This window comes from Embleya sp. NPDC056575, assembly GCF_042793325.1.
Taxonomy (GTDB): Bacteria; Actinomycetota; Actinomycetes; order Streptomycetales; family Streptomycetaceae; genus Embleya.
Map to the genome: position 1 here is coordinate 1 of NZ_JBHTVA010000004.1, position 115,343 is coordinate 115,343.

Here is a 115,343-nt window from a genome sequence, read left to right on the forward strand (position 1 = left end):
CCGCCGGCCTGGTGGCGCCCGACCGCAAGGCCGGCGCCATCGCCACCATGTTCACCGGACTGACCGTCGCCAACATCGTCGGCGTACCGCTGGGCACCTTCATCGGCCAGGCCGTCGGCTGGCGGGTCACCTTCGCGGGCGTCGCCGCGCTCGGCGTGATCGGCCTGCTCGGCATCGCGAGGCTGGTGCCGGCCATGCCCCGCCCGGAGGGCGCCCATCTGCGCCGGGAGCTGACCGCGTTCCGCAACCCGCAGGTGCTGCTCGCGATGGCGATGACGGTGCTCGGCTTCGGCGGTGTCTTCGCCGCCATCACCTACATCGCCCCGATGATGACCCACACGGCCGGCTACTCGGACGGCGCGGTCACCTGGCTGCTGGTGTTGTTCGGGGTCGGCATGTTCCTGGGCAACCTGCTCGGCGGCCGGTTCGCGGACCGCAGGCTGATGCCGATGTTGTACGTCACCCTCGGCGGGCTCGCCGTGGTGCTGGCGCTGTTCACCGTCACCGCGCACAACAAAATTCTGGCCGCGGTGACCATCCTGCTGGTCGGCGCGCTGGGCTTCGCCACCGTTCCGCCGCTCCAGAAGCGGGTTCTCGACCAGGCCCACGGCGCGCCCACCCTGGCCTCCGCCGTCAACATCGGCGCCTTCAATCTCGGCAACGCGCTCGCCGCCTGGCTCGGCGGGATGGTCATCTCCGCCGGGCTCGGCTACACCGCCCCGAACTGGGTCGGCGCCGTTCTCGCGGGCGCGGCCCTCGTCCTCGCCTTGTGGTCCGCCGCCCTCGAGCGTCGCACCTCGGCGCGGCAAACCGAGGCGGCCGACCCCGCGAGCGTCCCCCCGACCGCCGCCGGCCGCGTCCCCGTCCACCACTGACCCCCCATCCCCCACACGCAGGAGAGCACCACCATGAACACCACCCCCGTGACCCCGTTGACCACCGCCGACGCCGAGACCCTGATCACGGCCGCCCGTACCGCCGCCGAGGCGGCCGGGGTCGCGGTCGGCGTGACCGTCCTGGACGCGGGCGGGCACCCGCTCGCCTTCCGCCGCGACGACCGGGCCGTCCTGATCGCCGGCGAGACCAGCACCCGCAAGGCCTACACCGCCCTGCAGCTGAACGCCCCGACCGCCGATCTGGTCGATCTCGTCAAGCCCGACGGCCCGTTCCACTCGCTGACCACCGCACTCGACCGCCCCCTGCTGTTCATCGCCGGCGGCGTCCCCGTACACCGCGACGGCCGGCTCATCGGCGCCGTCGGCGTCGGCGGCGGCGCCCCCGAGCAGGACCACGGCTTCGCCACCGCGGCGCTGGCGAAGCTCGCCCGATGACCCGCACTCCGCAGCAGACCTTCGCGGACGGACGGCGACTCGCCACCGGAGATCTCGACCTGATCGCCGGGAACCACACGGCCGACGCCGTACTGATCACCCCCGCCGGAACCTTCCGCGGCCACGACGGGGTTCGGCGGGTCATCGACGGGATCGACACCTACGCCTTCCGCGACGGCCCGATCGCCGCCCAGACCGTCAGGTACACGCTCACCGAGCGCGCGGACCGGACGGGCGGCCCGAACTCTCTGGGCTCTCTGAGCTCCCCGAACTCCCCGAACTCCCCCAGGATCCCCGCAATTTCCCGAAACATTCTGTAGCGGACCCCCACCAACCGAGAGAACGGCACCACCGTGAGCACCACCATCCCCACCGTGAAGCTGAACAACGGCGTCGAGATCCCACAGCTCGGCTTCGGCGTCTTCCAGGTCCGCGAGGAGCAGACCACCACCGCCGTCGCCGACGCCCTGGAGGCCGGCTACCGCAGCATCGACACCGCCGCGATCTACGGCAACGAGACCGGCGTCGGTCGGGCCCTGGCCGGCTCCGGACTCCCGCGCGAGGAACTGTTCGTCACCACCAAGCTGTGGAACGCCGACCAGGGCTACGACCGCACCCTTCGCGCCTTCGACACCGCCCTCGCCAAGCTCGGCCTCGACACCGTCGACCTCTACCTGATCCACTGGCCCGCCCCCGCCCGCGACCTCTACCTCGACTCCTGGCGCGCCATCGAGCGCCTCGCCGCCGAGGGCCGCATCCGCGCGGCGGGCGTGTCCAACTTCCAACCCGCCCACCTGCGACGCCTGCTGGACGACAGCGACCTCGTGCCCGCCGTCAACCAGATCGAGCTGCACCCCGGTCTCCAGCAGGCCGAGCTGCGCGCCTTCCACGCCGAACACGGCATCGCCACCGAGGCATGGAGCCCGCTCGCCCAGGGCGCCGTCCTGAACGACGAGGCGATCACCGCCATCGCGGCCCGCACCGGCAAGTCCCCGGCGCAGGTGGTGCTGCGCTGGCACCTGCAGCTCGGCAACATCGTCATCCCGAAGTCGGTCACCCCGGCCCGCATCCGCGAGAACCTCGACGTGTTCGACTTCGCGCTCACCGACGAGGACATGGCCACGATCGCCGCCGGCGACCGCGGCCTGCGCACCGGCCCCCACCCGGACCGGCTCGACTGAGCACGCGCCGGGCCGTCGCGAACGACCCCGGCCCACCCGAAACGGCCCGCCGCGCCCCGGCTCCCCACATCGGGGACACCCCACACCCCCCACCGGCGAAACACCCGTCGAACATCGAAAGAGGCATCCCATGTCCCTCCGCGAATTCCTCCCCGGCCGACTCGGCTTCGGCACCGCCCCCCTCGGCAACATGTTCCGCGCGATACCCGACGACGAGGCCGCCGCCACCGTCGAGGCCGCCTGGGACCAGGGCATCCGCTTCTACGACACCGCCCCCTTCTACGGGGCCGGACTCGCCGAGGAGCGCCTGGGGGCGCTCCTCGCGACCAAGCCCCGCGACTCGTATGTGCTGTCCTCCAAGGTCGGCCGCGTCGTCCTCGACGAGCACGAGACGGGAGACCGCGAATTCGGCGAGAAGGGCGGTCTGTTCGAACACGGCAACGCCAACCGCATGCTCCACCAGTGGACCGCCGACGCCACCGAGCGCTCGATCGAGGGCAGCCTGAAGCGCCTCGGTGTCGACCGCCTGGACATCGTCTGGGTCCACGACATCGCCCAGGACTTCCACGGCGACCTGTGGTTGCACAAGTACGAGGAGGCCCGTACCGGTGCCTTCCGGGTGCTCTCCCGACTCCGCGACGAAGGTGTGATCAAGGCCTGGGGACTCGGCGTCAACCGAACCGAGCCGATCGAGCTGACCCTGGCCCTGGACGAGCCCCGACCCGACGGATTCCTGCTCGCCGGCCGCTACACCCTCCTGGACCACCGACACGCCCTCGGGCGCCTGCTGCCGATGGCCCAGGCGGCGAACGTCGACATGATCGTCGGCGGACCGTACAGCTCCGGCGTGCTCGCCGGCGGCAGCCACTTCGAGTACCAGCAGGCCCCGCCGGAGATCGTCGAGCGAGTCGCGCGGCTCAAGGCCCTCACCGACCGGCACGGCATCGGCATCAAGGCCGCCGCCCTCCAGTTCTCCCTGGCCCACCCCGCGGCGGCCGCCGCCATCCCCGGCGCCACCCGCCCCGGTCGCATCGCCGAGGACGTCGCCGCCCTGAACACGGACGTCCCGGTCGCGTTCTGGCACGACCTGCGCTCCGCCGGCCTCGTCGCCCCCGACGCCCCGCTCCCCCAGGGCGCCTGACCCCGGCCGACCACCCGACCCGAAACACACACCCGAACCGAGAAACCCGAACAGGAGAAAGACCATGGCATCCACGTCCGTGAGCGGATTCCGCCCGCCCCGCCGCAGCGCGTATGGGACCTGATCGGCGGATTCGACTCCCTGCCCGACTGGCTCCCCCACATCCCCGAGAGCACCACGCTCGAACGCGGCACCCCCGACGGCGTCAAGGAGAGCGAGGCGGTCGACCCGTTCAGCGGCATCCACCGCGACGGCCTCGACGCGCTGCACACCACCCTCACCGGCTGACGCCCGCGCACTCGGGGGCGCGACGACCTCGCGGGATCGGGCGGTTTCACTTCGCGGAGAGGTGGTATTCGGGCACCTCCGGCGACTGTGCCGGTATCCGGCCGGTCCGGTGGTGGGGTTTGGCGGTATCCGCAGTATCCGCGGTATCCGCAGCCCCGAGGGAATGGAAGGCTCTACCGTGCTCGGTCCTCGCGACATCCTTCGACAGATCCACCAGGACGACGAGGCGTTCCGCCTGTTCTGCAGCATCGCGGCGAAGGGCGAGAACCAGGGCGGGTGGGAGAACGGGCGGATCGCCGCCCTGGCCCGCGACCCGGAACTGGCGCCCAAGATCGCCCGGCACGGCGCCGACGAGGACAAGCACGGGCGCATCTTCAACGCCATGCTGCACCGCCGCGGGCTCGACCCGGTCGACGTCCCGCCCGAGACGGACTACTGCATGCTCCTCGAACGCCGGGGACTGGGCCTCGCCCACGATCGGCTGCGCCGGGACGAACCGCTGACCGAGGACGACATCGTCGAATACCTGGTGCACAGCCGCGTAACCGAGCAGCGCGCCGCGGAGGACATGCGGATGTTGCGCCGATACCTCGGCGACGACCCCGACATCGGCCGGGGCATCCGGATGATCTGCGAGGACGAGGAGAATCACCTCGCGTACTGCCACGAGGAGTTGCTGCGGCTGTCCGCCCGCGACGGCGGGGCGGACATCGGGCGGGCCCTGCGCAGGACCGCCCGCGCCGAGATCGAGGTGAACCGCGACGTGAGCCTCGCGGTGATGGACCGCATGGGCCGTCTGCTCGGCTGGTCGCGCGGCCAATGCCTGGCGCTGCGGGTCGGCATCCGGATGACGTACGCCTACGACAGGGTGTGGGGCACCCGACGCATGGTCCGCCTGCGCCGGCCCACACGCACCGACGCCATGGGCCCGAGGAACACCGACGGAGCCACGCAAGGCCCTCCTCCAGAGCAGGATCGGACACACTGACCCGGCGGCGAGCCCGACACGGGGCCGGGCCGCCGTCGCAGCGCCCGACACGGGAAGGGGAAGGCCCGATGACCTCCGACACCACCGCCGGCGCGGTCACCGTACGCGGCGACGCCGATCGACGCGGCCCTGACCGCACCCGACGGCGCGCGGGTCCGGGTCGGTGGAGGTGCCGCGCGGGCACGTCGAGTCGGTGACCGCGTTCGACGGCGGCCGGAGGACGTACGGCTCGGAAGCAGTCCGCGTGGTCGTACACGTCCACGGTCGCGTTCGTGCCGTTGTCGACCGACAGCGGCCAGAAGAGCCCTGGTAGCGCCCCGCGGGGGGTTCGTGTACCGCGACCCGCTCACCTGCAGGACGCCCTGGGCGGCCATCGGGCGGCAAGGACCCGGGGACGACCGTCAGTCCCGATCGGCGGTGACCGCGTACCGAAGCAGCCGCAGAAACCCCGCCGGGGCGTGGAGCAGCAGCGGTCGCCCCTCGGCGGTGCATTCGGCGATCCGCCACCCCGCACGCCCCAACCGGGATCCGCCTTGGTCCGGTCGCGCAGCACGTCGACCCAGAAGCCGTCGAGCAGCACTGTCCGGCGCAGCAGCACCGGTGACGCCTCGAAAGGGAACACGGCCGGTTGCCCTTTGGACAGTCCGAGGCCGGCAGGGGGCGTCGGGAAGGATCGTCCCGAGCCCGGATCCCCGAATATCTGGGCGGAGGTCTCGACCTCCCGGCCGTCGAATGCCACACGCAACTTCGGTCCGCGCGTTGACGTGCGGGTTCACACCTTCGTCGTGTGGCGGTCCGTTCCCGGTAGGGGCCACGTCGGGCCGGACGGGTCGTCGAACCACACGTGTTGGTCGCCGTTCGGTTCGACGCGCAGGCCGAAGCGTTCCGGCCCGGGGCGGCCCCGGGCGGTCCATCGGTCGTGGGTGTGTTCGATGTCGGCCCACACGTCGCGTTCGCCGTGCACGGTGACCGGGAACGGGCCCTGGTCCTCGCCTCGGGTGTGGTCGACGTCGGCCCAGTTCGCACCGGTGGCGTCGATCACTCGAAGGGTGCAGCACCACTCGCCCGGCTGCGGGTCGTGGGCACGGGCGGTGAGGAAGCGGTGTCCGGGCAGGGTGGCGCCGACGACGAACGCGGCCTCGGGCTCCTCCGGTTGCACCGCCCACGGTGCCAGGTCCGACACACGCTCGCGGGTGGGGGCGTCGTGGTCCACGGGCGGCGGGTCGGCGTCGTACCCGGCCGCCGCGGCGCGCAGCGGCATGAACGAGCCCAGCGCGGCGAACGGGCCCGTCGCTCCCCCGTCGGCGTCGCGGATCAGGCGGGCGATGCCGTACGACACCCACGGCGAGGTCCACGGGAGCAGGAGCGTCCCACCGGGCCGGGTCTGTTCGACCCACGCCGCAGGGACGGTTTTCACGGAACAGGTGGCGACCACGGCGGCATACGGGGCGTGAGAGGGGTGACCGAGAACGCCGTCGCCGGTGACGATGTGCGGGCGTATGCCCGCGCGTTCGCACGCGGCGCGGGCCGATCGGGCCAGGTCCGGATCGATCTCGACACTGACCACTTCCCGGCCTGTGGCCGCGCGCAGGAGGCAGGCGTTCCAGCCGGTGCCGGTGCCGATCTCCAGGAACGGTCCGGTGGTGGGGTCGAGCAGGTCGAGCATCGCCGCGACGACCGAGGGTTGTGACGCGGACGAGATGGGCCAGTCCTCACGGCCCGGCGCGCGATCCATGGCGGTGACCACCGGGATGTCGTCATACGCCGCCTCCCACCACGCCTTCTCGTCGACGGAGTGGTCCACGGGCTCGGTGTCGGTCCAGACGCGGTCCGGCAGGAACAGGTCCCGACGCACGGTCGCGACCGCTTCGCGCCACTGCGGGTCCAGGCCGGGAACCGCCGCCGCGACGGTGTCCGCGAGCCGTCGGGCGTACGCGAGCGGGTCGTGCTCGGTCACTTGCCGTCCTTGGGGTCGTCCTTCTTGTGCCGCCCCGGCATCGGCGCCGGCTTCGAACCGTCCGGACTCGGCTTCTGCTGACCGAAATCCTTGTCCCCCTCGTGCTCACCCACCGCGCGACCCTCCCCTACCCTCGACTCACCGTCACGGACCGAGCATCGTCGGCCACACCACGTGATCGCAAGATTCCGCCGCAACCGGCTCACCGGTGGGTGGTGCCGGGGGTCATGTCGAGGAGGTCGCCGACGAAGCGGGGCCTCTCGGAGCCGAGTCGGCCTGCCCTGGCGGAGGGCGCTGCTAGGGTCGCGAACGCGCCGAGGGTCGTAGCGGACGGGGGATCGAGTGAGCGACCATAGCCAACCGAAGTGGGCTTGGTGGGTGGTCGGGATCGTCCTCCCGGTCATCGGCATCGTGGTGACGATCTGGGCGGCCGGTGGTTTGTGGTCCGGTGGAGGCGACGGCTCGGCCGAAGCCGCGACGGGCGCCTCGCGTTCGCCCTCCCGGACAGCGGCGGCGCCTGGTGGTTCCGCTTCTGGCATTCCACCGCAGGCGTCCGAGCCCGCCGACGCACCGCCCAGGGTGCTGACGCGCTCCGTCGGTCTCGTGCTGGAACCCGGTTTGCAATACCTGGACTTGGATGCCGTGCCTCCCATGGCGATGCCGTCCGCCGCGGGTGCCGACCTCGTGGCGCTGTTCGATGGCCGCCAAGCGTCGCTGGTCCCGGAAGGCCCGACCGCGACGGTCGCTCGCCTGCCTCAAAGCGCCTACGCCGCGACGCCCGCGGAATGCACGGCCGCGCTGGCGAAGTACGGCAGCCGTCAGGCGAGTGCCGCCGCGGTGGGCGCGCGCTACTGCGTGGCGACCGACGAAGGCCACGTGGCGTACGTGGAGATCGAACTCGGGGTGCCCGTGGAGCCGCATGTGCGTATGGCGGCGACGGTCTGGGAGTAGCCCGCCGGGCGGGCGCAGGGCTGCTGCGGCGATCGGCTGTCGGCGCGGGGCCTGTGCGGGCTATTCGTGTCGCCCAGGATCACGTATGGCGACCTCTGGCTGCGAGTGCGGTCCAGCCGGAACCAGTCGGACGCCTGGCCCGTGCGGAGGCTGCGGTGCGACTCGGGGTTCTCCGTCGGCGAAGCCCTCGCGATCCCGACCATCCTCGGCGGCCATGACGACCGCGCTGCCGGCGTCTCCGGTGTTGCGGGTGACGGCCCGCACCACCGGGCCCGGCAGCACATCGGAAGCGCCGAGCAGGCCCAGGTAGGTGGAGTTGGCGTGCTGGAAGGCGACTTGGCCCATGGTCGTAGTCGTCCTTGTAGTTCCGATGCAACCGGTGGGTGTTGCCCGGCTGGGCGTAGACGTGCGGACCGGGCAGAGAGGCGATCGCGGTGATCACGGCCTTGACGTCGTCGTTCGCCGCCGGTCCGGGTGGATCGGGGTACCACTTCTTGGCGTCGTCGAGATTGGTCCAGGCCCGCGGTACCAGGTCCCAGTCGTTGTAGTGACGCTCGTTGGCCACCCAGTCCGGGGAGTCGACGTATGTCGCGAAGTCCGGGCCTCCGGCGGTGGGGGCGGCGAAGGTGTGGATGCCGAACCGCGGGGTGGCATCAGGCCAGGTCCGTGCCCGAAGGTAGGGCCCGATTATGGTGGCGACGCAGCCGCCGAGACTGTGACCGATCACGTGGACCGCGGGATTCGGCGCGGCCTCGGCGAGGGCGGCGGCGAGCGCCTTCACCAGGGTGACGCCTGCCGTGCTCATCGTGACGATCTGGGCGAACGCCTCCATCGCGCCTTTGGAAACGGCCGGCGGGGCGGGTGGCGAGCCGACGGCGGTGAACGGCACCACCGTGCCCACGTCGAGGTCCTCCAGCAGGTCGGTGACGTTGGGACCGTGCCGCGCAGGACCACGGCGAACGTGTCGGCGGAGCGATTCGCGGCCAGGTACGCCATGTTCGCGTTGTCCGGACCCAGTGCCAACCATCGAAGGCTCCAGTCGTTCCGGGTCGCGAGTGAGGATTGCGCCAGTTGCTCGTCGATACCCAGCCGGATCCGGTTCTGCTGCTCCGCCGGCGTCTCGCCCGACGGACGCGGGGTGGCCGCGGTCGCCGCGATCGCGGCCGGCGTCATTGCCACCTGCGGCATGGTCGGTGTGCTCTGCTCCGTCGACATGACATCCGTGCGCCCCGGGCGTGTCGGGCCGGGCGCATGCGAGGCGCACGGTACCGGCGCGTGTACGGCAGCCGCGTCGGCGTCGAGGGCATGGGCGTGTCGGTGTCCGCCGTTGCATCGCCCGCGAACCTGTCGAAGCCTCGCAACGGTTGGGTGTGGCACCGGTGGTGGTCCAGCACATCAATGACCGTCACGGCCACGGCGCCGGGGGCCGAGTTCTGGTCGCTCTCGCGCGGCGTCTTTACCGCTGTGTTCCGGCCGAGGCGGCTTGGGCGCGCGCCTGGGCGGCGGCGAGTTCGCCGCGATCGTGCGTCTGCCGTGTACCGACGCGGGGCGTGAACTGCTCGACCTGTGCGTCCCGTTGAAGGACCCATCCCGCATGCGGACACGCTCCTGGCCGTCTCCTCCTCGGTCGGCGTCGCGCACACCGCGGACCTGACCGGTCGGCCGATGTGCCGCGTGGAGTTTGGCGAGGCTGCGTTTTTGTGCCTGGGCTCGGAGGCCGACGCGGCCGCGGCTTCCGTCGATGGTCGCCGGTCCGGGTGAGCGGGCGCGCAACTGGTGGACGTTTCACGCCCCTCGTGGCCCCGACCCACCCGACGCCGGGGACGACGGCCCGCCCGGCGCCGGTGGCGGAGCCGTGCGGGCGGCGGGCGGGATGGGGGTGCCGGTCAGTTGGCCATGTCGGCGAACTGGCCGGGCCGGTAGGAGCCTCCGGGGTTGCGGATGATCACGTTGAGCCGGTTGTTGGCGTTGATCATGGCGATCAGGGAGACGAGCGCGGCGATCTGGTCGTCGGTGTAGTGCTCGCGTACGCGGCTCCAGGTCTCGTCCGACACGCCGGGGTGGGCGTCGGCGATCCGGGTGCCCTGCTCGGTCAGTTCCAGCGCGGCGCGTTCGGCGTCGGTGAAGACCGTGGACTCGCGCCAGGCGGCGACCAGGTTGACGCGGACCGCGGTTTCTCCGGCGGCAGCGGCGTCCTTGGTGTGGTAGTCGACGCAGAAGCCGCAGCCGTTGATCTGGCTGGCGCGCAGCATCACCAGGTCCTGCGTGGTCCGGGGAAGCGGCGAGTCGACGATCGCCAGGGCGACGTTGTAGATCCGCTTGGCGATCTTGGCGCCGAGGTCGTTGGCCATCAGGTCGAAACGGGGGTCCATCGTTGGGTCCTCACTTGTGGGTTCGGGTTCCGCGCGGGGCCTGCGCGCGGGGTATCGCGGATCGGGGACGCCGACCGTCGGCTAACCGAGGCCGGCGGGCTCGTACTCCCCACCGGACTGGCGGACGATGACCGACATGCGATTGGTCGCGTTCATGAGGGCGACGAGCATCACCAGATCGGCCGATTGATCGTCGTCGTAGTGCTCGCGTACTCGGTTCCAGACCTCGTCGTCGACGCCGCCGGCCGCGTCGGCGATCCGGGTGCCCTGCTCGGTCAGTTCCAGCGCCGCGCGTTCGGCGTCGGTGAAGACCGTGGACTCGCGCCAGGCGGCGACCAGATTCACGCGGACCGCGGTCTCTCCGGCGGCAGCGGCGTTCTTGGTCCACACGTCGGTCGCGTAGGCGTCACCGTTGATCTGGCTCGCGCGCAGCAGCACCAGCGTCCGGGTCGGGGCGGGCAGACTCGAATCCTGCAGGATCGTCCTGCTCGCCGCACCGAAGTGGGTGGCGGCCCTGGCCGCGGTCGCGATCGGGTTGCCGAACAGATTCAGTCGAGCGGTCATGGTGTGCTCCTTGCACGTCGTCGGGCGAAGTCGTACAGGAGATGCCGGCCACCCGCGCCGCGTGACGCCGTGGCGATGTGGCTTACGTCACCGGGATCGGATGTCACGCCGAGGGCACGGCCGGCATCTCGTGCGTGGCACCACGAAGAGGAACGGACAGGAGCCGGTGATGAGCGAGCGCAGTGACCGAACCGAAGAGACCACCCGGCCGGGCGCCGAAGGGGACAGCGTGGATCGCGCCACCGACACCTTCGTCACCCACCGCAACCTCCTTTTCACCGTGGCCTACGAGATGCTCGGCTCGGCCGCCGACGCCGAGGACGTCCTGCAGGAGACCTGGATGCGGTGGGTGGACGTCGACCCGGGGATCGTGCGGGAACCCCGCGCGTACCTGGTCCGGATCGCCACCCGCCAGGCGCTGGGCCGGCTGCGTTCGCTGCGCCGGCGGAGGGAGACCTACGTCGGCCCCTGGCTGCCGGAGCCGCTGCTGACCGCTCCCGACGTCGCCGAGGACGTCGAACTGGCCGAGGGCGTCTCGATGGCGATGCTGCTGGTGCTGGAGACGCTGACGCCGACCGAGCGCGCGGTGTTCGTGCTGCGGGAGGTGTTCGACCTGGACTACGACGAGATCGCCGAGGCCGTCGGCAAGAATCGGGTCACCGTCCGGCAGATCGCCCACCGGGCACGGAACCACGTCGCCGCGCGCCGACCGCGCGCGGCCGTTTCCCCGGCCGAGAACCGCGTGGCCCTGCTCGCCTTCCAACAGGCCGTCGAAACAGGAAATCTGCAGAGCCTGCTCGACCTGCTCGCCCCCGACGTCGTCTTCCTGAGCGACGGCGGCGGAGTCGTTCCGGCCGCACTGTCACCCATCGTGGGCTTCGACCCGGTCTCCGAACTGCTCACGGTGGGGCTGGGAAGGATCGCAGGCTCCGCGTCGGCGCAGTCGGTCCAGGTCAACGGCCACCCGGCGCTGATCATCCGGACCGGCGAGGCGATGGACGGTGTCGTGACGGTGCGGACCGAGGACGGCCTGATCACCGGGCTGTACTTCGTGCGAAACCCAGAAAAGCTTTCGCGCGTCGGGCAGGAGACCGCCCTGCGCCGCTGATCCTGAACGAACCTTGAACGAAGTTGGATCGCACAGGTCGGAGCCTGGGTGTCGACGAAGCCGCGCACGGGTGGTGCGGCCGGGCTGCGAACTCAGGGGGCACCGCGACGTCGTCGCGAGGCCGCAGAGGCGTGCCTTCGGACTCGCGCGTGGCCGGTGCGCGGGGTTCCTGCCGGGAAGTCCGCCCGCCGCGCGGTCCCGGCGGCTTCTTCGGCGGCCTGCCGCCGGTGCGGATGACGACCCCATCCATCCTGGGATCGCACGTCGGCGGGCGGGGGTACCGCGGGGGAATACGGCTGAGTGGGTGCTTGCTGTGTGGGTCCGTGGGTGACGCCGGGAGGATCGAGGGTTTGGGGCGGGTGGCCGCGATGTGTCGGGAGATCCTGGGTGACGGGGCGGGAGCCAGGCGTCCTCTGGCGGAGGATTCGTCCCTCGGCATTGTCGAGATCATCTGTTGTGACGATCGGCGGTCGTTTCGTCCGCCGATCTTGGTTTCCGAGCCCGAGGTCGGGGTCACGCGGATGCTGTTGGTCCGCTCCGGCGGGTTCTTGGCGCGGGTCAACGGCCGTGAGGTGTTCACCGACCCGGTCACGGGATTCGTGCTCCGCCAGGGCGATGAAGTGGCCTTCGCCCATCCGGCCCACACCCGCGACGTCAGCACGATGCTCGATCTCGGCCAGGACGTCTACGGTGACCTCCTCCCGCCACCGGCCCGCGATCCTGTCGTACCGGTTACCGCCGCGCTCGATCTGGCCCATCGGCGGCTGGTCTCCGCCTGCCGGGCCGGGATCGACCGCTTCGAGGTCGCCGAGCGGGTACATCACCTGCTCACCACGGCCCCCACCGCGCATGCTCCCGCACGGACCGGGCGGCGCGCCGCCACTGTCCGGGCGCACCGCAGGCTGGTCGAACACACGCGGGCGGTGCTGATCGATGGGCCGCTGACGGTGAGCCTGGAGGAACTCGGCCGCCAGGTGGGCTGCTCCCCCTTCCACCTCAGCAGGGTCTTCCATCGGGTCACCGGGCAGACCCTCAACCACTACCGCAACCAGCTACGGGTCCGCGCCGTGGCCGAAGACCTCGCCGAGGGCGACTCCTCACTGCGGACGCTGGCGGCCACCTACGGCTTCGCCGACCAGGCCCACCTGACCCGCGTGTTCCGACAGCACACGGGCCAGGTACCCAGCGCGGTCCGGGCGATGCTGAGGTCGGCCGGCCCGGGGTGAGTGAAGGCGCACAAGAATCTTCTACGCCATCGCGGTACGGCCACGTGACGATCATCCATGTGAAAGCCGCCGCTGTGTGCCCCGGCTTTCGAGCCGGATCCCCGCGCTGTCGTGTGGTGTGGGCTGCTCAGGACCGCGGTTCGGGCGGCCGGGGGTGCGGTCGACCTCTCCGGAGTTGGGCGCCGGAGCCGATTTCTCAGCGCACGGAGCGTGTTGCGGAAGTGCTGTTCACGCTGCCACCGGCCAGACCGAATGAGAGGGAACTCCCGTGAAATACCGCACCATCGGCGCCGATCCGGCGACGCGGCGCGAGGTGAGCGTGCTCAGTCTCGGAGCGATGTTGTTCGGCACGACCATCGACGAGGAGACGTCGTTCGCGATTCTCGATCGGTATGTCGAGGCGGGCGGCACGTTCATCGACACCGCGAACAACTACGCGTACTGGAACACCGGCAGTCGAGGCGGGGAAAGCGAGGCGCTGCTCGGCCGCTGGCGGCGCAGCCGCGGCGTCGGCGAGGAGATCACCATCGCCACCAAGCTCGGCGGCCGGCCCACCGCCACCACCGAGCCGACCGGCTCCACGAGCAGGCTGGTCCCCTCGGACGGCGTCGAGGGGGTGAACGCCAAGGTGATCCGTGAGGCCTCGGCCGCCAGCCGCGAGCGCCTCGGCGTGGAGAAGCTGGACCTGCTGTACGCGCACATCGGGTTCCCCGAAGCGCCGTGGGAGGAGATCGTCGAGGCGTTCGGCGCACTGGTCGCGGACGGCACGGTCGGCCTCTTGGGCGCCAGCAACCACTGGGCGTGGAGCGTGGAGCGGGCCAGGAACCTGGCCGCCGCCGCGGACCTGCCCGGCTACGAGGTTCTCCAGTACCAACACAGCTATCTGCGGCGACGGGGGGACCTGCCCGGCAGGCGCTCCCCGGACGGGGAGATCGGCACGGTCTCCGGTGATCTGCTCAGCTATGTGCGGGCCGAGCCCGGCCTCGCGCTGGTCGCCTACTCCCCGCTGCTGGGCGGCGCCTACGTACGCCCGGACAAGCCCCTGGACGCCGGCTTCGACCACGCGGGCACGCCCGCCCGCCTCGCGGCGCTGCACCAGGTGGCCGACGAAACCGGCGCAACCCCCAATCAGGTGGTGCTGTCCTGGCTCATCGGCGGCGAGATACCGGTCATCCCCCTGGTCGGCGCGTCCTCGGTGGCGCAACTGGAGGAGAGTCTGGCGGCCGTGGACCTGGAGCTGACCGGGGAACAGCGCGCCAAACTGGACGCCGCACACTGAACCCGCGGTGGTTCGTCTCGTCGATCGGCGCATCCGACGCGGGGCGGTCGTGGCACCCGCCCCGCGTCGGTCGACAACGATCGGTCAGAGCTTCAGGAGACGGTACTGGTTGGTCATTCGGCCGTGAGGGTCACACCAGGTGACCTTCGTGGTCTGGGTGTAGGTGAAGCCCGGCGGGACGAGACAGGCCCACAGTCCCGTGCTGGGAAGTTCGATCGTGTAGTACGGGCTGAGGGCGGTACCTCCGCAGAACGTCACGAGCGTGGCAGCGGTGTATGTGTAGCCGGGTGGGACCGTGCAGGAATAGCTCGTGGCCGGGGAGACCGTCGTCGGAGCAGAGGTCTCGGTTGCCACGGCGGTCGCCTGGGTGGTGGCGAGCATGGCGGCCGCGGTGCCCAGACCGAGCAGCACGGACCGGAGTTTCGATCGCGACATGGGATTACGCTCCCGGATGTTCGTCCGATGGGACGGAACCAATGGCCGGCGCCGGAGACGGGTTCCATTCCTCGCCCCGGCCGGCCGTGGTGCGCACACGAGGGAGTCTCGCGGCGAACCCGCCTGCGAACAAGGGCACCGTGAGCCGCGACGCTCGTAATCGGCCGTACGGCGAACGACCGCCCACCGGCCACGATGACGCCGGCCGTCGATGCTCGACCCCGGCCGGCTGCCCGTCCCCAGGTACACCGGGTGCACCTCGCCCCCGAAACACCCGTCCCGATCCACAGGTTGGCCGATTATCACCGCGCTCAACGAGTGGTTGTCGCGGTGCTGCCACTGGTCGTGGCGAACGGCCGTCGTGGGGCGGTGGTGAGGCGGGTACGGCGGCCGGTGTCGCAGGCCCTGTCCGAGAGGGTGAGTTCGGCCAGGGCGCGGTCTCGTGGCGGTCCACGGCCGATCCGTGGGTCGGACGTCCTCGGGATCACGGCTCGGCCGGGACGGTGACAGGCGTCGTTTGCTTTCGCCTTCTACTGTGAAGTCATGGCCCGCTCCCACGAACCGTCCGAGAGGTCGCGAGGCTCGGGCGCGACGCGCACGTTCCGGACCGACTACGCCGGTGCCGTGTACGGATCCCTGCTCGCGGCCTCCGTGGTGGCCACCGCCGGGACCCTGGGCAAGTATCCACGACTGCAGCTCAGCCTCCTGCTCATCGTCACCGGTCTCGTCTTCTGGGCCGCCCACGTCTACGCGCGCCTGGCCGGCGAACGACTGGACGGTCAACGACCCGACTTCGTCGAAGTGCGCCGAGTCGCACGCCACGAGCGGTCCATCGTCGAAGCAGCCGTGCTCCCCGCCGTGGTTGTGGCCGGGAGCCCCCTCCTGGGCCTCGGCCTCGGCACCACCGCGTGGCTTGCCCTCGGTGTTGCCGTGGCCCAACAGGTCGTCTGGGCCTCCCTCGGTGCCGTCGCCGCCGGCGCCGGCCGTATGCAGGTGGTCGCCGAGGGGGCCGTGAACCTCCTCCTCGGCCTGATCATCGTTGCCGCGAAGGCGGCGTTGGGCCACTGACCGCCCCCGGGCGGGGTTTTGTCGCCGGCGGGGCCGCCGTCCGCGGACGGCCTTGTCCGAGCACCCCGGCGCTTCGAGCGGCGAGGTGATGATGTCCTCCGCGTGGAGCACCGACCCGGCGATTCTTTCGTGCGGCTCCGGAGCAGCCTGTCGCCGGGCACATCGGCTTGCCTGCGGTTTGCCTGCCTCGACGCCGACGCGAGGAGGGTCGCCCCGGCCCGGGGAGTCGAACGTGAGCCGAGATGCGTCGCCGGCCGTCCGCTGCTGAAATGACGAAGGCGACGATCACCGTCGGTTGCGGCGCTGTCGCACACCGCGAAAGCGCAGGGGTGGCCCCCACCCGACACACGTCGACGACCAGAGCGGACAAGGAGCCGACATGAGCAACGAACCCTACGAGCCCGGCCCGATCGACTACCTGGTGATCGAGTTTCCCGGGAATCGGATGACCGGCGAGGGACTGCCCCTCCTGATCGATCTGGTCGACCGTGGCATCATCCGGGTGCTGGATCTGCTCTTCGTCCGCAAGAACGCGGACGGAACGGTCCAAGGAGTCGAGGTCGCCGACCTGACCGGCGACGACGATCTCGACCTCGCCGTCTTCGAGGGCGCCTCCTCGGGGCTGCTCGGTCAGGACGAGATCGACGACGCGAGCAAGGTACTGGAGCCCGGCAACGCGGCGGCCGTCCTCGTCTACGAGAACGTGTGGGCGGGCCCGCTCGCAGCGGCCCTGCGACGTGGCGGAGCCCGGCTCGTCGCCAATGGACGTATTCCGGTCCAGGAGATTCTGGCATCGCTCGACGCCGCCGAGAGCAGGGCCTGAGTCGCTTTCCACGACGCCGTTCCCGCACCAGCACAGGAGACAGATCATGCCAGGGCTTCTTCGCGGCATCGCCCGCACCGCCGTCGTCGCCGGAACCGCCACCGCGGTCTCCAACCGAGTCTCCCGGCGCCAGGCCGGGCGTTGGGCCCAGCAGGAACCGCAGCAACCCGCACCCGGACCCGCCTATGCCGCCGAACCCGCACCGTCCGCACCGGCGGACGACATGAGCAGCAAGCTCGCCCAGCTCAAGGAGTTGGGCGAGCTGAAGCAACAAGGCGTACTCAGTGAAAGCGAGTTCGAGGCCCAAAAGGCCGCGATCCTCGGCTCCTGACTCGCTCGACGCAAGCGTCGGGCGGTGCGGAATTCGGGGCGCCCGAGAACCGCCCGATCCCCCGTCCCGCGTGCAATACGACTCGACAGGCGGATTCCGCCCGAAGACTCGGCTTCCGACCACCCCGGTAGGCGTAACTCAACGTGCGTGATCCCGCACGCTTCGCGCATATTCGACTCGTATGGCAACACTTCCACCGTCGCCCGGAGAGTGGTATGAGTACGCCGTCGGAGCCTCCCAATACCGGGTCTGCCCGGGTCGTCAGCACGCCGGTCCATCATCGAGGCTCGCGCGCGGGGCGAATCGTGATGAGCATCGTTTCGGCCGTGTTGATCACACTGACCTGCGTCCTGGTACCACTCTCACTGATCACGGTGTGGGTGCACGACATCGTGCTGGACACCGACAGGTACGTCGAGACGGTCGCCCCCCTCGCGTCGAACCCGGCGATCGAATCCGCCGCGGCCGACAGGATCACCAAGGCGGTCGACGTTCGGGTCGACGGCAAAGAGGTCACCTCGGACCTCGCGGCCTGGTTGGAGTCCCAGGGGCTGCCACCTCGAGTGGGCAACGCCGTGAAGTCGCTGGCACCGCAGTTGGACGACGCCGCGACCCAGGCCGCCCACAAGGTGGCGACGCGCTTCACCCAGAGCGACAGGTTCGAGACGGTCTGGAAGAACGCCAACCGAGCCGCCCATTCGGCGCTGGACCACGCGCTCACCGGCAAGGGCCGGGGCGCGGTCGGGGTCAACGAGGGCACCGTCACCCTCGATGTCGGCGCCGCGGTGGACACGGTCAAACAAGACCTCGTGAACGCCGGGGTCAGCCCCGCGGACAAGATTCCCGACGTCGACAAGCAGATGGTGCTCGTCCAGTCCGACAAACTGCAGAAGTTCCAGGATGCGGCACACGCGCTCGACGTGCTCGGCAACTGGTTGCCCATCATCGCCGTTGTGCTCGGCGCGATCGGGGTACTGCTGGCCCGGCGTCGCCGCCGGGCCCTGGTCACCACCGCCCTGGGTGTCGCCTTCGGCTGCCTGGTCGTGGCCATCGCCCTGGCGATCGCGCGACGCTTCTATCTGGATCACCTGCCCGCCCAGGTACAGTCCCCCGCCGCCGCCTCGGCGATCTTCGACACGCTGCTGCGCTTTTTGAAGAACAGCGTCCGCACCGGGATCGTGCTGGGTCTGGTCGTCGCCCTCGGCGCCTACCTGTCCGGGACGGGCCGACTTCCGCGGGCCGTGCGCGGTTCGATGGAGCGCGCGGCCGGCTCCGTGGCGCGGTGGGCCGACAAGCACGGGCTGCATACGGGAAAGACGGGCACCTGGGTGGCCGCCCACCGACGGTGGCTCGCCATCGGCGCGCTCCTCGTCATCGCCCTGTGGTTCGCCCTGTGGAATCGCCCGACCGCGTGGACGATCGTGCTGCTCGTGGCCGTACTTCTCGCCCTGCTCGCGATCATCGCGCTGTTGGCCGCGACGGGACGAACGACGCTCTCGCGGACTCACGCCCACAACGGGCGGCCGGGCCCGGTCGGTGGCGGTGTGCCGTGATCCCCGGGCAGTTCGTCGGTGCGCGCCGGATGAGGCTATCGGGTGAGATCCCGCCGTAAACTGGATATTGGACCACCGTGACGGTGGATGGTTGTCGCCGATCGCGGCGCGTACGTGTTCCGCGCGGGCGTCGTGCCCACCCCGTGTGGACGGACCACAGTCCCGGTGCTCCTGGCCCCACCCGCAACGGCGAGGTGGGCGGCGGCTCCGCCTTCCCGGAAGGCCTCGCGGATCCCGTCGGGATTGATCGAAGGAGATCGATCATGGACTATCCACTTCTCAACGCGTTCTGGACCATGCTCTGGTTCTTCTTGTGGATCCTCTGGATCATGCTCCTCTTCCACGTTTTCCGGGACATCATCCGCGATGACTCGCTCAGTGGATGGGCCAAGACGGGCTGGCTGGTTCTGTGCGTGGTCCTGCCGTTCCTCGGCGTCTTCGTGTACTTCGTCGCGCGCGGGCGCGGCATGGGCGAACGCGACCGACGCAGGGTCGCTCAGCAGCAGGAGGAGTTCCGCTCATATGTGCGCGAGGCGGCCGCCACGCCCGGCACGTCCGACGAACTGGCCCGTATCGCCCAGCTCAGGAACGACGGTGACATCACGGTCGAGGAATACGAACGGGCCAAGGCCAAGATCCTGGCCTGAGATCGCGGTCCGACGTTCGACATCGGACGAACGCGTCCTTGCGTTCGCGTTCGTCTGTTGTCGCTAGGGCCGGGTCGAGCGGGGTTGGGTCGTGGGGATGCGTCCGGTGAAGAACAGGGCGAGGAGGGCACTGAGGGCGAGGACGGCGAGTGCGGCCCGCAGGCCGTCGAGTCTGGCCGCGTCGTTCGCCTCGATGGCCGCGTCTTTCACCTCCGTGGTCGTGCCGGCTTTGTCGAGGGCGGAGGTGAGCTGCTCGTCCGACAGGAAGGGGACGCCGCCTTCGAGTTCGACGGTCGCCTGGCTCGCGACGGACGCCGGAATCGCCGGATTGTGCTCGATGGCGCTCAGGAACGACGAGGTCATGGCGGCGATCAGGAGCGATCCCGCGAGCGCCGTCCCGATCGAGGCACCGAGGTTGGTGACCGCGTTCTGTACGCCGCCGACCTCCGCGCTCCGCTCGTCGGGGACCGCGGATACCGTGACCGAGCCGAGCTGCGACGCCAGAGCGCCCATACCGAGTCCGATCAACAACAGGGGCACGGTGACGATCTCGGGGCCGGCGTCCGCGTCCAGCGCGGCCATCATGGCCACCGCCCCCGCGAGCAGCGCGAGGATTCCGAGTCGCACCACGCGCCGCGGCGAGACGTTCGGAAGGAACCGCGGAATCAGGATCGCGGCCGCCAGCAGTGTGAGCGAGAGCGGCAGGATACGGGCGCCGGTCGCCAACGCCGAAAGGCCCAACGCGATCGACAGGTAGAGCGGAACGACGAAGAACACGCCCATCTGCACGAGGTATTGGAAGAAGAACATCGTCAGGCCGCCGGTGAGTTGCCGATTGTGCAGCATCGCCGGGTCCACGAGCGGATCCCCGCCCCGAGCCGACAGACGGGTCTCCCAGGAGAGGAAGAGCCTCACCAGGGCCATCCCGGACAACATCAGCCAGACGACCAGCGACACCCCCAACCAGGCGGGCGCTTCGGGTTTGGGGCGAAACCACCCCCACTCCGCCGACTTGAGCACCCCGAACACGAAGAGCCCGAGCCCACCGGCGGACAACACGGCGCCGAGGACGTCCAGGCGCTCTCGCGCCGCGACGGGCGCGTCGGCGACCCGGGCCGCGAGTACCAGGATCACCGCCACGAGCAGAACCTCGCCGGCGAAGACCCAGCGCCACGAGAAGTACGTGGTCGCCACGCCACCGATCAGCGGACCCGCGGCGATCGCCACCGCCCCCGCGGCGGCAACGAGCCCGTATGCGGAAGGGCGACGCTCCGCCGGGAAGTTTCCCGCCACCAACGCCACGATCGCGGGCAGGATGAGCGCCGCACCGACTCCTTCCAATACCGCCCAACCGAGCAGCAACACCGGCAGGTTCGGGGCCAGCGCGGTGGTCAGCGAACCGCACCCGTAGATGCCACAACCGATCATGAACCCACGCCGACGACCGATGAGCCCGCCGACCTTGCCGCCCGGAATCATGAGCATCGCCATCACGAGCGTGTAGGCCGTGATCGCGCCCTGGATGCCGGTCACCGTCGTGCCCACGTCCTCGGCCACCGTCGCGATCGACACGTTCATGACAGAACTGTCCAGGGCCATCAGGAATTGCCCCAGGACCAGCGGGACCAGCACCAGGCGCGTCCCCGAGGAGCGCACCGGCCTGCCCATCGCGGCTGTCATGACCACATGGTTCCAGCGCCCGACAAGAGCCCCGATCCGCCGCGCCGCAACGTCAGCCGGATGGCGGGCACCGGCTCCGAATTGTTGTGTAGCGGGACCCGACGGGTGGTACCGAGTGCGTTGACACGCTCTCACGCGACCCCGATCCGCATTCACCCACACGAGGACAACCATGGTCCTTGATCTCGTCCTCATCGGAACGGCCATCACCCTGGGGCCGATGCACAACTCCGCGTTCATCCTGTTGTTGTCCGCGAACAGGGGATTGCTGAAAGGGCTCGTGTTCACCCTGACCTGGCTCGTGGAACTCGTCGTGGTGGTCGCGGGGGTGCTGCTGTTGACCGGGGGCGTTCCGCCTTCGCGACACAGCGCGCCCTCCACGGCGAGTCTCGTGGTCAAGCTGACCGTGGGCATCGCGCTGGTGGTCTACGGCGAGCGCAAACGACGCCGAGGCGCGACCCGCTCCCGGGGAGAACCGAAGTGGATGGCACGGCTGGATCGCGTTTCCGGGTGGACCGCGGCCGGCCTCGCCATCCTGCTGCAGCCGTGGGCGATGGTCGCCGCGGGTGGGGCCACCGTGATGAACGCGGACCTTTCCTCGGCCGCCACGTTCGTGGCCCTGATGGGCTACTTCGTGCTCGCCACGGCCACTTTGTTCGGGATGGAGTTGTACGCCACGTTCGCGCCGACCCGGGCACACATCGAGCTCGAACGGTTGCGCACGGCCGTCAATACCCACCAGGACCAGGCGATCGTCGTGGTGTCGCTGCTGCTGGGCCTGTGGTTGGCCGGCACGAGCACGTACGAACTCGTCACGCTCGCGTAGCTCGGACGCCTCGTCGGCGAAGCCCTCACCACGCGGCGCGGGCGAAACCTACGTCCTGACGCCCGGAAGCGCTCACGATGCGCGAGGTCGCGGGTGGTGCGTGGGGAAGTCCCCATCGCGTCGCGGTCGTGCCCGCTGGGATGTTGATCTCACGGGCGGGTGGTGCGAGGGAGGGAGCGTCGTGGCTGGACTCGGGTGGAGTGTCGTACCGTGCGCGCTGGCGGGTGTGCTGCTGTTGGCGGGGTGTGCCGGGGACGACGACGAGCGTGGCAAGGGCGACTCGCCGGTCGCGAATCAGCGTGGCGACGACACTCCGGCCCAGGTGTTCAACTTCCCCGACGGCTTCGGGAACCTCGCCACCAAGTGCGTCGGCCACGGATTCCGCGCCTACGTGACCACGAACGCGAGCGGCCCCTCCAACGTGCAGGTCGTCCCGGACGCGACGTGCGCGGGGTGAATGCGACGAGGCGGACGAAGGCGCTGCGGCTATCGCACACGATGCGATGGGCGCCGATCGTGTCGGTGTTCGTGGTTCTCGGCGCCGTCGCCGGGTGTTCGCAGGAGTACTACGACGAGCGCGGCAAGGCGGACGCCCCGGTGCTCGGTGACCGGGGCGAGGACAGTCCTGCGGAAGTGTTCAACTTCCCCGACGGGTTCGGCAACCTCGCCACCAAATGCGTCGGGCCCGGTAAGCGTGCCTACACCACGACCAAGGGCTCGGTGTCGGTCGACGAGGACGTGGTGATCATCCCCGCGAACGCGGTGCTCGTGGACGACCCGACCTGCCCGAAACACTGACCACAACGCCGAACTTCGGATACCACCCCTCCTCGACCGTGTGGATTTGTGCCGACGGTGTACGCAGCCGCGCGATGGGAGCCGTGGCCGGCGAGTGACCGGCGGGTTGTGGGGTAGCCGCGCCCGTAAGCCCGATCACCCCGGGAGCGAGGTCGTCGGCCGCAGTCGCGCTGAAGAGCCGCAACGAGCGCGAGGAGGAAAGTGAGGATTCCATGAGCACCGTTGGACAGCCGAGCCGCGGCAATTCCCAGGAGTCGATGGGCAATCTGGTCTCACGAGCGTCGCTGCAGATTTCCGAGTTGGTCCGCGAGGAAATGCGGCTTGCCCGGGCGGAGATGACTCAAAAGGGCAAACGCCTCGGGGTCGGCGGTGGCCTGTTCGGCGGCGCCGGCGTGGTCGGCGTCCTGGCCGCGCAAGCTCTCGTCGTCACCGTGGTCGCAGCCTTGGCCCTGCTGCTGCCGGTGTGGGCTTCGGCCCTGATCACCGCTGCCCTGTTGGCGGCCGTAGCCGCGGGAATGGCCGCTGGCGGGAAGAAGCAGATCGCCAAGGCCGGTATTCCCGCACCCGAACAGACCGTCGACAGCTTCAGGGCCGACGTCGCCGTCATCAAGGAGAAGGCACACCGATGACCCACCAGCCCCAGGACAAGGAATCCGCGCCCACGCGCGAGCAGTTGCGCGAGAAGATCGAGGATACCCGCGACGAACTCGGCCGTACGGTGGAGGCACTGGCGGCCAAGGCCGACGTCAAGGCCCAGGTCAAGGCCAAGGCGGCCGATATCAAGGAGCAAACAGCCGAGAAGGCCGCCCACGTCACCGACCGACTCCGGGACAAGGCGACGGAGGCCACCGAGTCGGTCAAGGACAGGACGCCCGACCCCGTCCTCGACAAGGCGGCCCATACCGTTACCCACCTCCGCGACAGTGTGGCCCGAGCCGGACAGCTCGCCGCCGACAAGACCCCCGACCCGGTCCGCGAGAAGGCCGAGATGGCCGCGACCACGGCAAAGGCCAACCGCACGCCGCTGATCACCGCGGCAACCGTGGCACTCGCCCTCGCCCTCGCGCTGCTGCTGCGCCGAGGCCGGAGGCGCCGGTGAAGGCGTCCGGCGAACAGATCCCACCCGGCCCGCCCCGCCCAGGCGCGGCTATCCGGCCTCGAAGGCGGTGCGCAGGATGTCGCGATGGGCGCGGACATGGCGGATGTCCGCCTCGTAGAGGTCGGCGTGGCCGTCCGCGATGTGTTGCCGGAACGCCTCGTTGCCCTGTGCGGCCTGGTCGCGCATGAAGTCGATCAGGGCTTGCAGACGGTCGGGGACGGTGTCGACGACCTCGGCGCCCACGCCCGGCCCGTACGCCCGGCAGAAGGCGGCGACGCGGTGTCCCTGTTCGTGCGGTGTGCCGAAGCTCTCCGGGTTGTCCGGCGCCTGCAGCGGCGCGAACCGGTACACGGTGTAGGCGACGTCCCAGACGCGTGGCCCCGGGTGCGCCGCGTCGAAGTCGATGAAGCCGACTGCCACGCCGTCCTTCACCACGCAGTTGTACTGCGCGGCGTCGCCGTGGCACATGACCTCGGCCGGCTGCCGGACCGGGAACAGCCAGGGGTCCGTGGGGTTGGGCCGGAACGTGACGCTCGCGTCGTGGAGGGCTCGCAGAAGTGTGGCAACGGAGGTGAGGAGTTCGGGACTTCTGAGGTCCGGGGTGAGCGCGTTGTGCACCTCGCCGTCGAGGAAGGTGAGCACCTCGTTGCCGTCGGCGTCGAAGCCCCGTGGCTCCGGTACGCCGTGGAACCCCTGGTCGTGGATGTGGCACAGCAGCCGGTGGATCGCCGGCGTCGCCGGGGACGCCGGCCGGTGGACGACATCGCCGTGACGGCGCACGACGTTCACGCCGCCGCGGAGTTCCTGCCATTGGGTCATTCGCGCCTCGCTGTCGTCGCGCACTGAAGATGCCTGTGGGTCGTGGGTCGAGTTGCCGGCTTGCCAGGTGCGATCCGGCGGGAGCAGGTTCGGCGCGGGCGGCGGGCGGGAGTTACATCGCCACCTATCGGTACCTGTCCGAGTGCCAGAACACCGGCGCGATGTACGTGCACTACGCCGGGGCGAGCACATACCACTGCACCGGCAACGGCGCGGTCGGCTTCTCCCTGTACGTGGAGTACTGGGCCTGATCAGACGCCGGGTGGCGGTTCGTGGGTGGCCCATGCAACGCTGCCGCCGCGCGTGGGAGGGGGTCTTCAGCCCCGGGTGATGGAGAGTTTCATGCCCACGTAGTCGAAGCTGACCGCGTACGGTTTGAAGAACTCGTGGGTGAAGTTGGCGATCAGGTCGAAACCGAACTGCGCCGACTGCCCGGGGCCGGGAAATCCGGGAAAGACCTTCTCCGCGCCCATGCCTTGGACGTTGCGTCGGACCGCACCGCCGAGACCGATCCGGTCTGCGGTGATCGGGTAGAACTTGATCCCGAACCGCTCCCTGGGATGGGCGTGGTCCACCGTGAGCCCGTATCGCTCGGCGATGGCCACCGTGGTATCCAAAGCACTGGCGATGCCACCGGTATCCACGGTCACCATCCTGGGCTCGCGCTGTCCGAGGCTGCCCAGTGTGCACGGGAAGTGGTCACCGGCCAGCCATAGCGGCAACCGGGCAAGTTCATCGGGCGACGGACGGGCAACCGTGCGTCGTCGCAGGAGCAGCGCTCGGTGCGCGTAGTCCATCGTGGTCAGGAAGTGGTAGAAGATCGTCGTACCGAACACGCCCGCCGCCTGGGATCCGTCGGGGAGCGGTGGGCGTGGCGTGTCGTTCCACTGCACCGGGATGTTGCGGATCTCGATCTCCCCGATTGTGAACGAGTCCAGGACACCCACGTGAATCACCACGGGATGGCCGTCCACGACCCCGCCTTCCCAAGTGGCCAGTGCCCGCAGTCCGGCCGTGTGCGCCGCCTCCGTCGACAGGTCGAGCGTGCCGTAGGTGTCGAGGTAGAACTTCTGCGGCTCTCCGCCGTTGACCCTCGCCTCGACCGACGGCACCGGGTCCAGGGTGTGGAAGGGCACGCGGGTGTCGCGGGCACCGGTGATCTGCCATGGGGTGCCGTCGATCCGGGAGTATGCCTCGGCAAACGCCTCATCACGCGGCCGGCCGGTACGGCGCATCAGCGGGACGGCGCGCGAGAGTTGGTCCTGTCGTACGAAGCACTCCGCGAGGCGCTGGGTGGAGGAGACGTCGTCGGGTGCCAGGGCGAGGGCCTGGGACAGGTGCCCCTCGGCGGTTCGGAACCGGTTGGACAGCAGTGCGATGTAGCCGATCCCGGCGTGCGCGTTCGCGTTGCCCGGATCGTCGCGCAGAAGGCGTCGATAGCCCCGCTCGGCATCGGCGAACCGACCCTGCCGAAAGAGCTGATCCGGGTCGTCCGCGGCAGCGAGCGCCGAAGGCGCGGAACCGAGCAGAGGAAGGGCCGCACCCACCGCCGCGACCGCACCCGCTCGCTGCAGGAACGCTCGGCGGTCGAGGCCTCGGCCGACCTTTCGGAAAGACATGTCGGACTCCTGGGGGTGACGAGAGATGCGTGATTCACGATCCGCGCGATCTGCGTTATTGACGAGATGTGCGCGACCTACGGGATATGCGAGATGTTGGGTATTCCCGGTGACGGTGCGGCTCTTCCGTGTGCCGTGGCTGTCACCGCGACCTACGCGGCTGTGCACAATCAACACGAGGAGGCGTTTCGTCGGCGTTTCCGCCACGGAGAGGACGGCTTCGACGGCCGGGTGGCCCGCGTTCGACCCGCACACCGCGTTGGCCGGGTTCCGGGTCGGGGAATTCCTGGACGGCGTTCTCGCGCATGCACTCGGCGTACTTCCCGCCCGCGAACCGGATCCTTTCCGGTCCGACGAAGGACGATGCAACGCGAGGACGCGTTTCCGTACCTTTTCCGCGCCTGGGTGTAGACGGATGGCGGCGCTCCTTACGCCCCGGAAACGGCGCGTCCGCGAGCATCGACCCGCGGGAGCCGTGGGGGAAGGACGACACACATGCGGGTACTGGTGGTCGAGGACGAGCCGATGCTCGCCGACGCGATCACGGAGTGGTTGCGCGAGGAGGCCCACGCGGTGGACGTGGCCTACGACGGAGAGCGGGCAATGGAATGCCTGAGCGTCAACGACTACGACGTGGTGGTCCTGGACCGGGACCTGCCGGCCCTACCGGGCGACGATGTGTGCCGCGCCGTGGTGGCCTCCGACTCGCCGGTGCGCGTGCTGATGCTCACGGCCGCCGCCGGGATCGTCGATCGCGTCGCCGGGCTGGGCCTGGGCGCCGACGACTACCTGACCAAGCCCTTCGCGTTCGCCGAACTCGCGGCACGGGTACTGGCGTTGGGGCGACGCTCCCGAGCGGCCATGCCACCGGTGCTGCGCCGCGCCGGCATCACGTTGGACGCGGCCCGACGCGAGGTGTACCGCAATGGACGCTATGTGCCGCTCTCGCGTAAGGAGTTCGCCGTCCTGGTCGAACTCCTGCGCGCCGACGGCGCGCCGGTCTCCGCGGAGGAACTGCTGGAGAAGGCGTGGGACGAGCACACCGACCCGTTCACCGGGGCAGTGCGGCTCGTGATGCTCAAACTGCGTCGCAAACTGGGCGATCCGCCGGTGATCGAGACCGTCGCCGGCGTGGGATATCTGATCCGGTGAGACCCCGACTCGCTCACGGGCACCGGACACCGCGACCGACGGACGGCGGGGCCCGTGTCGCCCGCTGCGGGCGCCCCGAACGGCGAAGGGGACCGGGGCGCTTCGCGGTCCTGCCGCGCCGGATGGGGCTGCGTACTCGGCTCACGGTGATCTACGGCGTGATGTTCCTGGCGGCCGGCGTACTGCTGCTGGCCCTCACATACACCCTGTTCACCCAGCAGCTCGACAGGCGGGGCGCGAGGGTGATCGCCAAGGTCGGGCCGGAGGGTTCCCGTGTGCTCGTCTCCGTGCCGGGCAAGGGCGAGACGACCCTTGCGCCGGATCCGGCCCACACCTTTGCGGCGCAGGGGCCTATGACACCGGAAACCGACCTCGAGCGGTGGTTCGAGGACCAGCGCCGCGAGTTGCGCGACGCCGCCTCCCATTCGCTGATCGCTCAGGGCGGCATCGCGCTGCTCGCGGTCGGCGGCGCGGCGGCCGGCCTGGGCACGGTGATCGCCGGACGGGTCCTGGCTCCACTGCGCCGGGTCACCGACACCGCGCGCCGCATCGCGGGCGCCCCGGCCGCCGTTCCCCTCCTGTACGAACGCATCGCGCTTCGCGGGCCGGACGACGAGGTCAAGGATCTCGCCGACACCTTCGACACGATGGTCGAACGATTGGACCGCTCGTTCGACGGCCAACGCCGGTTCGTGGCGAACGCCTCACACGAGTTGCGTACGCCGCTGACCCTGGGCCGCGCGCTGGTGGAGGTGGCGATGCGTCGCCGCACCGCCTCGCCCGATCTGCGTGCGCTCGGCACCAGACTGTTGGAGATCAACGCGCGCCATGAGCGGTTGATCGCGGGCCTGTTGGCACTGGCCGGATCGGAGAACGCGATCACCGAGCCGGCGTCGGTCGATCTCGCGGACATCGCCACACACGTGAGCGCGCAAAGCGAACCGGAGGCGCGGCGGGCCGGCGTCGAAATGATCGAGGAGTACCACGAGGCACCGACCACCGGTGATGCGCTGCTCTTGGAGCAACTGTTGCGCAACCTCGTGGAGAACGCCATTCGCCACAACACGGTGCGCGCCGGCCGGGTCCACGTGCGCACCGGTATCGGCGCGGGCGGTGTCGCGCTCCTCGAAGTGCGGAACACCGGACCGGAGTTGAGTGCCGACGTGATCCCCACGCTGTTCGAGCCCTTTCGCCGCGCGGGCCCCGCTCGCCTGGTCACCGTGAAGGGAGCCGGCCTCGGGCTGTCCATCGTCCGCTCCATTTGCGTGGCGCATGGTGGTTCGGTCGAGGCCGAACCCCGCGTGGGCGGCGGCCTGATCGTATGGGTCGAACTGCCTTCCGTGCCGCCCGGGGATGCGGCCGTACGCCGGCGGTGAGGGTGCGAGTTGCGGAGTCGTGGCTCGGAACGGCGGACCGCGGCCCGTTCCGTTCGGGACGGCGACAGCGGCCGTTCGGGACACACCGGGACAACCACATCGGCCTGCACGAACACGAAAGCCCTGTCCCGAACACGGTGTGGCTGTTGAGGACTCTTCCACGCCTCGTCACATTGGTTGTGTCGGAAGAGGGCGCGATGTCTTCGGACACGGAGTACTCGGCGACCCGAGAAAGCACCCCTCGGCTTCAAGACTCCTTACAGGGAGAAATACCGTGCGATCACATAATCGTCTCGCCTCGTTCGCAATGGCCTCCGTTCTGCTCGCGGGAGCGGCCGTCGCCACGACCGGCTCGGCCGGCGCCGCGGGGTCGGAGGCGGGCACAAGGGTTCGGACGGCCTGTCTCGACACCGCTTTCCTGTACGAGGCCACGCCGGGCAGCGGCAGCAGCAACGCCCACTGGCCTGCGACGGGCTACTACGCCTACACGACCAGCGACTGCAACGACATCAATATCAAGAGCAACACCACTCGTTCGATCAGGACTTGTTTCAAGGCCACCGGCTCGTGCAACGCGTGGAGGACGGCACCGGCGGGCCAGTGGGCGCTGGCCGCCACGAACGTGAACGACGGATCCGGTTTCTACATCCAGTTCAAGGGCACTGCCGGCGGCCGCGGCTACATCGCCTACTGAGAAGACGGCGAGCCGCCGGACGGGCCGTCCCGAGACATCGGTGACATGCGAGCCGGTGCTCGAACGGGTGTGAGGGCCTTGTGGTTCGGGTGGCTTGCGACATCCACGCCCGACCGCGGGAGGCCCTCGTGCCCCGGCGAAACGCCTCGCCGACCCTGACTTGCCGGCTGCGCCGGGCGCGACGCGTCGTCGACGACGGCGAGCAGTCGGGCGAGCCACCGCGGCGGCCGGCCCTCTTCGGCTCCGGGGGGAACTCGGCCGATACGGCGGGCAGGCGGCTGTGCGCCGTATCGGCCAGGTGCCATTGGGGTGTGCCACGTGCTAGACGGTGGCCTGCTTCAGCCAGTCCTGGTAGGTGATCTCGGCGAGGATGGCGCCGTCGAGCGGAACGAGCGTGAGTTCGTCGGGCACCGCGCCGAAGTAGTGCGCCTGCGAGTCGGTGACCACCTCACGCGGGTCGCCCCACGCGGCCAGGGCCCTCCGGAAGAACTCGTCCATCCGGTACCGCGTCGGCCCGGCGATCTCGACCATCGTGTTGCTCGGTGTGCCCACCGCGGTCCGGCCCACCAACTGCGCGACGTCGTCGCCGGCGACCGGTTGGAAGGCGACCGGCGCGATGTGCACCTCGTTGCCCGTCGTCGCCTCGTCCGCGATACGCCGACCGAACTCGTAGAACTGCGTCGCGTGCACGATCGAGAACGGGATGGGCGATTCCTTGACGAGTTGCTCCTGGGCGATCTTCGCGCGGAAGTAGCCGATGTCGGGTCGGCGGTCGCTGCCCACCACCGACAGCACCACGTGGTGCCCCACTCCCGCCTCCTCCTCGGCGGCCGACAGGTTGCGGGTGGAGGTGGTGAAGAAGTCCAACACCGCGGCGTCTTCGAACGACGGCGAGTTGGACACGTCGACGACGGCGTCCGCGCCCTTCATCACCTCGGCCAATCCCTCCCCGGTAAGGGTGTTCACCCCGGTGTTCGGCGCCGCCGCGACCGCTTCGTGCCCGTGCTCGGCCAATTTGCCGACGACCTTCGAACCGATCAGGCCGGTACCACCGATGACCACGATCTTCATGTCGGATCCTCCCTGTTTCCCGGGGGCTTCGTTCACCCGGACGACACATATGACCGGGCACCCCGTACGGATGTGACAGATCCGGATCCGCGCCGTGTCGGGCTCGACCCACTTCTTTGGCGGCGCGTGGTCGCCGCACCGGCTTGTAGCATGGCGGCGCCGGAGTCGAAGGGGACGAACATGCACGCTGGGGCCGACGCCGATTCCCTCGACCAGGCGGCGAGGGACTTCCTCGCGGCGCGACCGCGGCTCTTCGGTGTCGCGTATCGGGTGCTCGGAAGCGCCGTGGAAGCGGAGGACATCGTCCAGGAGGCGTGGCTTCGTTGGCAGAACGCGGATCGTGCTCGCATCCTGGAGCCGACGGCCTTCCTGACCACGGTCACCGCCCGTCTGGCCATCAACCTGGCCCAGTCCGCCAGAGTGCGGCGGGAGTCCTACGTCGGCCCGTGGCTTCCCGAGCCGGTCGATACCAGCGCGGATCCGCAGGTGGGTGCCGAACGGGCCGAGGCCCTCGAACTGGCGGTTCTCTTCCTGCTGGAGAAGCTGAACCCGATGGAGCGCGCCGCGTACGTCCTGCGGGAAGCCTTCGACTACCCCTACGCGCGGATCGCCGACATCCTGGAGACGAGTGAGGCCAATACCCGGCAACTGGTGAGCCGCGGGCGCAAACACCTGGCCGCCGAGCGTAGGGAACGCGTCGGTACGACTGATCACCGCCGCCTCCTGGAGGTGTTCCTCGCCGCCGCGCAAAAGGGTGATCTGGCGGCGCTGGAGAACGTGCTCGCCGCGGATGTCGTCAGCTACACCGACGGCGGGGGGCTGCGCGGTGCGTCCAAGATCCCGGTCGTCGGACGCCTGCGCGTCTCCAAGTACCTCGTGGCCTTCGCCCCCCGGTTCTGGCTCCGCACGGAGGTGCGGTGGGTCGAGGCCAACGGTCGTCCCGCTGTCGTCGTCTCCTCCGGCGGGGAGGCCGTGGCCCTCCTGTCCGTCGATGTGTCCGCCGAGGGAATCGACCGGATCATGTGGATCATGAACGCGGCGAAGCTGTCGCCCTACGTGGCATCGCCGAGCGGTCCGACACCCGTCGCCACAGCGCCGGACCCGGTGTCACGGCCGCGCTGACCACCGGCCATCCGGACGGGCGGGATTCCCGAAGGCGACGGCGCCGGCGGCCGGCCCGCGAGTCGGCGGAGGGTCGGGCCGTCCCGCTGGATGGTCCACGATCGTCACGGCGACCACCACACTCGCATACGCGTCCTCACGCACCGTCGTCCCGCGGCTCAGGTGGCGGCCGTCCGGCGTGGTGTCACAGGCCCGCCGCGATGGCTCGGCGTACCGCGTCGGCGCGGTCGCGGATGCCGGCCTTGGCGAAGAGGTTGTTGATGTGGGTTTTGACGGTGGCCTCGCTGATGAAGAGTTTTTCGGCGATGGCCCGGTTGGGCAGGCCCCGGCCGATGAGGGCGAGGACTTCGCGTTCGCGGGGTGTGATGTCGTCGGGGAGGTTTCGGCTCGGCGTCGTGGCCCGGGTGCGGACGGTGGCCAGCAGGCGGTCCTGGACCTCGCGGTCGAGGACGGACTGGCCCGCGGCGGCGGCTCGGATCGCGCGGACGATGTCGCGGCGTCCGGCGTTCTTGGTGAGGTAGCCGCGGGCGCCCGCGCTCAGCGCGGCCAGGATCGAGTCGTCGTCGGCGAATGTGGTCAGGACGACGACGGCCACCTCGGGGTGTTCGTCGGTGAGTCGGCGGGTCGCCTCGATGCCGTCGGTGCGGGGCATGCGCAGGTCCATGAGCACCACGTCCACCGGGCCGGCGGCAGCCGCGGCGAGCACCTGGTCCCCGTCCGCGGCGGCCGCGACGACGTCGATGTCCTCGGAGAGCGCGAGTACGGCCGCGAGCGGTTCGCGCACGGCGGCCTGGTCGTCGGCCACGACCACCCGCAGCCGCCGGGGCACATCGGCCGACCGCGCGTCGTGCCGCGTGCTGTCGCCGGCGTCGCTCATTCCGGGATCACCGCCTCCACCTGCCAGCCGCCTCGGTCCGGTCCGTCGGTGATCGGTCCGGCGGTCAGGGTTCCGTCCACCATGGCGATGCGTTCGCGCATCCCGATCAGTCCCATGCCGCTGCCGGCCCCGGCCGCCTCCCGGGTGGCGGGGCCGTTGCGGATCCTCAGTGTCGTGGATGCGGCGGCGAACGTCACCTCCACCCGTACGTCGCCTCCGGGCGCGTGTCGAGCGGCGTTGGTCAGCGCCTCCTGGGCGATCCGCAGCAGGTGCTGGACCACGCGGGCCGGCGGCTCGCGTACGGTGCCGTCGACGGTGAGCGCGTCCCGGTGGCCCGACGACTCGATCATGGCGCTCAGGCTCCCCAGCAGCGGCAGCGTGTCCTCGCGCAGCGCGTGAACGGTCCACTGGGCCTGCTTCAGACTCTCCTTGACCAGGCTGTGCGCCCGGTCGTTGGCCTCGCGGATCCGGGTCAGGTCGCCCGTGTCGAGGAGGGCGTCCACCAGTTCGAGTTGCATGTTGATGCCGGCCAGGGAGTGCGCGAGGACGTCGTGCACGTCCCGGGCGATGCGGCCGCGCTCGGCCAGGGCGGCCGTGCGGGCCTCGGCGCGGGCGGCGCGCTCGGCGGCTTCCGCGGATTCGATCACGGCGTCGATCGCCCGCTGCCGACTGCGGCTGACGATGCCCACCACCACCGGCAGGGCGGCGCACAACCCGACCCCCCAGGACAACGACTCGTGCCCCGGGCCCAGGCGCAGATACAGCACTCCACCGCAGAGTCCACCGGCCAGCGCCGCGAGCGGGACGGCCCATATGGGCGGGAGCCGATAACCGATGTGGCCGACGAGAAAGAACGCGAACAGGTAGCCGGTCCCGGTACGGGCGGTGCCGATCAGGGCGGCCGCCGCGACGATGCCCAGCGACGCCCATACGACGACCACACGTGCGGGAATCCGGTCCTGGGGAACGTTGCGGCCCGACAGGAACAGCGAGTTCAACGCGACGAGGACGACGACGGCCAGGCCGCGACCGCTGAAGCCCATCGGGCGGATCGTCGCGATTCCCACGACGATCACGCCCAGGGTGAAGGCCCACTGCACCCGGGGGTCGTGCCGGACCATCGCTCGTGGACCGGGACGGCGCCCCGAGGACGACCCGGCTACGGGAACGCTCTCGGATACGGGCACGGCGCGACCATATCCCACCGTCAGGCCACCCGGTCCAGGGACGACGCCGCCCGCGCCGCCGTGCCCGCCGACCGTACGGAGTCCACCATCCGGCTCCGTATGAAGATCGTGGCCACCCGGGTGACGACCTCGGTGAGCGCCATCAGCACGAACGCCGCGACCCACGCCTGCCCGGTGGTGATGTGGTGGGCGAGGCTGAAGCGGGCGACGTCGTCGGCACCGCCGTGGTCGACCCACACCTGGAAGCCCATCCGCGCGCCCATGCCCACCACCCACAACACCGCGGAGACCGCACCGGCCTTGATCAGCAGATGCCCGCCGGCGGAGCGGATCCGAGTGAAAATGCCGCCCGCCGCGCCGAGCGCCGCGCCGATCGCCATCAGGGCGCCGATCAACACCGTGTCGTTGCCCGCGGTGGGAATCGTGTCCAGGTACTTCCACGCCACGAAGGCCACGATCCCCAGCGGGATGAGGAACGTCTTGCGGTCCAGTCGGTCTTCCCGCAACTGCCGAAAGACGATGAGAACGAGAAGGATGTCGGTGATCCAGTCTGTGGTGTTCATGTCCCCAGGCTGCCGCCGTGCCCCGTTCCGCACCTGGACCCACGGGTGGAAACCCGGGTGGAGACGCGGGTGGACCCCGCTGTGGGTCGGCAGACGGCCGTGCGGACGTACCGGCCTCTTGCGGGGTTCCCGTTCGAGGTGGCGAGCCTGCCGTCAGGGTGATGCGGTGGTCCTTTCGTGCGGTTGCTCCTGTGGTGATGTGCTCTGACGCGACGCGTCCGGTTCGGGGCACGATTCATATCCTTCGGGCCGTTGCCGAGCGGTGAAATCCCGGATGTACGGGAGCTTTGCGGGAATGGTTCGGCGACGCGGCGGATGCGACCGTGTCCGGGTTTCGGGGGATCTATCGGGAAGCGGAGCGTTCGATTCCCCGCGTCGTAATGTCGTTCGTGGTGTCGCGGATTGTTTCGCGGCGGTTGACTCTTGGTTTCATGGGTGTGCCGAGGCGGGCATCTTTCCGGGGTCTACGCGGGGCAACCGCTGGTCGTGAGCATGATCGAGATCGCGCCGAGGGCTTTCGGGACGGTGGTTTTCGGTCGACGGGGGACTCTAAGTAGTTTCACCGATGCGCCCGGTGCGCGACTCCCCAAGACTCGAAGGGCATTCGCAATGCGGTCTCTTACGGGGAGAATGCCCATGCGTTATGAACTGCTCGGCCCCTTGCGCGTCTCGGGTGAGCGCGGCCAATCGATCCTCAGTGCGCCCAAGACCGAGGTGTTGCTGGCCGCCCTGCTCATCGGAGCCGGGCGGGTGGTGACCAAGGACCAACTCATCAACGAATTGTGGCGGGAGAACCCACCGCGGCGGGCGACTCCCGCCCTGCACGTCTATGTGTGCCAGCTCCGCAAGTTGCTCACCGCCGTGGGTGGGCGCGCGGATGCCATCGCCACTCGGATCCCGGGGTATCTGCTGCGGGTCGAGGACGGCGAGTCGGATCTGCACGACTTCCAACGCGCCGCCGACAGCGGGCGCGCGCATCACCGGGCGGGACGCTTCGCCGATGCCGTGGTCGATCTGGAGAAGGCGTTGGCGCTGTACCGGGGACCGGTCCTGGACGGTGTGGGCGAGGGCCCCATCGTCAGCGGATTCGCCACCTGGGCCGAGCAGGAGCGGCTGGACTGCGAGGAGATGTGCATCGACGCGTACATCGCGCTGGGGCGCCATCGCGAGATCCTCAGTCGGCTCTCCAGGCTGACCGCGCACCATCCCCTGCGTGAGGCGTTCTACCGGCAGTTGATGCTGGTGCTGTACCGCTCCGAGCGGCAGGCCGAAGCCCTGCAGGTCTACCAGTTGGCGCGCGGGGTGCTGCATTCGCAGCTGGGGTTGGAGCCGTGCCGGTCGCTGCGCAATCTGCACCAGGCGATCCTCGTCTCCGACGATGTCCTCGACGAGCCGGTGGCCAGCTGATCGCGGTCGCACGATCGAAGGGTTGTCTCTCACATGAACCGCACCGCGGCCGCGCCTGTGGGCGATCCGCTCGAATACACCTTCCGAAACCTGCATCGACAGCACCGATTGGCCGCCGAGTATCCCCGGATACCCGGCCTGCTGCGTGACTTGCCGCCGCCCGAACTCGTCGACGCGGGCCGGGTGTTGTCCCGGCTTTCGGTGGACGAGGTGGTGGAACTGCATCCACGGACTCCGGTGGTGTCGGTCGCGGTCACCGGCCACGGCACCGTCACCGGGGTCACCCCGTCGCTCACCGTCGAACTGGCGCGACACGGGCTGCTGTTGCGTCCGCACGTCACCGATTTCGACGCCTACGTCTTCGAACTGTCCGATCCGAACAGCGCGCTGTACGCGGCCCGACCCGACCTGGTGGCCTGTCTGCTCGACCACACGGTCGTGTTCGACGAGGTGCCGGTGCCCTGGGGACCGGAGCACGTGGAATCGGCGCTGGCGGCCACCGAGCGCCGGTTGACCGCGCTGGCCGACACGTTCGAGGCGGTGGGGCACGGCACGCTCGTGTACAACACGCTGCCGCTTCCCCGAGAGCACGTCGCGCAGTTGGTGGACCACCGCTCACGGGCCCGGCTGGGCGCGCTGTGGCGCGAGGCCAACGCGCGGGTGTTGCGCCTGATGGAGGACCGTCCGCGGCTGATCGTGCTCGATCTGGAACCGTTGATCGGCTCGGGACTGCCCGGCCGGGACGTGCGGCTGAGCACGTACACCGGAACGCACCTCTCCCCCGAGTTGACCGCCGGCTACACCCGGGAACTCGCCCACCTGGCCCGCGGCCTGTCCGGACGGGCCCGCAAGTGTCTGGTCCTCGACCTGGACAACACCGTGTGGGGAGGTGTGCTCGGTGACGACGGCCCCGAGGGAATCGAGGTCGCCGGCAGCTACCGGGGCGAGGCGTTTCGCGCCGTGCAGCGCACCGCGCTGCAACTGTCCGCCCAGGGCGTACTGCTCGCCGCCGTCAGCAAGAACGATCTCGACCCGGTCCGGGAGGTGCTGCGCGAGCACCCCGAGATGACCCTCGGCGAGGAGGACTTCGTTCGGATCGTTGCCGACTGGGCGCCCAAGCACGACAATCTGCGCTCGCTGGCCGCCGATCTCAACATCGGCCTGGACAGTCTCGTCTTCGCCGACGACAGCCCCTACGAATGCGGGTTGGTCGCACGGGAGTTGCCCGAGGTGGCGGTCGTCCGGCTCGACGGCGATCCGGCGACGCACGTACAACGCCTGCTCTCGGACGGCTGGTTCGACGTCCGTGAGGTCACCGTCGAGGACGTCGCCCGCCCGGCCAGATATCGCGAGGAGTCGCAGCGCAAGGACTTCCTCGACAGCTTCGCCTCGATCGACGACTACCTGGCGGGCCTGGGTATCGAAGTGGAATTCGCCGAGGTGACGCCCGCGCAGGTGGCGCGCGTCGCGCAACTGACACTGCGCACCAATCAGTTCAACCTCACGACCGAACGTCTGGGACAGTCCGACGTGGAAGAGCGTGCGGCGGCGGCGCGGGCACTGGTGCTCGGCATCCGATCGGGCGACCGGTTCGGCGACAACGGGCTGGTCGGCGCGGTGTTCGTGGACCGGTTCGTGGACCGGGACGAAAGCGTCTGGCGCATCGAGAACTTCCTGCTCAGTTGCCGGGTGTTCTCGCGGGGCATCGAGTCGGCGTGCCTGGCCGCCCTGCTCGAACACGCCCGCGCCGAGGGCGCGCGACAGGTGCTGGCGACCTATCGGCCGTCCGCGAAGAACGACAAGGTGCGGGACTTCTACCCGCGCAACGGCTTCGAGACGGAGCGTGTCGACGACGACGGCACGATCCGATTCCGGCACGACCTGATCCATGTCCCCGAGCGGCCGCGACACCTGCGGCTGAGCGGAAGCATCGGGAGGACCCAACTGTGATGACCCTCGACGACTTCGTCCTGGTGCTCCGCGACTCGCTCGGCCTGCCGGTCACCGCCGAGGTGGTGCGGGAGGACTTCGACCGGGTGCCGGGCTGGGACTCGGTACACCTGCTGGCCCTGGTCACCGTGTTGGAGCGGGAAACCGGTCGCCAGGTATCCCTGCCGGACGCCCTGGAGGCACGAACGCTGAAGGACATCTACGACCTCGCCACCGTCGGCTGAGCCGACGGAAGCGAGCATGACTCGCCGGGCCGCACCCACGTTCGCGGGTGCGGCCCGGCTTCGTGTCGGCGGGCCGCTCAGTCCCCCGTCGACACGCCCAGTTCGTCGTCCAGCGCCCGGAACAACTCGTCGTCGCCGACGTCGGCCAACGCGCCCTCGTCGTCCGTGTCCGCCTCGCCGACCGGTGTCGTGCGGTCCCACACACGCAGCAGACTCCGCAACCGGGACCCGATCCGGGCATGCTCCTGCCGGTCCACCCCGGTCCGCGTCAACAGCGCCTCCAGGCGGCGCAGTTCCTCCGCCAACACCTCCGCCTCGCCGGGCGCGGCCTCGGGCGTCAGCAGCAGGCCCACCCTGGCCGCCAACGCCGCCACGTTCGGGTGGTCGAAGACGATCGTGGTCGGCAGCCGCAGTCCCACCCGGGCGGAGAGCCGATTGCGCAACTCCACGGCCGTCAGCGAGTCGAGCCCGAGGTCCTGGAGTCCGCGTCGCGTGTCCACGGTGCCGGGATCCGGATGGCCGAGTACGTCCGCGACCTCCTGCCGGACCATGTCGATCAGCACCGAATCGCGCTGCTCGCCCTCCAGACCCGCGAGCACCGGCCCCGCCGGCCCGGCCGCCTCGCCGGCGTCCACCGCGCGGCTTCGCACCGGCGTGCGCACGGCCCGGCGCAGGATCGTGGGCAGCCCCGGGAGCCCGGATTCGTCCGCGCCGCCGGAGGTGTCCAGCCGCGCCGCGACCAGCGTGGGCTCACCCGCGCCCAGGGCGGCGTCGAACAGCGCCAGCCCGGCGGCCGCGGACATCGGCGCGATGCCGGAGCGGGCCAACCGGGCCCGGTCGACGTCCCCGAGCGCACCCGCCATCCCGCCCTGGTCCCACAGTCCCCAGCCGATCGACAACGCGGGCAGCCCCTCGGCGGCGCGTTGTCCGGCCAACGCGTCCAAAAACGCGTTGGCGGCGGCGTAGTTCGCCTGCCCCGGCGTGCCCACGGTGGCCGCGATCGAGGAGAAGAGCACGAAGGCCGACAGGTCCCGTCCCTCGGTCAGGCGGTGCAGGTTCCAGGCCGCGTCCGCCTTCGGCCGCAGCACCACGTCGAGCCGGGGCCCGGTCACACCGGTGAGTACGCCGTCGTCCAGGACACCGGCCAGATGTAGGACGGCCGTCAGCGGATGCGCGGCCGGCAGTGTGTCGAGCAGCCCTGCCAACGCCTCGGCGTCGCTCGCGTCGCACGCCGCCATCGTCACCTCGGCCCCCGCCTCGGCGAGTTCGGCGAGCAGGTTCCGCGCGCCCGGGGCCTGCGGTCCGCGGCGGCCGACGAGCAGCAGGTGACGCACGCCGTGCGCGTGTACCAGGTGTCGGGTGAGCAGTGTGCCCAGGAGCCCGGTGGCGCCGGTGACCAGGACGGTGCCCTCGCTCGGGAACGACACCGCCTCGCCTCGGGCCGGTTCGGGACGCCGCGCCACCAGGCGGGGCGCGTACGGTACCCCGCCGCGCACCGCGATCTGTGGCTCCGGCGACGCCGCGGCCGCTTCGATGCCGTCCGCGGTCTCGGCTCCCGCTTCGAGATCGAGCAGGGTGATCCGGTCGGGGTGTTCGGCCTGTGCGCTGCGCACCAGTCCCCACACGGCGGCGACGACCGGATCCGCCACCTCATCGGGATGCACCGCCACTCCCCCGGACGTCAGCACGACCAGGGGCACGTCGGACGCGGCGTCGTCGCCGAGCCATTCCGTCAACCGCTCGACCGCGTTCAACGCCGCGGCGCGGGTCCGCGCGGGCGGTGCGCCCCGGCCGGCCGTCGACGGCGAGCGCAGGTCCACGACGGCGGCGGGCCGGTCACCGCGTCCGGCGAAGCCCGCCACCGGATTCCACTCGACCCGGTACAACCCGGCGCCGTCCGCGCGGGCCGGGCCGAGTCCGTCGGCGGGCAGCGCGCGCAGCAGCAGCGCTTCGGCTCGGGCGATCGGTTTGCCCTGTCCGTCGGCCAATTCGACGCCGACGGAGTCCTTTGCGACGCCGGGCGCGATCCGCACGCGGGCCTCGACGGCACCACTCGCGTACAGTTCCACCCCGCTCCACGAGAAGGGCAGGCGCACCCGGTCCGCCCGCTCCGGCCCGGATTGCGGATCGTCGAGCGCGAGCGGTCGCAGGGCGGCGTCCAACAGTGCGGGGTGGATCCCGAACGTCCGGGCCTCCGGCGCGGTCTCGGCGGGCAGCCGAACCTCGGCGTAGATGCTTCCGTCCGGGTGCCGCCACACGCCCCGCACCCCCTGGAAGGCGGGCCCGTAGTCCACGCCCGCGTCGACCAACCGCCCGTCCAGGTCCCGGGGATCGAGCGGTGTCGCTCCCGGCGGCGGCCACGCGGCGGTGAGTGTCGTGTGCGGCCGCGCCGTGTCCGTGACGGGGCGCGGCGCGAGTACGCCGTCGGCGTGCCGCGTCCAGGCCGGCGTGTCGAGCCCGACCGACGCGCCCTCGGGGCGGCTGTGCACGGTGATCGAGTGCCGACCCGCCTCCAGGGCCCGAACCACCACCTGCAGCCGCACGGTGCCCTCCTCCGGGAGGATCAGCGGTGTGTGCAGGGTGAGTTCCTCGATCAGGGCGCAGCCCACCCGCTCCCCGGCACGCGTGGCCAGATCGACCAGCGCGGAGGCGGGCAGCAGCGCGAGGCCGTGCAATCGGTGGTCGCCCAGCCAGGGCCGGTCCGCGAGCGAGAGTCGCCCGGTCAGCAGGAGTTCGCCGCCGTCGGCGACCTCGATGGCCGCGCCGAGCAGCGGGTGGTCCGCGGTGTCCTGCCCGGCCGCGGCCGCGTCGGTGGCGGCGGGCTGGTCGAGCCAGTACCGCGTGCGCCGGAACGCGTAGGTCGGCAGCGGGATCGGCCGGGCCCCGCGCCGGGCGAGCGGTACGGCCCAGTCGACGGCGCCTCCGCGCAGGTGTACCTCGGCCAGCGCCCGGGTCAGGGTGTCCCCTTCCGGCCGACCGGCGGCCAGCACCGCGACGGATGTGGGCCCCTGCTCGTCGAAGGTGTCCCGGACCATCGCGGTGAGGACCGGGTCCGGGCCCAACTCCAGGCAGGAGTCGACGCCGTGCTCGCGCAGGGCGTGCAGCCCGTCGTGGAAGCGGACCGTTTCCCGAACGTGCCGCACCCAGTGTTCGGGGGAGGCGAGTTCCTGCGGGGTCGCGATCCGGCCGGTGAGATTGGAGACCACGGGGATGGCCGGGGTGCGGTAGTCCACACCCTCGGCGACCCGGCGAAACGCCGCCAGGATCGGGTCCATGTGCGGCGAGTGGAACGCGCGGCCGACCCGCAGCCGCTTGGTCCGTATCCCCTGCGCCCGGAACGTCCGGGCCAGGGCCTCGGCGGCCTCGGCGTCGCCGGAGACCACCACCGCCTCGGGGCCGTTCACCGCGGCCAGGCTCAGCGACCCGGCGTACGCGTCCAGGTGGGGGCGCACGAGGTGTTCGGCGGCGCCGATGGCGACCATCGCGCCGCCCTCGGTCGCGCTGTGCATCAGCCGTCCGCGCGCCTCGACCAGGACGCACGCGTCCCGCAGCGACAGCACCCCCGCGACGTGCGCGGCGGTCAGTTCGCCGAGCGAGTGGCCGATCACCGCGTCGGGGGTGAAGCCGAAGTGCTCCACCAGCCGGTACAGCGCGGTCTCCAGGGCGAACAGCGCGGGCTGGGCGTAGCGGGTCGATTCGAGCAGGGCCGCCTGTGGGCTGCCGGGTTCGGCGAACACCACCTCGCGTAGGGGGTGGTCCAGGAGCGGGTCGAGTTCGGCGCGGACCGCGTCGAAGGCCGCGGCGAACACCGGCTCGCTCTCGTACAGTTCCCGGCCCATGCCGAGACGTTGGCTGCCCTGGCCGGTGAACAGCACGGCGGTGCGGCCGGGCGGCCCGGCCACGGCCCGCAGTACGTCGGGCGAGCGTTCGCCGCCGGCCAGCGCGCTCAGGCCCCGGAGCAGTTGCGCGTGGTCGGTGCCGACGACGGCCGCGCGGTGTTCCAGGAGCGAGCGGGTGGTGGTCAGCGACAGCGCGATGTCGGCCGGGTGCCGCTCGGGTTCCTCGGCCAGCCACTCCAGCAGCCGTTCGGCCTGGGCCGGCAGCGCCTCGGCGGTGCGGGCGGACAGGATCCACGCCGACGTCGCGGGGTCGGGGTCCGCGCGCGGCGGGGCCGGTCGCGGGTCCTGCGCGGCCTGCTCGACGATCACGTGGGCGTTGGTGCCGCTGATCCCGAAGGAGGACACCGCCGCACGGCGGGGGCGGTCCGAGGCGGGCCACGGCTGTTCCTCGGTGAGCAGGCGGACCGTCCCGTCGGACCAGTCGACGTGCGGCGACGGCCGGTCCGCGTGCAGTGTGCGGGGCAGCAGGCCGTGCCGCATCGCCGACACCATCTTGATCACCCCGCCGACGCCGGCGGCGGCCTGGGCGTGACCGATGTTGGACTTGAGCGAGCCCAGCCACAGCGGCCGGGCGTCGGTGTGCTCGCGGCCGTAGGTGGCCAGGATCGCCTGGGCCTCGATCGGGTCGCCGAGTGTGGTGCCGGTGCCGTGCGCCTCGACCGCGTCCACGTCGGCGCCGCTGAGCCCCGCCGCGGCCAGCGCCTGCCCGATCACCCGCTGCTGCGAGGGGCCGTTGGGCGCCGTCAAGCCGTTGCTGGCGCCGTCCTGGTTGACCGCCGTGCCGCGTACCACGGCGAGCACCGGGTGTCCGTTGCGCCGGGCGTCCGAGAGGCGTTCGACCAGCAGCATGCCGACGCCCTCGGACCAGCCGGCGCCGTCGGCGTCCGCCGAGAACGACTTGCAGCGGCCGTCGGGCGCCATCCCGCGCTGACGGCTGAACTCGATGAACACGCTCGGCGTCGCCATCACCGTCACCCCGCCGGCGAGCGCGAGCGAGCACTCCCCCTGACGCAGTGCCTGTACCGCCAGGTGCAGCGCCACCAGCGAGGACGAGCAGGCGGTGTCGACGCTGACCGCCGGCCCCTCGAGGCCGAAGGTGTACGCGACGCGGCCGGAGGCGACGCTGTGCGCGCTGCCGTTGCCCAGGTATCCCTCGAAACCGGCCGGCGCCTGCCTGATCCGTGAGCCGTAGTCGTTGTACATCACGCCGACGAACACCCCGGTACGGCTGCCGCGCAGCGACGCGTGCGGGATTCCCGCGCGTTCGAACGCCTCCCAGCCGGTTTCCAGGAGCAGGCGCTGCTGGGGGTCGGTGGCCAGTGCCTCGCGCGGGCTGATCCCGAACAGGTCGGCGTCGAATCGGTCCGCGTCGTGCAGGAAGCCGCCTCGGGTGGAGTAGCTCTTGCCGGCCCGGTCGGGGTCCGGGTCGAACAGTTCGGTCGTGTCCCAGCCGCGTCCGCGCGGCCATTCGCCGATGGCGTCCACGCCGCCGGCCACGAGCCGCCACAGGTCCTCGGGGGAGGTGACGCCGCCCGGGTAGCGGCACGACATCGCGACGATCGCGATGGGTTCGTCGGCCCACTCGGCGGGTCGTGTCGACGCTGTCGCCCCGGCCGGGGCCGGCTGTGCGTCGACGACCGACTCCGCCAGGTGGCGGGCCACCGCGTCCGGGGTGGGATGGTCGAAGACCAGCGTCGCGGACAGCCGCAGTCCGGTCGCGGCGGCGAGGCGGTTGCGCAGTTCCACCGACGTCAGCGAGTCGAAACCGGCCTCCTTGAACGCCCGTGCGCCGTCGACGCGACCGGCGTCGGTGTGCCCGAGCACCGTGGCCACGTTCGCGCGGACCAACTCGCCGATCTCGGCGAGCCGATCGGCCGGCGCCAACGCGGCGACGCGGCCGGCCCAGGTACCCTCGGCGCCCCCCGGGGCGGCCCGCCGTGCGGGGATGCGCACCATCTCGCGCAGTACGGCCGGAAGCAGCCCGGCGACGGCCTGGGCACGCAGCGCCGACCGGTCCAGGACTGCCGCCACCGGTGCGGGCCGGTCGCCGCGCAGCGCCGCGTCGAACAGTGCGAGGCCCCGGTCGGCGGGCAGCGCGGCGATGCCGTTCCTGGCCATCCTGGCCGTGTCCACCCGATCCAGGTGGGCGGTCATCCCGCCGGCCTGCGCCCACAGGCCCCACGCGAGCGACAGCACCGGGCCGCCTGCCCCGTCGTGGTGGGCGAGCGCGTCCAGGAACGCGTTCGCGGCGGTGTAGTTGCCCTGCCCGGCGCTGCCGAGCGTCGCGGTGACGGAGGAGAACAGCACGAGCGGCACACCGTCGAGCCGGCGGGTCGCCTCGTACAGCCACCACCCGGCGTCGACCTTGGGCCGCAGCACCGCATCGACCCGCTCCGGGGTGAGCGCGTCGATCGTGGCGTCGTCCAGGACACCCGCGACGTGCACGACGGCGCTCAGCGGGTGCCCGGCCGGGATCCCCGCGAGCAGCGCGGCGAGTTGCCCACGGTCGGCCACGTCGCCGGCCACGACGTCGACCTCGGCGCCCGCTTCGGCGAGTTCCGACACCAACTCGCCCACGCCGGGCGCCTGCCCACCGCGCCGGGCGGCCAACACCAGTCGGCGCACGCCGTGTTCGGTGACCAGATGCCGTGCGGTCAGTGCGGCGAGGGTGCCGGAGCCGCCGGTGATCAGTACGGTGCCGGCCGGATCGAAGCGAACCGGCGGGTGCTCCGGCTCCGGCCCGGACGCGGTGGCTCGGACCAGCCGGGGCACCCGGACCGTCCCCGCGCGCAGGGCAAGTTGCGGCTCGTCGAGGTCCGCGAGCGCGCCGGCCAGGCCCGCGGCGGACGCCTCGTGGTCGTCCAGATCCAGCAGTACGAACCTGCCCGGCTGCTCGGCCTGCGCGGAGCGGAGCAGGCCCCACACCGCCGCGCCGGCGAGGTCGCGCACGCGGTCGTCGGCGCCGGTGGCCACCGCACCCCGCGTCACGACGACCAACCGGGCCTCGGCGAAGGCGGGTTCTCGCAGCCACGCCTGCGTCCGCGCCAACACCTGCCGCACGACCGCGCCCACACGCGCCGGGACGTCGAGGCGCGGATCACCCTCGGGCACCGCGAACAGCACCGCCGCCGGGAGCACGGCTCCGGCACCGACGGACTCGGCCAGCGCGGCGACGTCCGGGTACCGCACGGGTGGTTCCGTTTCGGTAACCGCCGCCGCGAGCACGGCCGTTCGCGGCTCGTCGGCCCCGAGCACCGCCCAGGACCCGGGTGGTCGGCCTCCGCCGCCGGACCGGGCCGGCCAGTCCAGGGCGTACAGGTCGTCACCGGCCGATACCGCCGCCAACCGCCCCGCCGGCAACGGCCGCAGTGCGAGCGAGGCCACCGTGGCGACGGGTGTGCCGTCGGTGTCGAAGACGTCCACCCGCAGCGTGTCGGTACCCGTCGGGCTCAGCCGCACCCGCAAGGCCGCGGCCGTCGAACCGTGCACGCGCACCCCGCTCCACACGAAGGGCAACCGGGGTGATCCCGGTCGGGTCGAGGCGTCGTCCGCCGGCACGAGCCCGGCGTGCAGGGCCGCGTCGAACAGCGCCGGGTGGAGCACGAAGGCCGGTTCGGCGTCGGCGTCCTCCTCGGTCCGCTCGATCTCGGCGAACACGCGGTCCCCGAGCCGCCAGGCGGCCCGTACCCCCTGGAAGACGGGCCCATAGCCGTAGCCCGTCGCGGTGAGGTCACGGTAGAGCGCGTCGATGTCGAGCGCTCGCGCGTCCGCCGGGGGCCAGGTGTCGATCGGTGCCGCGGCCGGGCCGGGGTCGTCGGTGGATTCCGGCTCCACGATCGCCGTGGCATGCCGGGTCCAGGGCACGTCGGCCGCGGCATCGCGCTCGGCCGGCTCGGACCGGGAGTACACGCTCACGACTCGCCGCTCGTCGTCCTCGCGCGGCGGCTCGACCACGAGTTGCAGCTGCACCGCCCCGGCGCCGGGCAGCGGCAAGGGCGCCTCCAGGGTCAGCTCGGCCACCCGATCACACCCGACCCCGGCACCGGCGAAGACGGCCATCTCGACGAAGGCCGTCCCCGGAATCAGGACGGTCTCGTGTACCGCGTGGTCGGCGAGCCAGGGATGGTCGGCCGTGGACAGCCGCCCGGTGAGCACGAGCGCGCCGGTGTCGGCGATGTGCACGGCGGCGTCGAGGAACGGGTGACTCGTCGTGCCCCGGCCCGACCCGCCCGTGTCGCGCCGTCGGGGCGCGGTGAGCCAGAAGGTGTCCCGCCGAAACGGGTAGGTGGGCAGGTCGCCGTCCGGCACGGCGGAGGTCGGCGCGATCGCGTCGGCGCCGAGTACGTGGGCATGCGCGAGGGCGATGTGCCATTGGCGCAGATCGCCCTGCCCTCGGCGCAGGGTGGCGACGGTGGCGGCCCGGACGCCCGGAGTGCGCGCCTCGATGGTTTCGTCGACCGCAGCCGTCAGTCCCGGGTGCGGGCTGGTCTCGATGAAGAGCGTGTGTCCGTCGGTGAGGAGGGCTTCGACGGTTTCCTGGAAGCGGACGGTGGTGCGGAGGTTGGTGTACCAGTACTCGGGGGTGAGGTGGGTGCCGTCGATGGGTGTGGTGGTGACGGTGGAGTAGAGGGGGATGGTGGTGGATTGGGGGGTGATGGGGGTGAGGTCGGTGAGGATTTGTTGGTGGAGTGGTTCGACGTGGGGGCTGTGTGAGGCGTAGGTGACGGGGATGCGGCGGTGGCGGATGTCGTGGGTTTCGCAGTGTGCCTGGAGCTGGTCGAGTGTTTGGTGGTTTCCGGAGACGACGGTGGAGTGGGGGCCGTTGAGGGCGGCGATGGTGAGGTGGGGGTGGTGGGTGAGGAGTTGTCGGGTGGTGTGTGGGGGTTGGGCGATGGAGAGCATGCCGCCGTGGGTGGTGAGGGTGGTGATGGCTTGGGAGCGGAGGGCGATGATGCGGGCGGAGTCGTGGAGGGTGAGGGCTCCGGCGATGTGGGCGGCGGCGATTTCGCCTTGGGAGTGGCCGATGACGGCGTCGGGGTGGATGCCGTGGTGTTCCCATAGGCGGGCGAGGCTGATCATCATGGCCCACAGGGCGGGTTGTACGACGTCGACGCGGTCGAGGGAGGGGGCGTGGTCTGCTGCGGTGACGACGTCGATGAGGTTCCAGTCGACATAGGGCGCGAGAGCGTCCGCGCACTCGCCCAGCGCGCGGGCGAACACGGGTGAGGTGTCCAGGAGTTCGCGGGCCATGCCGGGCCATTGCGAGCCCTGACCGGGAAAGACGAAAACGGTCTTGCCGGGGTGGGTGGTGTCGTGGACGAGGGCGGGATGGGGGGTGTGGGTGGTGAACGCGTCGAGTGCGGCCGTGAGTTCGTCGCGGTCGTGGGTGACGATGGCGGCGCGGTGTGGGAACGCGGCGCGGGTGGCGAGGCCGGCGGCGACGCGGGCGGGGGTCAGGCCCGGGTGTGTGTCCAGGTGGGCGCGCAGGCGTTCGGCGTATGCGTGCAGGGCGTGCTCGTCCTTGGCGGAGAGCGTGATCACGGCCGGGCCGGGCGGGTTGTCGGGGTCGGTGGTGTCGGTGGGGGTGGGGTCGCCCTGTTCGAGGACGAGGTGGGCGTTGGTGCCGCTGATCCCGAACGAGGACACCGCGGCGCGTCGCGGCCGGTCCGGGGTACGCGGCCACGGCCGGGACTCCGTCAACAGGGAGACCGCGCCCGTGTCCCAGTCGACGTGCGGTGTCGGCTCGTCCACGTGCAACGTCGCCGGCAACACCTCGTGCCGCAACGCTTGGACCATCTTGATCACACCGGCGATCCCGGCCGCGGCCTGGGTGTGCCCGATGTTCGACTTCACCGACCCCAACCACAACGGCCGCCCGGGATCACGGTGTTGGCCATACGTGGCCAACAACGCCTGCGCCTCGATCGGATCCCCCAACGCCGTCCCGGTCCCGTGCGCCTCCACCACGTCGACCTGATCCGCCGTCAACCCCGCACCCGCCAACGCCGCCCGGATCACCCGCTGCTGCGACGGCCCGCTCGGCGCCGTCAAACCATTGCTGGCACCGTCCTGGTTGACGGCCGAACCCCTGATCACGGCGAGCACGGTGTGACCGTTGCGTTGGGCGTCCGAGAGGCGTTCGAGCGCGAGCATGCCGACGCCCTCTGCCCAGCCGGTGCCGTCGGCGGCGCCGGCGAACGCCTTGCAGCGGCCGTCCGCCGACAGGCCCTGCTGTCGGCTGAACTCGATGAACATGCCGGGTGTCGCCATCACGGTCGCGCCGCCCGCGAGTGCCAGGTCGCATTCGCCGTTGCGCAGCGCCTGGCTCGCGAGGTGCATCGCCACCAGCGACGACGAGCAGGCGGTGTCGACGGTGATCGCCGGACCCTCCAGACCCAACGTGTACGCGACCCGCCCGGACGCCACACTCGTGGTCGTGCCGGTGAGCAGGTGGCCCTCGTGCCCCCGGGCGGGTTCGTGCAGCCTCGGGCCGTAGTCCTGGGCGGTCGCGCCGACGAAGACCCCGGTACGGCTGCCGCGCAGCGAGTCGGGGGTGATGCCGGCCCGTTCGACCGATTCCCACGCGGTCTCCAGGAGCAGCCGCTGCTGCGGGTCCATCGCCGCCGCCTCGCGCGGCGAGATCCCGAAGAAGCCCGCGTCGAAGTCCCCCGCGTCGTGCAGGAAACCGCCCTGCCGCGTGTAGGTCTTGCCGGTCCGGCCCGGTTCCGGATCGTACAGATCGTGCAGATCCCAGCCCCGGTTGTCGGGAAGGTCCCCGATCGCGTCGACGCCGGCGGCCACCAGTTCCCACAGGCGCGCGGGCGAGTCGGCGCCGCCGGGGAATCGGCAGGCCATCGCGATGATCGCGATCGGCTCGTCGGCACCGCTCGGGCCGCCGCCGGCCACGTGTTCGGGCCCGGTCCGCGACGACGGGTCGCCGAGCAACGCGTCGACCAGGTAGCGGGCCACGGCTACGGGGGTCGGGTGGTCGTAGACGAGTGAGGCGGGCAGCGGCAGACCGGTCTCGGTGCCGAGCCGATCGCGCAGTTCGACGGAGGTCAGCGAGTTGTGACCGTGCTCCTTGAAGGAAAGCTCCGGCTCGACGGACTCGCCCGCGTCGTACTCCAGCACCTCGGCCGAATGCCGGCTTACCAGTTCGACGACGAGCGCCCGGCGCCGTTTGTCGTCGAGGGGGCGCAGCCGACGCACCCACTCGCCCCGGGCACCGGTCTCCTCGGCCTCGTCACCATGGTCCTGTTCGGGATCGACCGGATCGACCGCGCCGACGGGGTCGAAGGCTTCGCCCGGCACAACCGCGCCTCCGTCGACACCCGGTCCCGGCGTGGCGGCCGCGGGCACCGACCCGCCCACCCAGTGGCGCCTGCGTTGGAAGGCGTACGTGGGCAGTTCCACTCGCCGGACCGGCTCGCCGCCCAGCAGTGGGCTCCAGTCCACGGGGACGCCCGCGCCGTGTACGCGGGCGACGGCGCGACCGAAGGCGATCGATTCCCGCTGTCGTGCGGCAAGGGTGCCGATCAGCAACTCACCGGCGCCGTCCGCGGCGAACGTGTCCTTCGCCAGGCCCGTCAGCACCGGGTCCGGGCCGAGTTCGACGAAGATGCCGACGCCCAGTTCGCGCAGCGTGCGCAGACCGTCGTGGAAACGCACCGGTTCGCGAACGTGCCGTGTCCAGTAGTCGGGTGAGCGCAGCAGTTCGGCGTCCGCGAGTCGGCCGGTGACGTTCGAGACCACCGGGATGGTCGGCTCGTGATAGGCGATGCTCGCGGCGACCTCGCGGAACTCGGCCGACAGATCGTCCATGTGGTGCGAGTGGAACGCGTGACGGACCGCCAGTCGTTTGGTCCTGACGCCCAATTCGCGGAATCGAACGGCGAGTTCCTCTGCGGCGTCCGCGTCGCCCGAGACGACGACCGCCTCGGGGCCGTTGACCGCCGCCAGGCCGAGGGTGTGCGGGTGATCCCGGAGCGCCGCCAGCACCGTCTGCTCGTTCGCGTTGATCGCGAGCATCGCACCACCCTCGCGGGCGCGCTCCATGAGCCGGCCCCGGGTCGCGACGAGAAGACACGCGTCGTCCAGGGTCAGCACGCCGGCCGCGTGCGCGGCGGCCAACTCCCCCACCGAGTGACCGATCAGGTGCCCGGGACGCAGCCCGAAGGACAGCGCGAGCCGGAACAGCGCGATCTCCAGGGCGAACAGCGCGGGCTGGGTGTAGGCGGTCCGGTCGAGCAGTTCGGTGTTTGTTTCCCCGAACATGACCTCGCGCAGCGGCACGTCCACGTGCGGGTCCAGCCGTGCGCGGATCTCGTCTATCGCGTCGGCGAACACCGGGAAGGAGGCGTACAGTTCACGTCCGGCGCCGGCCCGTTGGCTGCCCTGACCGGTGAACAGGAAGGCCGTCGAGCCGGTTGCGACGCCGGTACCGCGTACCGCTCCCGCGCCGGTGCGGCCGGCCGCGAGGGCGGTCAGGCCGCGGAGGAGTTCGTCGCGGGTGGTACCGACGGCGACCGCCCGCTGCTCGAACGCGGTGCGGGTTTCGAGCAGTGAGTGCGCCACGTCCACGGGGTCGACGTCCGGGTTCGCCTCGACGAGTTCGGCGAGGCGGGCCGCCTGTCCGCGCAGCGCGGCGGCGGTGCGGGCGGACAGCGGCCACGCGAGCAGCCGCGGCCGCGCCGGCCGGGTGCGGGGGGCGCGGGCGACGGGTTCGGGAGCGCCGGCGAGCACGAGGTGGCAGTTGGTACCGCCCATGCCGAACGACGACACGCCGGCCAGGCGGGGCCCGGACGTATGGGGCCAGTCGGTGATGTCTGTCTGCACCCTCAGGCCCAGCCCGTCGAGGGGGATGTCCGGGTTGGGGGTGCGGAAGTTCAGGCTCGCGGGGATGCGTTCGTGGTGCAGGGCGAGTGTGGTCTTGATCAGGCCGACGATTCCCGCGGCGCCTTCGAGGTGCCCGACGTTGGTCTTGGCCGAACCGACGAGCAGGGGGCGCGCGGGGTCGCGGGTCGCGGCGAAGACCGCGCCGAGGGCCGCCGCCTCGACGGGGTCGCCGACGGCCGTACCGGTGCCGTGCAGCTCCACGTAGTCGACGTCGGCGGGGGTGATGCCGGCTCGGGTGTGGGCGAGTCGGATCACCTCTTCCTGGCCGGCGCTGCCGGGCACGGTCAGGCCGGGGCCCGCGCCGTCGTTGCCGACTGCTCCGCCGAGGATGACGCACAACACGTCGTCGCCGTCGGCGGTGGCGTCGGCGAGGCGCTTGAGGACGACGACGCCGCCGCCTTCGCCGCGGACGTAGCCGTTGGCGCGGGCGTCGAAGGTGTAGGAGCGGTTGTCCGGGGAGAGGCCGCCGAACCGGTCCACCGCGAGGGTGCTCTCCGGCGCGAGGATGAGGTTGACCCCGCCCGCGAGTGCCATCGACGACTCGCCCTTGCGCAGGCTTTCGCACGCCTGGTGCACCGCGACCAGTGCGGACGACTGCCCCGAGTCGACCACCAGGCTGGGGCCGTGCAGGTCGAGCGTGTAGGAGACGCGGTTGGCGATGATGCTGCGGTGCAACCCGGTGGAGGTGTGTGCGCCGATCGCGGCCGGTCCGAGGCGGTGCACCACGGTGGCGTAGTCGTCGAGGATCGCTCCGATGAACACCCCGGTGCGGCTGCCTCGGATCCGGTCCGGGATCCGGCCCGCGTGTTCCAGCGCCTCCCACGCCAGTTCCAGGATCAGCCGCTGTTGCGGGTCCATCGCCGCCGCCTCGCGGGGCGAGATGCCGAAGAAGCGCGCGTCGAAGGTCTCCACGTCTTCGAGGTATCCGGCCTGCCGCGCGCGGATCGCACCCGTCGCGGCGCCGGCCCGATCGGGTGGTCCGGCCGGGTGCCGGCGTGCCTCGGGGGCGTCGCCGATGGCGCTCACGCCGTCGCGCAGGAGTTCCCAGAACGATCTCGGGTTCGGGGCACCCGGGAATCGACACGCCAGTCCGACCACCGCGATCGGGCCCTCTCCGGCCACCGCCGGGCGGGTGTGGGTGTCGGTGCCGGCGGAATGCATGTCGTTCGCCATGGGGCGTCCTCACACTGTGCTCGGTGGAACCGGTCATTGCGCACCGGTCCGACGGTGGGCGCGGCCGGCGCCAGGGTGTTCGGCGCGGCTTAGGACGACCTTTGCCCGGGCTAAATCCGCTGGTGGTCCCGGATTTCGCGCGTGGACGGCGCGCCGAAGGGCACGGCGGGAGGCACAGCGGGGGTTAAGCGTGGTTTAAGCCGGTACCCGAACCGTGGGGGTTCGGCCCGTTCGGACCGCGCTTTCGCCCCCGGCCGTTCGAAAGGTTTTCCTTCCGTGGTGAACAACGAGGACAGGTTCCGTGACTACCTCAAGCGGGCGACGGCGGACCTGCGTCGGACCCGCCGCCGGTTGGAGGAGGTCGAGGAGCGGGAGCACGAGCCGATCGCGATCATCGGTATGGCCTGCCGCTATCCGGGCGGCGTCGACTCGCCCGAACAGTTGTGGCGGCTGCTGGCCGAAGGCGGCGAGAGCATCGGCGAGTTCCCCGCGGACCGGGGCTGGGACGTGGCGGACCTGCACGATCCGGATCCTGCGGCGGTGGGCAAGTCGTCCACCCGCAACGGCGGTTTCCTCTACGACGCGGCCGATTTCGACGCGGAGTTCTTCGGCATGGGTCCCCGTGAGGCGATGACGGTGGATCCCCAGCAGCGGTTGCTTCTGGAAACCGCGTGGCGGGTGTTCGAGGACGCGGGGATCGTGCCGGAGTCGTTGCGCGGGAGCGACACGGGGGTGTTCGCCGGGATCATGTACAACGACTACGGCGCGCGGCTTCGGCCCGCTCCGCGGGAGTACGAGGGATACCTCGCGAACGGCAGCCTGGGCAGCGTGGCGACCGGCCGGATCGCCTACACGTTCGGCCTGGAGGGCCCGGCGGTGACGGTGGACACGGCGTGCTCGTCGTCGCTGGTGGCGCTGCACCTGGGGGTTCAGGCGCTGCGCCGGGGCGAGTGCGCGCTCGCGCTCGTGGGCGGGGCCACGGTGATGTCGACGCCGCACACCTTCGTGGAGTTCAGCCGCCAGGGCGGCCTGTCCCCCGACGGACGCTGCCGGGCCTTCTCGGCGGACGCGAACGGCACGGGCTGGAGCGAGGGTGTCGGCCTGCTGCTCGTGGAGCGGTTGTCGCAGGCTCGACGCAACGGCCATCGGGTGCTGGCGGTGGTTCGCGGTACCTCGGTCAATCAGGACGGCGCCAGCGCGCAGTTGACCGCGCCCAACGGCCCCTCGCAGGAGCGGGTGATCCGACGGGCCCTGGCGGACGCGGGCCTGGGCGCCGAGGACGTGGACGCGGTGGAGGCGCACGGTACCGGGACCAGGCTCGGCGATCCGATCGAGGCCCGGGCGCTGATCGACGTGTACGGCGCGCGGCGCCCGGCGGATCGTCCGTTGTGGCTGGGCTCGCTGAAGTCGAACATCGGGCACACCCAGGCGGCGGCCGGGGTCGGCGCGGTGATCAAGATGGTGTTGGCGCTGCGGCACGGCCTGTTGCCGCGCACGCTGCACGCCGAGGAACCCACCCCGCATGTGGACTGGGACGACGGCACGGTGCGGCTGTTGAGCCGCGAGCAGCCCTGGGAGTACACGCCGGCGCGGCCCCGGCGCGCGGGTGTGTCCGCGTTCGGCATCAGCGGGACCAACGCGCACGCGATCATCGAGGAGCCGCCGGTCGGCGACGCGGCCGATGCGCCGAGCGACCCGGAGGTCGCGCCGGCCGACGAGGAAGCCCCCGTCGGTGGCGGTGGCGTGGTGCCGTGGCCGCTGTCGGCTCGGACCCCGGCGGCGTTGCGGCAATCCGCCGAGGAGCTGCGGCGGTTCCTGGCCGAGCATCCCGAGTCGGATCCGCTACGGCTGGGCCGCGTGCTGCACACCTCCCGGACCGTGTTCGAACACCGCGCGGTGCTGCTTGGCACGTGCCCTGCGGAGTTCTCGGGCGCGTTGTCGGCGCTGGCTCGGGACGAGCCGTCGCCGCGGGTGGTGCGCGGCGTCGCGGTGCCGGCTCCGCGCATCGCGTTCCTGTTCACCGGTCAGGGCAGCCAACGGCTCGGCGCGGGGCGCGAACTGTACGCCGAGTTCCCGGTGTTCGCTCGGGCGCTGGACGAGGTGTGCGCGTTCTTGGACCCGTTGCTGCCGTTGCCGCTCAAGCAGGTGTTGTTCGCTCCCGAGGGCAGCTCCGAGGCGGGGTTGTCGGATCGTACGGTGTTCACCCAGGCGGGCTTGTTCGCCGTGCAGGTCGCGCTGTTCCGGCTGACGGCGCGTTTCGGGGTCGGGCCGGACGCGGTTTTGGGCCATTCGATCGGGGAGTTGGCCGCGGCGCACGTGGCGGGCGTGCTGGATCTGCGGGACGCGTGTGTGCTGGTGGCGGCCCGAGGGGCGTTGATGCAGGCGGCACCGGCGGGTGGCGCGATGGTCGCCGTCGAGGCGTCGGAGGAGGAGGTGCGCCCGCTCCTGGCCGGACACGAGGACAAGATCGCGATCGCCGCGCTGAACGGCCCGGCGTCCACCGTGGTCTCCGGTGACGTGGACGCGGTGGAGCGTGTCGCGGGCCACTTCGTCGCGGCGGGGCGGCGGACGTCGCGGTTGAAGGTCGATCATGCCTTCCACTCCCCGCACATGGCACCGATCCTGGCCGACTTCGCCAAGGTCGCGGAGGAGTTGACCTATCACGAGCCGTCGCTGCCGGTGATCTCCGATGTCACCGGACGGGTCGCCGAGCCCGGCGAGTTGAGCGATCCGCGCTACTGGGTGCGGCATATCGTCAGTCCGGTGCGCTTCGTGGACGGGGTCCGGGCGCTGGCCGACTTCGGGATCACGGGCTATCTCGAACTGGGGCCGGAGCCGGTGTTGACCGCGCTCGCCCGGCAGTGCCTGGAACAGGTGCCGGGGGAGCCGGTGTTCGCGTCCACGTTGCGCTCGCGGCACGGCGAGTCGCACACGCTGCTCGGTGCGCTGGGCACGCTGCACGCGCACGGACGGGCCGTGGACTGGGAGGTGCTGCCGCCGGCGGGTGAGCCGACCTCGCCGCCCGGGTTGCCCGACGTGCGGGAGTCGCCGGACCTGTCGGGGTTGCCCGGCTATCCGTTCCAGCGCGAGCGCTACTGGCTCGAACCGGTGCGTGGCGCGGGCGATGTCGCCTCGCTCGGGCTCGCCGAGGCCGGGAGTCCGCTGTTGCACACCGTGATCGATCTGGCCGACGGCGCGCTGCTGTGGACCGGGCGGTTGTCGGCGGCGGCGACGCCGTGGCTGGGCGACCACCAGGTGGTCGGCGCCACGCTGTTGCCGGCGACCGGTTTCCTGGACCTGATCCTGCACGCGGGCGCGCACGTCGGCTGCTCGGGCGTGGACGAACTCACCGTCGAGGCACCGCTGATCCTGCCCGAGGAGGGCTCCGTCGCCCTGCGGCTGACGGCGAGCGCCGCCGACGACACCGGGCGGCGCGCGGTGGAGGTGCACACGCGCGCGGACGCGGCCGGGGCCGACGCGGTGTGGACCCGGCACGCCACCGCGAACCTGGTCGCACCGGATCCGGTGGCGCCGCCCGCGGTGGACGGCCCCTGGCCGCCGCCCGGCGCGAGCGAGGTGGACCTGAGCGGCGTCTACGAGCGCCTGGCGGAGCGCGGCTACCACTACGGCCCGGCCTTTCGCGGACTGGGCGCGCTGTGGCGGGCGGGCAACGACCTGTACGCCGAGGTCCGACTGCCGCAGGGCGTCCCGGCCGGCGGGCACACGCTGCATCCGGCGCTGTTCGACGCCGCGCTGCACCCGCTGGCGATGGTCCGGGCGGAGAGCGGCGGCGACGGCTTCGCCCAGGTCGCGCTGCCCTTCCACTGGGCGGGGATCCGGCTGTACGCGAGCGGCGCGAGCGAGGTGCGGGTCACGCTGACCCGCACCACCGAGGACACCACCACCATCGTGCTGACCGACCCGACCGGCGCCCCCGTGGCCGCGGTGGACACGCTCACCACCCGGCAGGTGCCGGTGTCGCGACTGGCGGCCGCGCGGCCCGCGTCCGCCGGTGCCCTGCACGTGGTGCGTTGGACACCGGCGGGCTCGGACACCGACGGCCGCGCGAGCGTGTGCGCCGTCGTCGGGCCGGACCCGCTGGCGCTGGCGGCGGCCGTACGCACGCCCGGTGGGCCGGCGGTGCCGGTGTATCCGGATCTGGCCGCGCTCGGCGCGGGTATCGAGGCGGGCCTGCCCGTACCCGATCGGGTGCTGGTCACCGTGGGCCGTCCCGACACCCCGGTGGACGACGACGCGAGCGCGCCGGACGCGGTGCGCGCCGCGGTGCACCGCGCCGCCGAACTCGCCCGCGACTGGGCCGGCGACGACCGGTTCGCCCACGCGTGCCTGGTCGCCGTCACGCGCGGCGCGGTGGGCACCGCCCCGGGGCCGGAGATCCGCGATCTGGCCGGCGCGGCGACTTGGGGCCTGCTGCGCTCGGCCCGTACCGAGAATCCGGGCCGATTCGCCCTGCTCGACGTGGACCGCCCACCGGCCGCCGCGCCCGCGGACCCGACGGCCGCGCCGTCCCGGGACCGGGAGCCGGACCCGGCGCTGCGGGCGATCGTGGCCGGCGACGAGCCGGAGGCCGCGCTGCGCCAGGGCACGACCTTCGTTCCCCGGCTGGTGCGCGCGGACACCGTGCCCGACGTGCTGACTCCCCCGTCGAATTCACCGGCCTGGCACCTGGCCACCACGGACAACGGCACGTTGGCCAACCTGGCCCTGGTGGACGCACCGCAACTCGCCGAGCCCCTGGGGCCCGGTCGGGTGCGGGTGACCATGCGGGCCGGTGGGCTGAATTTCCGGGACGTGCTGATCGGGCTCGGCATGTATCCGGGAGACGAGGCGCGGATCGGCGGCGAGGGCGCGGGTGTGGTGGCCGAGGTCGGCCCCGGGGTGACCACGGTGGCTCCCGGGGACCGGGTGATGGGCCTGTTCCCCGAGGGCGGCCTCGGTCCGGTCGCGGTCACCGACCACCGACTGCTCTCCCGGATGCCCGAGGGGTGGTCGTTCGGGCGGGCCGCGGTGGTACCGGTGGTCTTCCTGACCGCCTACCACGGCCTGGTCGACCTGGCCGGGGTCCGGCCGGGCGAATCGGTGTTGGTGCACTCGGCCGCGGGCGGCGTCGGCATGGCCGCGCTGCAACTGGCCCGGCATCTGGGCCTGGAGGTCTACGGCACCGCCGGTCCCGGCAAGTGGGACGCGCTGCGCGCCCAGGGCCTGCCCGACGAGCGCATCGCGGGTTCTCGGACGCCGGCCTTCGAGCACACCTTCGCGCACGCGACCGGCGGACGCGGCGTGGACGTCGTGCTCAATTCGCTGTCCGGGGAATTCGTCGACGCCTCGTTGCGGCTGCTGTCGCCGGGCGGGCGCTTCCTGGAGATGGGCAAGACGGACGTCCGCGATCCGCTGCTGGTCGCCTCGGCGCATCCCGGGGTGACCTACACGGCCTACGACCTGAACCGGGTCGCGCCGGAACGCATCCAGGAGATGTTGACCATCCTGGTCGAGCTGTTCGAAAGCGGACGACTGGCGCCGCTGCCGATCACCGCCTGGGACATCGCCCACGCGCCCGAGGCGCTGCGCTTCCTGTCCCAGGCCCGACACATCGGCAAGACGCTGCTGACCCTGCCGTCCGGGCTCGACCCGGAGGGGACCGTACTGATCACCGGCGCCACCGGCACCCTGGCCCGGCTGCTGGCCCGCCATCTGATCACCCGGCACGGCGTACGCCGACTGGTATTGGCGAGCCGCCGCGGCGGGCAGGCCGCGGGGGCGGGCGAGATGCTCGCCGAATTGGCCTCGCTCGGCGCGGAGGTGCGGCTGTCCGCGTGCGACGTCGCCGACTTCGACGCGGTGGCCCAACTCCTGGACGGGATACCGCCCGAGCATCCGTTGACCGCGGTCGTGCACACCGCCGGCGTCCTGGACGACGCGACGGTGGACGCGCTCACGCCCGCCCGGATCGACGCGGTGTTGCGGCCCAAGGTCGACGGCGCGTGGCACCTGCACCGGCTGACCCGCCGGCTCGACCTGGCCGCGTTCGTGCTGTATTCCTCGGCGGCGGGCGTGCTCGGCAACCCGGGACAGGGCAACTACGCCGCCGCGAACACCTTCCTGGACACTCTCGCGCACCACCGCCAGGCGCTCGGCCTGCCCGGCATCTCCCTCGCGTGGGGACTGTGGGGCGCGCGGAGCGCAATGACCGGCCGGCTCGACGACACCGCGCTGGCCCGCCTGTCCCGGGGCGGCATCGTGCCGTTGTCCGTCGAGCAGGGTCTGGCCCTGTTCGACGCGGCGCTCGAACAGCGGCACGCCGCGCCCGTCGCGGTCGGGCTGAACCTGCCCGCGCTGCGGGCCCGCGCCCGAGCCGGGGAATCCACTCCCCTCTTCGCCGCGTTGACCGCCGTCGAGCCCTCGCGGGCCGCGGAGGCGGCGACCCCGACCGCCGGGGCGCCGACACTCGCCGAGCGGCTCGCGCCGCTGCGCCCGAGCGCTCGGCGGCAGTTGTTGAAGGACGTGGTGAGCGGCCATGTCGCCACCGTCCTGGGACACTCGTCGGCGGGGGCGATCAACGGGAAACGCTCGTTCAAGGAGTTGGGCTTCGACTCGCTGTCCGCGGTCGAGTTGCGCAATCGGCTCAACGTCGACACCGGGCTTCGATTGCCCGTCTCCCTCGTCTTCGATCACGCCACGCCCTCCGCACTGGCCAGGCATCTGGAGGAGGCCCTGGCCGTCCCGGCCGAATCGGCCGCGCCGGCGGTCGCGTTGACGTCGCTGTTCGCCGAACTGCACCGGGTCGAACTCGCCGTGGCGGACGCCGCGGTGACGCGCTCGGACGCGGATCGGCTGTCGGAGCGGCTGCGCGAACTGCTTGCGGCGCTGTCGACGCCGGCGCCGCGACCCGCGGGTACCGGCGAACCCGCCGCGTCCGCACATCTCGCCCGAGCGAGCGACGACGAGATCTTCGATCTCATCGACAACGAACTCGGTCTCGGCTGAGCGCTCCCCGCGCCGGGTCGGTGCCGCGTTCCCTCATCGGCACCGGGCCGGCGCGGCACCGAGGACGTATCGGGCCCGACGCACATGGCTCATCCGCGCGTCGCTGATCTATACTTGCGTCGTCCACATTCCCCCAGTAGGGGAACGCTGGTCGACGAGGGGGAACAACGCGCAGGACGGTCCCGGGTGACGGGTACACGTTCGCAGAAAGACACCCGGAGACGGAACCGTGGGGCACGCGTGGCGTCGGCCGTGCATCGTCCGCCGGATCCGCCGCCATCCCGCGCCGGTCGCATCGACGACATCATCCCGAGTCGGCTTTCACGCACCAAGTACCGCGTCGCGGTACTCGATTGCAGGACATACGGGGTGAGTTCCACGAAATCTCCATTGCGTCCGAATGCCGGGACCGTTCGTCGACACGAGATACAACGACTCGTCACCTCGCTCGATCGATTACCACGACAACGGGGCATGGTGATCGAAGTCGCCGGCGGAATCGGCAGCGGCAAAAGCAGACTTCTGGCGGACTTCGCCGCCGAGGCACACGAACGGGACATTCCCGTGTTGCACGCCCGAGGCACCGCCTACGGGCAGAACAACGCCTTCCACGTGGTGGTGGCGGCCCTGCACAGCGACCTGGTCTCGCAACGTCTGGACCACCTTCCCACGCACACCGCGGCCTCGCTGCGCCGCGTGCTGCACGCGCCCACCGACCTCGGCGCAGCCGACACCGATGCGGGGCCGGGCCAGATCGGTTCCCATCGGCTGCGCCTGCTGCTGCGACACGTCACCCACGACGGCCTGGTGATCATTCTCGACGACATGCACTGGGCCGACCCGCAATCGCTGGCGTTGATCGACCAGTTGATCTCCTCGCCCCTCGACGTTCCGCTGCTCGTGGTGATCGCCGATCGCCCCCGCCAGGCCCCGCCGCGACTGCGCGAGTCGCTCGCCCACGGCCTCGTCCAGGGCACGGTGGAGCGCATCGCCCTGCCCGCCCTCACCCGGGAGCAGTGCGCCGAACTCCTCGGCGTAGGCGCGGAGGATCCGCGATTGCGCGACCTGTACCGGGAATCGGAGGGCAACCCGCTGTATCTGCTCGCCGCGGCACACTGCGGCGAGCACGGTACGCACCACGGCCCGACGGCACATCCTCCGTCGACCGGCCCCGTCGACGATCTGCAAAACCAGTACGCCACCCACCTGTCGGCCGAGATCTCCGGGTTGTCCGGCGTCGAGGCGCAGGTGCTGCACGCGGCGGCCGTGTTCGCCGAACGCTTCGACCTGGGGGCGGTGGCGGCGGTGGCCGAACTCGACATGCGCCAGGTCTGCGCCGCCACCGACCGTCTGGTCCGTCGCGATCTGCTGCGTGTGGTCGACGCCGGCGTGCAGTATTCCTTCCGCCATCCGATACTGCGCAGGCTCGCCTACACCGAAAGCGATGCCTGTCGGCGGCTGCGCCTGCACCGCAACGCGCTGGCCGTACTGGTCGAGCGCGATGCGCCGGCCGCCGCGCGGGCCCCGCACATCGAGCACTCCTTCACCGGCGAGGACGCACGCGGCGCGGTCGCGACGCTCGTACGGGCCGCGGACGAGGTGATGCGCTGCGCGCCTCGCCAGGCCGGCCAGTGGTTGCGCTTCGCCGGTTCGCTGATCGACCGCGACCCGGGGGTTCGAGACCAACGCACCACGGTGTTGGCGAAGACGGCGCACGCCCTGTTCCTGGAGGGCAGGCCCGCGGAGAGTCGCGAACTCCTGGAGGAGGCGCTCGCGATCCGATCCGGCGACGGTGTCGACGACCGCGTGCGGCTGATCAAGCAGCGCACGATGATCGACCTGTTCCTCGGCAACCACACCCAGGCGTGGGCGTCGTTGACCTCCGAGATCGCGGCGCTGCCGCAGCCGCGCTCGGCGACCGGCATCCTGTTCGTCCTGCGCACCGTCATGGGTGTGGTGGGCAGCGGCATCTGGCCCTCCTCGGAGGAGTTGCGCACCACCCTGCGCTCCACCGGCAGCGGCCCCGACGGGGATCTCGAGGGCAGTGCCCTGGCGCTGTACGGGCTCTACGAGGTGATCGCCGGGGACCGGGCCGCCGGGGCCCGGATGATCGACCGGTGCGCGACCCGGCTGGATCACATCCCGAACGACGCGCTGGTCGACGGTCTGGAGGTGTTGCCGCTGCTGGCCTGGGCCGAGATCTTCCTCGGCCGGTTCACCGACGCCCAGCGGCACATGCTGCGCGGACTGGGCATCGCGTACGCCACCGGCCAGGTGTACCTCCTGCCGATCATGATCGACGGCCTGTGCCACATCTGCCTGTTCGTGGGGCCGACGGCGGGGGCCGAGCCGATCATCGACGAGGCGTACGCGATCGCCGAGCGCATCGACTCCGACGAGGTCCGCGGCCTCACGCTGGCCCTCAAGGCCCTGCAGAAGTCCTGGAACGGCGCGCACGACACCGGCCGACAGCTCGCGGAGCAGGCGGTCGCCGCACTCCAACCGGGCAGCCTGTGGCGGGTCAGCGCGGCCCTGGCGCTGGCCCGCGCCACGGTGGTGGCCGATCCCCGGCGCAGCCGGATGCTGATCCTCGACGTCGGACGCGGGCCCGACCTGCTCAACCTGCCCGCGATGCTTCGACCGATGTGCCACCGGATGCTCACCGTCGCCACGATCGCGGCGGGCGACCCCGACGCGGCGTTGTGGGCGAAGCGGGCCCGGGACGCGGTGCGCGAGTCGGAACCGTCGTTCCAGCACGCGGAGGCGCTGCTCGCCGAGGCCGAGGTGGCCCGGTTCGCCGACGACCCGGACACCGCCTCGGACCTGTACCAGCACGCCGCCGACCGGCTGGCGGCGGCCGACCTGACGCTGCCGCGGACCACGGCGCTGTTGGACGCCGCCGATTGCGAGGCCGTGGCCGGCCGGGTGGACGACGCGACGAAACTGCTGGTCCTCGCCCGCGAACTGGCCCGCCGAGCCGGCGCGGACACGCTGTATCGCCGGGCCGAGGAGCGGCTGGCCGCGCTGGCCTGGGCCAAGGATCCGACCGAGCCGGGCGCCGCGACGGCGCTGTCCGTGCTGACCAATCGCGAGCGCGAGATCGCCGATCTCGCGGGAACGGGCATGCGCACCCGAGAGATCGCCCAGGTGTTGCGGCTGAGCCCGCGTACCGTGGACGCCCACCTCGCCCACATCTACCGCAAGCTCGACCTGAGTTCGCGCGCCGAACTGGCCCATCTGGTCACCGGGCTGCAGAGCGGACCGGCTCCGCCAAGCCCGGCTTTAGGTCTGTCTAAGTGCTGCCCCTGAACATCGCAGCGACGGCCGGGACCGCGCCCGCGCACCGTGCGGTGCCCCCTCGACGTCCCGGCCGGACGAGCGAAGGGGAAGATCATGGCGCACCCGACGAAATGGTCCCGCGCCCGCAGTGCGGCGCTGGTCGCGCTGTGCGTGACCACCACCGCGACGGTGATGGCGTCCGACGCGTTCGCGGCGGACGGCGACAAGCGGGGCAATCGATGTGTGGAAGTCGGCGGAATCACCGAGCAGACGGTCAAGTACAGCACGGTCGGCTCGGCGAACCCGCCCATGCAGCAGGTCGGTGACACGGCCACCTACTACGACGTGATCTACGACAAGCAGGACAACATCATCGGCGACGCGGTCGGGTTCGTCACGATCACCGGCCGCCGGCCCTCGGACGGCCACCTGATCAGCGAGTATCACGAGGCCGTGCATCTGCCGCAGGGCACCTTCCGGGACTCGGCCACCGGCATCGACCGGGACGGGATGATCGCGGGCGAGTGGCTGCACCTCAAGGCGATCGGCACCGGCGGCTCCTTCGCCGGCAAGCGCGGATACCGCCGCTGGCACCTGATTCCGCCGCTGTCCAATCCCCCGGTGCCCAGTGAGCGGGCGGCCGTGGTCATCCGGTTGTGCGGCTGACGTGGACGGCGACGTCCACATCCGTTCGATCGGCACCGCGCTGCCGGGTCCGGCGATCGACAACGCCGCCCTGGGGCGGCGGTTGCGCATGGGCGGGCAGTGGGAGCAGTGGGTCGAGACGTTCATCGGCACCAGGAGCCGGCACCTGTCGATCGACCTGGACACGGCCGAACCCGCGCACTCGTTGGCGGACCTGTGCGAGACGGCCGGTCGCCGTGCCCTGGAGGGCGCGGGGCGGGCCGCCGAGGACGTGGACCTGCTGGTCCTGGCCACCGCCTCACCGGACCTGTTGATGCCCACGACGGCGAACGTGGTCGCCGACCGGTTGCGGATCAACGGCGTGCCCACGTACCAGATCCAGTCGGGCTGCTGCGGCGCGTTCCAGGCGCTGAGCCTGGCGCAACAGTTGCTGGCGGGCGGCGGGTATCGCAACGCCCTGGTCCTGGGCGGCGACGTGTCGGCCAAGTTCTACGACTTCGATCTGGATTTCGCGACGCTGCCGCCCGACCAACTGGTGCACTACGTACTGTTCGGCGACGGTGCCGGCGCGGCGGTCCTGGAGCGTACGTCGGTTCCCGGCGCGGCGGTGATCCGCCAGTTGTTCACCAGGCTCACCGGTCTGGACCGGGAACCCGGACAGACGCTGGACTGGTACGGCCCGGGGGATCGGGGCTCGGATCGGCCGCCGGCGATCGAGGACTACAAGGCGATCGAGGAGCGGGTGCCGCTGATGTCCGCCGAGATCCTGGACGAGCTCCTGGACGACACCGGGTGGCAACGCGACGAGATCGACTACCTGTTGCCGCCGCAGTTGTCCGGGCGGATGACCACGAAGATCGTGGATCTGCTGGCGCTGCCCGGAGCGTACGAGATCAGCCGGGTGCGCGAGATCGGCAACAACGGCAACGCCACCCCGTTCTTCCAATTGGAGAGCGCCTTCGAACGGGCGATCCCCGGTCAGCGCCTGCTCGGCATCTCGGTGGAGTCCAGCAAGTGGATCAAGGGCGGTTTTGCCGTCGAGACCGTCTGAGCACCGCCATCGACCCGGCCCGTGGTCCCGTCGTGGGATCCGCGGCCGGGACCCGACCTCGCGACAGCGTAAGGAGCCCCTCGTGCGAAGCACTCCGGTGCCCCGGGAGCGCCGCCACACCCTGTACTTTTTGGAGCAGACCCGAGGCTTCGCCCCGGTGTTCCTGGACACCGACGTCGACATGTCCCGCGTGCGCGAACACCGCACCGAACACCGCGAGGCGGGGCACTCGTACTCGCTGGTGTCCTATGTGGCCCTGGCCGCCGGCCGCGCCCTGGCCGCACATCCCGACGCCAACGCCGCCATCCGCGGTCGGCTGCGGCCGAGGGTGGCGCACTACCCCACGGTCGACGCCAAGATCACCCTGGACCGCGTGTTGAACGGCCGAAGGGTGGTACTCGCGACGGTCGTTCCACGCGTGGACACTGCCGGAATCGACGAAATCCAGGACCGGCTGCGGCCGTTCCGGGACGGGGATCCCGCGCGGATGCCGGAGTTCGCCAAGGTGCGCCTACTGCATCGGCTGCCGATGCCGCTGGGGCGCTTGGCGTTTCGGCTCGCGACCCGCCCGCTGGCACGTCGGGCGGAGTCGTTCGGCACCGTCGCGATCACCTCGCTCGGTCACCGCCCCGTGCACGGCTTCCACTCGGTCGGCGGCACCACGATCACCCTGGGCGTGGGACAGGTGCGCGACCTGGCGGTGGTGCGCGACGAACGGGTGGTGGTCCGCCCGGTGATGCGCCTGAGCCTCGCGTTCGACCACCGGGTGATCGACGGTGCGGAGGCGGCCGACGTCCTGACCGACATCAAGGACAACCTCGAGGCGCTCGCATCCGTCGGCGAGGAGAGCGAGACACGATCCGGATCCGCCGAGGACCGACTCCTCGACGCGGTCGCACGGGAGGCCCCCTCCCCCGTCGACACCGACCCGTCCGTCCTGGCGCGGGGCACGGGCTGATCCGAACCGACCCGGTTCGAGGGATTCGACGCGACGACGACGTCGCCGCCGGCGGGAGATCCCACCGGCGGCGACGTCGTCGTATGCGGAGTGTGTCCTACCCCTCGAATCCGCCGACGACCTCCTCGACCCGGTCCCGTTTGGCGTACATGTCCCAGAACCGATCCGCCAGATCCTCGGGCCACACGCGCACGACGCCCTGCGCGGCCGTGAACGCGGTCTTGGCGTCGAACTTCTCCTGGGCCTCGCTCTTTTCGATCAGCGCGCCGATGGTCAACGCGCCGGCGTACACACCCTTGTCGGCAAGGGAACTGTTGAGCGTGTAGATGTAGTTGCGCAGTCCGGCGAAGGCGATGCCGACGTTGCTCATGAAGGACACCGGCTGACTGCCGACCGAGCCGAGACCGAACAGCAGCCCGCCCTCGCCACGTTCGATCATGGCGGGCAGTACGTGCCGCACGAGCACGATCGGCGCGAGCAGGCGCACGTCCAGCTGTGGTTGCAGGTTGTCCAGGTCCAGGTCCAGCGTGGCGACCGGCTGTTCGGTGATGCCCGCCGGGCTGTACTCGATCACGTCGATGCCGCCGAGCGCGGCGCCGATCTCGTCCACGGTCGCGCCGAGCCGGGTGTGGTCGGCGAGGTCGGCCGTGAAGGTGTGCGCCTCCACGCCCTCGGTCGCCAACGCGGCACGCAACTCCTCCAGCCGCTCCCTGCGCCGGGCGACGAGTGCGACTCGATATCCCTCGGCTCCGAAGCGCCGGGCCACGGCGAGTCCCAGGCCGCTCCCCGCCCCGAAAATGGCGATGGTCTTGGACATTGGTGTGGGAACCTCTCTGCCGAGCCGAGCACGCCGATGCCGACGGCTCGGGAACGGGAAACATGGGGGTACGGGGGTAGGGCGTACGCCGGAATCACCGGCGCCGAACGCTCGCCGGGTCGCCGGGTCGCCACCGGGCTACCCGGTTACCAGGTCACCGGGACTTCGTGGATCCCGTACATGATCGTGTCGTTCTTGAACGGCAGTTCCGCCAACGGCACGGCCAGTCGCAGGTCCGGGACGCGTTCGAGGAGGGTGCCGAGCACGATCTCCAACTCCAGTCGGGCCAGGTTCTGTCCCAGGCACTGGTGGATGCCGTATCCGAACGCCAGGTGCGGTCGGGCGTCGCGGTGCGCGTCGAACTCGTCCGGGTCGTCGAAGATCTTCGCGTCCCGGTTGGCCGCGCCGTTGGACAGCAGTACACCCTCCCCGGCCCGGATGGTCACGCCGTCGATCTCGATGTCGGCGAGCGCCACCCGGTTCGTGGAGTGGTCGGAGATGCTGAAGTAGCGCAGGAACTCCTCCACCGCGTCCGGGATCAGCGTCGGATCGCCCCGCAGTTCGGCGAGCCGGTCCGGGTGCTCCAGCAGATAGGTGACCGCGAGCGAGATCATGTTCGCCGTGGTCTCGTGGCCGGCGACCAGGATCAACAGCGCCATCCCGGCCAGGTGGTCGGTGTCCTCGACCCCGGCCTCGCGATACTTCACCGCGAGCCGGCTGAGCACGTCGTCGCTCGGTTCGTTCTGCTTGGCGACCACCAAGTCGCGTAGCAACGACCGCAGTTCGGTCATCGAGCCGAGCCGCTCGGGGCCGCCGGCATTACGATCGACCATGATCCGGGCCCGGGTCTGGAAGAACTCCCGGTCCGCGTACGGCACTCCCAGCAGGTCACAGATCACCAACGAGGGAACGGGCAGGGACAGCGCCTGGACCAGGTCGACCGGGCGGGGGCCCGCGAGCAGCCCGTCCACGTGCGTCGTGACGATCTCCTCGATCCGCGGTCGCAGGCGCTGTACCCGCCGGACGGTGAACTCGCTGATCACCATGCGTCGATACGTGGTGTGCTCCGGCGGGTCCATCCACGGCAGAAAACCCGCGGGGTTGATCCCACCCTGTCCCGCCAGCAGCGCGGGGAAGCCGGGATGCACGCGGTTGGCGCTGAGGTTGGGGTCGGTGAACAGTCGGCGCACCGCGTCGTGCGCGGTGACCAGCCAGGCCCACCGGCCCGTGGGCAGCCGAACCCGGGTGATGGGTTCGCGCTCGCGCAGCTCCGCGTACTCCTTCGGCGCGCCGAAGGGGCAGGTGCGCGGCATCGGGTAGGCGAGCAGGTCCGCCACCCGGGGGTCGCCGGTTTCGATGGTGACGTCGTTGTCGCTCACGTGGCGGCTCCGTTCGGGGGTGCGTCGGGGATGGACGGCTCCGGTGCGGGCGCGGTGGTGAGCGTGATCGCTCGGGCCGGACAGCGCAGCACCGCGTCCCGGACGGCCCGCAGGTTCTCGGGCTCCGACGCGCCGGGAAGCACGAACGACAGGCCGTCCTCGTCCCCCTGATCGAATACATCCGGTGCCGCGAGCACACACTGTCCGGCACCCACGCAGGCGTCGCGGTCCACTTCCACACTCATCGCGCTCCACTTCCGCTCGGTCGCGCTCGGGCGCTCGGGGCCGTTCCGGTGCCCCGCGGCCGTGGACCGGGTCACCAGGTCACCGGTACTTCGTGCACGCCGAACATGATCGCGTCGTTCTTGAAAGGCAGTTCCGCCACCGGCACGGCCGTCCGCAGTCCCGGGATCCGGCCGAAGAGCGTGCGAAAGACGATCTCCAGTTCCAACCGGGCCAGGTTCTGCCCGAGGCACTGGTGGATGCCGTATCCGAACGCCACATGTGTGCGGGTGTCCTGGTGGATGTCCAGCACCTCGGGATGCGCGAACACGCTCGGATCCCGATTGGCCGCCGCGTTCGACAGCAGCACACCCTCGCCCGCCCGGATGGTCACCCCGCCGATCTCGATGTCGGCGATCGCGATCCGGCTGGTGACGTTGTCCGCGACGCTGAAGTAGCGCAGCAGTTCCTCCACCGCACGCGGTGCCAGTGTGGGGTCGGCGAGCAACGCGGCCACCTGGTCGGGGTGTTCCAGGAGCGCCACGGTACCCAGCGAGATCGTGCTCGCCGTGCTCTCGTAGCCGCCGACCAGGATCAGCAGCGCGAGCCCGGTCAGGTGCCCGTGGTCGTCGCGGCCCTCGTCCCGGTGCTTGACCACCAGCCGACTGAGCATGTCGTCCTGCGGCTGCTTGCCCTTGATGAGCAACAACTCGCCGAGATAGGTGCGCAGTTCCCGCAGCGCCGCAGCGCGTTCCTGGGCGGTGTGGATACGACTGACCATGATCATCGCATGCCGCTGGATGTGGTCCAGGTCCTCGTACGGGACGCCGAGCAGGTCACATATGGTCAGTGACGGCACGGGCAGCGACAGTGCCTGGACCAGGTCCACCGGCCGCGGACCGGCGAGCATCGCACCGACACAGTCGTCCACGATCTCCTGGATGCGCGGGCGCATGCGGGCGATCCGACGCACCGTGAACTCGTTGATCACCATCCGCCGGTACGTGGTGTGCTCCGGCTGGTCCATCCACGGCAGGAAACCCTTCGACTGCTCGTCGAAGGACTGCTTGCGCGGAGCCAACGCCGGGAATTCGGGATGCGCGCCGTTGGCACTGAGATTGGGATCCAGGAAGAGTCGGCGCACGTCCTGATGCCGGGTGATCAGCCAGGCGGCTTTTCCGCTCGCCAATTGCACCTGCGTGATGGGCTGTTCGCTCCTCAGCTCGGCATACTGCGGCGAGAGGTCGAACGGACACGATCTCGGCATGGGAAACGTCGGCAGGTGTGCCGAGGCGGTCTCTGTCACGATGCAACTCCCTTACCGGCAAGTCATGAGCAGCCAGTTTCGGAGCCCGCGCTTAAACGCCGCTTAGCACCTTCTTAAAGGCGGCCGGCCTTGGCCCACGACCCCCATCCGCCGCGAAACCGCAGGCCGGAAGATGTTAAGGACGTTTTAAGCGCCCTCTAAGCACCTCTGCGAACGCTGAGCGGCACGGTGCCCGACTGCTGCTCCGGTCGGCGAAACGTACGTTCTCTCCCACCTGTTGAGGCTGATACCGGATGGCGAACGAAGACAAGCTGCGCGACTATCTGCGGCGGGTGACGGGCGAGCTCCAGGAGACGCGCGACCGGCTGCGCGAGCTCGAAGCCGGCCGGTCGGAGCCGATCGCGATCGTGGGGATGGGATGTCGCCTTCCGGGCGGCGTGCGCGATGCCTCGGACCTGTGGCGACTGGTCCGCGACGGCGTCGACGCCATCTCGGCGTTTCCCGACGACCGGGGCTGGGACCTGGAGTCGGCCCACGACCCGGATCCGGACGCCATCGGGCACACCTACGTGAGAGAGAGCGGCTTCCTCCACGACGCGGGCGACTTCGACGCGGGCTTCTTCGGGATCTCGCCGCGCGAGGCGACGGCCATGGACCCGCAGCAGCGCCTGTTGTTGGAGACCGCGTGGGAAACCCTCGAAAACGCCGGGATCGCCCCGACCGCACTGTTCGGGGGCAACACCGGGGTCTTCACCGGGGTGATCTCCCAGGAATACGTACCCGCCGGCCGGGACGCGGTCACCCGGGCCGGGGAGGGCTACTTCCTGACCGGGAACACGGTGAGCGTGGCGTCCGGGCGAATCGCGTACGCACTGGGCCTGGAGGGCCCGGCCGTCACCGTCGACACCGCCTGCTCGTCGTCCCTGGTCGCCCTGCACCTGGCCTGCCAGGCGCTGCGCAACGGGGAATGCGATCTCGCGCTCGCGGGTGGCGCGACGGTCCTGCCCAGCCTGAACCCGTTCCTGGAGTTCAGCCGCCAGCGCGGTCTGGCCCCGGACGGCCGCTGCAAGCCCTTCGCCGCCGACGCCGACGGGTTCGCGCTGGCCGAGGGTGTCGGCCTGGTCCTGCTCGAACCACTGAGCCGGGCCCGCGACAACGGTCACACCGTACTCGCCGTGATCAGGGGTTCGGCCGTCAACCAGGACGGTGCCAGCAATGGTTTGACGGCGCCGAGCGGGCCGTCGCAGCAGCGGGTGATCCGGGCGGCGTTGGCGGGTGCGGGGTTGACGGCGGATCAGGTCGACGTGGTGGAGGCGCACGGGACCGGGACGGCGTTGGGGGATCCGATCGAGGCGCAGGCGTTGTTGGCCACGTATGGCCAACACCACGACCCCGGGCGGCCGTTGTGGTTGGGGTCGGTGAAGTCGAACATCGGGCACACCCAGGCCGCGGCCGGGATCGCCGGTGTGATCAAGATGGTCCAGGCCCTGCGGCACGAGACGTTGCCCGCGACGCTGCACGTGGACGAGCCGACACCGCACGTCGACTGGGACACCGGCGCCGTCTCCCTGCTCACCGAGGCCCGGCCGTGGCCGCGCACCCCCGACCGGCCGCGACGCGCCGCGGTGTCCTCGTTCGGAATCAGCGGCACCAACGCCCACCTCGTCCTCGAACAGGGCGACCCCACCCCTGACGAGGCCGGCGGCGAGGACGTCGACGGCGTCTCCGTGCCCTGGCTGGTGTCGGGTCGGACCGAACCGGCGCTGCGGGCCCAGGCCGCCCGGTTGCGGGACTTCGCGGTGGCGCATCCCGACGCGGATCCGCGTGGAGTCGGCGCGGCGCTCGCCCGTACCCGCGCCGCCCTGGAGCATCGGGCCGCCGTGCCCGCCGACGACCGCGCCGACCTCCTGGCCGGGTTGGCCGCACTGGCACGCGGCGACCTGGAAGCGGGCGCGATCCGCGCGATCGCGCACGACGACTGCCGGGTCGTGTTCGTCTTTCCCGGTCAGGGCTCGCAATGGCCCGGCATGGCCCGCGAACTCCTCGACACCTCACCCGTGTTCGCCCGCGCACTGGGCGAGTGCGCGGACGCTCTCGCGCCCTACGTCGACTGGAACCTCATCGACGTCGTCACCGCAACCGACCACGCCCCCTCCCTCGACCGCGTCGACGTCGTACAACCCGCCCTGTGGGCCATGATGATCAGCCTCGCCCGCCTATGGGAACACCACGGCATCCACCCCGACGCCGTCATCGGCCACTCCCAAGGCGAAATCGCCGCCGCCCACATCGCCGGAGCCCTCACCCTCCACGACTCCGCCCGCATCATCGCCCTGCGCTCCCAAGCCATCACCACCCTCACCACCCACGGCGGCATGCTCTCCATCGCCCAACCCCCACACACCACCCGACAACTCCTCACCCACCACCCCCACCTCACCATCGCCGCCCTCAACGGCCCCCACTCCACCGTCGTCTCCGGAAACCACCAAACACTCGACCAACTCCAGGCACACTGCGAAACCCACGACATCCGCCACCGCCGCATCCCCGTCACCTACGCCTCACACAGCCCCCACGTCGAACCACTCCACCAACAAATCCTCACCGACCTCACCGATATCAAGGCCGTGGCCGGGGACATCCCGATGTACTCCACCGTCACGGCGGCGCCGCTCGACGGCACCACCTGCACCCCCGAGTACTGGTACACCAACCTGCGCAGCACCGTCCGCTTCCAGGAGACCGTCGAAGCCCTCCTCTCCGACGGACACACGCTCTTCATCGAGGCGAGCCCACACCCGGTGCTCACCGTCGGTCTCGACGAGACCATCGACGCCCACCCCGTCCGCGCCGCGGCGATCGGCACACTGCGTCGCGAACACGGGGACCTCCGCACGTTCCACGCCGCCGTCGCACACGCGCACATCCACGGCGCGACCCCGGACTGGGACACCTTCCTCCCACCCCCGATCGCGACCGATCTGCCCACGTACGCGTTCCAACGAGAGCGCTACTGGCTCACCTCGACGACGCCGACGCCCGTGGCGGGCTTCGATCAGCGCGAGTCGACCCATCCGCTGCTCGACGCCGGCACGGAACTCGCGGACGGACTCCTGCTCACCGGGCGGCTGTCGCTCGCCACCCACCCCTGGCTCGCCGACCACGCCGTACACGACACCGTCCTCCTGCCCGGCACCGCCTTCCTCGACCTCGCCCTGCACGCCGCGACCCGGTTCGAGGACACTCCCGATCTGGAAGAGCTGACGCTGGAGAATCCGCTGCCGCTCTTCGAGCGACAGGCGGTTCGGCTACACGTCACCGTGGGCCCCGTCGACGACACCGGGCACCGGTCCCTGGCGATCGACTCCCGGGCCGAGACCACGGATCCCGGCGCCGCGCCGCGCGCCTGGACCCGGCACGCCACCGGCACTCTCGCACCGGCCGCCGCGGAGGCCGCCGAACCCGCGCGAGTCGACGCCGTCGGGCCCCCGGCCGGTGCGCGCCCGATCGACCTCGCCGACGCGTACGCGGAACTGGCCGCGCAGGGTCACCACTACGGGCCGCTCTTCCGAGGGTTGACCGCCCTGTGGCGCGACGGCGACGACCTCTACGCCGAGATCCGCCTGCCGGACGACGCCGACCCGACCGGCCACACCATCCACCCCGCCCTCCTCGACGCCGCGCTGCACGCCGTGCTGCTCACCCGGGACGACACCGAGACGACCCGACTTCCGTTCGCCTTCACCGGTATCCGGCACACGGTCACCGGTGCCACCCGCGCGCGGGTGCGCCTGGGTTCCGGCGGCGAACACGGCTTCTCGGTCGCTCTCGACACCCCGCAGGGCGACCACCTCGTCACGATCGACACCGTGATCACGCGGCCGATCGACGCCGCCCGGCTCGCCGCGCTCACGCCACGGGACGAGCAGGGACTGCACGAGCAACGCTGGCAGCCGCTCCCGACGACGGCGGGCCCGGCGGCCGGAGCCGGTGTCTGGGCGATGCTCGGGCGCCCCTCCGCCAACCTCACCGAGGCCATGGACGCCTCCGGCACCATCTTCGACACCCACCAGGACCTCGCGGCGCTTCGCGAGGCGGTCCGCAACGGTGCTCCGGTCCCGGACGTCGTGATCGCGCCCGCCGGCCGGATCCCGGCCGAGGCCGACGCCTCGGACATTCCCGCGCAGGCCCGTGCGGCGATATCGGGTGCCCTTGCCCTGCTGCAGGAGTGGTTGGGGTACGAGGAGTTCGTCGCGTCCCGCCTGGTGTTCGTGACCAAGCAGGCGATCGCCACCCACCACGGCGATCGCCTGGACAACCTGCCGCACGCACCGCTGTGGGGCCTGGTCCGCGCGGCCCAGAGCGAGCACCCCGACCGATTCGGGCTGGTCGACGTGGCCGCGGGCACCAGGACCGCGAACGTCATCGCGGCCGTCGCCGCCGATCGGCCGCAGGTCGCCGTCAGGCAGCAGCAGTTGCTGATCCCGGAGTTGGTCCCGTACCTGCCGCCGCTCACCGTGCCCACCGACGCGCCGACCTGGCGGCTCGGTACAACCGGCCTGGGCACCCTGGAGAACGTGGCGCTGCTGCCCGTGACCGAGCCGGACGGCCCGCCGGCCGCCGGCCGGGTGCGGGTCGCGCTGCGCGCGATCGGTCTCAACTTCCGCGACGCGCTGATCGCGTTGGGAAGTTACCCCGGCTCGGCACCGATCGGCAGCGAGGGTGCGGGGATCGTGCTGGAGACCGGTCCGGGTGTGTCGGACCTCGCGCCCGGCGACGCGGTGATGGGGCTGTTCGCGGACGGCGTGGGCCCGACGGCCGTCGCCGACCGACGCACCCTCGCTCCCGTACCCAAGGGCTGGACGTTCGCGCAGGCGGCCGGCGCCCCGGTCGCGTTCCTCACCGCCTACCACGGGCTGGTCGACCTGGGTGGGTTGCGCTCGGGCGAATCGGTGCTCGTGCACGCGGCGACCGGCGGCGTCGGCATGGCCGCGGTTCGAATCGCCCGACACCTGGGCGCCGAGCCGTACCCGACCGCGAGCCCCGGCAAGTGGCATCTCCTGCGCGCCCAGGGCTTCGACGAGGCGCGCATCACCTCCTCGCGCAGCCTCGACTTCGAGGAGCACCTGCTGCGTTCCACCGACGGCAAGGGGGTGGATGTCGTCCTGAACTCGCTCGCCGGGGAGTATGTGGACGCCTCGCTGCGGGTGTTGCCGCGCGGTGGACGATTCGTGGAAATGGGCAAGGCCGACATCCGCGATCCGGAGACGATCGCGAGCGCACATCCCGGCGTGGTCTACCGCGCCTTCGACCTGAACACGATCGGTCCGGACGAGGTTCGGCGCATCTTCGCGGTCCTTTCCCCGCTGTTCGCGGACGGCACCCTCGAACCGCTGCCGACGACCGGTTGGCACGTCACGCACGCTCCCCAGGCCCTGCGACACCTCTCCCAGGGACATCACACCGGGAAACTCACACTCACCCTCCCCCAAGCCATCGACCCCGACGGCACGATCCTGATCACCGGCGGCACCGGCACCCTCGGCGCACTCACCGCACGCCACCTCGTCACCCACCACGGCGCCCGCCACCTCATCCTCACCAACCGATCCGGCAACACCCCGCAAACCCAGGCACTACACACCGAACTCACCGAACTCGGCGCCCACGTCACCATCACCCCAACCGACGCCACCAACCCCCAACACACCGACACCCTCCTCGCCTCCATCAACCCGAACCACCCACTCACCGCGATCATCCACACCGCCGGCACCCTCGCCGACGCCACCCTCGGCAACCAGACAACCGAACACCTCGACACCGTCCTGCCACCCAAGATCGACGCCGCGTGGCACCTGCACACCCGAACCGAACATCTCGAACCGGCCCCGACCCTCGTCCTGTACTCCTCCGCCGCCGGAATCCTCGGCAGCCCGGGACAGGCCAACTACGCCGCCGCCAACACCTTCCTCGACGCCCTGGCCCAACAACGCCACACCCGAGGACACCCCACCGTGAGCCTCGCCTGGGGTCCCTGGCGGCAGACCAGCAACCTCACCGCCGGCCTCGACACCACCGACCACGAACGTCATCGCGCCCTGGGCATCACACCCCTCGGGTCGGCACACGCGCTCGGCCTGCTCGACATCGCGCTCACCACTCCCCATCCCGCCCTCGTTCCGATCAACCTCGTTCGCCGGCAGCCCCGTTCCGTCGGGCCGTCGCCCTCGTCCGGATCAACCGAAAGCGTGGTCGCCAAGCTCGCCGCGCTCTCGGAAGCCGAGCAGCACCGCATGCTGCTCGACCTGGTGCGCACCCACGCGGCCACCGTCCTCGGGCACCCCGGCGCGCAGACGATCAACGTCGAACAGGGCTTCATGGACCAGGGGTTCGATTCACTCACCGCGATGGAACTGCGCAACCGGCTCAGCTCCGCGCTCGACCATCGGTTGGGCAGCACCGTCCTGTTCGACCACCCGACTCCGGTCGCCTTCGCCCGCTACCTGCGTGCCCGACTGGTCCCGGAGACGGATCCCCCGCGCTCGGCGGCGGCCGAACTGACGCGCCTGGAAACGATCCTGGCCGACCCGCCGCCGGACGAGGCGACCCGTACCGAACTGGCCGAACGACTCTCGGCCCTCCTGGCGCGACTGAACGCACGGCAGTCCCACACCTCGACCGAGGGCGCCCTCGGCACCGACATCGCGTCGGCCACGGACGACGAGATCTTCGAGTACATCAACGAGGAATTCGGCATTTCCTGACCCGCCAGCAGTCACCTGCTCCCACCTGTTGAGGCTGATTCCGGATGGCGAACGAAGACAAGCTCCGCGACTATCTCAAGCTCGTGACGCTCGACCTGAAGCAGACGCGCGACCGGCTGCACCGGGTCGAGACGCAGCGCCACGAGCCGATCGCGATCGTCGGTATGGGCTGTCGTTTCCCGGGCGGCGTACGCGATCCGGCAGACCTCTGGCACCTGGTCACCGCAGGCACCGACGCCATCACGGCCGATCCGGGCACCCGGGGTTGGCGCCTGGAGGACCTGTACGATCCCGACCCGGAAGCCGACGGTCGCACCTACGCCCGGGAGGGCGGTTTCCTGCACGACGCGGGGGACTTCGACGCGGGCTTCTTCGGGATCTCGCCGCGCGAGGCGGCGGCCATGGACCCGCAGCAGCGGCTGCTCCTGGAGACCGCGTGGGAGACGCTGGAAAGCGCCCACATCGACCCGACCACGCTGCGCAACAGCGGCACCGGCGTCTTCACCGGCGTGATCGCGCAGGATTACGGGTCGAATGTCGCCCTCCGGGACGCCCGCGGCCTCGGCGGCTACCTGGCCACCGGCACGACCACGAGTGTGGCGTCCGGGCGGGTCGCGTACACGCTGGGTCTGGAGGGTCCGGCGATCACCGTCGACACCGCCTGCTCGTCGTCGCTGGTGGCGATCCATCTCGCGAGCCAGGCGCTGCGCAACGGCGAATGCGACCTCGCGTTGGCCGGCGGCGTCACCGTCATGTCGACGCCCACCCCGTTCCTGGAGTTCAGCCGCCAGCGCGGTCTGGCCCCGGACGGCCGCTGCAAGCCCTTCGCCGCCGACGCCGACGGGTTCGCGCTGGCCGAGGGTGTCGGCCTGGTCCTGCTCGAACCACTGAGCCGGGCCCGCGACAACGGCCACACCGTACTCGCCGTGATCAGGGGTTCGGCCGTCAACCAGGACGGTGCCAGCAGTCGACTCACCGCGCCGAACGGGCCCTCCCAGGAGCGGGTGATCCGCCAGGCGCTCGACAGCGCGCAATTGGTACTCGGCGACATCGACGTGGTGGAGGCGCACGGGACCGGGACGGCGTTGGGGGATCCGATCGAGGCGCAGGCGTTGTTGGCCACGTATGGACAACACCGCGATCCCGGGCGGCCGTTGTGGTTGGGGTCGGTGAAGTCGAACATCGGGCACACCCAGGCCGCGGCCGGGATCGCCGGTGTGATCAAGATGGTCCAAGCGTTGCGGCACGAGGTGTTGCCGGCGACGTTGCACGTGGACGAGCCGACGCCGCACGTCGACTGGGACACCGGCGCGGTCTCGTTGTTGACGGAGGCCCGGCCGTGGCCGCGTACCCCGGACCGGCCGCGACGCGCCGCGGTGTCCTCGTTCGGGATCAGCGGCACCAACGCCCACCTCGTCCTCGAACAGGGCGACCCGACCCCGCAGGACAGCGACCGCGATGACCCGCCGGGCCCGGCCATGGTCACGCTGTCCGCGAAGGACGAGCACGCCCTGCGCGCGCACGCCGAACGCCTGCGCGCCCACCTGGACACACACCCGGGCCTGACCCCCGCCCGCGTCGCCGCCGGCCTCGCCACCCGCGCCGCGTTCCCACACCGCGCCGCCATCGTCACCCACGACCGCGACGAACTCACGGCCGCACTCGACGCCCTGGCCGACGACGACGCGTCCCATCCCGCCCTCGAACGCGACATCGCCCGTCCCGGTAAGACCGTGTTCGTCTTTCCCGGTCAGGGCTCGCAATGGCCCGGCATGGCCCGCGAACTCCTGGACACCTCACCCGTGTTCGCCGAACACCTCAACGCCTGCGCCGACGCTCTCGCGCCCTACGTCGACTGGAACCTCATCGACGTCGTCACCGCAGCAGACCAGGCCCCCTCCCTCGACCGCGTCGACGTCGTACAACCCGCCCTGTGGGCCATGATGATCAGCCTCGCCCGCCTATGGGAACACCACGGCATCCGCCCCGACGCCGTCATCGGCCACTCCCAAGGCGAAATCGCCGCCGCCCACATCGCCGGAGCCCTCACCCTCCACGACTCCGCCCGCATCATCACCCTCCGCTCCCAAGCCATCGCCACCCTCACCACCCACGGCGGCATGCTCTCCATCGCCCAACCCCCACACACCACCCGACAACTCCTCACCCACCACCCCCACCTCACCATCGCCGCCCTCAACGGCCCCCACTCCACCGTCGTCTCCGGAAACCACCAAACACTCGACCAACTCCAGGCACACTGCGAAACCCACGACATCCACGCGCGTCGCATTCCGGTCACCTACGCCTCGCACAGCCCGGACGTCGAACCACTCCGTCAACAGATCCTCACCGACCTCGCCCCCATCACCCCCCAATCCACCACCGTCCCGCTCTACTCCACCGTCACCGCCACACCCATCGACGGCACCCACCTCACCCCCGAGTACTGGTACACCAACCTCCGCACCACCGTCCGCTTCCAGGAAACCGTCGAAGCCCTCCTCACCGACGAACACACCCTCTTCATCGAGACCAGCCCACACCCGGTGTTGACCACACCGATCGAGGACACCATCCACGAGCGGAGCGTCCGCGCACGCACCGTCGCCACCCTCCGCCGCGACCACGGCGACCCGCACCGGTGGCACACGGCTCTCGCAAACGCCTTTGTGGCCGGACGCACCCCCACCCGGCCGGCCGCGCCCCAGCCCCGAGACGAGCTGCCCACATACCCGTTCCGGCACGAGACCTTCTGGCTCGCCTCGGCACGACACGAGCACACGGCCGGCTCCGGGCAGCGCGCCGCGACCCATCCCCTCCTCGACGCGAGCATGGAACTGGCCGACGGGGCAGCGCTGTTGCTCACCGGGCGGTTGTCCCTGGCCACCCACGCCTGGCTCGCCGACCACGCCGTGCACGACACCGTCCTCCTCCCCGGCACCGCCTTCCTAGACCTCGCCCTGCACGCCGCCGGCCTCACCGGATGCTCGACGATCGAGGAACTCACCCTGGAAGCCCCGTTACCGCTGCCCGAGCACCACGCGGTCCACCTCCAGATCAGCGTCGGCGCTCCGGACGAACACCAACGCCGGGCCCTGTCCGTGTACTCGCGTCCCGAACCGGTCGGCTCCGGCGACCCCACCGTTTCCGACCGATCCGACAGCCCATCGGCGGCCTGGACCCGACACGCCACCGCCACGCTGGCCACCGATTCCTGGATCGACCCGGCGCCCTCGACCGAGCGTCGTCCGGCGGGCGCCGTCGCCGTGGACATCGGCAACGCCTACGCGGACTTCGCCGAGCAGGGGTACCACTACGGGCCGACCTTCCAGGGGCTGACGACACTGGCGCGCGACGACGCGGGTTGGTACGCGGAAGTCCGCCTGCCGGATGCCGCCGACCCGAACGGCCACGCCATCCACCCCGCCCTCCTCGACGCGGCACTGCACCCGTTGCTGCTCGCCGAGGCCGGCGCCGAGGAGATCCGGCTGCCGTTCACCTTCGGTGGGATCCGGCTGTCCCCCGACTTCGTGCGCGGTACGCACGCGCACGCGCACATCACCGCCACGGGTGACCACGAGCACGCCATCACCCTGACCGACGACGCCGGGCGCCGCATCGCGACCGTCGCCACGGTCACGACCAGGCCGATCAACCGTGCGCAGCTCGCGATCTCGACGGCCCGATCGAACGAGTCGCTGCACCGACTCGACTGGCACCCCTACCCCACGAGGGCCGATTCTCCCCCGGACACCGCGGGGTGGGCGGTCCTGGGCACCCCCGAAGACATCCGGGCGATTCCCGCCCTCGCCGCGCTCGATCTGCCCGCACACCCCGACCTGCCCTCGGCACTCCGGGCGGGCGCCGGCACCCTCCTCCTCGCCGCGCCGCGGGCCGTCCCGCACGAACCAGCGCTGCCCGCCGCCGCGTTCCGGACCACGGCGCTGATACTGCGCCGGCTTCAGGACCGGCTCGCGGTCGACGACTCGCGCACCTCCTCCGGTCGGCTGGTCGTCATCACCAGTCGGGCCGTACCCACCCACCACGGCGATCCGCTGACCAACCTGGCGCAGGCACCGCTGTGGGGGCTGCTCCGGAGCGCGCAGGCCGAGCACCCCGACCTGTTCGCCATCGTGGACACCGACCCGCACGCCGACCCCGGCCTGCTGGCCGCCGCGATCGCCGCCGGCGCGACCGACGGGCAACCCCAGCTCGCGATCCGGCACCGGCAGATACTCGCACCCCGACTCGTCCGACACACATCACCGTTGGCGGTTCCGTCGGGCCCGACCCCGTGGCGGCTGGAAGTACCCCGTCCGGGCGGTTTCGACGGGCTCGCGCTCGTGCCCGCGCCCGAGTTGACCCGTCCGCTGGGTCCCGGTGAAGTGCGTTTGGCCCCGGCGGCGGTCGGCCTCAACTTCCGAGACACCCTGATCACGCTCGGGCTGTACCCCGGGGAGCGTCCGCACGTGGGCGGCGAGGGCGCCGGCACGGTGCTCGAAGTCGGGCCGGATGTGACGAACGTGCGCCCCGGTGATCGGGTCATGGGTCTTCTGGAACACGGCACCGCGTCGGTGACGATCACCGATCATCGACTGCTCATGCCGGTACCGGACGACTGGTCGGACGCGCAGGCGGCGGGCGTCCCCGTCGCGTTCGCCACGGCATACCACGCGCTGCACGACCTGGCGGCCCTGCGTCGCGGCGAGCGGTTGCTCATCCACACCGCCACCGGCGGCGTGGGCCAGGCCGCCGGCCAACTCGCCCGATATGTCGGCGCCGAGGTCTACGCGACGGCGAGCCGGAGCAAGCACGAGGTGCTGGCCGAGCTGGGCCATCCGGCCGACCGCGTGGCGGACTCCCGTACCCACGACTACGCCGATCGGTTCCTCACCGCCACCGACGGGGCGGGTCTGGACGTGGTCCTGCATTCGCTCGCCGACGAACACACGGACACCACACTGCGGTTGCTGCCTCGCGGCGGTCGGTTCATCGACATGGGCAAGGCCGACATCCGAGACGGCGCGGAGGTCGCGGCGCGGCATCCCGGGGTCGAGTATCAGGCGTTCGATCTGACCGACGCGGGATTCGACCGGATCGGCCGGATCTTCACGGTACTGGCCCGGCTGTTCGCCAACGGCTCCCTACGGCCGCTGCCGACGACCGGTTGGCACGTCACACACGCTCCCCAGGCCCTGCGACACCTCTCCCAGGGACATCACACCGGGAAACTCACACTCACCCTCCCCCGAGGCATCGACCCCGACGGCACGATCCTGATCACCGGCGGCACCGGCACCCTCGGCGCACTCACCGCACGCCACCTCGTCACCCACCACGGCGCCCGCCACCTCATCCTCACCAACCGATCCGGCAACACCCCGCAAACCCAGGCACTACACACCGAACTCACCGAACTCGGCGCCCACGTCACCATCACCCCAACCGACGCCACCAACCCCCAACACACCGACACCCTCCTCGCCTCCATCAACCCGAACCACCCACTCACCGCGATCATCCACACCGCCGGCACCCTCGCCGACGCCACCCTCGGCAACCAAACGACCGAACACCTCGACACCGTCCTGCCACCCAAGATCGACGCCGCGTGGCACCTGCACGAGGGGACCAGGCACCTTCGACCGGCACCCACCCTTGTGCTCTACTCCTCCGCCGCCGCGACGCTCGGCAGCGCGGGTCAGGCCAACTACGCGGCGGCGAACGCCTTCCTGGACGCCCTCGCCCACCACCGCCACTCCCAGGGACACCCCACCGTCAGCCTCGCCTGGGGTCCCTGGCAGGAGACGAGCAACCTCACCGCCGGGCTCGGTGCGGCCGACCATCAGCGCCACCGGGCCCACGGCATCACCCCGCTGACCACGCCGCACGCGCTCGGCCTCCTCGACACCGCACTGGGCACGCCACATCCCACACTCGCCCCGATCAACCTCGGGCGGCACCGGAGCGAGCGCGGTACGCGGACCCCGGCTCGTACCGCCACCCCGACCGCGAAGCTCGTCGGACTCTCCGAGGCGGAGCAAACGCGAACGCTGCTGGAACTCGTTCGCACCCAGGTGGCACAGATCCTCGGACACGCCACGCCGGAGGCGGTCGACGCGGATCGGCCGTTCAAGGACCTCGGGTTCGACTCGCTGACGGCCGTCGAACTGCGCAATCTGGTCAACAACGCGACCGGACTGCGCCTCCCCAGCAGCCTCGTCTTCGACCACCCCACCCCCGCTCGGCTCGCGGCATTCCTGCGCACACAACTCGCCGACGCCGAGCCGACGGCAACCACGGCCGCGCCTGCGTCCGCACCGACACCGAGCGCCGACGTCGTCACCGGTGGGAGCGAGGAGCCGATCGCAATCGTCGGCATGGGGTGCCGTTTCCCGGGCGACGTGCGGGGGCCGGCGGACCTCTGGCGGCTGATCACCGACGGGGCGGACGCGATCAGCGCCCTCCCGGAGAACCGGGGTTGGGACACCGCCCGACTGCACGACCCGGACCCGGACGCCACCGGCCACACCTACGCCCGGGAGGGCGGTTTCCTGCACGACGCGGGCGACTTCGACGCCGTCTTCTTCGGGATCTCGCCGCGCGAGGCGGCGGCCATGGACCCGCAGCAGCGCCTGCTCCTCGAAACGGCGTGGGAAACCTTCGAGAACGCCCGCCTCGATCCCGCCGCACCGGCCGTGCGCAACACCGGGGTCTTCACCGGTGTCGTGGCACAGAACTACGCGGACAACCCGGCGCCCCACCACGCGCGCAACCTGGAGGGCTACCTGGCCACCGGCACCACGACCAGCGTGGCGTCCGGGCGCATCGCGTACACGTTGGGTCTGGAGGGTCCGGCGATCACCGTCGACACCGCCTGCTCGTCGTCGCTGGTGGCGATCCATCTCGCGAGCCAGGCGCTGCGCAACGGCGAATGCGACCTCGCGTTGGCCGGCGGCGTCACCGTCATGTCGACCCCGACCCCGTTCCTGGAGTTCAGCCGCCAGCGCGGCCTGGCTCCGGACGGCCGCTGCAAGCCCTTCGCCGCCGACGCCGACGGGTTCGCACTCGCCGAAGGCGTCGGCCTGGTCCTGCTCGAACCACTGAGCCGGGCCCGCGACAACGGCCACACCGTACTCGCCGTGATCAGGGGTTCGGCGATCAACCAGGACGGTGCCAGCAACGGTTTGACGGCGCCGAACGGGCCGTCGCAGCAGCGGGTGATCCGCAGCGCCTTGACCAACGCCGGATTGACGGCCGATCAGGTCGACGTGGTGGAGGCGCACGGGACGGGCACCACGCTCGGCGATCCGATCGAGGCGCAGGCGTTGTTGGCCACCTACGGGCAACACCGCGACCCCGAGCGGCCGTTGTGGTTGGGGTCGGTGAAGTCGAACATCGGGCACACCCAGGCCGCGGCCGGGATCGCCGGTGTGATCAAGATGGTCCAGGCCCTGCGGCACGAGACGTTGCCCGCGACGCTGCACGTGGACGAGCCGACACCGCACGTCGACTGGGACACCGGCGCCGTCTCCCTGCTCACCGAGGCCCGGCCGTGGCCGCGCATCCCCGACCGGCCGCGACGCGCCGCGGTGTCCTCGTTCGGGATCAGCGGCACCAACGCCCACCTCGTCCTCGAACAGGGCGACCCCACCCCGACCGACACCACCGACCCCGACAACCCGCCCGGCCCGGCCGTGATCACACTCTCCGCCAAGGACGAGCACGCCCTGCACGCACACGCCGAACGCCTGCGCACCCACCTCGTCGAGCGCCCCGAGACGACGCCGGCCGCGCTCGCCGGGGCCCTGCGTACACGTTCCGTATTCGAGCATCGTGCGACGATCGTCACCGACGACCGCGACGAACTCGTGGCCGCGCTCGACGCCCTGGCCGACGACGCGTCCCACCCCGCCCTCGACCGCGACGTCGCCCGTCCGGGCAAGACCGTGTTCGTGTTCCCGGGCCAGGGCGCGCAATGGGTCGGCATGGGCGCCCGACTCCTGGATACGTCACCGGTGTTCGCCGAACACCTCAACGCCTGCGCCGACGCTCTCGCGCCCTACGTCGACTGGAACCTCATCGACGTCGTCACCGCAACCGACCAGGCCCCCTCCCTCGACCGCGTCGACGTCGTACAACCCGCCCTGTGGGCCATGATGATCAGCCTCGCCCGCCTATGGGAACACCACGGCATCCACCCCGACGCCGTCATCGGCCACTCCCAAGGCGAAATCGCCGCCGCCCACATCGCCGGAGCCCTCACCCTCGAAGACTCCGCCCGCATCATCGCCCTGCGCTCCCAAGCCATCACCACCCTCACCACCCACGGCGGCATGCTCTCCATCGCCCAACCCCCACACACCACCCGACAACTCCTCACCCACCACCCCCACCTCACCATCGCCGCCCTCAACGGCCCCCACTCCACCGTCGTCTCCGGAAACCACCAAACACTCGACCAACTCCAGGCACACTGCGAAACCCACGACATCCGCCACCGCCGCATCCCCGTCACCTACGCCTCACACAGCCCCCACGTCGAACCACTCCACCAACAAATCCTCACCGACCTCACCCCCATCACCCCCCGACCCACCACCATCCCCCTCTACTCCACCGTCACCACCACACCCATCGACGGCACCCACCTCACCCCCGAGTACTGGTACACCAACCTCCGCACCACCGTCCGCTTCCAAGAAACCGTCGAAGCGCAACTACGCGACGGATACACGCACTTCATCGAGACCAGCCCACATCCGGTGCTGACCGCGGCCATCCTCGAGATCATCGACGAGAACACCGCCGAGGACACGAACAGCGCGAAGGGCGGACCGGTGCCCGCCACCGTGCAGGGCACCCTGACCCGCGACGAAGACACCCCCGCACGGGTACACACCGCACTCGCCCGCGCGTTCGCCACCGGACTGCTCCCCGAGTGGCCGCCCTCGACCGCGGCGCTCGCGCCGGACGTGCCGACCTATCCCTTCCGGCCCGAGACCTATTGGGTCGAAGCCGGCCACGCCCGGGCCGACGCCGGCGGTCTGGGGCAACTCGCCTCGCCGCACCCGCTGCTGGGCGCCGCCGTGGAACTGGCGGACGAGGACGGAGTGGTCCTGACCGGCCGGCTGTCCCTGGCCACCCACCCCTGGCTCGCCGACCACGCCGTACACGACACCGTCCTGCTCCCCGGAGCCGCCTTCCTCGACCTCGCCCTGCACACGATCGGGCTGCTCGACGGCCGGCACGATCTGGAGGACCTGGTCCTGCACGCTCCGTTGGCGCTCTTCGAGCAGCAGGCGATACACCTGCAACTGTCCGTCGGCGCCCCGGACGAGTCCGGGCACCGCACACTGGCCATCCACTCGCGGCCCGAGTCGGCGGACCCCGACACCGTGCCCGGCGCCTGGACCCGGCACGCCGGCGCCACCGTCGCGCCGGCCGGCGGCCGGGCCACGGCCGACCGGACGATGGGCGGCGCATGGCCCCCGGTCGGGGCCACGCCCGTGGATCTGCGCGACCGATACGCGGACTTCGCCCGCCAGGGCTACCGGTACGGACCGCTCTTCCAGGGGCTGACCGCCCTGTGGCGCGACGGCGACGACCTCTACGCCGAGATCCGCCTGCCGGACGACGCCGACCCGACCGGCCACACCATCCACCCCGCCCTCCTCGACGCCGCGTTCCAACCGTTGGCGGCCGTCTTCGCCGACGGCCGCGACCTGCATCTGCCGTTCGCGTTCGGCGGCGTGCGCCACACGTCGGGGGCGGGCACCGTCGTGAGGGCACGACTGAGCCGCACCGGATCGAACACGTTCACCGTGACCGTGACCGACCTCGACGGCGCGCATCTCCTCGGCATCGAGACGCTGACGACCCGGGTGATCGGCCCGGAACAACTCGCCGCGCTCGACCACCGCCCCGCGAAGGGCCTGCACGTGGTGCGGTGGGAACCGTACGACGGCGGCAACTCCGCGGCGGAGCACGCGAATCCGGTCGTGCTCGCGGAACCCGGTCACTGGCTCGCGACGGCCCTGGCCGCCGCCGGACACGACGTCGTCGCCCATCCGCACCTCGACGCGCTGGACGCGGCGATCCGCGCCGGCGCCCCGGTGCCGGCCGTCGTCCTGGTGCCAGCGGACGGGCCGGCGGTCGGCCCGACCGCCGAGGAGGCATCGGGCATGGACGTACCGCAGGCAGCGCGGTATGCCGTGGAGCGGGCACTCGCGTTGACGCGGGAGTGGCCGGCCCGGCCCGCGTACGAGCACTCGCGCCTGGTGTTCGTCACCCGCGATGCCGTGGCCACCGGGCCGGACGAGCGGCTGGACAACCTGGCGCACGCACCGCTGTGGGGCTTGCTCCGTTCGGCGCACAGCGAACATCCGGGCAGCTTCGGGATGGTGGACGTCGATGGCGACGGCGGCCCGCGCGCGCCGCATGCCCTGGCGTCCGCCGTCACGGCGGCGGAACCCGAACTGGCCGTCCGGGCGGAGCGCCTGCTAGCACCGACGTTGACCGCCTACGCCCCGGCCGGCACCGCGGGAGAGGAACACTCGTCCCTCACGATCGACCCCGAAGGGACCGTCCTGATCACCGGTGGCACCGGCACCCTCGGGTTGCTGACGGCACGTCACCTGATCACCCGTCACGGCGCCAGGCACCTGGTGCTGGCCGGCCGCACCGGTGGCACCCCCGAAACCGACACCATCGTCGCCGAACTCGGGGAACTGGGCGCCGAGGTCACCGTCGTGCGAGCGGACGCGAGCGATCCCTCGCGAATGGCGGAGCTGTTCGACGGCATCGACCCGGCCCACCCGCTCACCGCGATCTTCCACGCCGCCGGCACCCTCGCCGACGCCGCGCTCACCAACCAGACGTCGCGGCACCTCGACATCGTGCTGCCCCCGAAGATCGACGCCGCCTGGCACCTGCACACCCTCGGCGCGCGGCTCACCCCCGCCCCCGCTCTGATCCTGTACTCCTCGGCGGCGGCCACGTTCGGCAGCCCCGGGCAGGCCAACTACGCGGCGGCCAACACCTTCCTGGACGCCCTCGCCCACCATCGCCACGCACGGGGCCTGCCCGGCACCAGCCTCGCGTGGGGTCCCTGGCAGCAGACCAGCAACCTCACCGCCGCACTCACCGCCCTCGACCACGAACGCCACCGAGACCAGGGCGTCGTCCCCTTGGCGACGCCACACGCACTCACCCTGCTGAGTTCCGCGCTGGCCGCACCCCTGCCCGCCCTCACCGTGATCGACCTGCGCCGACGCACCGTCGCGCAACCCGCGCCGAGGCGCCGCGCCTATGCCGAACTCCCGCCCGAGGAGCGCCGGAAGGCGCTGCTCGACCTGGTCCGGGACACGGTCGCGAGCGTGTCGGGTCGCGGGGGCGGCGGGCACGAGGAGATCGACGACCGTCAGTTCAAGGACCTCGGGTTCGACTCGATGACGGCGGTGGAGCTGCGCAACCGGCTCGGCGCCGCCACCGGGCTGCGCCTGCCGGCCACACTCGTCTTCGACCACGCGACCCCGTTCGCGGTGGCCCGATTCCTGGACGAGCGTCTGGCCGAGGGACCGGACGACGACGGCGCCACGCCGGCACTCCTCGCCGACCTCGACCGGTTCCACGCGGCGGTGGCCGGGTTGACCGCCGAGGACCGTACGCGCGGCGAGGCCGTCGCCCGGCTGCGGGAGATTCTCCGCAGCCTGGACGACGCGCACGACGTCACCGACCCGCGGGCGCCGGACCTCGACACCGAGATCGAGACGGCATCCGCCGCGGGCATCCTCGATCTCATCGACCGGCAGTTCGGTGCGCTGTGAAGCGCCACCCCCGCGAGCTCGCGAGCCCCGTGCCCGCCACCGCAGCCGCCCATCCATCGCCCGCCGGAAGGCGTCCCGCATGAACGACATCGACGAGCTGAAGCAATTCGTGGAGATCCACGCCAGGTCCCAGAACATCCCGACCGCGCGCTATCGCGAGATCGTCGCGAACGTGACCCACGACCGCGGCGACACCGAGGGCTCGTGGGTCCGGGCATGGAGCGACGCGGCGCGGGAGTTGGAGGCGAAGGGCCGTCCGCTCGACGCCTGTCGGCACTACAACATGGCCCGCTTCCCGTTCGTGGACGGGCCGGCCCGGCAGCACGCCCTCGATCGTTGTGTGGCCGCGTTCGACCTGTGGCGCCGGGCCCAGGGCGACATCGAGCCGTTGCACGTGGAATCGCCGCACGGGTCGTTGCGCTGCTGGACGGCCAATCTGTCGCCGACCAGGGCTCGTCCGATCCTGTTGGTCACGGGCGGAATCGTCAGTGTCAAGGAGCAGTGGGCCCCGGTCCTGGCCCAGGCGAAGCGGCTCGGAATGGCCGGTGTGGTCACCGAGATGCCCGGCGTGGGCGAGAACGGGCTGCGCTACGACGCGGACAGTTGGCGGATGTTCCCCTCGGTGCTGGACGCGGTGGCCCGGCACACGCCGGTGGAGTCGGTGTACGCGGTGGCGTTGAGCTTCAGCGGGCATCTCGCGTTGCGTGCGGCGACGCACGACGACCGGATCAAGGGCGTGATCACCGCCGGGGCGCCGATCGAGCACTTCTTCTCCGACACGGCGTGGCGACGACAGGTGCCGCGGGTGACCCGGGACACCCTGGCCCACCTGGCCCGGGTCGCGCCCGACGAGGTGGGTGCGCACATGAGCGAATGGGGCCTGGGCAAGGACGAGTTGGCGGCCCTGGACATTCCGGTCGCCTACATGACCAGTCTGCGTGACGAGATCATCCCGCCCGGTGACGCGGAGGCGGTCCGCGAGCACGTCCGGCGGCTCACGCTGATCGGCAACGACGACGTGCACGGCTCGCCGGACCACGTGGTCGAGACGCGGTTGTGGATCCTGCTGAACCTGCTCCGGATGAGCGGTCGGCGAGGCCCGCAACGCGCCGTGCTCGGCACGCTGTGGCGCGTGGCGCGCACACGCAACCGCTTCAAGGAGCAGGGCAGGGTCGCGGAAAGGGTGAACGGCTGATGGTGGCGAACACACCGGACGAGGCCAGGCTCGTCGAGTATCTCAAGCGGGTGACCGCCAAGTTGAGTCGCGCGCAGCAGCGGCTGCGCGATCTGGAGGCCCGGGCCGAGGAGCCGATCGCGATCGTGGCGATGGGCTGCCGCTACCCGGGGGGCGTGCGCGATCCGGAGGACCTGTGGCGACTGGTCGCCGACGGGCGGGACGCGATCGGGTGGTTCCCCGACAACCGGGGCTGGGACCTGGATGCGCTCTATCACCCGGACCCGGACCATCCCGGTACCGCGTACACCCGGCAGGGTGGGTTCCTGTACGACGCCGACCGCTTCGACGCGGGGTTCTTCGGGATCAGCCCGCGCGAGGCACTGGCCACCGATCCGCAGCAGCGGCAGTTGTTGGAGGTGGCGTGGGAGACGTTCGAGCGCGCGGGGATCGACCCGACGACGTTGCGGGAGACTCCGACCGGGGTGTTCGTCGGGGTGATGTACGACGACTACGCCTCGCGGCTGCACCGGATGCCGGCGGAGTTCGAGGGGTTGGTGGGCAATGGCAGCGCCGGCAGCGTCGCGTCCGGGCGCGTGGCCTACTCCCTCGGGCTCCAGGGGCCGGCGGTGACCGTCGACACCGCCTGTTCGTCGTCGCTGGTGAGTCTGCACGTCGCGGCGCAGGCACTGCGACACGGCGATTGCTCGCTGGCACTGGCCGGCGGGGTGACCCTGATGGCCACGCCCGCGCTGTTCGTGGAGTTCAGCCGGCAGCGAGGGTTGTCGGCGGACGGCCGGTGCAAGTCGTTCGGGGCGGCGGACGGCACCGGATTCGCCGAGGGCGTCGGGCTCGTGCTGTTGGAGCGCCTCGGTGACGCGCGGCGCAACGGGCATCCGGTACTGGCGCTGCTGCGCGGCTCGGCGGTCAATCAGGACGGGGCGAGCAACGGCCTGTCGGCGCCCAACGGTCCGGCGCAGGAGCGGCTGATCCGGCAGGCGTTGGCCAACGCGCGGTTGTCGCCGGCCGAGGTGGACGTGGTGGAGGCGCACGGCACCGGGACGTCGCTGGGCGACCCGGTGGAGGCGCAGGCGATCATCGCCACCTACGGTCGGGACCGCCCCGAGGGGCGGCCGGTGTGGCTGGGCTCGATCAAGTCGAACATCGGCCACACCCAGGCGGCGGCCGGGGTGGCGGGCGTGATCAAGATGGTGCAGGCGCTGCGGCACGGTGTGCTGCCGCGCACGCTGCACGTGGACGAGCCCTCGCCGCACATCGACTGGGACGCGGGGGCCGTGTCGCTGCTGGCGCGGGAGGTGCCGTGGCCGGCGCTGGAGCGGCCGCGCCGGGCGGCGGTGTCCTCGTTCGGGATCAGCGGGACGAACGCGCATCTGGTGCTCGAACAGGCCCCGCCGGACACTTCGGCCACCCCGGCCACCCCGTCGGGCGAGGACGGGTCGCGGGCACACGCGCCGGAGGGGCCGGCGCCGTGGCTGTTGTCGGCCCGGAGCGCGCAGGCGTTGCGGGATCAGGCGCGCCGGCTGCACGCGGCGGTCTCGACCGAGCCGCAGCCGGGCGCCGTGGACGTGGGCAGGGCGCTGGCCACCACCCGGACCGCCTTCGAGCATCGTGCGGCGGTGGTCGCGCCGGACGCGGCGGGCCGGCTGCGGGCGTTGGCCGTGCTGGCCGACGGCGGCGTGGCGCCCGGGCTGCTCGTGGGTCGGGCGGCGCGCGGGTCCACCGCGTTCATGTTCACCGGCCAGGGCAGCCAGCGGGCCGGAATGGGCGCCGAACTGGGCTCGGTGTTCCCGGCCTTTCGCACGGCCCTGGACGAGGTGTGCGCGGAGTTGGACCGGCACCTGGACCGGCCGTTGGCGAGTCTTTTGGCGGCCGAGGCCGGATCGGCCGACGCGGCGCTGTTGGATCGCACCGGGTATACCCAGGCGGCTTTGTTCGCGGTGGAGATCGCGCTGTTCCGGCTTCTGGAGCACTACGGGGTCGGGCCCGACTACCTGATCGGTCACTCGATCGGCGAGTTGGCCGCCGCACACGCCGCGGGGGTGCTGACGCTGCCCGACGCGTGCGCGCTCGTCGCCGCGCGCGGTCGGTTGATGCAGGCGCTGCCCGGTGACGGGGCGATGGCCTCGTTGCGGGCGGGCGAGCGCGATGTCTCGCCGCTGCTGGCGGGCTACGAGGAGCGGGTGGCGATCGCGGCGGTGAACGGGCCGACGTCGACGGTGATCTCCGGGGACGCGGACGCGGTCGCGGCGGTGGCCGCGCGCTGGCGGCATCTCGGGCACAAGGCGCGCACGTTGCGGGTCAGCCACGCCTTCCACTCGCCGCACATGGACGCCATGCTGGCCGACTTCCGCGAGGTGGCCCGCGGGCTCCGGTTCGCCGCGCCGAGGTTGCCGATCGTCTCGAACGAGACGGGAGTACCGGCCACCGCGCGGGAGTTGGCCTCGCCGGAGTACTGGGTCCGCCATGTGCGCGGCACGGTGCGTTTCCACGAGGGGGTGCGCTGGTTGAGTGGGCAGGGCGTCGGTACCTATCTGGAGTTGGGACCCGACGCGACGCTCACCCCGATGGCTCAGGAGTCCTTGGCCGCGGAGCGCGACGCGGCGGTGGTCGCCCCGTTGTTGCGGCGGGACCGGTCGGAGCCGGCGACGGTGGCGGGGGCGCTGGCGCAGGCGCACATCCGAGGTGTCGCGGTGGACTGGCGACGCTGGTTCGCCGACGTCGCGCCGGCGGGGGGCGGGCGCGAGGTTTCGCTGCCCACCTACGCGTTCCAGCGCAGCCGCTACTGGTTGGAGCAGACGGTCGGGCAGGCCGCGCCCGAACAGCGCACCGGTGGTGCCGAGGCCCGGTTCTGGGCGGCGGTCGAGGAGGGGGACGTCGCCGTGTCCGCGGCCGAGCTGGGCCTGCGCGGCGCGCAGGAGCGGGCGTTGCGCGAGTTGTTGCCCGCGTTGTCGACGCTGCGCCGCAGCCGGCGGTGGTGGTATCGCTCGGGATGGAAGCCGTTGCCGGGCGAGAGCGAGGAGAGCGGCGAATCACCGTCGTCGGGGCGTTGGTTGGCGGTGGCCGAGGAGGGTGACGCGGGCGCGGTCGCCGACATCGCGGCGCTGTCGTCGGCAGGGCTGCGCCGGGTGTCGCGGGTGCTGCTCGCGCCCGGCGGCGATGTCGCGGACGCGGTGGCGCGGGCGGTGCCGGACGCGGCGGGCATCGACGGGGTGCTGTGGTTCGCGACCGGGTCGGCCGAGTTCGGCGCCGCCGCGGAGCGCACCCTCGCGTTGTTGGCGGCGTTGCACGCGGAGGGGGTCGGGGCGCCGGTGTGGGTGGCCACGCGCGGCGCGGTGTCGGTCGGGCCGGCCGATCCGCCGCTGCGGCCGGCCGACGCGGTGTTGTGGGGGCTGCGGGATCGGCTGCGCGGCGGGGGTCTGGTGGACATGGGCGAGGTGGTGGACGAGCGGGCCGCCGGGCGGCTCGCGGCGCTGCTGGCCGAACCCGGTGCGGAGAACGAGGTCGCGGTGCGCGCCGACGGCGTCTTCGTGCGTCGCTGGTGGCACACGGCGGTCGAGGCGGGCGAGGCGTCGGCCGAGGGGGCGGCGCTGGTCGTCGGTACCGACCCGCTGGCCCTGGCCGCGGCGCGTCGGCTCGCGCGCGACGGCCGCGAGCGGGTGGTGCTGGCAGGTCCCGGCGCCCGGGCCGTGGCCCGGGACCTGCCGGACGCGGTCACGGTCGTGGACTGCGACCTCGACGACGCGGACGCGCTCGCCGCGTTGGTGGCCGCCGGGTCGGCCGACCGTCCGCTCACGCTGCTCGTCTGCGTGGCCGCGACCGTGCGCGAGGCGGCTTCGGCCGCGGTGCTCGACGCCTTGACGCGCGATGGCGGGCCGGCCTCCTTCGTCCTGATCTCGCCGGGCGCGGCGGCGCTGCCGGCCCCGGCTCCGGCGGCCGACACGGCCGTTCCCGCCCTGTTCGACTCCCTGGCCCGGCGGCGGCGGGCCGCCGGTCTGCCCGCGGTCGCGGCGTGCTGGGGGCCGTGGAGGGAGAGCACGCACGAGTTCGGGGCGCGCGACGCGGAGCACGCGGTCGTGGCGGATCTGGTCTTCCCGGTCCTGTTCGGCACCGCGGCCTCGACGGACGGCGACGTGTCGTTGGTGGTCGCCGACGTGCCGTGGTCGGCGCTCGCCTCGCCCGGTGCGCTGGTGCGCGATCTGCCGGAGGTCGCCGGGTCCCGCCCGGGCCCCGCGCCCGTGCTCGCCTCGGTGGTGGATCCGGATGCCGCCGAGCGGCTGCGCGAGCGGTTGGCGGCGCTGTCCGCGGACGAGGAGGAGAAGGTGCTCACGGATCTGATCACCGAGCATGCGGCCGCCATCCTGGGCCACGACTCGCCGGCGGCGGTGGACCCGACGGCGAGCCTGCTCGATCTGGGCATGTCCTCGTTCACGGCGCTGCAACTGCGCAACCAACTCAGCGCCGCCACCGGCCTGGACCTGCCCGCGACCGCGCCCTACGACCATCCTTCCCCGGCCGCGTTCGGACGTTATCTGCGGGCCGAACTCGCCGGCCGTACGGCCGCCTGAAACCGGTAAACCCGGCGTTAAGGATCCTTTAAGCGCACCCCGTGAGAGTCGTCCTCGCCCGCCCCCACCACAGTCCGGCGGGCCCCCGGGCGAGGAGGCACGACCATCGACTCACGGATGCGATCACCTGGATTGACCGGCACGTTGCGGATGATCTGCGCGCTGACGTGTCTGTGTCTCGCCCTCTCCTCCTGCGCCGGCACGCGGGAGGAGAGCGGCGCGGTCGCGGGCGCCGGCAAGACGCTGCGCTACGCGACCGCGACCGAACCCGAATGCCTGGATCCGCAGGTCGGCGGGCGCGACGTGGACGCCCTGATCGATCGGAACATCTTCGACTCCCTCGTCAGCGCGAGCGAGGACGGCACCTTCCGTCCCTGGCTGGCCGAGAGTTGGACGATCTCCGAGGACCGGACCACGTACACCTTCCGACTGCGCCCGGGCGTGCGGTTCCAGGACGGCACGCCGCTGGACGCGGCTGCCGTCAAGGCCACCCTCGACCACGCGGTGGATCCGAAGGCCAAGTCCTTCTACGCGGCCAGTCTGGTCGGCGCCTACGCCGGTGCCACGATCGTGGATCCGCTGGTGATCGAGGTGCGTCTGTCCCACCCCAGCAGTCCGTTCCTCCAGGCGCTGAGCACCCCCTATCTCGGTATCCAGTCGCCCAAGTCGATGCGCGAGAACGCGGGCAGGTTGTGCCAGAAGCCGGTGGGTTCGGGTCCGTTCGGCTTCGTCGAGTGGCGCAAGAACACCAGTGTCGTGCTGAAGCGGAACCCGGACTACAACTGGGGCCCACCCGATGCCAAGCACACCGGCATGGCGAAACTCAAGGGCATCACCTTCTCGTTCGTGCCGGAGAACTCGGTGCGGCTGGGTTCGCTGATGAGCGGTCAGGTGGACGCGATCGGCGAGGTGCCCACGGTGAACGCGGCCACGGTGGCCAAGGCGCTGCGGCTGCTGCGTCATCCGGCGCCGGGCGCGGTGTACACCATCTTCCTGAACAGCGGCAGCGGACCGCTGGTGGACGAGCGGGTGCGGATCGCGCTGCAACGCTCGCTGAATCTGGACGAGTTGATCAAGGCCCTGCACTTCGGGCAGTACGACCGGGCCTGGAGCGTGCTCGGCCCGACCACCCCGGCCTACGACCGTAACGTCGAGGGCTCGTGGAAGTACGACCCGAAACTGGCGAACCGGTTGCTCGACGAGGCCGGGTGGACCGGCCGCGACGCGGCGGGCTACCGCACCAAGGACGGCCGACGGCTCACCCTCGTGTGGCCATATGCCAAGCAACTCTCGCGCGACGGCCGCGAGTTCATCGGGCAGGGCATCGCGGCGGACGCTCGCAAGGTCGGCTTCGACGTGCGCTTCGAGCGGGAGGAGCCGGGCGCGCTGAACACCCAACTGGCGTCGGGCAAGGGCCTGGACATGTTCGCGATGAGCTTCGTGCGCTCCGAACCGGACATCCTGCGGTACTTCTTCGCCTCGGACCAGTCCGTGGACAAGGGTGGCGGCAACCTGTTCCGGGTCGCCGATCCACAGTTGGACCGGTGGTTCCGGGACGCGACCACCAACAACGACAGCACCACCCGCAGGCAGTCCTTCGAGCAGGCCCAGCAGTACATCCGCACGCACGCGCTGGCGGTGCCGGTCTACGTGCCCAAGGCGATGATCGGCACGTCGAAAAAGCTGCACGACGTCGGTTTCGCGCCGGACGCCTACCCGCTGTTCTACGACGCGTGGCTGGGGGCGGGACGATGAGCGCTCGACTGGCCTGGTTGGTACGCCGGATCGTGCTCGGCCTGATGGTGGTCCTGGGCGCGGCCACGGCGGCGTTCGCCGCGATGCACCTGATGCCCGGCGACCCGGTGCAGGCGATGCTCGGCCAGAGCGGGCGCACGCCCGAGCTGGTCGCGCGGGTGCGCCACGACACCGGCCTGGACCGGCCGCTGTACGAGCAGTACGGGCTGTTCCTGGGCCGGTTGGCGCGCGGCGACCTGGGTACCTCGTACCAACTCCAGGAAACGGTGACGGAGTTGATCCGCTCGCAGGTGTGGTCCACGGTGGCCCTGTCGCTCGCGGGCTTCCTCCTGGCGATCGTGATCGCGGTGCCGGTGGCGGTGGCCACCGCGGCCCGCCGGCCGGCGCTGCGCCGGCTGACCTCGACGGTGGAACTGGTACTCGCGTCGGTACCCGGTTTTTGGATCGGGGTGTTGTTGCTGACCGTCTTCTCCTTCCACTGGCAACTCTTCCCGGCGGTCGGCGGCACCGGGGTGCGCGGACTCGTGCTCCCGGCGCTGACCCTGGCACTGACCCTGGTCGGCGTGTTCACCCAGGTGTTGCGGGAGGAGATGGAACGCGCCCTGCGCGAGCCGTTCGTGCTGAGTTCGCGCGCCCGGGGCGCGGGCGAGACCACGGTGCGGCTGCGCCACGCGCTGCGGCACGCACTCATCCCGCTGCTCACCCTCTCCGGCTGGACCGTGGGCACGCTGCTCACCGGTGCGGTGACCATCGAGACGGTCTTCAACCGCCCCGGAGTGGGCCGACTCCTGGTGACCGCCGTCGACAGCCGGGACTTTCCGGTGATCAGCGGCGTGGTGGTGCTCTCGGCCGCGGTCTTCGCGGTGATCAGCATCGGCACCGACTGGCTGTACACGATCGTGGACGCGCGGGTACGGGAGGTACGAACGTGAGTGACGAGCGGATCCTGACCGCCGCGCTGGTGTTGACGGGGCCGGCGGACGAGGTGATCGAGGACGGCGCGGTACGCGTGCGCGACGGCGTGTTCGCCGATGTGGGCCCGCGCCGTGAGGTCGTGGAGCGGGCCGCGCCCGACACTCCCGTCCTCGATTTGGCCGGCGCGACGCTGCTGCCCGGTCTGATCGACTGCCATGTCCACCTCGCCTTCGACGCGAGCGAGGACCCCGTCGCCGCGTTGCGCGCGGCCGACGACCGCGACCTGCTGCTCGACATGGCGGGCCGGGCCCGGCGGTTGCTCGACGCGGGAGTGACCACGGCGCGCGATCTGGGTGATCGCGGCGGGCTGGCGGCGCGGCTGCGGGACGCGATCGAGGCGGGCACGCTGCCGGGTCCGCGCCTGCTGACCGCGGGGCCGCCGATCACCGTGACCGGCGGACACTGCTGGTTCCTGGGCGGCGCGGCCGACGGCGCGGACCGCATCCGCGAGCGGGTGCGGCGCAACGTGGCCGACGGCGCCGACGTGATCAAGGTGATGAGCACGGGCGGCAGCATGACGGCGGGCGGACCGCCCGCCTGGCAGGCGCAGTTCTCGGTCGAGGAGGTGACGCTGGTGGTCGCCGAGGCGGCCCGCTTCGGCCGCCGGGTGGCCGCGCACGCGCACGGCACCGCGGGTATCGAGGTGGCGCTGGCGGCGGGGGTGCACACCCTCGAACACTGCTCGTTCGTCACGGAACCGGCCCTGGGCGAGGATCACGAACGGCGGGATCGGCTGATCCGGGAGATCGCCGCGCGCGGCGTGGCGGTGTGTCCGACGTTCAGTGCCACGCTCACCGACGTCGAGCGCCGGCTCGGCCCGGACGTCCTGCGCCCGTGGCTGGATCTGGTGCGCCGCCAGTACGAGGCGGGCGTACGGCTGATCGCGGGCACCGACGCGGGCATCGCCCAGGCTCCGTTCGAGGCGTACGCGCAGGGTCTGGAGTGGTACGTACGAGCCGGACTGCCGCCGCGGGCGGTGCTGGAGATGGCCACCACGAACGCGGCGGACGCGCTGGGCCTGGCCGACCGGATCGGCCGGATCGCGATCGGCCTGGACGCGGACGCGGTCGTGGTCGACGACGATCCGCGCACGGGCTTCGGCACGCTCGCCGACCCCCGGTTGGTCCTGCGTCGGGGCCGGCCGCACGTACCCGCGCCGCGCGCCTCGGCGGAGGCCGCGTGAGCGCGCCCACCCGGGCCCGCCTCGCGCACGCCCGGCACGTTTGCGGCAAGCCCGGATCCACCGTGGGACTCGAAGGGATGGACCGCCGATGAGCGGCGCAGGCATCGCGGCGATCGAAGCCGCTCCGGTCCCGCCGTCCGCCCGTCGGCGCACCGCGGCCGGGGCCGGACCCGGCCTCGTCGTGGCCGGTGTGGTCCTGGCCTTCGTCGCCCTCGCGGCGCTGTGGCCGGATCTGTTGACCACGCGGGCACCGGACGCCATCGAGCCGGTACAGGCGCTGTCGGGCCCCAGTGCCGAGCACTGGTTCGGCACCGACCAACTGGGCCGCGACATCTACAGCCGCATCGTCGACGGCGCCCGACCGTCCCTGGAGATCGGCGTCGGGGCCACCGTCATCGCGGTCGCGGCCGGCTCGATCCTGGGGGTCGTGGCGGCGACCGCGGGCCGGGTCGCCGACGAGCTGATCATGCGGATCACCGATGTCTTCCTGGCCTTTCCCGGCCTGATCCTGGCCATGGTCCTGGTGGCCGTGCTGGGCCCGGGCACCGGCAACGCGATGTTGGCGATCAGTTGTTCGCTCACGCCGGGCTTCGTGCGACTGGCCCGGGGTCAGGCACTGGTGGTGCGCGAGGCCGACTACGTACGCATGGCGATCGTCTTCGGCCGCAGCCGTTGGAGTGCCTACCGCACCCACCTGCTCCCGAACACGATGCCGCCGCTGCTGGTCCTGGCGACCGTCAACATCGGCACCGCGATCCTCGCGGGCTCCGCGCTCAGCTTCCTGGGCCTGGGACCGAAGGACTCGTCCTCGGAATGGGGATCGATGCTCTCCGAGGGACGCGACTATCTCGGCTCGGCCTGGGCCACGGCGGTCTTTCCCGGGCTGGCGATCAGCGTGACCGTCGTCGCGATCAACGTGGTGGGACGGAGCCTTCGGCAACGATTCGACGGGAGGTCCACCGATGGCAACTGATCGCGGTGAACCCTTGCTCAGTGTGCGCGACCTGCGCGTCTTCTTCCCGAGCGGCCGACGCGGTCGGGTCGACGCGGTCCGCGGTGTCGACTTCGACCTGCGGGCCGGTGAAGTGCTGGCGATCGTCGGGGAGTCCGGCTCGGGCAAGAGCGTGACCGCACGCTCCCTGGTCGGACTCGCCGGTCCGGGCGCGCGGGTGCGCGCCGACCGGCTGTGCGTGGACGGCGAGGACCTGCGCACCGCCTCGGCACAGCGGCTGCGCCGGATCCGCGGCCTGCGCGTCGGCCTGGTGCTGCAGGACGCGCTGTCCGCGCTGGACCCGGTGCGGACCGTCGGCGCCGAGGTCGGCGAGACCCTGCGGGTGCACAACCTGCTGCGCCGGGCCGAGGCGGTACCGCGCGTGGTGGAGCTGCTGGAGCGCGCCCGCGTCCCGGAACCGGCGCTGCGGGCCCGGCAGTATCCGCACCAGCTCTCCGGCGGCCTGCGCCAACGCGCCCTGATCGCCGCCGCGATGGCCGCCGATCCGCCGATCCTGATCGCCGACGAGCCGACCACGGCCCTGGACGTGGGCGTGCAGGCGCGGATCCTCGACCTGCTCGCCGCCAAGCGCGACGCCGGCACCGGCATCCTGCTGATCAGCCACGACCTGGCCGTGGTGGCCCGACTCGCCGACCGGGTCGCGGTGATGTACGACGGGGTGTTCGTCGAGGAGGGCACCGCCCGCGAACTGCTGACCGACCCGCGCCACCCGTACACCCGGCATCTGCTCGCCGCGATCCCGGCCGGGCAGGACCGGGACACCCGGTTGTCCGCCGGGCAGCACCGCGCCGACGTCGCCGCTCCGGTCGCCCGGGGATGCCACTACGCGCCGCGCTGCCCCCTGGCCGAGGACGCGTGCCGGGTCGAGGAGCCGGTGCCGGTGTCGATCGGCGACACGCACACCGCGCGCTGCCGCCGCCTCGACGCGCCCTGGACACCGGCCGACCGGGTCTCGCGGGCCGAGGGGCGCGCGCCCGGGGAGACGGTCCTGGCCGCCGCGCATCTGTCGAAGTCCTTCCCCGGCCCCGACCGGAGTCGACGGCTCGCGGTGGACGACGTCTCGTTCACCCTGGGCGCGGGCGAGACGCTGGGCATCGTCGGCGAGTCGGGCTCCGGCAAGAGCACCACCGCGCAACTGGTACTGGGCCTGCTCGAACCGGACGAGGGGCAGGTCACCCTGCACGGAAGTCCGTGGTCGCACCGGCGCGAGCGCGATCGCCGTCCGCTGCGCCGGCGGATCCAGTTCGTCCCGCAGGAGCCGCTCGCCTCCTTCGACCCCCGGTACACCGTCGCGCGGCTGATCGCCGAGGGCTTGGGCGGCACCTCACGCCGGGAGGTGCGCCGGCACCGTGCCCGAATCGCCGAACTGCTCACCCTGGTCGGCCTGGACCCGGCGCTCGCCGACGCCCGGCCCCGACGACTGTCCGGCGGGCAGCGCCAACGGGTCGCCATCGCACGGGCGTTGGCCTCGGAGCCGGACGTGATCGTGTGCGACGAACCGGTCTCGGCCCTGGACGTGTCGGTCCAGGCCCAGATTCTGGACCTGCTGGGCGACCTCCGGCAGGAGTTGGGGGTGGCGCTGCTGTTCATCTCGCACGATCTGGGGGTGATCCGCCATCTCAGCGACCGGGTGCTGGTGATGCACGACGGGAAGGTGGTCGAGACCGGTACCGCGCGGGACGTCTTCGACCGGCCGACGCACGAGTACACCCGGTCGCTGCTCGCCGCGTTGCCCAGGGTCGGTGACGCGTTCGCCCGGGCCGAGCCGTTGGCCGACTCCGCCACGTGAAACCGGGGCGCGTGCCCCGCGCCCGTCGACGGCCGTCGCGGAAGTTGCACCGCGGCGGCCGTTTGCCGTGTCCGCGGCGGGAGTTCGGACGAACGACGAGTGTCCGGCCCCACGGCACGGGGAACCGTAGGGGCCGGACACTCGGGAGAGCCGTGCGGGTAGGTGTGAGTTACCGGCGCACGGCGGTCAGGAGGCCACCGTTGGACCGCCCCTGCGCCTGACGGCCGTAGGAGGCGGCCACGTCGGCCCGGTCCAGCAGTCGGGCGTCCCAGCCGTTCTCGCCCAGCCAGGGCATCGTGCCCTCACCGAGACCGCCCTTGGCCATGGCGGCGATCTCGGCCAGTCCGGGCACCGCCTTGGCCTCGGCGAGGAACGCGGACTTGTCCAGGTTGGCGTGCTCGAACGACATCCGGCTGCCGGACGCGGACAGGTCGCCGATCATGCCGAGCAGTCGGGCCGCCTCGTCCGCGGTGAGGTAGCCGAGTACGCCCTCGACCAGCCAGGCCGTGGGCACGGTGGGGTCGAACCCGCCCGCGACCAGACGGGCCGGCCAGTCGTCGTCGCGCAGGTCCGTCATCAACACGTCGCGGGCGCACCGCGGTCGGGCGTCGGCGGCGTCCAACACCTCGTTCTTGAAGTCGAGCAGGTCGCCGAGGTCGATCTCGTACAGGTGGACGCCGGCCGGCCAGTCCAGGCGGTAGGCGCGGGCGTCCAGGCCGGCGCCGACCAGAACGACCTGCCGACACCCGGCCTCGGTGGCCGCCAGCAGGTATTCGTCGAAGAAGCGTGTGCGCACGATGACGTTGAAGCTGAGGATCTGCTTCCAGGTGGCTCGGGCCTCGACCTCGGCCGGGTCGCTCTCGTGTTGCTCGGACGCCGCGATGAACAGCGGCGCGAAGGGGTCGTCGAAGAGGCGGTCGGGGCGCCGACTCTCCTCCGCACGCACGTATGTTGCCTCTATCGACGTTCGTGCGATCTTGGAACGCATCCGGACTCCTTCGTCGTGTCGGTGTGACCGGTGTGACGGGTGTATCGGGTGCCGCTGAAATCGCTCTGAAACCGCTCTGAAACGACACCGGTCATCCCGCCCGGACGGGCCCCGGGCGGGGCCCGTCCGGGACCCGATCAGCTCGACGGCTTGGGCTTGGGCGGGCCCTTGATCACGAAGATCGCGATCAGCAGGGCGGCGCCCACGAAGGCGGTACCGGCCAGGAACGCGCTTTGCATGCCCTCGCTGAAGACGTGCTGCGTCCACTCGGAGGGCGAGGCGCCGTGCCGGTCGCCGTCCGCGGCGTTCTTGCTCGCCGTGCCGAACACGGTGACCAGGATGCCGAGTCCGAGCGCGCCGCCGAGTTGCATCATGGTCTGGAGCACGCCGGAGGCGGCGCCCGCGTCCCTGGGCTCGACCCCGGCCATCACCGTGACGTTCATCGGCATGAAGCTCAGCCCCATGCCGATGCCGAACAGCAGCAGCGGTCCGAACACACCGGTCCAGAAGGAGCTGTCCTCGGTGAGCCGGGTGAACCAGAAGAAGGCACCGGTCATCAGCGCCGCGCCGACGATCATCAAGAGCTTGGCGCCGAACCGCTTGAGCAGCTTGGGCACCTGGGTCACGGTGGCGAACATCCCGAGCGTCATGGGCAGGAAGGCGCAGCCGGATGCGGCGGGGCTGAAACCGAGCACGTCCTGGATGTACTGGCTCAGGAAGAAGAACATGCCGAGCATGCTCGCGGTGAGCAGCAGCACGTTGAGGTAGGCACTGGAACGGTTGCGGTGCGCGAACAGCCGCAGCGGCAGGATCGGCGGGTCGATCTTCGTCTCGATCACCACGAACGCGGCCAGCAGGACCCCCGCCAGCACGAAGGACGCGATGGTCGTCGCGTCGCCCCAGCCGTCGTCGGGGACGCGGATGAAGGCGTACACCAGGGCGACCATGCCGACGGTCGAGGTGACCGTGCCGAGGTAGTCGATCCTGCTCTTGCGGTGCTCCGGTTCACGAATGTAGCGGGGGGCGAGCAGCGCGACGGCCAGTCCGATCGGCACGTTGATGAACAACACCCAGCGCCACGAGGCCCAGTCGGTGAGCACGCCGCCGAGGATCAGGCCGATCGATCCGCCGGCGCCGGCGGTGGCCGAGTAGACGCTGAGCGCCTTGTGCCGGGGGGCGCCTTCGGCGAAGTTGGTGACGATCAGGGACATGGTGCTGGGCGCGGCCAGCGCGGCGCCCACACCCTGGACGGCCCGGGCGGCGATCAGCAGCTCCGGGTTCTGGGCCAGGCCGCCGACCAGGGATGCGACGGTGAAGATGACCGTGCCCAGGACGAGCATGCGGCGCTTGCCCAGGATGTCGCCGATCCGGCCACCGAACAGCAGCAGGCCGCCGAACGCCAGGGTGTAGGCGTTGATCACCCAGGCCAGCCCGGTGCGCGAGAAGCCGAGGTCCTGTTGGATCTTCGGCAGTGCGATGTTCACCACCGTGGCATCGACGCTGATCATCAGATAACACACCGCGATGATCGCCAGGATGATTCCGGAGTGCGGCGCCGCGGGCGCCGCCGCCGCACGTTCGGTCTCACCGGACAGCGCACGGCTGTCGGCGACGGTGTCGGTGTGGTCCTCGGGCATTTCTCTCCTACGCGGACTCTCGACGCCTGGGTCCCGATGGTCGTGGGAACTTCACACTCGCACGCGGACGGCGTCACGACGGATTATCCAGGGACTGTCCCCGATTAGCCGTTCCGACAATACAGGGATAGTCCCCGTTTTCTCAAGCGGTGTCCGCATCAGGGCTCTGAGCAGGGCGGGGACTATCATGGGCACCTGCTCGGCGGCCCAGGGCGCGCCGACGCGACGCCCTGATGTCACGCAGTAGGGACGTTCACATGACGGTCACCTCCGGAGACCCCGCGAGGCCCACCGGTCCGCGGCAACCGCCGACGCGGGCCGACGCCCGCCGCAACTACGAGCGGCTGCTCGTCGCGGCCGGCGAGGCATTCGCCGAGAACGGCGCGGGCACCTCGCTCGACGACATCGCCAAGCGCGCCGGAGTCGGCAACGCGACCCTCTACCGCCACTTCCCCACCCGCGAGGTGCTCCTCGAAACGGTCTACCGGGACGAGATCCAACAGTTGGGCGACCACGCGTGGGCGGCGTCACCGTCCGGCGACCCGGTCGAGGCGCTGGCCGACTGGCTGCGCCTGGCGGTGTCCCGACTGCGGGTCTACGAGGGCCTGAAGGGTCTGCTGGAGATCGCCCTGCGCGACGAGAGCGCCGAGTTGGCGTCGTGGTGTCGGGCCACCATCCGGTCGGCGGCGGCCCACCTGCTCGCCAGGGCGCAGCGGGAGGGCGCCATCCGCGGCGACATCGACGAGTTGGTGCTGCTGCGGTTCGCCAACGCGATCTCGCTGACCGCCGAGATGAGCACGACCGGCACCGACCCGACGGACCAGCTCATCTCGCTGCTCTTCGACGGGCTGCGCACACGCTGAGCGGGCTCGCGCGGGCGGCGGGCGCGTAGGCGGCGGGTGCGGGGCGTCGGCGGCGGTTCGCGCGGACGCCCACCTCGCTCAGCGGGCGGTGTGCTCCGCGGCGGGTTCGCCGACCCGGACCGCGTCCGCCAACAGGCGGAAGGAGTGCACCCGTTCGGGCAGACCGTGGATCAGGCCGAGCGCCATCAACTCGTCCGCGCCGGTCTCCCGGACCAGTTCGCCGACCCGACGACGGATGGTGTCCGGGCCGCCGATGAGGTGGTTGTCCAGCCGCTCCTCGATGAACCGTCGCTCCTGGGCGGTGTACGAGCGCCGCGCCGCCTGTTCCGGTGTGGGATGCAGGCCCGGCATGCCCGTGGTGCGGTGCAGCAGGGAGGTCAGCGCCATCGGCCCGGCCAGCCAACGCGCCCGCTCGTCGCTGTCCGCCGCGATCACCATCGCCGCGAGGATCGCGTACGGCCGGTCCAGTTCCGGCGAGGGGTGGAAGGTGGTCCGGTACACATCCAGCGCCGCCGCCGCGCCGGCCGGGGCGAGGTGGTGCGCGAACGCGAACGGCAGGCCCAGCATGCCGGCCATCCGCGCGCTGTAGCCGCTGGTGCCCAGCAGCCAGGTGGGCATCCGCGCGCCCTGCGCGGGCACCGCGAGCACGGCGGCGGAGTCCGGCGAGGCGGCCGGCTCGAAGTAGCTCATCAACTCGACCAGCCGCTGCGGGAAATCGTCCTGCTCCCCCGGCGCGACCACCCGGCGCAGCGCGCGCGCCGTACCGGGATCGGTGCCCGGCGCCCGGCCGACGCCCAGATCGATCCGCCCCGGGTGCAGCGCCTCCAGGGTGCCGAACTGCTCGGCCACGACCAGCGGCGCGTGGTTGGCGAGCATCACCCCGCCCGCGCCCACCCGCATCCGAGTGGTGGCGTCGGCGATCCGGCCGATCAACACCGGCGGCGAACAACTGGCGATGTTGCGCATCGCGTGGTGTTCGGCCACCCAGTACCGGTGGTAGCCCATCTCCTCGACCCGGCGCGCCAGTTCGATGGTCTCACGCAGCGCGTCGGTGGCGGTCGAACCCTCGAACACCGGTGAGATGTCCAGCACGGACAGACGAACATCCGGTACGTCGCTCATCGTTGGTTCCCTTCGGCAGGCCCGGCGATCGTGCTCTCGGACCCACCCCCGAGCACGTCGATCCGCGTGCCGGTGGATCCCTCGACGGCCCGAACACGCGCGGAGGGCAGACCACTTGGGGGGCGGGCGACTTCACGATACGGGGACTCTCCCCGTTTGACAATCCGCGCGTTCCCGGGACGAGCGGAGGCGAGGTGGTGGCGTTGTCGTCGACGGCCGGGGTGCTCGGGTCAGGGGGTGTCGCGGCGCAGTGCCCGGCCGGGGAGGGCGCCGGTGGGGGCGCCGTCGCGCAGTGCCGGGATGCCGTTGATCAGGACGTGGCGCATGCCTCGGGCGTAGCTTTTGGGGTTGGCGTAGGTGGCGGTGTCCTCGACGTCCGCGAGTCGGAGGATCGCGACGTCGGCGTGTGCGCCGGGGGTGAGGAGGCCGCGGTCGCGCAGGCGCAGGTTCGTGGCGGGCAGGGAGGTCATCCGGCGGATGGCCTCCTCCGGGGTGACGATGGCCTCGTCGCGGGCGTAGCGGCCGAGCACGCGGGCGAAGGTGCCGAAGGCCCGGGGGTGGACCGGGTGGTCGGCGAAACGTTCGTCGGCGGCCGGGGCGTCGGAGTCCGAGCCGACCGAGACCCAGTCGTGGGCGAACGCCAGGCGGGTGTTGTCCTCGTCGCCGATGAAGTAGGCGGCGTCGGCGTGCGGGGCGGCCAGGACGATGTCGAGGAGGGTGCTGATCGGGTCGGCGTCGCCTCGGGCCTCGGCGATGTCGGCGATGGTGGAGCCGGCGGGGACGTCGATCTCCGGATGGTGGGACAGGACCACGACGCCGGCGGCCCCGCCGCTCATCCGCCACAGGCTTTCCCAGTCGCCGCCGTCGCGAATGGCGGCGGTGATGGTCGCACGGTCCGCGGGGTTGCCCAGACGCTCGTGCAGCCGGTCGGCGCCGCCGAGGTGGAAGGGCGGGGGGATGGCGGAGGCCAGCAGGGTGCTGCCGGCGGCGTAGGGGTAGATGTCGGCGGTGACCTCGATGCCGGCCGCCCGGGCGGACTCGATCCGCTCCAGGACCCGGCGCATCTTGGGTCGGTTGTCCCGGCCGGCGGTCTTGAGGTGGTAGATCTCGGCGCGCGCGCCGGAGTCCCGGGCGATGTCGAGGAGTTCGTCGACGGCCTCCAGGAGGCGGTCGCCCTCGTTGCGCAGGTGCGAGATGTACAGCGCGTCGTGCCGGGCCAACACCCGTGCGTAGGCCGTGAGTTCGCGGGTGTCGGCGTAGGTGCCCGGCGGGTAGATCAGGGCCGAGCCGACGCCGAGCGCGCCGTCCGCCAACTCCTCGTCGAGCAGGGCGCACGCGCGGGCGAGTTCGTCGTCGTCGAGCGGGCGGCCCTCGATGCCGGCGACGGACATCCGCAGGTTGTCGGCGCCGACGAAACTGGCGACGTTCTGGCCGACGCCGGTGGATTCGAGGTGGACCAGGAAGTCGCGCAGGCGCGGCCAGGCGGCGCGGGCGCCCTCGGGGAGCGCGCCGAAGAGTTCGATCATGTTCGCGGCCATCGCCTCCGTCACCGGGCCGAGGGAGAGGCCCTCGCCGAAGATCTGGGTGGTCACGCCCTGGTACAGGTCGGACAGGCCGCGGGGGTCCTGCTGGAGGGTGAAATAGGCGTGGCTCAGCACGTTGACGAAGCCCGGACACACCACGCAGCCCCGCGCGTCGATCTCGTCACGTCCCGTGATGGCGCCGATGTCGCCGAGTGCGACGATCCGCCCGCCGTCGATCGCGAGGTCGCCGTCGTACGCGGGGGATCCGCTGCCGTCGACGAGGGAGCCGGCCCGGACGACGAGGTCGACGAGCCGGTCTCCGGGCGCGCCGGCGGCGTGATCGTCCACGGGCGTTTCGACGGCCGTGTCGGGTTGCGGGTCGAACCGCGGGTCGGGCTGCATGTGGAACCTCTCGGGTATGGGAACCCGCCGCCTCCCCGGGCCCCGACGTTTCCCGAGTATCGCCCGCGATCGGACCGGGAGCCTCGGGTCCGTACACGAGCGGCGTGCCGAAGATGTGTCCGCGCGGACGAAGACCGGTCACCACCCGACGGGTCATCGCCGCGACCGGGGCGCCGGGGGCGTGGGGGTGCGGGTCCACGGCCGGGTCGACCCCGAGGCGGTCGGCGGCAGGTCGGCGAGGGCGGCGGCGCGTCACACTCGCCGAGTACCGGCGGACCGCCGCGAAGCCCGGGCGGCCCGGGTTCGGGCCGCCTTTCCTCGTCGGTGGTCACGGGGCGTAGGTCAGGGGTAGTTCGGCGAGGCCGCGCAGGAAGTCCGAGGCGCGCCAGCGCAGCTTTTCCGCCGGGACCGCCAGTTCGAGGGTCGGGAAGCGGGTGACGATCTCGGTGAGGGCGACCTTGATCTCCTGGCGGGCCAGGCGTTGGCCGAGGCAGAAGTGGGGGCCGTGGCCGAAGCCCAGGTGGGCGGTGGTGGACCGGGTGATGTCGAAGGTGTGCGGGTCCTCGCGGATCGCCGGGTCGCGGTTGGCGGCGGAGAGCAGGAAGCGCACCAGGTCGCCCCGGCGCACGAGCACGCCGCCGATCTCCAGGTCGGTCAGCGCCACCCGGTTCGTGGTGGACAACAACGAGCCGCGAAAGCGCAGCGCCTCCTCGACGGTGCCCTCCACGAGCGTGGGATCGGCCCGGAGTGCGGCCAACTGGTCGTCGTGGGTGATGAGTTCGTACAGTGCGGCGGCGATCAGGTAGGCCGTGGTGACGTGCCCCGCGAACAGCAGCACGGAGCCGAAGCCGATCAGTTCGTTGGCCGACAGCCGTGATCCGTCGTCGAGTTCGGCCTGTACCAGCTCGCTCAGCAGGTCCTCGGTCGGCTCGGCGCGCTTGGCGTCGACGAGGTTGGCGCAGTAGGCGACGAACGCGTCCATCGCCGCCCGGCGTACCGCCGTCGAGGGCGAGTCCATGTTCTCCACCCGGGTGCGGAACACCTCGCGGTCCGCCATCGGCACCCCGAGCAGTTCGCAGATCACCTCCAGCGGGAACGGGTTGGCGAACGCCTCGACGATGTCCACCGTGCCGCCCTCGGCCGGCAGCCGGTCGAGCAGTGTGCGCGCGATGTCGACGATCCGCGGTTCCAGGTTGCGCACGGCCCGCGACGCGAACGCGGCGCTGACCAGGCGGCGGTAGCGGGCGTGGTCCGGATTGTCCTGCTCGAACAGCACGGTCGGACCGTCGGCGGACTGGGCCGCGTGCGGCGCGTGCGTGTGCAGGTCGTTGGACAGCCGTGGGTCGCCGAGGAGTTGCCGGGTCAGTCCGGCGCCGAGCACGGTCCACGCCTCGATGCCGCCGACCTGTCGGGTGCGGATGATCGGGTACCGCCGGGCCAGTTGCTCCAGTTCCCGTTCGGCGTCGGGGAGTGTGGAGATCTGGACCAGTTCGAGCACGGGAATCATGGCCGACTCTCCTCGGGAGCTGATGTGTCGCCGGGACGCGACGCCGGCAACTCGGCCAACCACAGGTGCCGGTCGGCGATCCGCCACCGGCTCCCCTGCCGGGCCAGCACGTCGGCGTACACCCCGCTGCGGGTGAACTCCTGGCGGCCGTCCCGCGGATGGGCGAACGCCACCGCCATCAGCGACCGCGCCTCGGCGGTGTCGCCGTCGAGGCGGGTGATCACCGTGTTGGTCACGAAGTGCCGCTGGTGGGCGGCCCGGGTGCGCAGGTTGTGCTCGCGCAGCGCGGCCATCGCCGCGACGATCTTGTCCCGGCCGGACACCGAGGGCGGAAATCCCTCGGGGGCGGGAGTGAACGCGTACGTCGCGTCCTCGGTGAAAAGGTCGCCGAGCCCGTCGTAGTCGCCCGCGTCGTAGAGCAGGCTGTACGCGGCGACGAGATCCTGGATCGCGGCCCGGTGGACCAGGAACTCCGCGTCGAGATGGTCGACGGAGCCGGGTTGCGGGTATCGCGGATAGCGCGGGTCGGTCATGCCGTGCCTTCCCTCGTGTCGTTCGAAACCGTCCTGTCACCGGCCAGCCACGCGCACACCACCGCACCGGTCTGCTCCGCGTGTTCGCCGATCATCGTGCAGTGGTCGCCCTCCACCTCGGCGGCCGTGTGCTCGTACGGCCAGGTGGAACGCCAGTCCTCGCCGGTCATCGGCTCCTCCGGCGAGCCCGGGACGCAGCGTGAGGGCCGCACCACGAGCGTCGGCGCGGAGCCGGGCTTGGGCTCCCAGCCCCGGAACATCCGGCGGTAGGTGCCGATCGCGGTCAGCCCGGTGTAGTCGAGCGCGGTGAACGCCTGCCGGCGCACGATCACCTCGTAGTTCATCGCCTTGCGCATGCGCCGCGACATCGTGGCGGGCAGGTAGGTGTCGAGCAGTACCACCCCGGCGGGCGTACGGCCGGTCGCCTCCAGGCGGGTGGCCACCCCCTGGGCGAGCCAGCCGCTGGAGGAGTAGCCGAGCACGGCGAACGGGTCGTCCCCGGCGCACCGCAGCGTCGCCTCGGCCAGCAGGTCGAGCAGCACGTCCAGCGAGGCGGCCAGCGGCTCGCCGGGCCGGAAGCCCGGTACGGTCACCACCGCCGTGTCGTGCCGGCCCTCGAACGTGCCCGCCAACCGGCCGAACTGGATGGCGCCCTCGACCGGCGCGAACGGCGGGAAGCAGATCACCCGGGGCCGCGCCGGTCCGCGCGCGAGCCGGGTGAAGCCGGGTGTCTCCGGGAGCCGGTTCGGGTCCTCGAAGGTCTGCCGCAGGCCGGCCGCGCCGACCAGGAGCGATTCCGCGTCGTCCATCCGGCCGAGCAGGGCCAGTTTGCGGTAGACCGTGCCGAGCAATTCGTTCGAGTCCTCGGCGCCGCCGGGCGCCGTCGACACCGGGCGGGTCCGGGGCACACCCTCGCGCAGGGCGTCGGCCAGGTGTGCGGCCAGGGCCGCGGGCGTCTCGTGGTCGTAGATCAGGGTGCCGGCCAGGTGTACCCCGGTGGCCTCGGCGACGCGGTTGCGCAATCCGACGGCGGCCAGCGAGTCGAAGCCGAGGTCGCGAAACGGCCGGTCGGGTTCGATCGCCTCGACGCCCGCGTGGCCGAGTTGCGCGGCGACCTCGGCGCGGACCAGGTCGAGCAGTTCGGCCGCGAGCCGGGCCGGCGAGCGGGTCACCGCCGGGTCCCACGCTCCCCCGGGCCGGGTCGGCGGGGCGACCGCGGTCGCCGGCTCCGCGTCGATCAGGTCGGTGATCAGCGGCCGGGGACGGGCGGAGGTGTAGCCGGCCGCGAATCGGGGCCGGTCCAGGTCGGCCACCGTCACGCAGGTGAGGTCCTCGACCAGCGCCCGGCCCAGTGCGGTCAGCGCCGCGGCCGGGTCCATCGCCCGTACGCCGACCCGGGCCAGGAGCCGTTCGCCCTCGCCGGCCGCCATCCCGCCGGCCGCCCACGGTCCCCACGCGATCGCGGTGGCGGGCAGGCCGCGTTGCCGACGGCGGACGGCGAGCGCGTCCAGGAAGGCGTTGGCCGCCGCGTAGGCGCCCTGTCCGGCGCCGCCCCATACGCCCGCGCCGGAGGAGTAGAGCACGAACGCGTCCAGGGCCCGGTCCGCCCCGAAGAGCGCGTCCAGGGCCAGCGCGCCGGCGACCTTGGCGGTGACGGTGTCCGCGACGGCGTCGGCACCGGTCGCGGTGGGCGATCCGGGCACGCCCGCCGCGTGCACGACGGTACGGATCGGCGCACCCGTCGCGGGCAACGCGGCACGCAGCCGGTCCGCCGCGTCGGGCGCGGTCAGGTCGCAGGCGATCGCCACCACCTCGGCGCCGGCCGCCTCGAGGTCGGCCCGCAGTGCGTCGAATCCGGGTGCCCGCGCGCCGCGTCGGCCCAGCAGGATCACCCGCTCGGTGCCGTGCGCGACCAGCCAGCGGGCGGTGTGCGCGCCCAACACGCCGGTGCCGCCGGTGATCAGCGCCGCGTCGCGGGTACGCACCGCCCGGCCCGACCCCTCGGCCGGCAGCGGGGTCAGCCGTCGGGTGAACACGCCCAGCGGGCGGATGGCGAACTGGTCCTCGGCCGAAGCCCCGGCCAGGATCGTGGCCAACGCCCCCAGCGCGCGGGCATCCGCGGCGGCCGGCAGGTCGACCAGGCCGCCCCAGCACCCGGGCTGCTCCAGGCTCGCCACCAGGCCCCTGCCCCACAGCCCGGCGCCCACGGGATCGGCCAGGTCCTCGCCCAGGACCGACGCTGCCGCCCGGGTCACACACCAGAGCGGGGCGGCGACCTCGAACCGGCGCAGTTCCGCGAGCTGTTCGCCCATCGCCACAACGGCGGCCACGAGGTCGGCGCAGTCGTCACCCGCGCACGAACCCGGCCCCGAATCGGAGCCGCAACTCGAACCGGAGCCGGAGCCGGCGCCCGAACACGAACCCGAACCCGAACCGGAGCCGGAGCCCGAACCGGAGCCGATCAACGACACCACTCCGGCGACGGGTTCGGTTCCGACGTGCGACCCGATGCCCTCGCCCCCGACCCGCACCACCTCGGCGCCACGCTCGGTCAGCTCCCGGGCCAGCGCGTCCGCCAGGTCGCTCGCCGCCGGGTGCACGAGCAGCCAGCGCCCGGACAACGCGGCCGCGTCGGGCGATTCACCCGCCCACGGCTCCCACCGCACCGCGTAGCGCCACGACGCGGCCGTCGCGTCCACCCGCCGCCGGGCTCGCCAGGACGACAGCGCCGGTACCACCTCGCGCAGCGGCGCGTCCTCGGACACCGCCAGGATCGCGGCCAGTTCCCCCGTCCCGGCCCGCTCGACCGCATCCCACAGGGGGCCGTCCACCGAATCCGGCCCGGCCGGCGTCACCGAGGCCTGCGCCGGCTCCAGCCAGTAGCGCCGCCCCTGGAACGCGTAGGTCGGCAACTCCACCCGCCGCCCGCCCGGGCCGCCGAGGGCCCCGACCCAGTCCACCGGCAGCCCCCGCACGAACGCCGTGGCCAGCGCGCCGGCCAGCGTCGCCACGGCCGGTCGGCCACGCCGCCGGGCCGGCACCCCCAGCACCTCGCCCGCCCCCGCCGTGCACTCGGCCACCATCGCGGTCAACGCCGCGTCCGGACCCAGTTCCACGAAGGTGGCCACACCCCGCTCACGCAACGTGCCGACCGCGTCCGCGAACCGCACCGCGTCGCGCACATGCCGCACCCAGTACTCCGGATCGCCCACCTCCTCGGCTGTGACAACCCGCCCGGTGGTATCCGACACCAACCCGATCTGCGGCGGCCCGAACGACAACCCGGCCAGGACGTCCCGCAGTTCCGCCGACATCGGCTCCATCAGCACCGAATGGAAGGCGTGCGAGACCCGCAACCGCGAACTGCGCCAACTGCGCGCCGCACACCGCGCCGCCACCTCGTCCACCGCCGCCACCGCGCCCGAAACCACCACACTCGCCGGTCCGTTGACCGCCGCGATCGACACCGGCAGCCCATTCGACAGCGCGGTGACCTGCGCCTCGCTCGCCCCCACCGCGAGCATCGCGCCCCCGCCCGGCAACGCGCTCATCAACCGGGCCCGCGCCGCGACGAACGCCACCGCGTCCGCGAGCGAGAACACCCCCGCCACGTACGCCGCGACGATCCCACCCAACGAGTGCCCGACCACGAAGTCCGGGACCGACCCCAGTGAACTCCACAGCCGGTACAGCGCCACCTCGAACGCGAACAACACCGGCTGGGCCACCCCGGTGTCCTGGGCGTCGACACCGACCGTGCCGTCCACGCCGAGCAACACGTCCCGGACCGAGAACGGCACCACCGCGTCGAACGCCGCGCCCACCTCGTCCAACGCGCGGGCGAACACCGGGAAAGCCGCGTACAACTCCCGCCCGATCCCGGGCAATCGACCCCCCTGCCCAGTGAACACCACCGCACCCCGCCCGGCGACCCGACCACCCGCACCGCCGGCTCGCGGCACATTCCCGGTCACCACGACCGGAGTTCCCCCCTCCGACGGCTCGACCGCACCCGGGGACCCCGCCGCCAACGCGGCCAACCCACGCCCCAGCTCGGCGGCGTCCCGGCCCAGCACCACCGCCCGGTGGTCGAGCAGCGCCCGTCCCGTCACCAAGGACCGACCGACGTCCGCCGGATCCGCGACCCCCAACTCCCGCAACCGCGCCGCCTGCGCGCGCAACGCCTCCGGGGAGCGCGCCGACACCACCCACGGAATCAACCCACCGACACCCGGGACGGGTTCGGCCGCCTCCCCCGAAACCCCCTCGACCGCCGGCGCCTCCTCCAGGACCACATGCGCGTTCGTCCCGCTGATCCCGAACGACGACACACCCGCCCGACGCACTCGAACGCCCGCGGGCCACGGCACCTCGTCGGTCAGCAGCTCGACCCGCCCCGAGGCCCAGTCCACGTGCGGCGACGGCCGATCCACGTGCAGTGTGCGCGGCAGCAGCCCGTGCCGCAGGGCCATCACCATCTTGATCACCCCGGCGACCCCGGCCGCGGACTGGGTGTGCCCGATGTTGGACTTCACCGACCCCAGCCACAGCGGCCGATCCGCCGGCCGGTCCCGCCCGTAGGTGGCCAACAGCGCGTGCGCCTCGATCGGGTCGCCGAGCACCGTCCCGGTCCCGTGCGCCTCCACCGCGTCCACATCGGCGGCCGACAAGCCCGCCGCCGCCAACGCCTGCCGAATCACCCGCTGTTGCGACGGTCCGTTCGGCGCGGTCAACCCGTTCGACGCGCCGTCCTGGTTCACCGCCGAGCCGCGCAGCACCGCCAGTACGGGATGGCCGTTGCGCCGCGCATCCGACAACCGCTCCACCAGCAGCAGCCCGACGCCCTCACCCCACCCGGTGCCGTCCGCCGCCGCCGCGAACGACCGGCAGCGGCCGTCCGAGGCCAATCCGCCCTGCCGGGAGAACTCCACGAAGGCGGTCGGCCGGGCCATCACCGTGACACCCCCGGCCAGGGCCAGCTCGCACTCCCCCGAGCGCAGCGCGTTGGCCGCCAGGTGCAGCGCCACCAGCGACGACGAGCACGCCGTGTCGAGGGTGACCGCCGGGCCCTCCAGACCGAGCGTGTAGGCGATCCGCCCGGACACCACGGACATCGAGCCACCGGTGACCCGATGGGCCTGGATCTCGGCGTTGTCCGCCCGCATCCCGCCGCCGTAGCCGAGCGCGCCGGCGCCGACGAACACGCCGGTCCGGCTGCGCCGCATCGACAGCGGATCGATGCCGGCCCGCTCGAAGGTCTCCCACGCGGTCTCCAGGAGCAGCCGCTGCTGCGGGTCCATCGCCAACGCCTCGTGCGGCGAGACGCCGAAGAACTCGGCGTCGAACGCGGCCGCGTCGTAGACGAATCCGCCCTGCCGGGTGGTCGACCCGCCGGATCCGGCCGAACCGCCCTTGTCGCCCGGCAGGTCCGCGTAGACGTTCGCCGGATCCCAGCCCCGGTCGGAGGGGAAGCCGGCGATCGCGTCCGTCCCGGTCCGCACCAGCTCCCACAGGTCCTCGGCGGAGCGTACGCCGCCCGGCAGCCGGCACCCGATCGCCACGATCGCCACCGGCTCGCGGGCGGCCGACTCCACCTCGTGCAGCCGCTGCTTGGTGCGGCGCAGATCCGTGGCGGTCTCCCGGAGGAAGTGCCGCAGCCGTTCTTCGTTCGACATGTCCGTACGTCCGTCCTCTGCCTGGTCGAACCTGATCGAGCCGTGTGCCGTCGAGCCCGTGACCGGCGGTCGTCGCCGGCCCCGCTCAGGAGATGCCGAACTCCTTTCCGAGCATGTCGAACATCTCCTCGTCCTCCGCTGCCGCGAAGTCGGCTCCCTCGGGCTCGGCCTTGCGGCTCGCGGCTTCGATCTCCCGCCATTTCCCGGCGAGTTCGGCCAGCCGGTCACCGACCCTGCCCCGTTCGGCGAAGTCGGCGCCCAGTTCGCCCAGCGCCGCCTCCAGGCGGTCCAGTTCGGCGAAGACCGAGACCGTCCCGCCGGTCTCGCCGAAGAGTTCGCCGTCGATGTGCGCGGCCAGTGCGGCGGCCGTCGGGTGGTCGAAGACCAGCGTGCTGGGCAGCCGCAGACCGATGGTCGCGGTCAGTCGGTTGCGCAGGCCCACCGCCGCGAGCGAGTCGAACCCGACGTCACGGAACGGCCGTTCGGGTTCGATCGCGGCCGGGTCGGCGTGGCCCAACTGCGCGGCGACCTCGGTGCGGACCAGAGCGAGCAATTCCGCCTCCCGCTCCGCCGCGCCCAGTTCCGCCAGTCGGGCCCGCCACACGCTCGGACCGTCCGACTCGGCCGCCCCGCGCGCTTCGACGGCCGGCGCCGCCGCGACCTCCGCCGCCACCAGGTCCGCGATCAGCGGTCGCGGCCGGGCCGCCGTGTACCCGGCGGCGAACCGCGGCCAGTCCACGTCGGCCACGGTGACGCAGGTCAGGTCCTCGTCCAGGGCCTGCCGCATTGCCTCCAGGGCCCGATCCGGGTCCATCGCCGGCACCCCGATCCGGTCGAGGTGCGCACCGGCCGCGCCGTCGGCCATCCCGCCGCCGGCCCACTGCCCCCAAGCGATCGAGACGGTACGCAGCCCGCGCGCCCGGCGCCGCTCGGCGATCGTGTCGAGGCAGGCATTGGCCGCCGCGTACGCCCCTTGCCCCGCGCCGCCCCACACCCCGGCGGCGGAGGAGAACAGCACCACGGTGTCGGGCTCGTCGGCCCGCGACAACTCGTCCAGGAGCAGTGCGCCGCCGACCTTGGCCGCCGAGGCGTCGGCGAGATCCGCGACGGTGCTGTCCGCCAGCGGGCCGACCACCACGGCGCCGGCCGCGTGTACGACGGTGTCGATCCGCCGGCCGCCGGCCCGTACCTCCGCCAACAGCGCGGCCACCGCGTCGCGATCGCCCAGGTCGCAGGCGAGCACCGCCACCTCGGCCCCGGCCGCCGCCAGTTCCTCGCGCAGTCGGTCCGCGTCGGGCGCGTCGGGTCCACGCCGCCCGGCCAACACCACCCGCTCGACGCCCTCCCGGACCAGCCACCGCGCGACCCGCCCGCCCAGCGCACCGGTACCGCCGGTGACCAGCGCCGTGGCACCGGGCCGCCACCGGCTCGTCCCGCTCCCCTCCGGCCCGGCCATCCGCGCCAGCCGCCGGACGAACACCCCCAGCGGCCGAATCGCGATCTCGTCCTCGCCCGAGTCGGTGCCGCCCGTGCCGGCCGCCAGGATCCCCGCCAGCGTCTCGGCCACCCGGCCGTCCATCACCTCCGGCAGATCGATCAACCCACCCCACCGCCCGGGATGCTCCAGCCCGACCACCCGCCCGAGCCCCTGCACGGCCGCGCCCGCCAGGCCGGCCGGCTCCTCGCCCAGCACCGACACCGCGCCCCGCGTCAACACCCAC

General features: G+C 71.7%; 67 protein-coding genes and 2 pseudogenes (1 of these 69 running past the window's edge). 44 read left to right on the forward strand and 25 right to left on the reverse strand.

Going from position 1 to position 115,343, the window contains the following annotated elements:
• The 7 genes and pseudogenes from ACFRCG_RS03865 to ACFRCG_RS03895 all read left to right on the forward strand — a co-directional run.
• A partial coding sequence (locus ACFRCG_RS03865; RefSeq protein WP_380028451.1) for an MFS transporter occupies positions 1-875 on the forward strand: 875 nt, incomplete at its 5' end.
• Positions 876-908: 33 nt separating this feature from the next.
• Entirely contained in the window at positions 909-1,331 is a 423-nt protein-coding gene (locus ACFRCG_RS03870) for a heme-binding protein (RefSeq protein ID WP_380028453.1), read from the forward strand.
• A complete protein-coding gene (locus ACFRCG_RS03875; RefSeq protein ID WP_380028455.1) occupies positions 1,328-1,651 on the forward strand; it encodes a nuclear transport factor 2 family protein in 324 nt (107 codons plus the stop codon). Before ACFRCG_RS03870 ends, ACFRCG_RS03875 begins: the two co-directional genes overlap by 4 nt.
• A gap of 33 nt (positions 1,652-1,684) precedes the next feature.
• The gene (locus tag ACFRCG_RS03880; protein WP_380028457.1) at positions 1,685-2,512 is read left to right on the forward strand and encodes an aldo/keto reductase; all 828 of its coding nucleotides are present in this window, start codon (positions 1,685-1,687) and stop codon (positions 2,510-2,512) included.
• A 130-nt stretch (positions 2,513-2,642) separates the two neighbouring features.
• On the forward strand, positions 2,643-3,653 hold the full coding sequence (locus tag ACFRCG_RS03885) for an aldo/keto reductase (protein ID WP_380028459.1): 1,011 nt from the start codon (positions 2,643-2,645) through the stop codon (positions 3,651-3,653).
• A 64-nt stretch (positions 3,654-3,717) separates the two neighbouring features.
• A pseudogene (locus tag ACFRCG_RS03890) lies at positions 3,718-3,941 on the forward strand (SRPBCC family protein).
• A 178-nt stretch (positions 3,942-4,119) separates the two neighbouring features.
• The gene (locus tag ACFRCG_RS03895; RefSeq protein WP_380028461.1) at positions 4,120-4,929 is read left to right on the forward strand and encodes a ferritin-like domain-containing protein; all 810 of its coding nucleotides are present in this window, start codon (positions 4,120-4,122) and stop codon (positions 4,927-4,929) included.
• Positions 4,930-5,701: 772 nt separating this feature from the next.
• On the opposite strand, the gene ACFRCG_RS03900 is transcribed toward ACFRCG_RS03895, so the two are convergent.
• Positions 5,702-6,886, reverse strand: a complete 1,185-nt coding sequence (locus ACFRCG_RS03900; RefSeq protein WP_380028463.1) for a methyltransferase — start codon at positions 6,884-6,886, stop codon at positions 5,702-5,704.
• 378 nt (positions 6,887-7,264) lie between these two features.
• Between ACFRCG_RS03900 and ACFRCG_RS03905 the strand changes: the two genes are divergently transcribed.
• A complete protein-coding gene (locus tag ACFRCG_RS03905; protein ID WP_380028465.1) occupies positions 7,265-7,837 on the forward strand; it encodes a hypothetical protein in 573 nt (190 codons plus the stop codon).
• Between the two features lie 79 nt (positions 7,838-7,916).
• Here ACFRCG_RS03905 and ACFRCG_RS03910 read toward each other — a convergent pair whose 3' ends face one another.
• The 3 genes from ACFRCG_RS03910 to ACFRCG_RS03920 all read right to left on the reverse strand — a co-directional run bounded on the left by ACFRCG_RS03910 (position 7,917) and on the right by ACFRCG_RS03920 (position 10,773).
• Positions 7,917-8,738 carry a hypothetical protein gene (locus ACFRCG_RS03910; protein WP_380028467.1) on the reverse strand — a complete coding sequence of 274 codons (822 nt, stop codon included), beginning with the start codon at positions 8,736-8,738 and terminating at the stop codon, positions 7,917-7,919.
• Positions 8,739-9,723: 985 nt separating this feature from the next.
• A complete protein-coding gene (locus ACFRCG_RS03915; protein ID WP_380028469.1) occupies positions 9,724-10,209 on the reverse strand; it encodes a carboxymuconolactone decarboxylase family protein in 486 nt (161 codons plus the stop codon).
• Positions 10,210-10,290: 81 nt separating this feature from the next.
• Positions 10,291-10,773: a carboxymuconolactone decarboxylase family protein gene (locus ACFRCG_RS03920; RefSeq protein ID WP_380028471.1), complete on the reverse strand. Its 483-nt coding sequence runs from the start codon at positions 10,771-10,773 to the stop codon at positions 10,291-10,293.
• Positions 10,774-10,942: 169 nt separating this feature from the next.
• On the opposite strand from ACFRCG_RS03920, the gene ACFRCG_RS03925 reads away from it, so the two are divergent.
• The 3 genes from ACFRCG_RS03925 to ACFRCG_RS03935 all read left to right on the forward strand — a co-directional run bounded on the left by ACFRCG_RS03925 (position 10,943) and on the right by ACFRCG_RS03935 (position 14,386).
• Complete coding sequence (locus ACFRCG_RS03925) at positions 10,943-11,881, forward strand: RNA polymerase sigma-70 factor (RefSeq protein ID WP_380028473.1); 939 nt, start codon at positions 10,943-10,945, stop codon at positions 11,879-11,881.
• Between the two features lie 521 nt (positions 11,882-12,402).
• Positions 12,403-13,107 (forward strand): helix-turn-helix transcriptional regulator, encoded by a 705-nt coding sequence (locus ACFRCG_RS03930; RefSeq protein ID WP_380028476.1) that lies wholly within the window; start codon positions 12,403-12,405, stop codon positions 13,105-13,107.
• A 268-nt stretch (positions 13,108-13,375) separates the two neighbouring features.
• Positions 13,376-14,386, forward strand: a complete 1,011-nt coding sequence (locus tag ACFRCG_RS03935) for an aldo/keto reductase (protein ID WP_380028478.1) — start codon at positions 13,376-13,378, stop codon at positions 14,384-14,386.
• Positions 14,387-14,470: 84 nt separating this feature from the next.
• On the opposite strand, the gene ACFRCG_RS03940 is transcribed toward ACFRCG_RS03935, so the two are convergent.
• The gene (locus tag ACFRCG_RS03940; RefSeq protein WP_380028480.1) at positions 14,471-14,821 is read right to left on the reverse strand and encodes a hypothetical protein; all 351 of its coding nucleotides are present in this window, start codon (positions 14,819-14,821) and stop codon (positions 14,471-14,473) included.
• Between the two features lie 543 nt (positions 14,822-15,364).
• Between ACFRCG_RS03940 and ACFRCG_RS03945 the strand changes: the two genes are divergently transcribed.
• The 5 genes from ACFRCG_RS03945 to ACFRCG_RS03965 all read left to right on the forward strand — a co-directional run bounded on the left by ACFRCG_RS03945 (position 15,365) and on the right by ACFRCG_RS03965 (position 19,243).
• Positions 15,365-15,889 (forward strand): hypothetical protein, encoded by a 525-nt coding sequence (locus tag ACFRCG_RS03945; RefSeq protein WP_380028482.1) that lies wholly within the window; start codon positions 15,365-15,367, stop codon positions 15,887-15,889.
• Between the two features lie 379 nt (positions 15,890-16,268).
• Positions 16,269-16,712 (forward strand): DUF6325 family protein, encoded by a 444-nt coding sequence (locus tag ACFRCG_RS03950; RefSeq protein ID WP_380028485.1) that lies wholly within the window; start codon positions 16,269-16,271, stop codon positions 16,710-16,712.
• A 46-nt stretch (positions 16,713-16,758) separates the two neighbouring features.
• Entirely contained in the window at positions 16,759-17,043 is a 285-nt protein-coding gene (locus tag ACFRCG_RS03955) for an SHOCT domain-containing protein (RefSeq protein WP_380001956.1), read from the forward strand.
• A gap of 308 nt (positions 17,044-17,351) precedes the next feature.
• Positions 17,352-18,596 (forward strand): hypothetical protein, encoded by a 1,245-nt coding sequence (locus ACFRCG_RS03960; protein WP_380028487.1) that lies wholly within the window; start codon positions 17,352-17,354, stop codon positions 18,594-18,596.
• A 263-nt stretch (positions 18,597-18,859) separates the two neighbouring features.
• On the forward strand, positions 18,860-19,243 hold the full coding sequence (locus ACFRCG_RS03965) for an SHOCT domain-containing protein (protein WP_380028489.1): 384 nt from the start codon (positions 18,860-18,862) through the stop codon (positions 19,241-19,243).
• Positions 19,244-19,306: 63 nt separating this feature from the next.
• Here the strand turns inward: ACFRCG_RS03965 and ACFRCG_RS03970 are convergent, their stop codons facing one another.
• Positions 19,307-20,923: an MFS transporter gene (locus ACFRCG_RS03970; protein ID WP_380028492.1), complete on the reverse strand. Its 1,617-nt coding sequence runs from the start codon at positions 20,921-20,923 to the stop codon at positions 19,307-19,309.
• Between the two features lie 172 nt (positions 20,924-21,095).
• Between ACFRCG_RS03970 and ACFRCG_RS03975 the strand changes: the two genes are divergently transcribed.
• The 5 genes from ACFRCG_RS03975 (at position 21,096) to ACFRCG_RS03995 (ending at position 23,646) form a co-directional block, all read left to right on the forward strand.
• Entirely contained in the window at positions 21,096-21,749 is a 654-nt protein-coding gene (locus tag ACFRCG_RS03975; RefSeq protein ID WP_380028494.1) for a GAP family protein, read from the forward strand.
• 181 nt (positions 21,750-21,930) lie between these two features.
• The gene (locus ACFRCG_RS03980) at positions 21,931-22,206 is read left to right on the forward strand and encodes a hypothetical protein (RefSeq protein ID WP_380028496.1); all 276 of its coding nucleotides are present in this window, start codon (positions 21,931-21,933) and stop codon (positions 22,204-22,206) included.
• A gap of 65 nt (positions 22,207-22,271) precedes the next feature.
• Positions 22,272-22,547, forward strand: coding sequence for a hypothetical protein (locus tag ACFRCG_RS03985; RefSeq protein ID WP_380028498.1), 276 nt, complete (start codon positions 22,272-22,274; stop codon positions 22,545-22,547).
• 212 nt (positions 22,548-22,759) lie between these two features.
• Entirely contained in the window at positions 22,760-23,176 is a 417-nt protein-coding gene (locus ACFRCG_RS03990; RefSeq protein WP_380028501.1) for a phage holin family protein, read from the forward strand.
• Positions 23,173-23,646, forward strand: coding sequence for a DUF3618 domain-containing protein (locus ACFRCG_RS03995; RefSeq protein ID WP_380028503.1), 474 nt, complete (start codon positions 23,173-23,175; stop codon positions 23,644-23,646). Before ACFRCG_RS03990 ends, ACFRCG_RS03995 begins: the two co-directional genes overlap by 4 nt.
• 48 nt (positions 23,647-23,694) lie before the next feature.
• Here ACFRCG_RS03995 and ACFRCG_RS04000 read toward each other — a convergent pair whose 3' ends face one another.
• Positions 23,695-24,465, reverse strand: coding sequence for a phosphotransferase (locus ACFRCG_RS04000; protein WP_380028505.1), 771 nt, complete (start codon positions 24,463-24,465; stop codon positions 23,695-23,697).
• A gap of 29 nt (positions 24,466-24,494) precedes the next feature.
• Here ACFRCG_RS04000 and ACFRCG_RS04005 point away from each other — a divergent pair, with 29 nt between their 5' ends.
• Positions 24,495-24,716 (forward strand): hypothetical protein, encoded by a 222-nt coding sequence (locus tag ACFRCG_RS04005; RefSeq protein WP_380028508.1) that lies wholly within the window; start codon positions 24,495-24,497, stop codon positions 24,714-24,716.
• Between the two features lie 66 nt (positions 24,717-24,782).
• Here ACFRCG_RS04005 and ACFRCG_RS04010 read toward each other — a convergent pair whose 3' ends face one another.
• Complete coding sequence (locus ACFRCG_RS04010; RefSeq protein WP_380028509.1) at positions 24,783-26,084, reverse strand: tetratricopeptide repeat protein; 1,302 nt, start codon at positions 26,082-26,084, stop codon at positions 24,783-24,785.
• Between the two features lie 495 nt (positions 26,085-26,579).
• Between ACFRCG_RS04010 and ACFRCG_RS04015 the strand changes: the two genes are divergently transcribed.
• The 3 genes from ACFRCG_RS04015 to ACFRCG_RS04025 all read left to right on the forward strand — a co-directional run bounded on the left by ACFRCG_RS04015 (position 26,580) and on the right by ACFRCG_RS04025 (position 29,306).
• Positions 26,580-27,236, forward strand: a complete 657-nt coding sequence (locus ACFRCG_RS04015) for a response regulator transcription factor (protein ID WP_380028511.1) — start codon at positions 26,580-26,582, stop codon at positions 27,234-27,236.
• Positions 27,237-27,358: 122 nt separating this feature from the next.
• Positions 27,359-28,612, forward strand: coding sequence for a sensor histidine kinase (locus ACFRCG_RS04020; protein WP_380028514.1), 1,254 nt, complete (start codon positions 27,359-27,361; stop codon positions 28,610-28,612).
• A gap of 307 nt (positions 28,613-28,919) precedes the next feature.
• The gene (locus tag ACFRCG_RS04025) at positions 28,920-29,306 is read left to right on the forward strand and encodes a hypothetical protein (RefSeq protein ID WP_380028516.1); all 387 of its coding nucleotides are present in this window, start codon (positions 28,920-28,922) and stop codon (positions 29,304-29,306) included.
• A gap of 321 nt (positions 29,307-29,627) precedes the next feature.
• Here the strand turns inward: ACFRCG_RS04025 and ACFRCG_RS04030 are convergent, their stop codons facing one another.
• Positions 29,628-30,377: an SDR family oxidoreductase gene (locus ACFRCG_RS04030; protein WP_380028518.1), complete on the reverse strand. Its 750-nt coding sequence runs from the start codon at positions 30,375-30,377 to the stop codon at positions 29,628-29,630.
• A 180-nt stretch (positions 30,378-30,557) separates the two neighbouring features.
• Here ACFRCG_RS04030 and ACFRCG_RS04035 point away from each other — a divergent pair, with 180 nt between their 5' ends.
• The gene (locus ACFRCG_RS04035; protein ID WP_380028520.1) at positions 30,558-31,499 is read left to right on the forward strand and encodes an RNA polymerase sigma-70 factor; all 942 of its coding nucleotides are present in this window, start codon (positions 30,558-30,560) and stop codon (positions 31,497-31,499) included.
• A gap of 184 nt (positions 31,500-31,683) precedes the next feature.
• On the opposite strand, the gene ACFRCG_RS04040 is transcribed toward ACFRCG_RS04035, so the two are convergent.
• The 3 genes from ACFRCG_RS04040 to ACFRCG_RS04050 all read right to left on the reverse strand — a co-directional run bounded on the left by ACFRCG_RS04040 (position 31,684) and on the right by ACFRCG_RS04050 (position 34,126).
• Positions 31,684-32,376 (reverse strand): response regulator, encoded by a 693-nt coding sequence (locus tag ACFRCG_RS04040; RefSeq protein ID WP_380028522.1) that lies wholly within the window; start codon positions 32,374-32,376, stop codon positions 31,684-31,686.
• Positions 32,373-33,476, reverse strand: a complete 1,104-nt coding sequence (locus ACFRCG_RS04045; RefSeq protein ID WP_380028785.1) for a sensor histidine kinase — start codon at positions 33,474-33,476, stop codon at positions 32,373-32,375. Before ACFRCG_RS04045 ends, ACFRCG_RS04040 begins: the two co-directional genes overlap by 4 nt.
• A gap of 107 nt (positions 33,477-33,583) precedes the next feature.
• On the reverse strand, positions 33,584-34,126 hold the full coding sequence (locus tag ACFRCG_RS04050; RefSeq protein WP_380028524.1) for a hypothetical protein: 543 nt from the start codon (positions 34,124-34,126) through the stop codon (positions 33,584-33,586).
• Between the two features lie 636 nt (positions 34,127-34,762).
• Between ACFRCG_RS04050 and ACFRCG_RS04055 the strand changes: the two genes are divergently transcribed.
• The 3 genes from ACFRCG_RS04055 to ACFRCG_RS04065 are packed head-to-tail and all read left to right on the forward strand — an operon-like array spanning position 34,763 to position 37,707.
• Complete coding sequence (locus ACFRCG_RS04055; protein ID WP_380001889.1) at positions 34,763-35,533, forward strand: BTAD domain-containing putative transcriptional regulator; 771 nt, start codon at positions 34,763-34,765, stop codon at positions 35,531-35,533.
• 33 nt (positions 35,534-35,566) lie between these two features.
• Complete coding sequence (locus tag ACFRCG_RS04060) at positions 35,567-37,483, forward strand: HAD-IIIC family phosphatase (RefSeq protein ID WP_380028526.1); 1,917 nt, start codon at positions 35,567-35,569, stop codon at positions 37,481-37,483.
• Positions 37,483-37,707, forward strand: coding sequence for an acyl carrier protein (locus tag ACFRCG_RS04065; RefSeq protein WP_380001885.1), 225 nt, complete (start codon positions 37,483-37,485; stop codon positions 37,705-37,707). The genes ACFRCG_RS04060 and ACFRCG_RS04065 overlap by 1 nt, the downstream gene beginning before the upstream one ends.
• A gap of 77 nt (positions 37,708-37,784) precedes the next feature.
• Here ACFRCG_RS04065 and ACFRCG_RS04070 read toward each other — a convergent pair whose 3' ends face one another.
• A complete protein-coding gene (locus ACFRCG_RS04070) occupies positions 37,785-51,674 on the reverse strand; it encodes an SDR family NAD(P)-dependent oxidoreductase (protein WP_380028528.1) in 13,890 nt (4,629 codons plus the stop codon).
• 276 nt (positions 51,675-51,950) lie between these two features.
• On the opposite strand from ACFRCG_RS04070, the gene ACFRCG_RS04075 reads away from it, so the two are divergent.
• From ACFRCG_RS04075 to ACFRCG_RS04095, 5 genes are all read left to right on the forward strand, one after another.
• Positions 51,951-58,679, forward strand: a complete 6,729-nt coding sequence (locus ACFRCG_RS04075) for an SDR family NAD(P)-dependent oxidoreductase (RefSeq protein WP_380028530.1) — start codon at positions 51,951-51,953, stop codon at positions 58,677-58,679.
• An 84-nt stretch (positions 58,680-58,763) separates the two neighbouring features.
• Positions 58,764-61,988, forward strand: coding sequence for an ATP-binding protein (locus tag ACFRCG_RS04080; protein ID WP_380028532.1), 3,225 nt, complete (start codon positions 58,764-58,766; stop codon positions 61,986-61,988).
• An 84-nt stretch (positions 61,989-62,072) separates the two neighbouring features.
• Positions 62,073-62,624 (forward strand): hypothetical protein, encoded by a 552-nt coding sequence (locus ACFRCG_RS04085; protein ID WP_380028534.1) that lies wholly within the window; start codon positions 62,073-62,075, stop codon positions 62,622-62,624.
• Between the two features lies 1 nt (position 62,625).
• Positions 62,626-63,654 (forward strand): 3-oxoacyl-ACP synthase III family protein, encoded by a 1,029-nt coding sequence (locus tag ACFRCG_RS04090; RefSeq protein ID WP_380028536.1) that lies wholly within the window; start codon positions 62,626-62,628, stop codon positions 63,652-63,654.
• Between the two features lie 82 nt (positions 63,655-63,736).
• Positions 63,737-64,612 (forward strand): 2-oxo acid dehydrogenase subunit E2, encoded by an 876-nt coding sequence (locus ACFRCG_RS04095; protein ID WP_380028538.1) that lies wholly within the window; start codon positions 63,737-63,739, stop codon positions 64,610-64,612.
• A 97-nt stretch (positions 64,613-64,709) separates the two neighbouring features.
• Here the strand turns inward: ACFRCG_RS04095 and ACFRCG_RS04100 are convergent, their stop codons facing one another.
• From ACFRCG_RS04100 to ACFRCG_RS04115, 4 genes are all read right to left on the reverse strand, one after another.
• A complete protein-coding gene (locus ACFRCG_RS04100; protein ID WP_380028540.1) occupies positions 64,710-65,429 on the reverse strand; it encodes an SDR family NAD(P)-dependent oxidoreductase in 720 nt (239 codons plus the stop codon).
• 146 nt (positions 65,430-65,575) lie between these two features.
• Positions 65,576-66,742, reverse strand: a complete 1,167-nt coding sequence (locus tag ACFRCG_RS04105) for a cytochrome P450 (RefSeq protein WP_380028787.1) — start codon at positions 66,740-66,742, stop codon at positions 65,576-65,578.
• 62 nt (positions 66,743-66,804) lie between these two features.
• Positions 66,805-67,053: a ferredoxin gene (locus ACFRCG_RS04110; RefSeq protein WP_380001871.1), complete on the reverse strand. Its 249-nt coding sequence runs from the start codon at positions 67,051-67,053 to the stop codon at positions 66,805-66,807.
• Positions 67,054-67,124: 71 nt separating this feature from the next.
• Complete coding sequence (locus ACFRCG_RS04115) at positions 67,125-68,336, reverse strand: cytochrome P450 (protein ID WP_380028543.1); 1,212 nt, start codon at positions 68,334-68,336, stop codon at positions 67,125-67,127.
• Between the two features lie 254 nt (positions 68,337-68,590).
• Between ACFRCG_RS04115 and ACFRCG_RS04120 the strand changes: the two genes are divergently transcribed.
• The 9 genes and pseudogenes from ACFRCG_RS04120 (at position 68,591) to ACFRCG_RS04160 (ending at position 99,372) form a co-directional block, all read left to right on the forward strand.
• Positions 68,591-75,067 (forward strand): SDR family NAD(P)-dependent oxidoreductase, encoded by a 6,477-nt coding sequence (locus ACFRCG_RS04120; protein ID WP_380028545.1) that lies wholly within the window; start codon positions 68,591-68,593, stop codon positions 75,065-75,067.
• Positions 75,068-75,129: 62 nt separating this feature from the next.
• Positions 75,130-86,898, forward strand: a pseudogene (locus tag ACFRCG_RS04125) (SDR family NAD(P)-dependent oxidoreductase); the annotation flags it as partial.
• 79 nt (positions 86,899-86,977) lie between these two features.
• Positions 86,978-88,093 carry an alpha/beta fold hydrolase gene (locus tag ACFRCG_RS04130; protein ID WP_380028547.1) on the forward strand — a complete coding sequence of 372 codons (1,116 nt, stop codon included), beginning with the start codon at positions 86,978-86,980 and terminating at the stop codon, positions 88,091-88,093.
• A 2-nt stretch (positions 88,094-88,095) separates the two neighbouring features.
• Complete coding sequence (locus tag ACFRCG_RS04135; RefSeq protein WP_380028789.1) at positions 88,096-92,658, forward strand: beta-ketoacyl synthase N-terminal-like domain-containing protein; 4,563 nt, start codon at positions 88,096-88,098, stop codon at positions 92,656-92,658.
• A 117-nt stretch (positions 92,659-92,775) separates the two neighbouring features.
• On the forward strand, positions 92,776-94,413 hold the full coding sequence (locus ACFRCG_RS04140; RefSeq protein ID WP_380028549.1) for an ABC transporter substrate-binding protein: 1,638 nt from the start codon (positions 92,776-92,778) through the stop codon (positions 94,411-94,413).
• Positions 94,410-95,345 (forward strand): ABC transporter permease, encoded by a 936-nt coding sequence (locus ACFRCG_RS04145; protein ID WP_380028551.1) that lies wholly within the window; start codon positions 94,410-94,412, stop codon positions 95,343-95,345. Before ACFRCG_RS04140 ends, ACFRCG_RS04145 begins: the two co-directional genes overlap by 4 nt.
• Positions 95,342-96,571, forward strand: coding sequence for an amidohydrolase family protein (locus tag ACFRCG_RS04150; RefSeq protein WP_380028553.1), 1,230 nt, complete (start codon positions 95,342-95,344; stop codon positions 96,569-96,571). Before ACFRCG_RS04145 ends, ACFRCG_RS04150 begins: the two co-directional genes overlap by 4 nt.
• An 88-nt stretch (positions 96,572-96,659) precedes the next feature.
• Positions 96,660-97,544, forward strand: coding sequence for an ABC transporter permease (locus tag ACFRCG_RS04155; protein WP_380028555.1), 885 nt, complete (start codon positions 96,660-96,662; stop codon positions 97,542-97,544).
• Positions 97,534-99,372: a dipeptide ABC transporter ATP-binding protein gene (locus tag ACFRCG_RS04160; RefSeq protein ID WP_380028557.1), complete on the forward strand. Its 1,839-nt coding sequence runs from the start codon at positions 97,534-97,536 to the stop codon at positions 99,370-99,372. Before ACFRCG_RS04155 ends, ACFRCG_RS04160 begins: the two co-directional genes overlap by 11 nt.
• 169 nt (positions 99,373-99,541) lie before the next feature.
• On the opposite strand, the gene ACFRCG_RS04165 is transcribed toward ACFRCG_RS04160, so the two are convergent.
• On the reverse strand, positions 99,542-100,360 hold the full coding sequence (locus ACFRCG_RS04165; RefSeq protein WP_380001851.1) for an SAM-dependent methyltransferase: 819 nt from the start codon (positions 100,358-100,360) through the stop codon (positions 99,542-99,544).
• 137 nt (positions 100,361-100,497) lie between these two features.
• Positions 100,498-101,997 carry an MFS transporter gene (locus ACFRCG_RS04170; protein ID WP_380028559.1) on the reverse strand — a complete coding sequence of 500 codons (1,500 nt, stop codon included), beginning with the start codon at positions 101,995-101,997 and terminating at the stop codon, positions 100,498-100,500.
• Positions 101,998-102,254: 257 nt separating this feature from the next.
• On the opposite strand from ACFRCG_RS04170, the gene ACFRCG_RS04175 reads away from it, so the two are divergent.
• A complete protein-coding gene (locus ACFRCG_RS04175) occupies positions 102,255-102,860 on the forward strand; it encodes a TetR/AcrR family transcriptional regulator (RefSeq protein ID WP_380028561.1) in 606 nt (201 codons plus the stop codon).
• A gap of 78 nt (positions 102,861-102,938) precedes the next feature.
• Here ACFRCG_RS04175 and ACFRCG_RS04180 read toward each other — a convergent pair whose 3' ends face one another.
• The 6 genes from ACFRCG_RS04180 to ACFRCG_RS04205 all read right to left on the reverse strand — a co-directional run.
• Entirely contained in the window at positions 102,939-103,982 is a 1,044-nt protein-coding gene (locus ACFRCG_RS04180; RefSeq protein ID WP_380028563.1) for an LLM class flavin-dependent oxidoreductase, read from the reverse strand.
• Positions 103,983-104,212: 230 nt separating this feature from the next.
• The gene (locus ACFRCG_RS04185) at positions 104,213-105,907 is read right to left on the reverse strand and encodes an amidohydrolase family protein (RefSeq protein WP_380028565.1); all 1,695 of its coding nucleotides are present in this window, start codon (positions 105,905-105,907) and stop codon (positions 104,213-104,215) included.
• A gap of 328 nt (positions 105,908-106,235) precedes the next feature.
• On the reverse strand, positions 106,236-107,414 hold the full coding sequence (locus tag ACFRCG_RS04190) for a cytochrome P450 (protein ID WP_380028568.1): 1,179 nt from the start codon (positions 107,412-107,414) through the stop codon (positions 106,236-106,238).
• Complete coding sequence (locus tag ACFRCG_RS04195) at positions 107,411-107,947, reverse strand: nuclear transport factor 2 family protein (RefSeq protein ID WP_380028570.1); 537 nt, start codon at positions 107,945-107,947, stop codon at positions 107,411-107,413. Before ACFRCG_RS04195 ends, ACFRCG_RS04190 begins: the two co-directional genes overlap by 4 nt.
• A complete protein-coding gene (locus tag ACFRCG_RS04200; RefSeq protein ID WP_380028791.1) occupies positions 107,944-113,658 on the reverse strand; it encodes a type I polyketide synthase in 5,715 nt (1,904 codons plus the stop codon). Before ACFRCG_RS04200 ends, ACFRCG_RS04195 begins: the two co-directional genes overlap by 4 nt.
• A 49-nt stretch (positions 113,659-113,707) precedes the next feature.
• On the reverse strand, positions 113,708-115,343 hold the final stretch of the coding sequence (locus ACFRCG_RS04205; RefSeq protein WP_380028572.1) for a type I polyketide synthase. It continues 8,600 nt past the right edge of the window; the window shows 1,636 of its 10,236 coding nt (coding positions 8,601-10,236); the start codon falls outside the window, past its right edge; it ends in the stop codon at positions 113,708-113,710.

Excerpts from the sequence above, each read along its gene's own strand:
- ACFRCG_RS04080 (WP_380028532.1), top strand. The coding sequence starts at position 58,764 with ATGGCTCATCCGCGCGTCGCTGATCTATACTTGCGTCGTCCACATTCC.
- ACFRCG_RS04005 (WP_380028508.1), top strand. The coding sequence starts at position 24,495 with ATGCCTGTGGGTCGTGGGTCGAGTTGCCGGCTTGCCAGGTGCGATCCG.
- ACFRCG_RS04015 (WP_380028511.1), top strand. The coding sequence starts at position 26,580 with ATGCGGGTACTGGTGGTCGAGGACGAGCCGATGCTCGCCGACGCGATC.
- ACFRCG_RS04010 (WP_380028509.1), bottom strand. The coding sequence starts at position 26,084 with ATGTCTTTCCGAAAGGTCGGCCGAGGCCTCGACCGCCGAGCGTTCCTG.
- ACFRCG_RS04105 (WP_380028787.1), bottom strand. The coding sequence starts at position 66,742 with ATGCCGCGCACCTGCCCCTTCGGCGCGCCGAAGGAGTACGCGGAGCTG.
- ACFRCG_RS03995 (WP_380028503.1), top strand. The coding sequence starts at position 23,173 with ATGACCCACCAGCCCCAGGACAAGGAATCCGCGCCCACGCGCGAGCAG.
- ACFRCG_RS04185 (WP_380028565.1), bottom strand. The coding sequence starts at position 105,907 with ATGCAGCCCGACCCGCGGTTCGACCCGCAACCCGACACGGCCGTCGAA.
- ACFRCG_RS04190 (WP_380028568.1), bottom strand. The coding sequence starts at position 107,414 with ATGATTCCCGTGCTCGAACTGGTCCAGATCTCCACACTCCCCGACGCC.
- ACFRCG_RS04180 (WP_380028563.1), bottom strand. The coding sequence starts at position 103,982 with ATGAGCGACGTACCGGATGTTCGTCTGTCCGTGCTGGACATCTCACCG.
- ACFRCG_RS03870 (WP_380028453.1), top strand. The coding sequence starts at position 909 with ATGAACACCACCCCCGTGACCCCGTTGACCACCGCCGACGCCGAGACC.
- ACFRCG_RS04110 (WP_380001871.1), bottom strand. The coding sequence starts at position 67,053 with ATGAGTGTGGAAGTGGACCGCGACGCCTGCGTGGGTGCCGGACAGTGT.
- ACFRCG_RS04050 (WP_380028524.1), bottom strand. The coding sequence starts at position 34,126 with ATGAACACCACAGACTGGATCACCGACATCCTTCTCGTTCTCATCGTC.
- ACFRCG_RS04035 (WP_380028520.1), top strand. The coding sequence starts at position 30,558 with ATGCACGCTGGGGCCGACGCCGATTCCCTCGACCAGGCGGCGAGGGAC.
- ACFRCG_RS04145 (WP_380028551.1), top strand. The coding sequence starts at position 94,410 with ATGAGCGCTCGACTGGCCTGGTTGGTACGCCGGATCGTGCTCGGCCTG.
- ACFRCG_RS04195 (WP_380028570.1), bottom strand. The coding sequence starts at position 107,947 with ATGACCGACCCGCGCTATCCGCGATACCCGCAACCCGGCTCCGTCGAC.
- ACFRCG_RS04155 (WP_380028555.1), top strand. The coding sequence starts at position 96,660 with ATGAGCGGCGCAGGCATCGCGGCGATCGAAGCCGCTCCGGTCCCGCCG.
- ACFRCG_RS03950 (WP_380028485.1), top strand. The coding sequence starts at position 16,269 with ATGAGCAACGAACCCTACGAGCCCGGCCCGATCGACTACCTGGTGATC.
- ACFRCG_RS03925 (WP_380028473.1), top strand. The coding sequence starts at position 10,943 with ATGAGCGAGCGCAGTGACCGAACCGAAGAGACCACCCGGCCGGGCGCC.
- ACFRCG_RS04175 (WP_380028561.1), top strand. The coding sequence starts at position 102,255 with ATGACGGTCACCTCCGGAGACCCCGCGAGGCCCACCGGTCCGCGGCAA.
- ACFRCG_RS03990 (WP_380028501.1), top strand. The coding sequence starts at position 22,760 with ATGAGCACCGTTGGACAGCCGAGCCGCGGCAATTCCCAGGAGTCGATG.
- ACFRCG_RS03885 (WP_380028459.1), top strand. The coding sequence starts at position 2,643 with ATGTCCCTCCGCGAATTCCTCCCCGGCCGACTCGGCTTCGGCACCGCC.
- ACFRCG_RS03970 (WP_380028492.1), bottom strand. The coding sequence starts at position 20,923 with ATGACAGCCGCGATGGGCAGGCCGGTGCGCTCCTCGGGGACGCGCCTG.
- ACFRCG_RS03975 (WP_380028494.1), top strand. The coding sequence starts at position 21,096 with ATGGTCCTTGATCTCGTCCTCATCGGAACGGCCATCACCCTGGGGCCG.
- ACFRCG_RS03940 (WP_380028480.1), bottom strand. The coding sequence starts at position 14,821 with ATGTCGCGATCGAAACTCCGGTCCGTGCTGCTCGGTCTGGGCACCGCG.
- ACFRCG_RS04120 (WP_380028545.1), top strand. The coding sequence starts at position 68,591 with ATGGCGAACGAAGACAAGCTGCGCGACTATCTGCGGCGGGTGACGGGC.
- ACFRCG_RS03965 (WP_380028489.1), top strand. The coding sequence starts at position 18,860 with ATGGACTATCCACTTCTCAACGCGTTCTGGACCATGCTCTGGTTCTTC.
- ACFRCG_RS04170 (WP_380028559.1), bottom strand. The coding sequence starts at position 101,997 with ATGCCCGAGGACCACACCGACACCGTCGCCGACAGCCGTGCGCTGTCC.
- ACFRCG_RS03930 (WP_380028476.1), top strand. The coding sequence starts at position 12,403 with ATGCTGTTGGTCCGCTCCGGCGGGTTCTTGGCGCGGGTCAACGGCCGT.
- ACFRCG_RS04030 (WP_380028518.1), bottom strand. The coding sequence starts at position 30,377 with ATGAAGATCGTGGTCATCGGTGGTACCGGCCTGATCGGTTCGAAGGTC.
- ACFRCG_RS03915 (WP_380028469.1), bottom strand. The coding sequence starts at position 10,209 with ATGGACCCCCGTTTCGACCTGATGGCCAACGACCTCGGCGCCAAGATC.
- ACFRCG_RS04055 (WP_380001889.1), top strand. The coding sequence starts at position 34,763 with ATGCGTTATGAACTGCTCGGCCCCTTGCGCGTCTCGGGTGAGCGCGGC.
- ACFRCG_RS04020 (WP_380028514.1), top strand. The coding sequence starts at position 27,359 with ATGGGGCTGCGTACTCGGCTCACGGTGATCTACGGCGTGATGTTCCTG.
- ACFRCG_RS04130 (WP_380028547.1), top strand. The coding sequence starts at position 86,978 with ATGAACGACATCGACGAGCTGAAGCAATTCGTGGAGATCCACGCCAGG.
- ACFRCG_RS04060 (WP_380028526.1), top strand. The coding sequence starts at position 35,567 with ATGAACCGCACCGCGGCCGCGCCTGTGGGCGATCCGCTCGAATACACC.
- ACFRCG_RS04070 (WP_380028528.1), bottom strand. The coding sequence starts at position 51,674 with ATGGCGAACGACATGCATTCCGCCGGCACCGACACCCACACCCGCCCG.
- ACFRCG_RS04160 (WP_380028557.1), top strand. The coding sequence starts at position 97,534 with ATGGCAACTGATCGCGGTGAACCCTTGCTCAGTGTGCGCGACCTGCGC.
- ACFRCG_RS04025 (WP_380028516.1), top strand. The coding sequence starts at position 28,920 with ATGGCCTCCGTTCTGCTCGCGGGAGCGGCCGTCGCCACGACCGGCTCG.
- ACFRCG_RS03960 (WP_380028487.1), top strand. The coding sequence starts at position 17,352 with ATGAGCATCGTTTCGGCCGTGTTGATCACACTGACCTGCGTCCTGGTA.
- ACFRCG_RS03955 (WP_380001956.1), top strand. The coding sequence starts at position 16,759 with ATGCCAGGGCTTCTTCGCGGCATCGCCCGCACCGCCGTCGTCGCCGGA.
- ACFRCG_RS04165 (WP_380001851.1), bottom strand. The coding sequence starts at position 100,360 with ATGCGTTCCAAGATCGCACGAACGTCGATAGAGGCAACATACGTGCGT.
- ACFRCG_RS03875 (WP_380028455.1), top strand. The coding sequence starts at position 1,328 with ATGACCCGCACTCCGCAGCAGACCTTCGCGGACGGACGGCGACTCGCC.
- ACFRCG_RS04000 (WP_380028505.1), bottom strand. The coding sequence starts at position 24,465 with ATGACCCAATGGCAGGAACTCCGCGGCGGCGTGAACGTCGTGCGCCGT.
- ACFRCG_RS04040 (WP_380028522.1), bottom strand. The coding sequence starts at position 32,376 with ATGAGCGACGCCGGCGACAGCACGCGGCACGACGCGCGGTCGGCCGAT.
- ACFRCG_RS03945 (WP_380028482.1), top strand. The coding sequence starts at position 15,365 with ATGGCCCGCTCCCACGAACCGTCCGAGAGGTCGCGAGGCTCGGGCGCG.
- ACFRCG_RS04140 (WP_380028549.1), top strand. The coding sequence starts at position 92,776 with ATGCGATCACCTGGATTGACCGGCACGTTGCGGATGATCTGCGCGCTG.
- ACFRCG_RS04065 (WP_380001885.1), top strand. The coding sequence starts at position 37,483 with ATGACCCTCGACGACTTCGTCCTGGTGCTCCGCGACTCGCTCGGCCTG.
- ACFRCG_RS03920 (WP_380028471.1), bottom strand. The coding sequence starts at position 10,773 with ATGACCGCTCGACTGAATCTGTTCGGCAACCCGATCGCGACCGCGGCC.
- ACFRCG_RS04085 (WP_380028534.1), top strand. The coding sequence starts at position 62,073 with ATGGCGCACCCGACGAAATGGTCCCGCGCCCGCAGTGCGGCGCTGGTC.
- ACFRCG_RS04100 (WP_380028540.1), bottom strand. The coding sequence starts at position 65,429 with ATGTCCAAGACCATCGCCATTTTCGGGGCGGGGAGCGGCCTGGGACTC.